At 64.5% G+C, this 112,950-nt stretch carries 110 protein-coding genes, 1 tRNA gene and 1 pseudogene; 63 read left to right on the plus strand and 49 right to left on the minus strand.

All coding sequences use genetic code 11. From position 1 onward, the window contains the following. The first annotated feature begins 149 nt into the window (after positions 1–149). The 16 genes from QQM37_RS00005 to QQM37_RS00080 all read left to right on the plus strand — a co-directional run bounded on the left by QQM37_RS00005 (position 150) and on the right by QQM37_RS00080 (position 14,624). Positions 150–692: an SRPBCC family protein gene (locus tag QQM37_RS00005; RefSeq protein WP_285723774.1), complete on the plus strand. Its 543-nt coding sequence runs from the start codon at positions 150–152 to the stop codon at positions 690–692. 157 nt (positions 693–849) lie between these two features. Further along, the gene (locus QQM37_RS00010) at positions 850–1,455 is read left to right on the plus strand and encodes a hypothetical protein (RefSeq protein ID WP_285723776.1); all 606 of its coding nucleotides are present in this window, start codon (positions 850–852) and stop codon (positions 1,453–1,455) included. Then, complete coding sequence (locus QQM37_RS00015; RefSeq protein WP_285723778.1) at positions 1,452–2,111, plus strand: tetratricopeptide repeat protein; 660 nt, start codon at positions 1,452–1,454, stop codon at positions 2,109–2,111. Before QQM37_RS00010 ends, QQM37_RS00015 begins: the two co-directional genes overlap by 4 nt. Further along, the gene (locus tag QQM37_RS00020; RefSeq protein ID WP_285723781.1) at positions 2,108–3,121 is read left to right on the plus strand and encodes an HAD-IIA family hydrolase; all 1,014 of its coding nucleotides are present in this window, start codon (positions 2,108–2,110) and stop codon (positions 3,119–3,121) included. Before QQM37_RS00015 ends, QQM37_RS00020 begins: the two co-directional genes overlap by 4 nt. Positions 3,122–3,153: 32 nt before the next feature. Continuing rightward, positions 3,154–3,420, plus strand: coding sequence for a hypothetical protein (locus tag QQM37_RS00025; RefSeq protein ID WP_285723783.1), 267 nt, complete (start codon positions 3,154–3,156; stop codon positions 3,418–3,420). After that, entirely contained in the window at positions 3,417–4,241 is an 825-nt protein-coding gene (locus QQM37_RS00030) for a TlyA family RNA methyltransferase (RefSeq protein ID WP_285723785.1), read from the plus strand. Before QQM37_RS00025 ends, QQM37_RS00030 begins: the two co-directional genes overlap by 4 nt. Continuing rightward, positions 4,238–5,287, plus strand: a complete 1,050-nt coding sequence (locus QQM37_RS00035) for an NAD kinase (RefSeq protein ID WP_285723787.1) — start codon at positions 4,238–4,240, stop codon at positions 5,285–5,287. The genes QQM37_RS00030 and QQM37_RS00035 overlap by 4 nt, the downstream gene beginning before the upstream one ends. Beyond that, entirely contained in the window at positions 5,284–7,005 is a 1,722-nt protein-coding gene (recN, locus tag QQM37_RS00040) for a DNA repair protein RecN (protein WP_285723789.1), read from the plus strand. Before QQM37_RS00035 ends, recN begins: the two co-directional genes overlap by 4 nt. A gap of 18 nt (positions 7,006–7,023) precedes the next feature. Next, positions 7,024–8,745, plus strand: a complete 1,722-nt coding sequence (locus QQM37_RS00045; RefSeq protein WP_285723791.1) for a CTP synthase — start codon at positions 7,024–7,026, stop codon at positions 8,743–8,745. Next, the gene (locus tag QQM37_RS00050; protein WP_285723793.1) at positions 8,745–9,404 is read left to right on the plus strand and encodes an NUDIX domain-containing protein; all 660 of its coding nucleotides are present in this window, start codon (positions 8,745–8,747) and stop codon (positions 9,402–9,404) included. The genes QQM37_RS00045 and QQM37_RS00050 overlap by 1 nt, the downstream gene beginning before the upstream one ends. Positions 9,405–9,414: 10 nt before the next feature. Continuing rightward, on the plus strand, positions 9,415–10,410 hold the full coding sequence (gene xerD / locus QQM37_RS00055) for a site-specific tyrosine recombinase XerD (protein ID WP_285723795.1): 996 nt from the start codon (positions 9,415–9,417) through the stop codon (positions 10,408–10,410). A 91-nt stretch (positions 10,411–10,501) separates the two neighbouring features. Beyond that, positions 10,502–11,062 (plus strand): RNA polymerase sigma factor, encoded by a 561-nt coding sequence (locus tag QQM37_RS00060; protein WP_285724007.1) that lies wholly within the window; start codon positions 10,502–10,504, stop codon positions 11,060–11,062. 109 nt (positions 11,063–11,171) lie between these two features. Beyond that, positions 11,172–11,903, plus strand: a complete 732-nt coding sequence (locus tag QQM37_RS00065; RefSeq protein ID WP_285723797.1) for a hypothetical protein — start codon at positions 11,172–11,174, stop codon at positions 11,901–11,903. Positions 11,904–11,928: 25 nt separating this feature from the next. Then, positions 11,929–12,453: an 8-oxo-dGTP diphosphatase gene (locus tag QQM37_RS00070; protein WP_285723799.1), complete on the plus strand. Its 525-nt coding sequence runs from the start codon at positions 11,929–11,931 to the stop codon at positions 12,451–12,453. Positions 12,454–13,183: 730 nt separating this feature from the next. After that, a complete protein-coding gene (locus QQM37_RS00075; protein WP_285723801.1) occupies positions 13,184–13,408 on the plus strand; it encodes a hypothetical protein in 225 nt (74 codons plus the stop codon). A gap of 640 nt (positions 13,409–14,048) precedes the next feature. Further along, positions 14,049–14,624, plus strand: coding sequence for a hypothetical protein (locus tag QQM37_RS00080; RefSeq protein ID WP_285723802.1), 576 nt, complete (start codon positions 14,049–14,051; stop codon positions 14,622–14,624). A gap of 17 nt (positions 14,625–14,641) precedes the next feature. Here QQM37_RS00080 and QQM37_RS00085 read toward each other — a convergent pair whose 3' ends face one another. From QQM37_RS00085 to QQM37_RS00105, 5 genes are all read right to left on the minus strand, one after another. Then, complete coding sequence (locus QQM37_RS00085) at positions 14,642–15,754, minus strand: bifunctional 2-methylcitrate synthase/citrate synthase (protein ID WP_285723805.1); 1,113 nt, start codon at positions 15,752–15,754, stop codon at positions 14,642–14,644. 1 nt (position 15,755) lies between these two features. Continuing rightward, positions 15,756–16,700 carry a methylisocitrate lyase gene (gene prpB / locus QQM37_RS00090; RefSeq protein ID WP_285723807.1) on the minus strand — a complete coding sequence of 315 codons (945 nt, stop codon included), beginning with the start codon at positions 16,698–16,700 and terminating at the stop codon, positions 15,756–15,758. Beyond that, positions 16,700–18,229 carry an MmgE/PrpD family protein gene (locus QQM37_RS00095; protein ID WP_285723809.1) on the minus strand — a complete coding sequence of 510 codons (1,530 nt, stop codon included), beginning with the start codon at positions 18,227–18,229 and terminating at the stop codon, positions 16,700–16,702. Before QQM37_RS00095 ends, prpB begins: the two co-directional genes overlap by 1 nt. After that, positions 18,226–18,915: a GntR family transcriptional regulator gene (locus QQM37_RS00100; RefSeq protein ID WP_285723811.1), complete on the minus strand. Its 690-nt coding sequence runs from the start codon at positions 18,913–18,915 to the stop codon at positions 18,226–18,228. Before QQM37_RS00100 ends, QQM37_RS00095 begins: the two co-directional genes overlap by 4 nt. Before the next feature lie 129 nt (positions 18,916–19,044). Next, positions 19,045–20,040 (minus strand): LacI family DNA-binding transcriptional regulator, encoded by a 996-nt coding sequence (locus QQM37_RS00105; RefSeq protein WP_285723814.1) that lies wholly within the window; start codon positions 20,038–20,040, stop codon positions 19,045–19,047. 111 nt (positions 20,041–20,151) lie between these two features. On the opposite strand from QQM37_RS00105, the gene QQM37_RS00110 reads away from it, so the two are divergent. Genes QQM37_RS00110 through QQM37_RS00135 form a run of 6 tightly spaced genes read left to right on the plus strand, consistent with a single transcriptional unit; the run spans position 20,152 to position 26,033 of the window. After that, positions 20,152–20,973: an ABC transporter permease gene (locus QQM37_RS00110; RefSeq protein ID WP_285723816.1), complete on the plus strand. Its 822-nt coding sequence runs from the start codon at positions 20,152–20,154 to the stop codon at positions 20,971–20,973. Continuing rightward, complete coding sequence (locus QQM37_RS00115; protein ID WP_285723818.1) at positions 20,970–21,794, plus strand: ABC transporter permease; 825 nt, start codon at positions 20,970–20,972, stop codon at positions 21,792–21,794. Before QQM37_RS00110 ends, QQM37_RS00115 begins: the two co-directional genes overlap by 4 nt. Next, positions 21,791–22,807, plus strand: a complete 1,017-nt coding sequence (locus tag QQM37_RS00120; protein ID WP_285723820.1) for an ABC transporter ATP-binding protein — start codon at positions 21,791–21,793, stop codon at positions 22,805–22,807. The genes QQM37_RS00115 and QQM37_RS00120 overlap by 4 nt, the downstream gene beginning before the upstream one ends. Before the next feature lie 39 nt (positions 22,808–22,846). Then, complete coding sequence (locus QQM37_RS00125) at positions 22,847–23,923, plus strand: extracellular solute-binding protein (RefSeq protein ID WP_285723822.1); 1,077 nt, start codon at positions 22,847–22,849, stop codon at positions 23,921–23,923. Further along, entirely contained in the window at positions 23,920–24,894 is a 975-nt protein-coding gene (locus QQM37_RS00130) for a nucleoside hydrolase (protein ID WP_285723824.1), read from the plus strand. The genes QQM37_RS00125 and QQM37_RS00130 overlap by 4 nt, the downstream gene beginning before the upstream one ends. A gap of 47 nt (positions 24,895–24,941) precedes the next feature. Further along, positions 24,942–26,033, plus strand: a complete 1,092-nt coding sequence (locus tag QQM37_RS00135) for an adenosine deaminase family protein (protein ID WP_285723826.1) — start codon at positions 24,942–24,944, stop codon at positions 26,031–26,033. Here the strand turns inward: QQM37_RS00135 and QQM37_RS00140 are convergent. The 3 genes from QQM37_RS00140 to QQM37_RS00150 are packed head-to-tail and all read right to left on the minus strand — an operon-like array spanning position 26,030 to position 28,250. Next, a complete protein-coding gene (locus QQM37_RS00140) occupies positions 26,030–26,458 on the minus strand; it encodes a RidA family protein (protein WP_285723828.1) in 429 nt (142 codons plus the stop codon). The two genes, QQM37_RS00135 and QQM37_RS00140, sit on opposite strands and share 4 nt — an antisense overlap. Further along, the gene (locus QQM37_RS00145) at positions 26,455–27,216 is read right to left on the minus strand and encodes an IclR family transcriptional regulator (RefSeq protein WP_285723830.1); all 762 of its coding nucleotides are present in this window, start codon (positions 27,214–27,216) and stop codon (positions 26,455–26,457) included. The genes QQM37_RS00140 and QQM37_RS00145 overlap by 4 nt, the downstream gene beginning before the upstream one ends. Further along, positions 27,213–28,250 (minus strand): sugar kinase, encoded by a 1,038-nt coding sequence (locus QQM37_RS00150; protein ID WP_285723832.1) that lies wholly within the window; start codon positions 28,248–28,250, stop codon positions 27,213–27,215. The genes QQM37_RS00145 and QQM37_RS00150 overlap by 4 nt, the downstream gene beginning before the upstream one ends. A gap of 169 nt (positions 28,251–28,419) precedes the next feature. Between QQM37_RS00150 and QQM37_RS00155 the strand changes: the two genes are divergently transcribed. The 3 genes from QQM37_RS00155 to QQM37_RS00165 all read left to right on the plus strand — a co-directional run bounded on the left by QQM37_RS00155 (position 28,420) and on the right by QQM37_RS00165 (position 32,172). After that, entirely contained in the window at positions 28,420–29,757 is a 1,338-nt protein-coding gene (locus tag QQM37_RS00155) for an alanine racemase (RefSeq protein WP_285723834.1), read from the plus strand. A gap of 34 nt (positions 29,758–29,791) precedes the next feature. Next, positions 29,792–31,441 carry an N-acyl-D-amino-acid deacylase family protein gene (locus QQM37_RS00160; RefSeq protein ID WP_285723836.1) on the plus strand — a complete coding sequence of 550 codons (1,650 nt, stop codon included), beginning with the start codon at positions 29,792–29,794 and terminating at the stop codon, positions 31,439–31,441. An 86-nt stretch (positions 31,442–31,527) separates the two neighbouring features. Further along, positions 31,528–32,172, plus strand: coding sequence for a bifunctional 4-hydroxy-2-oxoglutarate aldolase/2-dehydro-3-deoxy-phosphogluconate aldolase (locus QQM37_RS00165; protein ID WP_285723839.1), 645 nt, complete (start codon positions 31,528–31,530; stop codon positions 32,170–32,172). Positions 32,173–32,206: 34 nt separating this feature from the next. Here QQM37_RS00165 and QQM37_RS00170 read toward each other — a convergent pair whose 3' ends face one another. Next, positions 32,207–32,905: a response regulator gene (locus QQM37_RS00170; protein WP_285723841.1), complete on the minus strand. Its 699-nt coding sequence runs from the start codon at positions 32,903–32,905 to the stop codon at positions 32,207–32,209. Continuing rightward, the gene (locus tag QQM37_RS00175; protein ID WP_285723843.1) at positions 32,902–34,515 is read right to left on the minus strand and encodes a sensor histidine kinase; all 1,614 of its coding nucleotides are present in this window, start codon (positions 34,513–34,515) and stop codon (positions 32,902–32,904) included. Before QQM37_RS00175 ends, QQM37_RS00170 begins: the two co-directional genes overlap by 4 nt. A 172-nt stretch (positions 34,516–34,687) precedes the next feature. Here QQM37_RS00175 and QQM37_RS00180 point away from each other — a divergent pair, with 172 nt between their 5' ends. Further along, positions 34,688–36,064 carry a cation:dicarboxylate symporter family transporter gene (locus QQM37_RS00180; protein ID WP_285723845.1) on the plus strand — a complete coding sequence of 459 codons (1,377 nt, stop codon included), beginning with the start codon at positions 34,688–34,690 and terminating at the stop codon, positions 36,062–36,064. A gap of 22 nt (positions 36,065–36,086) precedes the next feature. On the opposite strand, the gene QQM37_RS00185 is transcribed toward QQM37_RS00180, so the two are convergent. Genes QQM37_RS00185 through QQM37_RS00195 form a run of 3 tightly spaced genes read right to left on the minus strand, consistent with a single transcriptional unit; the run spans position 36,087 to position 37,230 of the window. Continuing rightward, positions 36,087–36,209, minus strand: coding sequence for a hypothetical protein (locus QQM37_RS00185; RefSeq protein ID WP_285723847.1), 123 nt, complete (start codon positions 36,207–36,209; stop codon positions 36,087–36,089). 59 nt (positions 36,210–36,268) lie between these two features. After that, positions 36,269–36,820, minus strand: coding sequence for a hypothetical protein (locus tag QQM37_RS00190; protein ID WP_285723849.1), 552 nt, complete (start codon positions 36,818–36,820; stop codon positions 36,269–36,271). Next, positions 36,796–37,230, minus strand: a complete 435-nt coding sequence (locus QQM37_RS00195; RefSeq protein WP_285723851.1) for an ABC transporter ATP-binding protein — start codon at positions 37,228–37,230, stop codon at positions 36,796–36,798. The genes QQM37_RS00190 and QQM37_RS00195 overlap by 25 nt, the downstream gene beginning before the upstream one ends. Before the next feature lie 196 nt (positions 37,231–37,426). Here QQM37_RS00195 and QQM37_RS00200 point away from each other — a divergent pair, with 196 nt between their 5' ends. The 8 genes from QQM37_RS00200 to der all read left to right on the plus strand — a co-directional run bounded on the left by QQM37_RS00200 (position 37,427) and on the right by der (position 45,250). Continuing rightward, entirely contained in the window at positions 37,427–38,305 is an 879-nt protein-coding gene (locus tag QQM37_RS00200; protein WP_285723853.1) for a ParA family protein, read from the plus strand. A gap of 7 nt (positions 38,306–38,312) precedes the next feature. Beyond that, positions 38,313–39,209, plus strand: coding sequence for a segregation and condensation protein A (locus tag QQM37_RS00205; RefSeq protein WP_285723854.1), 897 nt, complete (start codon positions 38,313–38,315; stop codon positions 39,207–39,209). After that, positions 39,193–39,966: an SMC-Scp complex subunit ScpB gene (gene scpB, locus QQM37_RS00210; protein WP_420030094.1), complete on the plus strand. Its 774-nt coding sequence runs from the start codon at positions 39,193–39,195 to the stop codon at positions 39,964–39,966. The genes QQM37_RS00205 and scpB overlap by 17 nt, the downstream gene beginning before the upstream one ends. 102 nt (positions 39,967–40,068) lie before the next feature. Further along, positions 40,069–41,112: a pseudouridine synthase gene (locus QQM37_RS00215; RefSeq protein WP_285723857.1), complete on the plus strand. Its 1,044-nt coding sequence runs from the start codon at positions 40,069–40,071 to the stop codon at positions 41,110–41,112. Then, positions 41,109–42,236 (plus strand): prephenate dehydrogenase, encoded by a 1,128-nt coding sequence (locus tag QQM37_RS00220; protein WP_285723859.1) that lies wholly within the window; start codon positions 41,109–41,111, stop codon positions 42,234–42,236. Before QQM37_RS00215 ends, QQM37_RS00220 begins: the two co-directional genes overlap by 4 nt. After that, positions 42,233–42,994, plus strand: coding sequence for a (d)CMP kinase (cmk, locus tag QQM37_RS00225; protein WP_285723861.1), 762 nt, complete (start codon positions 42,233–42,235; stop codon positions 42,992–42,994). Before QQM37_RS00220 ends, cmk begins: the two co-directional genes overlap by 4 nt. 103 nt (positions 42,995–43,097) lie before the next feature. Next, on the plus strand, positions 43,098–43,739 hold the full coding sequence (locus tag QQM37_RS00230; protein ID WP_285724011.1) for a lysophospholipid acyltransferase family protein: 642 nt from the start codon (positions 43,098–43,100) through the stop codon (positions 43,737–43,739). Continuing rightward, on the plus strand, positions 43,736–45,250 hold the full coding sequence (der, locus tag QQM37_RS00235) for a ribosome biogenesis GTPase Der (protein WP_285723863.1): 1,515 nt from the start codon (positions 43,736–43,738) through the stop codon (positions 45,248–45,250). Before QQM37_RS00230 ends, der begins: the two co-directional genes overlap by 4 nt. A gap of 117 nt (positions 45,251–45,367) precedes the next feature. On the opposite strand, the gene QQM37_RS00240 is transcribed toward der, so the two are convergent. Continuing rightward, a complete protein-coding gene (locus QQM37_RS00240) occupies positions 45,368–46,156 on the minus strand; it encodes an SDR family NAD(P)-dependent oxidoreductase (protein ID WP_285723865.1) in 789 nt (262 codons plus the stop codon). A gap of 75 nt (positions 46,157–46,231) precedes the next feature. On the opposite strand from QQM37_RS00240, the gene QQM37_RS00245 reads away from it, so the two are divergent. Continuing rightward, a complete protein-coding gene (locus tag QQM37_RS00245) occupies positions 46,232–46,909 on the plus strand; it encodes a TetR/AcrR family transcriptional regulator (protein WP_285723867.1) in 678 nt (225 codons plus the stop codon). Between the two features lie 19 nt (positions 46,910–46,928). Here QQM37_RS00245 and QQM37_RS00250 read toward each other — a convergent pair whose 3' ends face one another. Both QQM37_RS00250 and QQM37_RS00255 read right to left on the minus strand, forming a co-directional pair. Beyond that, positions 46,929–47,138, minus strand: a complete 210-nt coding sequence (locus tag QQM37_RS00250) for a hypothetical protein (RefSeq protein WP_285723869.1) — start codon at positions 47,136–47,138, stop codon at positions 46,929–46,931. Between the two features lie 215 nt (positions 47,139–47,353). After that, positions 47,354–48,136 (minus strand): hypothetical protein, encoded by a 783-nt coding sequence (locus QQM37_RS00255; RefSeq protein ID WP_285723871.1) that lies wholly within the window; start codon positions 48,134–48,136, stop codon positions 47,354–47,356. Between the two features lie 232 nt (positions 48,137–48,368). Here QQM37_RS00255 and QQM37_RS00260 point away from each other — a divergent pair. Beyond that, positions 48,369–48,442: transfer RNA gene (locus QQM37_RS00260), tRNA-Pro, on the plus strand. 56 nt (positions 48,443–48,498) lie between these two features. Here the strand turns inward: QQM37_RS00260 and QQM37_RS14450 are convergent. Further along, a pseudogene (locus tag QQM37_RS14450) lies at positions 48,499–49,681 on the minus strand (integrase core domain-containing protein). A 245-nt stretch (positions 49,682–49,926) separates the two neighbouring features. Between QQM37_RS14450 and QQM37_RS00280 the strand changes: the two are divergent. Together QQM37_RS00280 and QQM37_RS00285 are read left to right on the plus strand one after the other, a co-directional pair. Beyond that, entirely contained in the window at positions 49,927–50,280 is a 354-nt protein-coding gene (locus QQM37_RS00280; RefSeq protein ID WP_285723876.1) for a helix-turn-helix domain-containing protein, read from the plus strand. Beyond that, a complete protein-coding gene (locus tag QQM37_RS00285) occupies positions 50,277–51,107 on the plus strand; it encodes an ImmA/IrrE family metallo-endopeptidase (RefSeq protein WP_285723878.1) in 831 nt (276 codons plus the stop codon). The genes QQM37_RS00280 and QQM37_RS00285 overlap by 4 nt, the downstream gene beginning before the upstream one ends. 77 nt (positions 51,108–51,184) lie before the next feature. Here QQM37_RS00285 and QQM37_RS00290 read toward each other — a convergent pair whose 3' ends face one another. Then, positions 51,185–51,607, minus strand: coding sequence for a hypothetical protein (locus QQM37_RS00290; RefSeq protein ID WP_285723880.1), 423 nt, complete (start codon positions 51,605–51,607; stop codon positions 51,185–51,187). A gap of 455 nt (positions 51,608–52,062) precedes the next feature. On the opposite strand from QQM37_RS00290, the gene QQM37_RS00295 reads away from it, so the two are divergent. The 7 genes from QQM37_RS00295 to QQM37_RS00325 are packed head-to-tail and all read left to right on the plus strand — an operon-like array spanning position 52,063 to position 63,321. Next, positions 52,063–53,631, plus strand: coding sequence for a type I restriction-modification system subunit M (locus QQM37_RS00295; RefSeq protein WP_285723882.1), 1,569 nt, complete (start codon positions 52,063–52,065; stop codon positions 53,629–53,631). Then, positions 53,628–54,149, plus strand: a complete 522-nt coding sequence (locus QQM37_RS00300; protein WP_285723884.1) for a hypothetical protein — start codon at positions 53,628–53,630, stop codon at positions 54,147–54,149. The genes QQM37_RS00295 and QQM37_RS00300 overlap by 4 nt, the downstream gene beginning before the upstream one ends. Further along, positions 54,146–55,381: a restriction endonuclease subunit S gene (locus QQM37_RS00305; protein WP_285723886.1), complete on the plus strand. Its 1,236-nt coding sequence runs from the start codon at positions 54,146–54,148 to the stop codon at positions 55,379–55,381. Before QQM37_RS00300 ends, QQM37_RS00305 begins: the two co-directional genes overlap by 4 nt. Beyond that, positions 55,378–58,485: a type I restriction endonuclease subunit R gene (locus QQM37_RS00310; RefSeq protein WP_285723888.1), complete on the plus strand. Its 3,108-nt coding sequence runs from the start codon at positions 55,378–55,380 to the stop codon at positions 58,483–58,485. The genes QQM37_RS00305 and QQM37_RS00310 overlap by 4 nt, the downstream gene beginning before the upstream one ends. Position 58,486: 1 nt before the next feature. Beyond that, positions 58,487–59,692, plus strand: coding sequence for a Shedu anti-phage system protein SduA domain-containing protein (locus tag QQM37_RS00315; RefSeq protein ID WP_285723890.1), 1,206 nt, complete (start codon positions 58,487–58,489; stop codon positions 59,690–59,692). Between the two features lie 37 nt (positions 59,693–59,729). Continuing rightward, positions 59,730–60,449, plus strand: coding sequence for a hypothetical protein (locus QQM37_RS00320; protein WP_285723892.1), 720 nt, complete (start codon positions 59,730–59,732; stop codon positions 60,447–60,449). Then, the gene (locus QQM37_RS00325; protein ID WP_285723895.1) at positions 60,397–63,321 is read left to right on the plus strand and encodes a hypothetical protein; all 2,925 of its coding nucleotides are present in this window, start codon (positions 60,397–60,399) and stop codon (positions 63,319–63,321) included. Before QQM37_RS00320 ends, QQM37_RS00325 begins: the two co-directional genes overlap by 53 nt. Positions 63,322–63,376: 55 nt before the next feature. On the opposite strand, the gene QQM37_RS14455 is transcribed toward QQM37_RS00325, so the two are convergent. After that, entirely contained in the window at positions 63,377–63,739 is a 363-nt protein-coding gene (locus QQM37_RS14455) for a helix-turn-helix domain-containing protein (protein WP_420030095.1), read from the minus strand. A 273-nt stretch (positions 63,740–64,012) separates the two neighbouring features. Between QQM37_RS14455 and QQM37_RS00330 the strand changes: the two genes are divergently transcribed. Both QQM37_RS00330 and QQM37_RS00335 read left to right on the plus strand, forming a co-directional pair. After that, complete coding sequence (locus tag QQM37_RS00330) at positions 64,013–64,831, plus strand: helix-turn-helix domain-containing protein (RefSeq protein WP_285723897.1); 819 nt, start codon at positions 64,013–64,015, stop codon at positions 64,829–64,831. Next, positions 64,828–65,724 carry a hypothetical protein gene (locus QQM37_RS00335; protein WP_285723898.1) on the plus strand — a complete coding sequence of 299 codons (897 nt, stop codon included), beginning with the start codon at positions 64,828–64,830 and terminating at the stop codon, positions 65,722–65,724. The genes QQM37_RS00330 and QQM37_RS00335 overlap by 4 nt, the downstream gene beginning before the upstream one ends. A gap of 78 nt (positions 65,725–65,802) precedes the next feature. On the opposite strand, the gene QQM37_RS00340 is transcribed toward QQM37_RS00335, so the two are convergent. After that, complete coding sequence (locus tag QQM37_RS00340) at positions 65,803–66,426, minus strand: nucleotidyltransferase family protein (protein ID WP_285723900.1); 624 nt, start codon at positions 66,424–66,426, stop codon at positions 65,803–65,805. A 60-nt stretch (positions 66,427–66,486) separates the two neighbouring features. Between QQM37_RS00340 and uraD the strand changes: the two genes are divergently transcribed. Next, on the plus strand, positions 66,487–67,356 hold the full coding sequence (gene uraD / locus QQM37_RS14400; protein WP_337250220.1) for a 2-oxo-4-hydroxy-4-carboxy-5-ureidoimidazoline decarboxylase: 870 nt from the start codon (positions 66,487–66,489) through the stop codon (positions 67,354–67,356). On the opposite strand, the gene QQM37_RS00355 is transcribed toward uraD, so the two are convergent. From QQM37_RS00355 to QQM37_RS00400, 10 genes are read right to left on the minus strand one after another with little or no spacing between them, the layout of a single operon-like run. Continuing rightward, positions 67,353–67,829 (minus strand): nucleoside deaminase, encoded by a 477-nt coding sequence (locus QQM37_RS00355; RefSeq protein ID WP_285723902.1) that lies wholly within the window; start codon positions 67,827–67,829, stop codon positions 67,353–67,355. The two genes, uraD and QQM37_RS00355, sit on opposite strands and share 4 nt — an antisense overlap. After that, on the minus strand, positions 67,826–68,731 hold the full coding sequence (pucL, locus tag QQM37_RS00360) for a factor-independent urate hydroxylase (protein WP_285723904.1): 906 nt from the start codon (positions 68,729–68,731) through the stop codon (positions 67,826–67,828). The genes QQM37_RS00355 and pucL overlap by 4 nt, the downstream gene beginning before the upstream one ends. Positions 68,732–68,772: 41 nt before the next feature. Next, complete coding sequence (locus QQM37_RS00365) at positions 68,773–69,393, minus strand: pyridoxine/pyridoxamine 5'-phosphate oxidase (RefSeq protein ID WP_285723906.1); 621 nt, start codon at positions 69,391–69,393, stop codon at positions 68,773–68,775. Next, on the minus strand, positions 69,390–70,196 hold the full coding sequence (locus QQM37_RS00370) for a creatininase family protein (RefSeq protein WP_285723908.1): 807 nt from the start codon (positions 70,194–70,196) through the stop codon (positions 69,390–69,392). Before QQM37_RS00370 ends, QQM37_RS00365 begins: the two co-directional genes overlap by 4 nt. Further along, complete coding sequence (locus QQM37_RS00375) at positions 70,193–71,563, minus strand: FAD-binding oxidoreductase (protein WP_285723910.1); 1,371 nt, start codon at positions 71,561–71,563, stop codon at positions 70,193–70,195. The genes QQM37_RS00370 and QQM37_RS00375 overlap by 4 nt, the downstream gene beginning before the upstream one ends. Positions 71,564–71,620: 57 nt before the next feature. Next, positions 71,621–72,382 (minus strand): SDR family NAD(P)-dependent oxidoreductase, encoded by a 762-nt coding sequence (locus QQM37_RS00380; RefSeq protein WP_285723912.1) that lies wholly within the window; start codon positions 72,380–72,382, stop codon positions 71,621–71,623. Between the two features lie 20 nt (positions 72,383–72,402). Next, positions 72,403–73,578, minus strand: a complete 1,176-nt coding sequence (locus QQM37_RS00385; RefSeq protein WP_285723914.1) for an ABC transporter substrate-binding protein — start codon at positions 73,576–73,578, stop codon at positions 72,403–72,405. A gap of 57 nt (positions 73,579–73,635) precedes the next feature. Then, positions 73,636–74,523: an ABC transporter permease gene (locus tag QQM37_RS00390; protein WP_285723916.1), complete on the minus strand. Its 888-nt coding sequence runs from the start codon at positions 74,521–74,523 to the stop codon at positions 73,636–73,638. Continuing rightward, positions 74,523–75,296: an ABC transporter ATP-binding protein gene (locus QQM37_RS00395; protein WP_285723918.1), complete on the minus strand. Its 774-nt coding sequence runs from the start codon at positions 75,294–75,296 to the stop codon at positions 74,523–74,525. The genes QQM37_RS00390 and QQM37_RS00395 overlap by 1 nt, the downstream gene beginning before the upstream one ends. A 7-nt stretch (positions 75,297–75,303) precedes the next feature. Further along, complete coding sequence (locus QQM37_RS00400) at positions 75,304–76,635, minus strand: amidohydrolase family protein (protein WP_285723920.1); 1,332 nt, start codon at positions 76,633–76,635, stop codon at positions 75,304–75,306. A 220-nt stretch (positions 76,636–76,855) separates the two neighbouring features. Here QQM37_RS00400 and QQM37_RS00405 point away from each other — a divergent pair, with 220 nt between their 5' ends. After that, positions 76,856–77,659 carry a helix-turn-helix domain-containing protein gene (locus tag QQM37_RS00405; protein WP_285723922.1) on the plus strand — a complete coding sequence of 268 codons (804 nt, stop codon included), beginning with the start codon at positions 76,856–76,858 and terminating at the stop codon, positions 77,657–77,659. Beyond that, positions 77,656–78,624, plus strand: a complete 969-nt coding sequence (locus QQM37_RS00410) for a PDR/VanB family oxidoreductase (RefSeq protein ID WP_285723924.1) — start codon at positions 77,656–77,658, stop codon at positions 78,622–78,624. The genes QQM37_RS00405 and QQM37_RS00410 overlap by 4 nt, the downstream gene beginning before the upstream one ends. A gap of 17 nt (positions 78,625–78,641) precedes the next feature. Here the strand turns inward: QQM37_RS00410 and QQM37_RS00415 are convergent, their stop codons facing one another. Next, a complete protein-coding gene (locus QQM37_RS00415; protein ID WP_285723926.1) occupies positions 78,642–79,985 on the minus strand; it encodes an amidohydrolase family protein in 1,344 nt (447 codons plus the stop codon). A 134-nt stretch (positions 79,986–80,119) separates the two neighbouring features. On the opposite strand from QQM37_RS00415, the gene QQM37_RS00420 reads away from it, so the two are divergent. Continuing rightward, a complete protein-coding gene (locus QQM37_RS00420; protein WP_285723929.1) occupies positions 80,120–81,250 on the plus strand; it encodes an XdhC family protein in 1,131 nt (376 codons plus the stop codon). On the opposite strand, the gene QQM37_RS00425 is transcribed toward QQM37_RS00420, so the two are convergent. Continuing rightward, on the minus strand, positions 81,244–84,003 hold the full coding sequence (locus QQM37_RS00425) for a molybdopterin-dependent oxidoreductase (protein WP_285723931.1): 2,760 nt from the start codon (positions 84,001–84,003) through the stop codon (positions 81,244–81,246). The two genes, QQM37_RS00420 and QQM37_RS00425, sit on opposite strands and share 7 nt — an antisense overlap. After that, positions 84,000–84,836 (minus strand): FAD binding domain-containing protein, encoded by an 837-nt coding sequence (locus tag QQM37_RS00430; protein WP_285723933.1) that lies wholly within the window; start codon positions 84,834–84,836, stop codon positions 84,000–84,002. The genes QQM37_RS00425 and QQM37_RS00430 overlap by 4 nt, the downstream gene beginning before the upstream one ends. A gap of 160 nt (positions 84,837–84,996) precedes the next feature. Here QQM37_RS00430 and QQM37_RS00435 point away from each other — a divergent pair, with 160 nt between their 5' ends. Together QQM37_RS00435 and QQM37_RS00440 are read left to right on the plus strand one after the other, a co-directional pair. Next, positions 84,997–85,428 carry a DUF1801 domain-containing protein gene (locus QQM37_RS00435; RefSeq protein ID WP_285723935.1) on the plus strand — a complete coding sequence of 144 codons (432 nt, stop codon included), beginning with the start codon at positions 84,997–84,999 and terminating at the stop codon, positions 85,426–85,428. A 178-nt stretch (positions 85,429–85,606) separates the two neighbouring features. Continuing rightward, complete coding sequence (locus tag QQM37_RS00440; RefSeq protein WP_285723936.1) at positions 85,607–86,026, plus strand: hypothetical protein; 420 nt, start codon at positions 85,607–85,609, stop codon at positions 86,024–86,026. Positions 86,027–86,067: 41 nt separating this feature from the next. Here QQM37_RS00440 and QQM37_RS00445 read toward each other — a convergent pair whose 3' ends face one another. Beyond that, entirely contained in the window at positions 86,068–86,961 is an 894-nt protein-coding gene (locus tag QQM37_RS00445; protein ID WP_285723937.1) for a methyltransferase family protein, read from the minus strand. 156 nt (positions 86,962–87,117) lie between these two features. On the opposite strand from QQM37_RS00445, the gene QQM37_RS00450 reads away from it, so the two are divergent. Both QQM37_RS00450 and QQM37_RS00455 read left to right on the plus strand, forming a co-directional pair. After that, a complete protein-coding gene (locus QQM37_RS00450; protein WP_285724017.1) occupies positions 87,118–88,125 on the plus strand; it encodes a YeiH family protein in 1,008 nt (335 codons plus the stop codon). Between the two features lie 90 nt (positions 88,126–88,215). After that, complete coding sequence (locus tag QQM37_RS00455) at positions 88,216–88,668, plus strand: hypothetical protein (RefSeq protein WP_285723938.1); 453 nt, start codon at positions 88,216–88,218, stop codon at positions 88,666–88,668. On the opposite strand, the gene QQM37_RS00460 is transcribed toward QQM37_RS00455, so the two are convergent. Together QQM37_RS00460 and QQM37_RS00465 are read right to left on the minus strand one after the other, a co-directional pair. Then, positions 88,665–90,374: an ABC-ATPase domain-containing protein gene (locus tag QQM37_RS00460; RefSeq protein WP_285723939.1), complete on the minus strand. Its 1,710-nt coding sequence runs from the start codon at positions 90,372–90,374 to the stop codon at positions 88,665–88,667. The genes QQM37_RS00455 and QQM37_RS00460 overlap by 4 nt on opposite strands. 57 nt (positions 90,375–90,431) lie before the next feature. Then, a complete protein-coding gene (locus QQM37_RS00465; protein ID WP_285723940.1) occupies positions 90,432–90,992 on the minus strand; it encodes an MFS transporter in 561 nt (186 codons plus the stop codon). A gap of 152 nt (positions 90,993–91,144) precedes the next feature. Here QQM37_RS00465 and QQM37_RS00470 point away from each other — a divergent pair, with 152 nt between their 5' ends. Next, on the plus strand, positions 91,145–91,588 hold the full coding sequence (locus QQM37_RS00470) for a VOC family protein (protein ID WP_285723941.1): 444 nt from the start codon (positions 91,145–91,147) through the stop codon (positions 91,586–91,588). Between the two features lie 15 nt (positions 91,589–91,603). Next, a complete protein-coding gene (locus tag QQM37_RS00475; RefSeq protein WP_285723942.1) occupies positions 91,604–93,115 on the plus strand; it encodes an FAD-dependent monooxygenase in 1,512 nt (503 codons plus the stop codon). Between the two features lie 90 nt (positions 93,116–93,205). On the opposite strand, the gene QQM37_RS00480 is transcribed toward QQM37_RS00475, so the two are convergent. Both QQM37_RS00480 and QQM37_RS00485 read right to left on the minus strand, forming a co-directional pair. Continuing rightward, on the minus strand, positions 93,206–94,237 hold the full coding sequence (locus QQM37_RS00480; protein WP_285723943.1) for an aldo/keto reductase: 1,032 nt from the start codon (positions 94,235–94,237) through the stop codon (positions 93,206–93,208). Beyond that, positions 94,237–95,094 (minus strand): NAD-dependent epimerase/dehydratase family protein, encoded by an 858-nt coding sequence (locus QQM37_RS00485; protein WP_285723944.1) that lies wholly within the window; start codon positions 95,092–95,094, stop codon positions 94,237–94,239. The genes QQM37_RS00480 and QQM37_RS00485 overlap by 1 nt, the downstream gene beginning before the upstream one ends. A 251-nt stretch (positions 95,095–95,345) precedes the next feature. On the opposite strand from QQM37_RS00485, the gene QQM37_RS00490 reads away from it, so the two are divergent. After that, positions 95,346–96,260: a helix-turn-helix transcriptional regulator gene (locus QQM37_RS00490; protein ID WP_285723945.1), complete on the plus strand. Its 915-nt coding sequence runs from the start codon at positions 95,346–95,348 to the stop codon at positions 96,258–96,260. Between the two features lie 27 nt (positions 96,261–96,287). Here QQM37_RS00490 and QQM37_RS00495 read toward each other — a convergent pair whose 3' ends face one another. Then, entirely contained in the window at positions 96,288–96,842 is a 555-nt protein-coding gene (locus QQM37_RS00495; protein WP_285723946.1) for a cysteine hydrolase family protein, read from the minus strand. Positions 96,843–96,958: 116 nt separating this feature from the next. Further along, positions 96,959–98,215: a four-carbon acid sugar kinase family protein gene (locus QQM37_RS00500; protein WP_285723947.1), complete on the minus strand. Its 1,257-nt coding sequence runs from the start codon at positions 98,213–98,215 to the stop codon at positions 96,959–96,961. Between the two features lie 152 nt (positions 98,216–98,367). Between QQM37_RS00500 and QQM37_RS00505 the strand changes: the two genes are divergently transcribed. From QQM37_RS00505 to QQM37_RS00520, 4 genes are all read left to right on the plus strand, one after another. After that, positions 98,368–99,336, plus strand: coding sequence for a sugar phosphate isomerase/epimerase family protein (locus tag QQM37_RS00505; protein ID WP_285723948.1), 969 nt, complete (start codon positions 98,368–98,370; stop codon positions 99,334–99,336). Then, the gene (locus QQM37_RS00510; RefSeq protein ID WP_285723949.1) at positions 99,333–100,295 is read left to right on the plus strand and encodes a 3-hydroxyacyl-CoA dehydrogenase family protein; all 963 of its coding nucleotides are present in this window, start codon (positions 99,333–99,335) and stop codon (positions 100,293–100,295) included. Before QQM37_RS00505 ends, QQM37_RS00510 begins: the two co-directional genes overlap by 4 nt. Positions 100,296–100,337: 42 nt before the next feature. Further along, positions 100,338–101,105, plus strand: a complete 768-nt coding sequence (locus QQM37_RS00515) for an SDR family NAD(P)-dependent oxidoreductase (RefSeq protein ID WP_285723950.1) — start codon at positions 100,338–100,340, stop codon at positions 101,103–101,105. 183 nt (positions 101,106–101,288) lie between these two features. Then, the gene (locus QQM37_RS00520; RefSeq protein ID WP_285723951.1) at positions 101,289–102,656 is read left to right on the plus strand and encodes an MFS transporter; all 1,368 of its coding nucleotides are present in this window, start codon (positions 101,289–101,291) and stop codon (positions 102,654–102,656) included. An 82-nt stretch (positions 102,657–102,738) separates the two neighbouring features. Here QQM37_RS00520 and QQM37_RS00525 read toward each other — a convergent pair whose 3' ends face one another. Genes QQM37_RS00525 through QQM37_RS00540 form a run of 4 tightly spaced genes read right to left on the minus strand, consistent with a single transcriptional unit; the run spans position 102,739 to position 106,533 of the window. Continuing rightward, on the minus strand, positions 102,739–103,467 hold the full coding sequence (locus QQM37_RS00525; protein WP_285723952.1) for a GntR family transcriptional regulator: 729 nt from the start codon (positions 103,465–103,467) through the stop codon (positions 102,739–102,741). Between the two features lie 16 nt (positions 103,468–103,483). After that, positions 103,484–104,293: a triose-phosphate isomerase family protein gene (locus QQM37_RS00530; protein ID WP_285723954.1), complete on the minus strand. Its 810-nt coding sequence runs from the start codon at positions 104,291–104,293 to the stop codon at positions 103,484–103,486. A gap of 2 nt (positions 104,294–104,295) precedes the next feature. Then, entirely contained in the window at positions 104,296–104,754 is a 459-nt protein-coding gene (locus tag QQM37_RS00535; RefSeq protein WP_285723956.1) for a ribose-5-phosphate isomerase, read from the minus strand. 39 nt (positions 104,755–104,793) lie between these two features. After that, entirely contained in the window at positions 104,794–106,533 is a 1,740-nt protein-coding gene (locus QQM37_RS00540) for a dihydroxyacetone kinase family protein (RefSeq protein WP_285723958.1), read from the minus strand. Positions 106,534–106,670: 137 nt separating this feature from the next. Between QQM37_RS00540 and QQM37_RS00545 the strand changes: the two genes are divergently transcribed. After that, positions 106,671–107,312: a TMEM175 family protein gene (locus tag QQM37_RS00545; protein ID WP_285723959.1), complete on the plus strand. Its 642-nt coding sequence runs from the start codon at positions 106,671–106,673 to the stop codon at positions 107,310–107,312. A gap of 2 nt (positions 107,313–107,314) precedes the next feature. Here QQM37_RS00545 and QQM37_RS00550 read toward each other — a convergent pair whose 3' ends face one another. From QQM37_RS00550 to QQM37_RS00570, 5 genes are all read right to left on the minus strand, one after another. After that, a complete protein-coding gene (locus QQM37_RS00550; protein WP_285723961.1) occupies positions 107,315–108,124 on the minus strand; it encodes a pyrimidine reductase family protein in 810 nt (269 codons plus the stop codon). After that, entirely contained in the window at positions 108,121–109,092 is a 972-nt protein-coding gene (folP, locus tag QQM37_RS00555; protein ID WP_285723963.1) for a dihydropteroate synthase, read from the minus strand. Before folP ends, QQM37_RS00550 begins: the two co-directional genes overlap by 4 nt. Beyond that, a complete protein-coding gene (locus tag QQM37_RS00560) occupies positions 109,093–110,373 on the minus strand; it encodes an NAD(P)/FAD-dependent oxidoreductase (protein ID WP_285723964.1) in 1,281 nt (426 codons plus the stop codon). It lies immediately after the preceding gene. Between the two features lie 109 nt (positions 110,374–110,482). Further along, a complete protein-coding gene (locus QQM37_RS00565; protein ID WP_285723966.1) occupies positions 110,483–111,838 on the minus strand; it encodes an alpha/beta fold hydrolase in 1,356 nt (451 codons plus the stop codon). A gap of 55 nt (positions 111,839–111,893) precedes the next feature. After that, the gene (locus QQM37_RS00570) at positions 111,894–112,937 is read right to left on the minus strand and encodes an NAD(P)-dependent alcohol dehydrogenase (RefSeq protein WP_285723968.1); all 1,044 of its coding nucleotides are present in this window, start codon (positions 112,935–112,937) and stop codon (positions 111,894–111,896) included. Positions 112,938–112,950 lie beyond the last annotated feature (13 nt).

Genomic DNA, 112,950 nt, shown 5'->3' on the forward strand with positions numbered 1-112,950 from the left:
GGCCACACCCCTTTAACACCCCACCCACCCACCAATGAACACCAGCCAAGCACCCCCAAACAGGTACAGGCAACTGCACAAAAGCTTGCGAATTTTGTGCAACAACTCCCACTCAAACAGGAGAGTGCTGGGACGCGGTACCGTGAAGTATGGACTCACTCTTTTCCCATGCGGCCGTTCCTCCGGAGTCGATACACCGTGAAGCAGACGCCCTGAAGGCCGAGGTAGTAGTCCCGGTTCGGCCCTCTGTTGCCTTCGAGGCGCTGACCGATCTGATTCACCTCTGGTGGCCATTGGCCCTTTACAGTGCCTGGGGCCCCGGGAGTGGTGCAGATCACCAACTGGACTTCGAGGGCGATTACCTCGTGGAGGAATCACCCGACGGCGAGCGGAAGGTGTGGGGAGCCGTACGTCGGTGGAATCCGCCATCGACCGTGGTGTTGAACTTCTTTCTGGACAGCGGCCCGGTCGCTCCGAGCAGGCTTCAGCTCAGCTGTCAGTCTCAGCCAGCCACCGATTCCGACCATCCCGAGGGGACTCTGGTCACTGTCAGCCAGGACGAACGGTCCGCGGGTGAGCCGGAGCAGCCGACTCTGGACTGGGGTGTCATCCTGGGCCGCTTTGCCCGCTTCATGGGCGTAGCTGAGGTGCCCGTGCGCATCGACCGGAGTGGTTCGACTAGACTGGAGTAAATCACCATATTTTCAACCACATTTTTTCAATAGGGGAGATTCCGCCGTCTGGCAGGAATCGCGCGACGAGGAGTATCGATGACTGAGCATGACGGCAACGACCGCGGGAATGATCCCCGGCGGGAGATTCGCAGGCCGGAACGCTCATCGTTCGAAGGTGCCCGTCGCGATCGTCCCAACCAGGAGCGAACTGGCCGAGGATTCGGCCGCGCTTCTGATGATCGCCCCAGGTTCGGTCAGTCACACTCCGCTGATCGCGGGGGTTCCAGCCGGGAGAACCCCCGGAATGAGCGCCCAGGGTTCCGGGGCGAGAGTCCCGAGCGTCGATTCTCTGACCGGCCCGCACCCCGCGGCGGTGACCGTGACGCCAATGGCTACCGACGCTTCTCTTCCGACGCACCCCGCAGCGGGGACGATCGGCGCAATGACGAACGTCGTGGTGATGATCGCCGAGGTTCCTCGAGGCTCAGCGGACCGGACGCACGCGGTCCTCGCCGAAATTCCGACGGTCGGCCTGAAGACCGTCGATCCGACGACCGTCGGTTGGGTGCACCCCGCGCCGACCGTTCCAGCTATGACCGGGACCGATCAGGTGACCGCGGGCGTCCGGCCTACGGCCGCTCCAACGACCGCGACCGCTCCAGTTTCGTCCGCCCCGAGCGGCGTGAGGAACCAGCCGGCGTGCAAGAGCACAACGCGCGTGACCTGCGTCGTTCAAACCGCCCGGACCGTGAACGCTCACCCGAAATCGATGAGGGAGTGACCGGCACCGAACTGGACCGCGTTACTCGCGCTCAGCTGCGCACTCTTGAATCACGCAGCGGCGAATGGGTGGCGAAGCATCTGGTGATGGCGGGACGCCTGATCGACGACGAACCGGAGCTGGCCTTCCAGCACGCGCTGGCCGCGAGTCGTCGCGGCGGGCGACTGGCAGCAGTCCGGGAAGCTGTGGGGCTGACCGCCTACGCGGCTGGTAAGTATGACGAAGCACTGCGGGAATTCCGGACCTACCGTCGGATTTCCGGCTCCAATGTGCACCTGCCGCTGATGGCTGATTGCGAACGGGGCCTGGGCCGACCGGAAAAGGCTATTGACATCGGATCCAGCGACGAGGCCAAGGAACTGGACGCTGCCGGAACCGTTGAACTGGCCATGGTGGTGGCCGGGGCGCATCTCGACCAGGGGGATCCGAAAGCCGCCCTGGCTGCTCTGCAGGTGCGTGGACTGGACAAAAACAGGGCCTTCTCCTTCTCTCCACGGCTCTTCGATGTGTACGCCGATGCGCTGGACGCCGATGGTCAGACTGCCGAGGCCGCCTCGTGGCGCGCGCAGGCACTCGTGGCCGAGCGTGCGCTACGCGGCGACGAAGAGGATGAAGAACCCGAGATCCTGGATCTTGCTCCCGAGGACGAGGAGTGAGCGGGGCATTGCTGGACGGACATGACGCGCTCCTGAGTGACCTCGATGGCGTGATCTATGCCGGTCCTCACGCCATCCCCGGCGCGGTGGAAGCCCTTCAGCGGGCCGATCGAGAGGGCCTGAGCCTGGGGTATGTGACCAACAACGCCTCCCGCAGCCCGGAAGCCGTCGCTGCACATCTGCGCGAGCTCGGTGCGCCGGCCACCGCAGAGACCGTCTTTGGCTCCAGCCGGGTTGGTGCACAGCTGCTGGCCGAACACACCCCGCCCGGCTCCAGGGTCCTGGTGATTGGCAGCGAGGCTCTCCGCTCGGAAGTCACCGCCCTGGGATTCACGCTAGTAAGCAGCGCCGATGACGCCCCGGATGCGGTCATCCAAGGCTTCGATCCCTCGCTCGGCTGGTCCGATCTGGCGGAAGCCTCCTTTGCCGTGACGACTGGCGCGCTCTGGGTGGCCACGAACACCGATCGCACCATTCCGGTGGCACGGGGTGTGGCCCCCGGAAACGGCTCGCTGGTGGCTGCAGTGGCGGCTGCCACGGGCCAGCAGCCCCTCGTCGCCGGCAAGCCGGAGCCCACGCTGTTCCGGGCAGCCGCGCAGGCGCTACACTCGGTCAAACCGCTCGTGGTGGGCGATCGGCTGGATACGGACATTCTGGGCGGCAACCGCGCGGGATACGCCACTGCACTCGTGCTCACCGGCGTCGATACCGCTCTGAGCGCACTTCAGGCCGTGACTGCTGAGCGCCCGCGCTACCTGCTGGCCGGGCTGGACGAACTTCACGCCCCGGCCGCCATCGTGCGGGAAGAGGATAACGGGTGGCGTTGCGGCGATGCCTGGGCGACGGTCCATGAAGCCACCGACGATGCCGCCGCGACGGTTGAGATCTTCGGCCCCGCCGAGTCGCTGGATGGCTGGCGGGCGGCCTGCGCCGCCTGGTGGCAGGCCGTTCCCCAGCCAGAGACTGTGACCGACCCCGTGCTGATGTGGCGGGGAACGCCGCGTTCCTGAAAGCGGCGAGGGGCAAACAGTACACTGGCATCATGGCCGAGAACCCCACAGATCCCACGATTCAGAGGCCACTGCCCGCACCCGATGCACAGGCCTGGCCGGATGCTGCCGCCTGGCCGGAGGGCCTCGTGACCACCGGCGATGCGGCAGTCAACAGGACGCTGGCGGTTCTTGCTGAGCTGCCTGAGCGCCCACTGAGTGAGCACCCGGCGCTGTATGAGGAACTCCGGAATGAGCTGGCCGAGGCATTGGACGCCTCGCCGGCTTCGCAGGCCGGGATGATTGCCGGAGCGCCGTGAATCGACGTCTGGACCAGGAACTCGTGGGGCGCGGACTGGCCCGCTCCCGGACGCAGGCTGGCAAACTGATTGGTGAAGGTGCGGTCAGCATCAACGGCGTGGTGGCGACCAAAGCTTCCCACCCAGTGGCTCCGGAGGCCGGTCTGACGGTGGCCGGCACACCGACCAGTCACTACGTCTCGCGGGCCGCCCTGAAACTGATCAGTGCGCTCGAGGCTTTTCCGCTGGTCGATCCGAGCGGTGCACGCTGTCTCGACGCGGGAGCGTCCACGGGCGGTTTCACTCAGGTGCTGCTCGAGGCCGGGGCGCGGGAAGTGCTGGCCGTCGACGTCGGCCATGGTCAGCTGGTGGACCAACTCAGACGGGACCCCCGGGTACAGGTCCACGAGGGCTACAATGTCCGCGAGCTGAGCGTGGATAGTCTAGGCGGGGCCGTGGATCTGGTGGTCGCGGATCTGTCCTTTATCTCACTGACTCTGGTGCTCCGGCCCTTCGCCGCGGTCTGTGTGCCGGGCGCGCAGCTACTGCTGATGGTCAAGCCTCAGTTTGAGGTGGGTCGGGAATCGCTGGCGCACACCGGCGTCGTGAGCTCTGAGGTGATGCGGCGCAAGGCTGTCACCTCGGTGGCGGTGGCTGCCGTGGAGGCGGCGCTGTCGCTGCGGGGTCTGGCGGCCAGTGCCCTTCCGGGCCAGGACGGAAATCTGGAATACTTCCTGTGGCTGGGTGCCGCCGGCGAGGACAGCCCGGATCCAGACCAAACAGGGCAACAATCTGCGGAAGAGTTCGTGGACCGGTACTGGCCTCGGAGGAGCGAAGGATGAGCGAGATGCGGAACATTCTGATCCTGGCGCACACAGGTCGGGAAGAAGCCCTGACCGCGGCACTCCGCGTCTGCGGTCAGCTCCAGGAGGCGGGTCTGCGCCCGGCGATGACGGAGGAGGACTTCGCGGATCTGGCAGCGCACTTCGGCCCGGTACTGCCTGAGGTAGCACAGTTGGGGCGCGATCTGGAACTGGCGGAGCTTGAGCTCGTCATGGTGCTGGGCGGCGACGGGACGATTCTGCGGGCAGCCGAGCTGGTCCGCGGCACCGAGGTTCCGGTGCTGGGCGTCAATCTGGGGCATGTGGGCTTCTTGGCGGAAAGCGAACGGGCCGATCTCAAGGACACCGTGCACCGGGTGGTGGCCCGCGACTATACGGTCGAGGAGCGGATGACGATCGATGTCACGCTGTTCTCCGCAGGAGTGAAAGTGGCTCACACCTGGGCGCTGAACGAGGTGTCGGTCGAGAAGAGCGACCGGGCACGCATGCTGGAGATGGTGATTGAGGTCGACGGTCGCCCCCTGAGCTCCTTCGGCTGCGACGGGGTGGTCATGTCCACCCCTACGGGATCGACGGCCTATGCCTTCTCCGCCGGTGGACCCGTCGTCTGGCCTGAAGTGGAGGCGATGCTGATGGTGCCGTTGAGTGCGCACGCCCTCTTTGCCCGGCCCCTGGTGGTTTCTCCGCAGTCCATGCTGGCCGTCGAGGTGGTGGAGCGAACCCAGGAGCACGGCATCATGTGGTGTGATGGACGCCGGTCCTGGCCGGTGCTGCCGGGATCCCGGATCGAGGTGACCCGCTCCGCGACGCCGGTGCGCCTGGCCCGCACGCGTCTGGTGCCGTTCTCCGAACGACTGGTGCGCAAATTCGAACTCCCGGTCCAGGGCTGGCGTGGGCCTCGCGCTGCCGCACAGCAGGCAGGTACCGAGCCGATCCCGCTGGTTCATACGAAGCCGCGGATCACGCCCGATGCCGTTGCCTCAGAGTCGGCTCTGAGGGTGGAACAGGCCCTTCAGGACAGCAGCACAGAGAGCACCACGGAATGATCGAAGAACTCCGCATTCGTGATCTCGGGGTCATCACTGAGGCTACGGTCCCTCTGGGCCCGGGGCTGACCGTGGTCACCGGTGAGACCGGTGCCGGCAAGACCATGGTGGTGACGGCCGTCGGGCTGCTGCTCGGTGGGCGCTCCGACTCCGGAGCGGTGCGTCTGGGGGCAGCGACGGCATCGGCCGAGGCCACGGTACTGCTGTCCCGGGGACACCGCGCCCTGGACCGGGCAGAGGAAGCCGGCGCTGTGGTGGAGGACGCAGGTCAGGTCGGTGAACTTCTGCTGGCGCGCAGCATTTCGGCGGAGGGGCGTAGCCGCGCCTACCTGGGCGGACGCACCGTACCGGTCGCCACGCTGGCTGCGGTCGGCGAGGAGCTGGTGGTGGTCCATGGGCAGTCGGACCAGATCAGGTTGCGTGGTGCCGCCGCTCAACGACAGGCGCTGGACGCCTTTGGCGGCGAAGCGCTCACCAGTCTGCGCCAGGCCTATCGGCAGGCTTATGAACGATGGCGGACGGCCGAGGATCGGCTGGCCAGCACCAGGAATGCCGGTGAGGCGCAGGCTCAGGAACTGGAACGCCTGACCGTGGCTCTGGCCGAGATCGATGCCGTGGATCCGCAACCGGGGGAGGACCGGGCGCTCAAAGCAGAATCCCTGCGGCTGGCGAATCTGGAATCCCTGCGCCTGGCAGCAGGGTCTGCTCATGAAGCGCTCAGCGCAGAGGAATTCGGCGAGGCCAGTGATGCCACGAGTCTGGTCGATGCCGCCCGACGGGCCGTGGAGGGTGTGGCCGATCACGATCCGGCCCTGTCCGCAGCTGCAGGACGGCTTCAGGAGGTCGGCTATCTGCTGGCGGATATCGCCGCCGAACTGGCCAGCTACCTGGCTGGCCTCGATGCCGAGGCACTCAGCGGCCTGGGCACCATCGAAGATCGTCGCGGAGAGCTGGCCGTGCTGGTCCGCAAATACGGAGCGTTGGAAGGCGCCGAGCCCTCCGGCATCGACGAGGTGATTGCCTGGGCACAGACGGCCCGGGCCCGGCTGGACGAGCTGGACGGCGGGGCCGCCTCGTTGGAGCAGCGTGAGGCCGAGGCGCAGGTAGCGGATGCGGCTTGTGCCGAACTGGCGGCCCGGCTCAGCGAGGCCCGTCAGATCGCTGCAGCCCGGCTGTCCGAAGGGGTGACCGAGGAGCTGCGCGCCCTGGCCATGCCACAGGCCCGGCTGCTGGTGGAACTGCGCCCGGCCGAGCGGGCGGCGCACGGGGCGGACGATATTTCCTTTGAACTGCAGCCGCACCCCGGCGCTGCGCCGCGCCCACTGGGCAAGGGTGCCTCCGGTGGTGAGTTGTCCCGCGTCATGCTGGCCGTGGAGGTGGTCCTGGCGGCAGTGGATCCGGTTCCGACCTTCGTTTTTGATGAAGTGGATGCCGGGGTGGGCGGAAAAGCGGCGGTGGAGATCGGCCGGCGGCTCGCCCGGCTGGCCCGGACCGTGCAGGTGCTCGTGGTGACCCATCTGCCGCAGGTCGCCAGTTTTGCGGATCAGCATCTGCGGGTGCTCAAAACATCGGAGGGCGCGCTGACCTCCTCCGATGTCGCGGTGCTGGAAGGGGAGGACCGAGTGCGGGAACTGGCGCGAATGCTGGCTGGCCAAGAGGATTCCGAGAGCGCGCAGGCGCACGCCCGCGAATTGCTGGAGCACTCCGCGGTGGAGTGACGCTGGAGAGCGCCGCACATGGTAGCCTTGAATTCCGTGGTGCAGCGATCAAATTCCCGGTTCTCAGGTCCCTCCAACGGCTCTTCGGCGGCTTCTACCCGCCATATTTTTGTCACAGGTGGTGTGGCTTCCTCCCTGGGCAAAGGCCTGACCGCCTCCAGTCTGGGCCACCTCCTGCGGGCCCGCGGGCTCTCCGTCACGATGCAGAAGCTCGACCCGTATCTCAATGTGGATCCGGGCACGATGAACCCGTTCCAGCACGGCGAAGTATTCGTCACGGAAGACGGCGCCGAAACCGATCTGGACATCGGCCACTACGAACGCTTCCTCGACGAAAGCCTCGAGGGATCCGCCAACGTCACCACCGGCCAGATCTATTCGACCGTCATTGCCAAGGAGCGTCGCGGTGAATACCTCGGCGACACCGTGCAGGTCATCCCGCACATCACCGATGAGATCAAGCGCCGGATGCGCCTTCCTGCCGAAGGTAAGAACGCCCCCGATGTGATCATCACCGAAATTGGTGGCACGGTAGGCGACATCGAATCCCAGCCCTTCCTGGAAGCCGCCCGCCAGGTGCGCCAGGATGTGGGCCGCAACAACGTCTTCTTCCTGCACGTCTCCCTGGTGCCGTACATCGGCCCCTCCCAGGAGCTGAAGACCAAACCCACCCAGCACTCCGTGGCAGCGTTGCGTTCGCTCGGCATCGCGCCCGATGCGCTGATCCTCCGTTCCGATCGGGAGCTGCCCGACTCCATGCGGGAAAAGATCGGCCGCGCCTGTGATGTGGACGTCGACGCCGTGATCGGCTGCCCCGATGCTCCCAGCATCTACGACATCCCCAAGACACTGCACAGCCAGGGCCTGGACGCCTACATTGTGCGTGCGCTGGATCTGCGTTTCACCGATGTCGACTGGACCACCTGGGACACGCTGCTCACCGCCGTCCACCACCCGGCTCATGATGTTGAGGTCGCCCTGGTCGGCAAGTACATCGATCTGCCGGACGCGTACCTTTCGGTCACCGAGGCCCTGCGCGCCGGCGGCTTCGCGAATAACGCCCGCGTGAAGATCCGATGGGTCCCCTCCGACGACTGCGCCACACCGGAAGGTGCCGCCCGCGCATTGGAGGGTGTGGACGCCATCGTGGTCCCGGGAGGCTTTGGCATTCGCGGCCTCGAGGGCAAACTCGGTGCCCTGCGCCTGGCGCGCGAAAACAAGCTTCCCGCCCTGGGCCTCTGCCTGGGTCTGCAGTGCATGGTGATCGAGTACTCGCGCAATGTGCTGGGGCTTGAGGGGGCATCCTCCTCCGAATTTGAGCCGAACGCGCCGCACCACGTGATCGCGACGATGGAAGAGCAATTGGACATCGTGGACGGCAAGGGCGATCTGGGTGGCACGATGCGTCTGGGCCTCTATGAAGCGAAGCTGCTCGAGGATTCCATCGTGGCTGAGGTGTACGGCTCCACCACCGCTAGCGAGCGGCACCGTCACCGTTACGAGGTCAACAACAAGTACCGTCCTCAGCTCAGCGAGGCGGGACTGGTCTTCTCCGGGACGTCGCCGGACGGCAAGTTGGTCGAGTATGTGGAGCTGCCGCGGGAAGTTCACCCGTACTACGTTTCAACCCAGGCCCACCCCGAGCTCTCATCCCGGCCGACCCGGGCCAATCCGCTCTTTGCCGGACTGATCCGCGCCGCGCTGGCCCGGCAGGCCGAGACCCGGCTGCTTGAGCTCTGATGAGTCTTCACGATGGGCATGACGCCCGGCTGGTTCTGGAACGCGAAACGGTGTTCCACGGCAAGATCTGGGACGTGGTCAGCGAAACCTTCGAGCTGAGTGCCGGTGGCGACCGGATCACCCGGCAGTTCATCGACCACCCGGGGGCGGTGGCCATTCTGCCGCGTGACGACGCCGGGCGGGTGCTCATGCTCCGCCAGTACCGCCACCCCGTGCGGGCTTCTTTGTGGGAGATTCCGGCCGGGCTGCTGGACGTTGCCGGAGAGGATCCCTTGCTCGCTGCGGCCCGGGAACTGCTGGAGGAGGCCGACCTTCGGGCCGAGCGCTGGCAGGTGCTGGTAGATAACTTCAACTCGGCAGGCTCCTCCTCGGAATCGGTACGGATCTACCTGGCCGAGGGCCTGAGCGAGGTTTCCGAAGCGGAACGCCATGTGCGCACCGAGGAGGAAGCGGAGATTCAGCTGCTCTGGGTGCCGTTGGAAGAAGCGGTGACCGCGGTGCTGGCCGGCGAGGTGCACAGTTTTAGCGCTATCGCGGGGATTCTGGCGCTGTCCGTGGCGGACGCGCGCGCTGCCTCCGGCCAGACGGTTCTTCGCCCTGGCGATGCTCCCTGGCCGATGCAACCTGAACATTTGCGCACGGTCAACGACGTTTCCTGACTGACCGGCCATGCCCACCCCTGCCCCCGCACTCAACGATGCCGTTGAGGACTATGTGAACCACCTCGCCATCGAGCGCGGACTGGCCAGGAACACCCTGGCCGCTTATCGCAGGGATGTGGGACGCTACCTGAGCTTTCTGGCGGGTCAGGGAGTGAGTGAGCCGGGTGAGGTGACGCGTGGCATCGTCAGTGCCTTTGCCCAGGCGCTGCCCTCCGGGGCGGATGGCAGGGCGCCACTGAGTGTGCGCTCGGCGGCGCGGACCATTGTGGCGGTACGCGGCCTGCACAAATACTGGGCGCTGGAGGGAGTGACCGCAGCGGACCCGGCAGCCGATGTGCACCCTCCGTTGCCGGGACGGCGGCTGCCCAAGGCGATCAGCGTCGACGAGGTGACGCGGATTCTCGAAGCGGCCAACCAGGATACGGCCACCGGCCTGAGGGACCGGGCGCTACTGGAATTTCTGTATTCGACCGGGGCGCGAATCTCTGAAGCAGTGGGGCTGGACGTCGATGACGTGGTGGTGCCATTGCATAGCGCCGAGTCCGATGCCGCTGCCGGTGGCGCTTCCGGGTCCGGCCCGGCCGTGGTGCGGTTGTTCGGCAAGGGATCCAAGGAACGCGTGGTGCCTTTGGGGTCTTATGGGGCGCGGGCGGTAGAGGCCTATCTGGTCCGTGGGCGCCCACTGCTGGCCGTGCAGGGCAAGACCGGGACACCGGCGCTGTTCCTGAATGCGCGGGGTGGGCGGCTGAGTCGACAGAGCGCCTGGACGATTCTCAAGGCTGCCGCCGAACGGGCGCAGATCACCAAAGAGGTCTCCCCACACACATTGCGGCATTCCTTTGCCACGCACCTGCTGGAAGGCGGGGCGGATGTGCGCGTGGTTCAGGAGCTGCTGGGGCACGCCTCAGTCACCACGACGCAGGTGTACACCCTGGTTACCGCGGACACCTTGCGGGAGATCTACGCCTCCGCGCACCCGAGGGCTCAGTTCCCCTCGCGCTGAGCGGCGCCTTCTCGACACTCGATGCGAGGTATCTGGTGCAAACTTTGGAGATCAGCGTAAAGATTCATGCCGTGACGGAAACTTGAAGGATGTGAAGGTCCTTAATCAAGTGAACGGGGTGACTGTGCGCCAGGCGACTATTCAGGAACATGAGTTCGCGGCACTCCACCGGGAATTCCAGTCGCGCGTCCTGAACTACGTTCGTCGCCGGGTGGCCTCGGAGGAAGCCGCCGAAGAAATTGCGGCCGATGTGTTCCGGGTCGCGTGGCAAAAGGTCCGGGCCGACCCGGATGCCTTATCAGACATAGGTATCGGCTGGTTCCTCCGCATCGCGCATCACCTGGTGGGCAATGAATATCGGGGGCGGAAGCGGGCAGAAGAGCTCCGGCTCCGCCTGGAGCAGGCACACCGGGGTCGGCAGGAGAGCGCTGGGGGTGATGCCGATCACGAGCGGGTGAGTGAAACTCTCCAGCGACTTCGGGACAAGGATCGAGAAATCCTGATTCTTGCCTATTGGGATGATCTCCGCCTCGCCGAGATTGCCTCCATTCTCCACTGCTCTGAATCCGCCGCTGGTGTCAGACTGTTCCGCGCTCGCAAGGCATTCGCGCGGAACCTGCCATCGCAGATGAACCTTGAAGGGGAGGGCTAAAATGCCTGACAACGATTCGATAGAGCGCCTCATCCGCCGCGCGAACCCGGTGTCGGATGGTCATGAGGTGCCCAGGCCAGCCATGAGCGCCGCGATTGACCGAGGCTCGGTGGAGCTCGCGGAGCCTGATGCAGAAATTCTGGAGCTGAACCGTCACGAAGCACGGTCTCGCTTCTCTGCGGCCAATCTGCTGAGAGCGGGAGTTGCCGCTGCAGCTGTGGTGGCGGTGGGTGCGATCTGGGGAGGTTTTGCGCTGAGTCCGGGCACTGTGAATGCGGGGTCACCAGTGCCGGCCAACGTGTCCGGCTCACCGATGCTCGCCACTCCAACTGCTGCCGGATTCGCACCGGATGCGACATGCGCTGCACAGACCATGAGCGCCGATCCCTCGTCGTCAGATGTGGCGCGAAGTGTCGCGGAGCATCCGGAGTACTTCATGCCTGTCGCGTGCGAAGGGGACTGGGCGATGTTCGTCCGAAGCCGGTCGGGTCAGATCAACCTCCCTCCCGTTGTCGCTGTGCAGACCCTGCCGCCCACACCCCCCGGAGGGCAGCCATTTACCGTCACCATGATGTCGGATCAGGGGCCGTACTATTTTGCTCACCGAGAGCAAGGCAGTATGCGGTTCCAGCTCTTTTTCAGCGCTTTGCCTACCAAAATGGTTTTCTCCGCTGATTCACCCACCGAGGCGCAGGTCCAAGGAAAAGTGTTGCAGGACCAACTTCGGTCATCATGGCTCCAGCAACTACGGGGCGCCGGAATTCCGGATTCACTGATCTATCAGGTGCCCGAGTTGAAGGCAGAACCAGGGAGTACCACCAATTCACGGGCGGTGCCTTAGCCAGGCACCACCCTAGACTGTGACCATGCCTGCTGCTCCGGTCGTCCTGCTTTTCCTGCTGCGCAGCGGACTCCAGGGAACGGAAGTCCTGCTCGGTCTGAAGAAGACGGGCTTCGGCACCGGGAAGATCGTCGGCATCGGCGGTCATGTCGAATCGGGGGAGAGCGCAGTCGAGGCCGCCGTCCGCGAGATGGCGGAGGAAACCTCGGTGACCGTGCGTCCGTCCGATTGCGAGTTCCGCGGAACAGTCAACTTCCGCTTTCCTGCCCAACCGGACTGGGATATGGATACCGCCGTCTTTGTCAGCAAGGCTTGGACCAGTCAGCCGGTTGAGACGGAGGAAATCGCGCCGGCCTGGTACCCACTGACCGCGCTTCCGCTCGGAAAGATGTGGCAGGACGCAGCCCACTGGCTACCGGCCCTGATCGGCCACGACACAGCAGCGGACACTGAGTCGGACACGCAAGCGGACGATGGCGCAGCTCAGCACTTCACGATTGTCATGGCAGCGGACAACGAAGGGGTGGACCGGGTCGAGTCCCGCAGCTGAATGCGACTGACCTGATCGCTGGGGAGGATCGCACCAGCAGCGACAATGCGGGGGAATCAGCAAGGGATTAGTCTGCTTGGGCAGCTAGAAGGCCTCCATGATCTCCGCTAGAAGGCGGGTGCCAAGGGTGCTAGCCGTTGCCCGGCCCGAGACGACAGGTTCTACTATTCGTGCTGAGAACTAGCCAGATGGTGAGCACACTACGGCAATACGAGAAGAGCCTTGTCGGTTGCCTGGACATCGGGGCGGGTCACCGGTTGCGCGGTAGCGATAAGCTTCGCACGATACTGACCGGATTGCGGATGCTCGTTCCGGTTGGGGCACGTCTGGCCCCGGCTGGTGATCCCCGCATGTAGGTGTTTCCTGGGATACAAGAACCGAGCAAGACCGGCTCAGGACAGCAGTTCAGGATCTATACGAAGTGCTGATGGCAATGGGCAAGCTGACAGAAATCTGACAATATACACACTATGTGCTGTGAATTTTCACAATAACCTTGAATAACAATTGACTACATAGTAGTTTCAAATCAAGCCTGAAAGAGTCAGGATTGAGAGCGATCGACTGTTGTTCTCGAGTTTTAGGGAGTTTTGATGTGAGAGTATTTAGGAGAATTTCATTCGTCCTTGCTGTGATGTTATTTCTAGGGTTCGCGGGATCTGCCACAGCTTCTGCTTCACAGGTTCCGGGCGCTGGGGAGTTGGAGTTTTCGAGTGTTCCAGCTCCTTCGATGTCTATCCAGGCTCCCGCCGTCGCACTAGTTTGGTGGCTTAAATCGGACAACTACTTCAATAATCTGGATTGCAGGACCGCGGCGTTTGAGTGGATGAACTTTCATAACGGAAGCGGCGCGATTCGTGACTACGAGTGCATTCAAAATCAATATGGGCAGAATAATCCGGGTCAATGGTCGCTGTGGTTCCTGGCGCCGGACAGCGCATATCCGCCGTTCTGACACCATTCCGGAGTCTCTCGTGTCAGAATCGGGGTGCAATGCTTTGATCGACAGCGTTTTGTGGTCATTGTATAGCAGGAGCCTTTTTGTGGCGCATGTAGCGCAAGTGTCTTACGGGTTCGGCTACCTCGGGCTCAATCTTGCGGGATTCGGTTGACCAGTTCCAACATCCATGACTTTATCTCGGGCACGAGAAGTTTATTCTTCTCCAGGGGGTCAGAATTCTTGAAGGAGAGAAGGATTCGTGAAAAAAATAATAAGACTGTTTACCTGCATTGCTGCAAGCATCTCATTGGCGCTCCTAGGTGGTGGGGGTGCTTCGGCGGCGACGCCTGTTCATTCAACGCAGATTGCTGGAGTGGTGCCTTCGTCGCTGACGTCCAGCACAATCGTCTCGCCACAGGTCGCATATATTTGGTGGATCTGGGAAGACTACTATTACACTGAAGCTACCTGTGAGGCGGCGGCATTCTATGTGGTATCAACACACGCCTATATTCATGACTATAAGTGCTATCAGAACGACCTAAACAGTGCGATTAATCCTGGGCGATGGTCGTTGTGGGTGTGGGCGCCAGATGGCACTTACCCACTGCACTGATTTTTCCAGGAGAGCGAACCCATGAGGAGGGCTGGAGTTATGAGGCTGACTGCCGTCCATAATGGTGATGCTGTCCTGACTATCGGCCGGTTGTTCGTCAATGACGAAGGCGAGTACTTCATTCGCCCTCGTCGAACCCCTTACGATGAGACCCTCTCTGAAGAACAGCAGCGAGACCATGACAGCACCAGCTCGAAGGTGAGAGTGTTCAGTGCCGATTTGTTGCCGGACCGGTCTAGCCGCATTGGTCAGTGGGTGAAGCTGGTTTCCACCTTCCATGACGGGTCCCTGGATGCGCTGTCAGCCACCCCCGTGACCGGACCGTTTGTCGACTCCTGGTCGGTTCACCCCTCGATGCGGCGGAGTGACGTGGACCCATTGAGTGTGGGCTGGTATCTCACGAAAGAGCGAAAGAGTCACCTTCAATCCCTAACAACGGTGGTTTTGGCGCACTCCAAGGAATGGACGATGGTTTCTTTCGGACTCAGCGGAACCAGTGCAGGAGGCCTGACTGTGAGTCTTAGTGTGCAGTGGGTGACGGACGGCCTCGCTGCCTGGGCTGCTGACGTCAGCGAGGATGACCTATCGGTCCACTCCTTCATCAACCCGGTCTGATGCCAGAGATGCCGCTCTCAGAGATGCCGCTCCGCTACGCCGTTGTAGGCGCTCAATGGCCGGATCAGGGAGTTTGACGCCGCCTGCTCCATCACATGTGCACTCCAGCCGGTGATCCTGGCGGCCACAAACAGGGGGGTGAAGGTCGGGGTGGCGAAGCCCATCAGATGGTACGTCGGCCCGGCAGGGTAATCCAGATTCGGCTTGATGTTCTTCGCCGTACCCATCGCCTCCTCCAAGCCGGTGTACAGCTCCAGCAGATCAGGGCGCTGGTAGTGCTCCACCATCTTCTCCAGCGCGCCGCGCATGGTGGGTACCCGGGAGTCACCGTTCTTGTACACCCGGTGACCGAAGCCCATGATCTTCTTTTTCTGCGCCAGCGCATCCTGCAGCCAGGCGGCAGGATCGACTCCGGTGCTCTGGATCTCTTCGAAGGTATGCATCACGGCCTCGTTGGCACCGCCATGCAGCGGGCCCTTGAGCGCGCCGATGGCGGCCGTCACGGCCGAATGCAAATCCGAGAGAGTGGAGGTCACCACGCGCGCCGTGAAGGTCGACGCGTTGAACGAGTGCTCGGCGTACAGAATCATCGACACGTTGAAGGCCTCCACCACCTCCGGCGCAGCCTCCTCACCGAACGTCATCCAGAGGAAGTTGGCCGAGTAGCCCAGATCCTCCCGCGGCGGCACCGCGGGCAGCCCAGTCCGGCGTCGTTGGTCATAGGCCACCACGGCGGGCATCGCAGCGAACAATTCCTGGGCCTTGCGCAGGTTCGCCTCCGGGGAGGAATCCTCTGCCAACGGATGGTTGGCGCCGATCACGGACGTGGCGGTCCGGCAGACATCCATCGGGTGGCAGGTCAGCGGCAGCAGGTCGATGGCGGCCTTCACCCGGCTGTCCGGAGCGCGATTGGCTCGCTCCGTCGCTTCGAACTCGGTCAGCTCCGCCTCGGAAGGCAACTCGCCCTTCCAGAGCAGCAGCGCCACCTCTTCAAAACTCTTCTGTGCGGCCAGCTCCTGCACCGGGTAGCCGCGGTACAGCAAGGAATTGCTCTCCGGATTGACCTTGGAAATCGCGGTGTAGTCGACGACGACGCCGGCCAGGCCCTTTCGAATCTCCTGCTCGCTCATATCAGTCATTCTCCTTCGACGTCGACGCCACTCCCTGCTGACTGTACTGCGCGGGCACGGCAAAATTGAAGACTGCAGAGTCGAAATGGTTGTAGCCCTGGTAATCCACCAGCTCGTAGAGCCGGGCCCTGGTCTGCATCTGATCGACCACCGGCTGTTGGGTACCGTACGCCGCAATGGCCTCCAGCGTCCGCTCGGCCGCCCCCATGGCGCTGCGCAGAAGTGTCACCGGGTAGATGACCATATTGATGCCCACGCCGGAGAGCTGCTCCGCCGTGAAGAGCTCGCTCTTGCCGAACTCGGTCATATTCGCCAGGATCGGCACATCCACGGCTGCCCGGATCGCTGCGAAATCCTCGAGCGTGTGCATGGCTTCGGGGAAGATGGCGTCCGCACCGGCATCGACCAGGGCTTTGGCCCGGTACACGGCCGCAGCGGTACCCTCCATCGCAGCCACATCGGTCCGTGCCATGATCAGGAAGTTCTCATCCCGTCGCGCGTCGGCTGCGGCCCGGATGCGCTTGAGCGCGGTGTCCAGATCCACCACGGCCTTCCCATCGAGGTGGCCGCAGCGCTTGGGGTTGATCTGGTCTTCAATATGCAGCCCGGCCAGCCCTGCGTCCTCGAATTCCTGGACGCTGCGGGCCACGTTCATCGGCTCGCCAAAACCCGTGTCCGCATCCACGATCGCGGGAAGGTCAGTCATCCTGGCGATCTGTTGTGCCCGCCCGGCCACCTCGGTCAGCGTGGTCAGGCCGATATCCGGTAGGCCCAGATCTGCCGAAAGGACCGCTCCGGAGATGTACACGCCGTCGAAGCCCTTGTCCTGAATGAGCCGGGCGGAGAGCGGGTTGAAGGCTCCGGGGAACTGCTGGAGCTTTCCGGAAGCCAGCAGGGCGCGCAGTGTGATCCGCTTCTGTGCCGCAGTGGTTTTGGCGTACAGCATCAGAACAGCCCCTGGGTGGCGCCGGTGATGACGAAGCCGTCTTTGGCCCGGATGTTCAGCTGGTCCAGCTCACCGGCCTGGAGCTCGGGCAGGCGCTCGACGGCGGCCAGGAACCGATCCAGCTCGGCCTCTTCCACGGCGCCGTCGTTCCCGGACCTCAGGGCCAGCGCACGCAGCTTGGCGATGTAGTTTGCCCGGGCGAAGGGCCGTGCGCCGAGCGGATGGGCGTCGGCTACCGCGATCTCATCGACAATCCTGCGGCCGTCGGTCAGTTCGATCTCGACCCGGCCGCCAAAGGCCTTTTCTGTCGGGTCCAGCGAGTGGTAGCGACGCGTCCACTCGGCGTCCTCCGCGGTGGTGATTGTGTTCCACAAGGCCACCGTGTCCGGGCGCTGAGCGCGCTCCGGCGTGTAGGAATCCACGTGATGCCAGCTGCCGTCCTGCAGCGCCACCGCGAAGATGTAGGGGATCGAGTGGTCCAGAGTTTCCCGGGAGGCCGTGGGGTCATACTTCTGCGGGTCATTGGCCCCGGAGCCGATCACATAGTGCGTGTGGTGGCTGGTGTGGAGCACGATGCCGGCCACCTGCCTGGGGTCCGCCAGTTCCGGATGTTCGCCGTGGAGTTTGCGCGCCAGGTCGATCCAGGCCTGCGCCTGATACTCGGCGGAATGCTCCTTGGTGTAGGAATCCAGAATGGCGCGCTTGGCCTCACCGGGTTCGGGAAGTGGCACCTCGTAGGAGGCATCCGGGCCGTCCAGCAGCCAGGCGATGACGCCGTCCTCGCCTTCGTAGATCGGCTCGGGGGAGGTCTGACCGCGCATCGCCCGGTCCACGGCCTCAATGGCCATCTTTCCGGCAAAGGCAGGAGCGTAGGCCTTCCAGGTGGAGATCTGCCCCTTCCGGGATTGCCGGGTGGCGGTGGTGGTGTGCAGGGCCTGGCCCACCGCCTGGAAAATGGTCTCCGCATCCAGCCCGAGCAGGGTTCCGATGCCGGCCGCAGCAGAGGGGCCGAGGTGCGCCACATGGTCGATCTTGTGCCGGTGCAGGCTGATCGCCTTGACCAGGTCGATCTGGATCTCGTAGCCGGTCGCCAGACCGCGGATCAGGTCTTTTCCGCTGCGGCCCGTGTGCTGGGCGACGGCCAGAATCGGCGGGATGTTGTCACCCGGGTGCGAGTATTCGGCGGCGAGGAAAGTGTCATGGTAGTCCAGTTCCCGGACCGCGACGCCGTTGGCGAAGGCGGCCCATTCCGGGCTGGAGACTTCGGTGATACCGAAGATCCCCGATCCTCTGCCGTGAGCGGATACCGGATGCGCCAGCGCCTGATCCCGAGCGGCCACAATGGGAGCGCGGTTCAGCGAGGCGATGGCCACCGAGGCGTTGTCGATGATCCGGTTGATGATCATCTCGGTGACCTGGTCCTCCACAGCAACCGGGTCCACGGCGACCTGGGCGATCTTGAAGGCGAGCTGCTCTGCACGGGGAAGATTTTCCTCGCTGGTGTAGACCCGGACGTGCTGGTTTTTCATGGTGTGGATCCTTGTCTGTCGGTGGACGGCAGCCCCTGGAGGATGTGCTGCAGGGAATTGTTCAGATGGACTACGGTGCTGGCAGCGGCCAGCCGGGGGTTTCCTGCCGCGATGGCCCTGGCGATGGCGGCATGCTCAGCGGCGGTCTCGGCCAGCCGGTCCGGGTGCTCCTGTGCCATCCTGCGGGCTCGGGCCAGCAGTGGCCGCAGCGTGTTCAGGGTCGCCGCCAGCCGGGCGTTCCCGCAGTGCTGGTTGAGGGCGGCATCGAGCTCTGCGGAGAGTTGGTAGTAGGCCTCGGTGGAGGCATGCGTGGAGCTGGTCTGCTGGGCCAGATTCTGCTGGGCCAGATTCTTTTGGGCCAGGCGGAATCGCTGCGCCAGGCCCTCGAAAACGGTGGGATCGCCGCGTTGGGCTGCCAATTCGGCGGCCTTGACTTCCAGCGTCTCCCGGAGTTCGTAGAGTTCGCGGACCGCGTCGAGAGAGACCTCGGTGACAACGACGCCGCGGCCGCCTTTCGCCGTCGTGAGTCCTTCTGCACTGAGCCGGGCCAGGGCTTCACGGATGGGAGTGCGGCTCACTCCGAGACGTTCGGAGAGCTCCACCTCGGCGAGCAGGGTGCCGGGAGCGATCCGCCAGGCCACGATGTCCTGGTGGAGCGACTGGTAAGCCTTCTCGCTCGCTCGCATGAATCGATTGTATACATAAAGGGTATCTATGGCGATGAAGTGTGAAAATGGTTTAGCTGTGTATACGTGGGGCGATCCTGCGAGCAGGCTGGCCGGTGACGCGCGGCATCATGTACCCCGTCGATCAGGCTACTCGCTGGCCTGGTTGACTCGATTGGCTGAGCCCGCGGCGGCCCACTGCAGTGGCACGGCCACCCGTTGATGCAGAGGAGCCGATTCGGCCTGGCCGGTCAGTCTGCCCAGCAGTGCCTGCATGGCCGTCTCGCCGACCCGGTCGGCATCGACCTTGAGCGCGGTGATATCCAGTCCGGCCAGGGTGTCTATGGCAAGGTCGTCCGCGCTGGCCACCAGGAGGCCTTCCGGGATAGAGCCTCCCTGACGTTGGAGTTCAAAGAGCAAGCCCAGGGAGATGGCGCTGGCGTAGACCACCACCGCGGTGGCTCCGGTTCCCGTCAGCTGGCGGGCCACCTCGGCACCGGCGGAGAAGACCGGCGGCAGGGGGCCGATGACGTCGATGGCGCAATTCGCTCCGGCGGCCTCTCTGACCGCAGCGAGGCGCCGCTGGTCCATCCAGGAGCCCGCCGGCCCGCTGACATAAGCGATTCGCCGATGCCCGGCTGTCACCAGCCCCGCGACCAGCTCCCGCAGAGCGGTAGGGGTATCCGCGATGACCGAGGGGATACCCTCCACCACGCGGTCCACGGTCACGAGCGGTTTCAACTGGGCCAGGGTCTTCAGGAAGGCCTCCGAGGCGCGCGGCGAGGCGAGGACAAAGCCATCGACTTGCTCGGCCAGACGCAACAGGCGCTGCTGTTCGATCTCGGTACCGGCCTCCAGTACATTGACCGTGGCATGTAGGTCACCCAGCTCCGCAGCGCGCTGGGCTCCCTGAATGATGGGGGTGAAGAAGCTGTTCTCCAGAGTGGGGACCACCACGGCCACCAGGCCTGTTGCACCCTTGGCCAGGGCCCGGGCGGCACGATTGGCGGTGAAGCCCAGTGCCGCAGCGGCATCGACGACGCGATCGCGCGTTGAGGGGGCAAGCAGTTGAGGCTGATTGAGCGCCCGCGAGGCGGTCGCCTTGGATACACCAGCCCGCCGGGCGACATCGGCCAAAGTCACCATTGCGTCACACCCTTCCCTGACGGCGTCGTCATTGTGTACTCTGTCATGAAACCGGTTGTACAACCGGTTTCATTCGTCAGGAAATCGTACCTCGAAACGGAGTGCCGTCGGGTGCTGTCAAAGAAATCTTCGCTCCTGCTGCTGGGGCCGGGACTGATCTTCATTCTGGTGGGCTTCTGCCTGCCTGCGATGATGCTCCTCCTTGCGCCGCCCGGGATCTCCACCGCTCAGGTTTTTGCACGGCTGCTGCGCATGCTCCAGGATCCCTATGATCTGACCATTATCGGCAGAACCATGGGACTGGGGCTCCTCGTGACGGCGTTCTGCCTGGCGCTCGGTTTTCCCATTGCGCTCCTGCTGGCCCGGTCCACCTCACGGTGGTCCGGTGTGCTGCTGGCGCTGGCGATCTTCCCGCTGCTGCTGAGCAATGTGGTGCGCACCTACGGCTGGCTGGTCCTGCTCGGCAAGAACGGCGTCATCGGTCAGCTGATCTCCGCGGTGGGACTGCCCGCACCGCAGTTGCTGTACACCGAATCGGCCATTGTGCTGGGCCTGGTGCAGCTGTTTCTGCCGTTGGCCATCATCTCCTGCTACTCGGCCGTCGCCCAGGTCGATGCCGGACTGGACGATGCCGCCCGCGGCCTCGGCGCCTCCCGCAGCCGGGTCCTCTGGACCGTGACCCTTCCGCTGTCCATCCCGGGCGTCATCGTCGCCGCGACCCTGGTCTTTGCCGGCGCCACGACGGCCTACACCACGCCCTACCTGTTGGGCGGCAGTAACCAGAAGATGTTGGCCACTCAATTGTTCAACTACTCCTCGGTGAGTATCGACTGGGCCGCTGCCTCTGCGGTCGCGATCCTGATGACCGTGCTGGTCTTCGGCATTTCGGCGATCTCGGCGGCGCTCGGGGCACGGAAAGGCAAGCTCACATGAGCCCGCGCACCGCTGCTCCTGTTCGCACGGATCGTCACCCCGTGCTCGGCGGCCTCGCTGTGCTGGGCTACATCGTGATGCTTGTGCCGATCCTCTTCGTGGTGGCCGCAGCCTTCTCCGGGGGAGACAATCTGCGTTTTCCGCCGGACAGCCTCTCGCTGAAATGGTTTGGTGCCGCCGTGGCCTACAAGCCGTTCATGACCTCCCTGGTTTCCAGCGCGGAACTGGCGATCGTCTCCACACTGCTCGCCCTGCTGATCGGGGTGCCCGCAGCGCTGGCGCTGCAACGAAGCACCCTCGGCGGGAAGGGCTTCATCCAGGGCCTGTTCCTGAGCCCACTGATCGTGCCCGAGCTCGTGGTGGGCCTGGCCCTGTACCAGCAGCTCATCGCCGGACTGGGAACCTCCACATTCGTGGCCCTGCTGGTTGGTCATACGGCACTGCTGATCCCGTACGCGGTGCGGGTCACCGGGGCATCGTTGGCCCTGGCGGATCCGCTGGTTGAAGAGGCTGCGCGTGGACTGGGCGCAGGCCCTTTCACCACCTTCCGCACCGTCACGCTGCCGCTGTTGCGGCCGGGTCTGGTCTCGGCAGCACTGCTGAGTTTTGTGACCTCCTTCAACAATGTGCCGCTCTCCCTGCTCCTGCAGGGACGCACCTTCAGCACCCTGCCGGTCTCGATGCTCGACTACGTCCAGAAATCCTATGACCCGATGATTGCGGCCATGTCCACCCTGATCCTGGTGGCCACCATCCTTTTCGCCTTTATCGCAGAGCGCACCGTCGGCTTCGCCACTATCTTCGGAGGCATCAACAAATGACCATTGCGGCGCAACTGCGCGACGTCAGCCAGAGATTCGGTGACTTCACCGCAGTCGATCAGCTGGACCTGGACGTCGCAGCACAGAAGTTGACCACCCTGCTCGGCCCCAGCGGCTGCGGTAAGACCACGACGCTGCGGATGATTGCCGGGTACAGCCAGCCCACCTCCGGCACGATCCTGATCAACGGCAAGGACGCGACGCGCCTGGCGCCGGAGAAGCGCAACCTCGGCATGGTCTTCCAGAGCTACGCGCTGTTCCCGCATATGAGCGTGGGCGACAACGTGGGTTATGGGCTGAAACTGCGCAAAGTCGGCGTCGCTGAGCGGCGTCAGCGGGTGGCCGAGGCACTGGAGATGGTAGGGCTCGGGCACCTGAGCGACCGCAAGCCGAAAGCGCTCTCCGGCGGGCAGCAGCAACGCGTCGCCCTGGCCCGGGCCATCGCGATCCGCCCCGACATCCTGCTGCTCGACGAGCCGCTGTCCAATCTCGATGCCCGGCTCCGCCTGCAGATGCGCGCGGAGATCCGCCGCATCCAGCAGGAGACCGGGCTAACGGTGATCCTGGTGACCCATGACCAGGAGGAGGCGCTCGAGATGAGCGACGAAATGGTGCTGATGCGCGGCGGCAAGATCATGCAGCAGGGTTCCCCGCAGGATGTGTTCGAGCGCCCGGCCAACCGCTTCGTGGCGGAATTCATGGGCTACGAGAACTTCTTCGCCACCGCTGACCACCCGCAGGCCACCGTCCGCCCGGAGAACCTGCGGCTGCTGAGCCGGGATGACGCCGTCGGCACGGGAGGCCACCGGCTGCCCGCCGTCATCACCCAGATCGCCTACCGGGGCGTGGACCTCATGGTCCGCTCCACCGCCACCGACGCTTCCGGTAGCACCGTTGACCTTCTGGCTACGGTACGCGCCGACTCCGCAGCCACCTCCAGCACCCCGCTGGAACCCGGCTCCGAGGTCATCGCCGCCATCCGGCCCAGCGATCTCATCCACCTGGCCGACTAGATTCCGGCCGACCAGATTCCCAACCCGAAAGCGAACGTCATGAACCTCAACCAGCGATCCGCCCGATGGGCCGTGGGCGCAGCCATCCTGCTCACCTCCAGCTTTGCCCTGACCGCCTGCGGTGGCGGAGACACCCAGGCCGGCGGCGACGACAAGACCCTGGTGCTGAGCACCTTCTCCTTCGGCGTCGATGACTACAAAAAGGCCATCCTTGACCCGTTCACGGCGGCCACCGGCATCAAGGTGGAGGTGGAAACCGGCGCCAATGCGGACCGGCTGTCCAAACTGGAGATGAACAAGAACTCCGGTGTGGACGTCATGCTGATCTCCGACTACTACGCGGCAGCCGGGCAGGCCAAGGATCTGTTCGCCAAGGTTGACCCGGCCAAGGTGCCGAACATGGCCAAAGTCGCGCCGTTCGCCGTCGACACCAAACTCAACGGACCGGCCTACACCTTCCAGCTCAACGGCATGATGTACCGGACCGATGTCATGGACGCCGCCAAGGCCGCGCAGTGGGACACCCTCTCCGACCCGGCCAATGCCAAGAAGATTGCGCTGCCCGATATCGCCGCGACGTCGGGGCAGCTGACCCTCTCCGGCTTTTCCACAGCCTACGGTTCCGGCCCCTTCGACGTCGACAAGGGACTGGCGAAGATGGGTGCCCTGGCGCCATCGACCCTGAAGTTCTACACCGCCTCGACCGAGGTGACCAGCCTGCTCCAGCAGAAGGAGATCGTCGCGGCGCCCGCGCTGGACGGCTTTGCGGTCAACCTGGTCAAGTCCGGTGCCCCCGTGGCCTGGACGCCTACGGCGACCGGTAAGTACATGTCCACCAACCGGGCGATGATCGTCAAGGGCACCGCCCACCAGAGCGCGGCGGAGAAGTTCATCGACTACATTCTCTCCGCCCAGGCCCAGACGGCCTCCGCCGCCACCCTCGGTGACAAGCCGGTGAACCCGGAGGCCACCCTTCCGGACAGCCTGCTGAAGGTCTCCGGAGCGGCAGCCAAGGATCCGATTGCGGCAGGCTTCAAGACCCTCGACATGGATCCCATTGTGCAGAACCGCTCCGCCTGGGTGGAGCGCTATGCCCGGGAAGTCACCGCGAAGTGACTCTGCCCGTCATCATCAGCACCGACCCCGGGATTGACGATGCCGTGGCCCTGGCCCTGGCGTTCAGCTCCCCGGAGCTGGAGGTGCTGGCTGTTGCGGCCACGGCGGGCAACGTCTCGCTGGAACAGGCCACCGTGAACACGGCGGCGCTGCTGGATCTGCTGGGAGTGGCAGCGGACTTTCCGGTGCACACCGGTGCCGCATCCCCGTTGACTGGCGGGGAACGGATCGCGGATGAGCCAGTTCACGGGGCGGGCGGTCTGGGCGGGGTCTCTCTGCCCGCCTCGGACCGGCCCATCCTGCCGGATGCCGTGGCTCAGATGGCCCGGCTCATTCTCGACCGCCCGGGGGAGGTCGTTCTCCTCGCGATCGGCCCGCTGACCGACGTGGCACTGCTCTTTGAGCGCTTCCCGGAGACCATTCAGGCGCTGGGCAGCCTGGTGATCATGGGCGGCGCGGTCTTCAGTCAGGGCAATGTGACGTTGAGCGCTGAGTTCAACTTCTTCGCCGATCCCGAGGCCGCGGCCCTGGTGCTGGAGCGTGGCCAGCGGATCGCGCTGGTCCCGCTGGACGTGACGCGCCAGGCGCTGGTGACCCGGGCGATGGCGGTGGAACTGGCTACGCTTCCGTCTCCCGCAGGGGAGATCGGCACCATGCTGCTGGACATGTGCAACACCATGGTGGCCCGCGGACGGCCGGATGTCGCGGTGATGCATGACGCGCTCGCCGTTGCCGCTGTGCTCGAAGACTCTCTGATCACCTGGCAGGAGGCCTCCGCCACGGTGGAGCTGAACGGAACGCTGACCCGTGGGGCCGTGGTGGCGGATATTCGTGGCGTCTCCGGACGCATGCCCAACATCCGCTATGGTCGCGCCGTCGAGGTGGCCGCTTTCCTGGACCTGCTCACCACCCACCTCACCACTCTGGGCTTTCCTGCCGGAGGAACAACCGAAAGGGAATCATCACGATGACGGACTCTGTTTCTGAGAGAGCGTCCTACGAAGCCTTTCTGGATCGCATGCCCAAGACTGATCTGCATGTCCACCTGACGGGCACCGTCCGGGCAGAGACCTTTGCCGAACTGGTGGCGCGGGAGGGCCTGGAGCTGCCCGCCGAACCGCGGGAGATTTTCGCCAATATCAACTCGCGCCCCCCGGACCCAGCGCTGTACCTCAACACCCGGATTCCGGTTCCGCAGGGGCCCGGCGTGGATGAGCCAGCGGTGTCCTACTCGCTGTTCCAGGCCTCCGAATGGGTGCTCGAGTGCCTGCGCTCCGCGGAGGACGTCACCCGGATCACCTATGAGGCCTTCGAAGATGCCCATGCCAGCGCCACCCGCCATCTGGAGCTGTTCTTTGATGAACTGCCGCCCAGCCTGACTGCGCTGGGCTACAACGGCTATGTGGAGGCCATGGCCGAGGGCATCCGCCGGGCCGAGCGGGACTTCGGCATGACCGGTCTGCTCATTGCCGGCATCGACCGGAGCAATTCCGGCGAACATGCCACCACCCTGGTGCAGAACCTGATCGACAACCCGCACCCGGACGTCGTCGGGATCGGTCTGGACAATCTGGAGACCTCCGGCCCGCCGGAGCGCTTTGCGGCCGCCTACCAGCTGGCCGGGCGTCACGGGCTCCGGCGGACGGCACACTCCTCGGAGCACGCACCGCTGGCGACGAACACCATCACCTGCCTGGACGTTCTGGGCTGCGACCGGATCGATCACGGGTATTTTGTGCTGGAGGATGATGCCGTGGTGGCCCGACTGCGCGAGCAGCAGGTCACCTTCACCGGGATCTTCACGACCTCGCGGCGCTCCTGGCGGCCGTGGCGGCGTGCCTCGATCAGGGCCATGATCGAGGCCGGGCTGAAGGTGGTCCTCGCCTCTGACGATCCCGGAATGTTCCCGACCACACTGGCCACCGAATACCGGATTGCCGCCTTCGACCTCGGCCTGCCGCGGGAGACCATGCGGCAGATCGCGCTCAACGGCGTGGACGCCTGCTGGTTGCCGGAGGAAGGCAAAGAGAGCCTGCGCCGTCGCTTCCTGGCCGAGCTGGAGGCCCTGGAATCGGATCTGTTCGATGCCAGGGCCGAGGTGGCGTCCTAAGCCGTAACAGCCAGCGCGTCGATTTCCACCAGCATGACCTCGTGCGGAAGATCCACGAAGACGGTGGTGCGGCTGGGCAGCGCACCGGAAGGAACATTCTCCGTGATGAACTCTCCATACACCTCGTTCATCGCAGCGAAGTCATCCCGGGTGGTCAGGTAGACCCGGAACATGATCACGTCCTCCACCGAGGAGGCGCCTGCCTCGAGGATCGCTTTGACGTTCTCCAGGGTGCGGCGGGTCTGTTCGCGGACATCGCCCGCGCCGATGTACTGGTTGGTGCTCGGGTCCATCGGCCCCTGGCCTGAGACCTGGAACAAGCCGCCCTTCTGGATGCCCTGGGAAAAGACATGGGCCGGTGCGGGGGCGTTCTCGGTCAGGACGACGGTCTTCTGTGTGGTGCCTTCTGCCTTCTGAGAGCTCATGGGTGGGAACCTTTCTGTGGTTGGTATCCAAGGTCGAAGGAAATCGCCTCGGTGGTGGACTGGAGCTCCGGCACAAGTGCCAGAAGCCCCGGAGTATCAAGAAGCATGGTCGGGACCGAAATGGATGCTGCGGCGACCACCGATCCAGTGGCCCCGCGGATCGGGGCTGCGATGCAATGCACCAGGGGCTCATGTTCGCTGTCATCGTGGGCCCAGCCCTGGCGGGCCACCACTTCGAGCTCGGCCAGCAGGGCAGCGGGGGAGTCCAGGGTGTTCTCCGTCGCCCTGACGTAGTCCAGGCCCTCGGCGATGGCGGCGCGCCGGGCCTGCGGCAGATCGGCCAGGATCACCTTGGCCACCGCGGCGGAATGCTGCGAAGCGGTCAGCCCGATCCGCGAGTACATCCGCACCGGGTGGTGGGATTCGAATTTGTCGATGTACACCACCTCAGAGCCCTCCCGGGCAGCCAGATGGATGGTGTGCCCGGTCGACTCGTTGAGCGCAGCGAGGTGCGGCCTGGCCACAGCCCGAAGGTCACGTTGTTCCAGAGCCTGACCGGACAGCCTGAAGAACGCCGAACCGAGCTGGTAGCGCTGATGAGCATCCCGGACCACGAACCGTCGGTCCTCCAAATCGTGCAGCAGCCGCATCACCGTCGTCTTATGGACCTCCACCTGGGAGGCCAGCTCATCGAGCGTGGCGGGGCGCTCGGCCAGCTGGGCCAGGAGGTCCAGCGCTCGCAGCAGGCTCTGGCTCACCGGAGATAGCCGCCGTCGAGCACGGGGGAGTCGATTCGCTCCTCGGTGACCGTCGTCGCGTTCCACTCCTCCTCGGTACAACCGAGCAGCACGGCCAGCGCGCTCTCCTCGGGAAGCTGGCCTCGGTCGGCATGAACCGTGAGAGTGCAGGCCGCCGCCAGATGCCCTCGTCGCAGGCAGGAGCGTTCGTCCAGACCCAACAACACACCACTGAGATAACCGGCCGCGAAGGAATCACCGGCTCCGATGGGCTCAGCGATCTCCACGGTCAGTGCCGCCACCTCTTCGCGGGGTGCCGTATCTTCGGGCTGGGTCTTGTCCGCTCGGCGCAGCGAGATGGCGGTGTGGGCGTCGTTCTTGATCACCAGGGTGCCCGGGGTGGGGAGCAGCGCGCGGAGTTCGGCTTCGTCGCGGGTGCCGAAGGCAAGCAACGCTTCATCGGCGCCCAAAAGGACGATATCGGCGAGATTGGCCAGCGTGCGCAGCACTGTGGGATCGCCATCGCGCCACAGGGCCGGGCGCCAGTTGAGATCGAAGCTGATCAGCTGGTCCCGGCGCGGTCTGGCCAGTAGTCGGTGGCACAGCTCCAGGCAGCTGGGCGAGAGCGCCGCCGTGATACCGCTGAAATGAATCAGTCCCGCCTCGTCCAGACGCTGTGCCACTGCGCGGTCCTCCAGGAACTCCCCGCTCATGGCCGAGGCGGCCGAGCCTGCCCGGTAATACAGCAGCTCACTGTCGCCAGGATTCTTCGAGGAGGCCTTCACGTACACCCCGGTCTGGCGTTCTGGATCGAGCTGTACCGCGGCCACCTCCACACCCTGGCTGCCCAGCGAATCGAGGATGCGTCGGCCAAAACTGTCATTGCCCACGCGGCTGATCCAGCTGCTCGGGATGCCCAGCGCAGCCAGGCCGAGTGCCACATTGGATTCAGCGCCGCCGATGCCGTAGCGCAGTTCATGGGTGTATCGCAGGGACTCGCCGGGTGGGGGACTCAGGACGGCCATGGTCTCACCCAGGCAGACGGCCTTCTGCATACTGGCTCCTTTGGCGTTGCGCCCCGAGGTGATCCGGGCGCTGCAGTGGTGGGAGGCGCCTTGACGCCGATTTCTCGCTCATGTTAGACATAAGTCACACAATTCTGCAATCTGCATTGCGTATTATGCAACGCAACGATCTGCAGCGGAGATTCCAAGGAGTGCACGGATGGGCCAGGCCATCGATCTGAAGGCGGTGCGCGGAATCGCCGACTCGACAGTGGGCAGTTCTTCCGTGCCCGGGGCGATTCTCGACTGGCGGCTGAAATCGTTGCCTCCCGCGGCCGAGGGCCTCAGTATTGCTGAGTTTCTGGCCACCGGCCCCCGGCTGGCCGATCTGCAGACTCCTCTGCTGACGCTGGACGAGAGTGCACTCAGCGCCAATATTGAACACTTCGCCGCCTGGTGCGAGCGTCACGCTGTGAAGCTGGCCCCGCACGGAAAAACCACGATGGCACCCCAGCTCTGGGCGAGGCAACTGGACCGGGGCGCCTGGGGTGTGACGGTGGCGAATCTCGCCCAGCTGCGGGTGGCTGTGCACTTTGGCGTCGGCACCGTGATGGTGGCCAACTCGCTGACCGATCCGATCGCCATCCGCTGGGCTGCGGAACAGGCCGCTGCCGGAACCCGCATCGTGTCCTGGGTGGACAATATCCAGACGGTCCAGCGCATCGACGCCGTGCTGGCCGGAACCGGGCTGAGCCTTGACGTCCTCGTGGAACTGGGCGCGCCCGGCGGACGTACCGGGGCGCGCACCCCGGAGGCGGCGCGAGAGGTCGCGGACGCCGTCGTTCATTCCGAGCACCTGTCCCTGCGGGGCGTGAGCGGCTACGAAGGCTCACTGGCCCATACTGCCGAGGCTTCAGCCCTGGCCGCGGTGCGCAGCTATCTGATCAGCCTTCGTGCCCTGCACACCGAACTGACCCAGGCAGGGGCGTACGCGCCCGGGGAGGTGATCGTCACCGCAGGTGGCAGCGCTTACTTCGATCTCGTCGTGGAGGAACTGGCCGATCTGGCTGGTGAGGATTCGGCAGGTGACCAGACTTCAGTGGTGCTGCGCAGCGGCGCCTATCTGGTGCACGACAACGGCTTCTACGAGCAGATTTCCCCGTTTTCCCGGACGCCGGGGGAGCAGCCACTCGTCGCGGGGATGCACGGTTGGGCCCGGGTAGTGTCCCTGCCGGAGCCAGGGCTGGCGATTCTTGATGCCGGCAAGCGGGACCTGCCCTTCGATGAAGGACTGCCGGTGCCACAGGGAGTGGCCGCCGAACTGGGGGCGCCGCTGCGCCCGCTCGGCGGTGCGGGCCAGGCGGCGAGCATCGTCGCGATCAATGACCAGCACTGCTACCTGCGGTTCGATGCCGGGACCGATGACCTGCGCATCGGCGAGGTGGTCCGGCTGGGCCTCTCGCACCCCTGCACGGCGTTCGATAAATGGCAGCTGATCCCGGTGCTGGACCAGGTGGATTCCGGGCAGGTCGTTGACCTGATCCGCACTTTCTTCTGAACCGGTGGTTGCGAAGAAGCATATGCAGAAACCCATGACCACCCTCTTGAGCAGCGACACCCTGCTGAGCAATGCGACCGTGATCGATGGTAGCGGCGCCCCGGGGTACCAGGCGGACGTTCTGCTGAGGGGCGAGCGCATTCAGCGCATTGCACCCCCGGGCTCGCTGCTCGCCGCGGTCTCAGCAGAATCGGGCCACCACCACATCGACGCCTCGGGTCTGGTGCTCTCCCCGGGGTTCATTGATATGCATGCCCACTCCGACCTGAGCCTGCTGCTCAATCCTGACCATGAGGCCAAGCTCAGCCAGGGAGTCACCACGGAGCTCCTGGGCCAGGACGGGCTCTCCTATGCGCCGGTGGACGAGCCGACTCTGGCAGCAATCCGTCAGAAGATCGCGGGCTGGAACACCAACCCGGTGGACGCTGATTTCACGTTCGACTGGCGCAGCGTGGGTGAGTACCTGGACCGACTGGACCGCTCAGCCATCGCCACGAATGCCGCCTATCTGGTGCCTCAGGGGACGGTCCGCGCCCTGGTCGTGGGTTTCGATGACAGTGCCGCCTCCCCGGAGCAGTTGTGCCGGATGCGGGAGGTCGTGCGGGAGTCGATGGAGCAGGGCGCGGTGGGTCTGTCCTCCGGCCTGACCTACACGCCCGGCATGTATGCCGACGATGCCGAGTTGGCCGCCCTGTGCAGCGTGGTCGCCGAGCTGGGCGGCTTCTACGCTCCGCATCACCGCTCCTACGGTAAGGGTGCGCTTGCGGCCTATGCGGAGATGATCGCGCTCGCTCAGCAGACCGGCTGCCCTCTGCACCTCACCCACGCCACGATGAATTTTGCGGAGAACAAGGGGCGCGCGGCCGAGCTTCTGGCCCTGATCGACCAGGCGCTCGGTGCCGGCCTGGACGTGAGCCTGGACAGCTACCCCTACCTGCCCGGTGCGACGACGCTTTCCGCCCTGCTACCCAGTTGGGCCACTGCAGGAAGCCCGGAGGACACGCTGGCCCGCCTCACCGATCCGCCCACCCGGGCGGCCATTCGCGAGGCCGTGGAGATCTACGGCTCGGACGGCTGCCACGGGGTCGTGGCCGAATGGCAGACCGTGGAGATCAGCGGCGTCCAGAGGCCGGAGCTGGCCGGATACGTGGGCCAGACCGTGGAGCAGATCGCACAGCAGGAGGAGCGCGAAGCCTTTGAGGTCTTTGTCGATCTGTTGATCCGGGACGGCCTGGCCACCGGCATTCTGCAGCATGTGGGCCATGAGGAGAACGTCCGCCAGATCATAAAGCACCGCACGCATACCGGGGGCAGCGATGGCATTCTGGTGGGCAGCAAGCCCCACCCCCGCGCCTGGGGGACCTTCCCGAGATTTCTGGGCCACTACAGCCGCGAGTTGGGGTTGCTGAGCCTGGAGGAGATGGTGCACCACCTGACCGGTCGACCGGCCGCGCGGCTCCGGCTGGCCGGGCGCGGGTTGGTCCGGGAGGGGTATGCGGCAGACCTGGTGCTCTTCGACCCGGAGCAGATCGCCGATCGTGCGACCTTCGATCAACCGTGCCAACCCTCCGTCGGAATCCAGGCCGTCTTCGTCAACGGAGAGCTGGCTGTCGATGCCGGTCGGCTCACCGGCGTGCGAGCCGGCCGGACGCTGCGCCGCCACAGTGACGGGTCAACCCAGTGACGGGTCAGTACAGTGACCGGGCAACCCGATGATCGACGCGCTGTTTCCACGAATTCCCACAACCACCAGCCAGCTCAGGAGATCTGATGAGTTCTGATTCCACCGACCGTTTTCTCGCCCAGCTCGCCAGCGATCGCACCCTCGCCGTGGTGCGTGCCGAGGCGATCCCGGATGTTGCCGCACTCTGCCGGGCACTCGTGGCCGGTGGTATTCACTGCGTGGAATTCACCTTCACCACTCCGGGGGTGCTGGAGTTGATTCGGACGGCGGCGGAGAACGTTGCCAGCCACGGCGCCATCGTGGGCGTGGGCACGGTGATGACCGCCACGCAGGCCAAAGCCGCCATTGACGCCGGAGCCCAGTTTCTGGTCACTCCCGGGTTACGCCCAGCCGTGGCGCAGGAGGCAGTGGCGGCGGGGGTGCCGATCACGCTCGGTGCGATGACGCCCAGCGAAGTGGCTGTGGCGATGGATCTCGGTTCCAGTGCGGTCAAGATCTTCCCGGCCCGGAACCTGGGCCCGGCCTACCTCAGGGACCTGCACGGCCCGTACCCGGAGGTGCAACTGCTGCCCTCCGGCGGCATCGACGCCTCCAATGCGGCCAGCTATCTGCAGGCCGGTGCGCTCGCCGTCGCCTGCGGAACGTCGGTGGTCTCACCGGCCACGGTGGCGGCGGGGGACTGGGGTACCATCACCGCCCGGGCCACGGAGTTCACGTCCAGTCTGAGCTGAATCAGTTTGGGCTGATCGTCAGATCCAGCCCGGCTCAGATCCAGCGATATTCGTTTTCCGGCCGCCCAGGTGTGCCATAGCGCGGCATCCGACGCACCGAGCCCCGATCACTTAGATACTCCAGGTACCGCCGGGCAGTCACCCGGGACACTCCCAGGGCGTCGGTGACCTGCTGGGCGGACACCGGAGCGTCCTGCTGCTGGAGGAAACGTTCGATGCCGTCCAGCGTCTGGGCGGAGAGGCCCTTGGGAAGCTGGGCGGCTACGGGCGTACGGAGGCTGGCAAAGGCCCGGTCCAGCTCGGCCTGGCCAAGGGCGGTTCCTCTGCTTCCCGAGGCGGCGGAGGGCTCCCCGAGTTGCCGACGGAAATCTCGGTAGTTCTGCAGCTTTTCGGCGAAGGTGGCATAGCTGAAGGGCTTGATCAGATACTGCACCATGCCGGAGGAGATGGCACCACGCACCACGGCGAGCTCGCGCACCGCCGTCACCGCGATCAGGTCCACGGAACTTCCCGCGCTACGCAGCCGTTTGGCCACATCCAGACCATGCAGGTCCGGCAGATTCATATCCAGCAGCACCACATCGACCGCCTCCGGGTGTTCGCGGAGAAAACGCAGCGCAGATTGCCCATCTGAGACCGACCCAGCCAGTTCAAAGCCGTCCAGCCTCTGAACGTACAGGGCATGAGCTTCCGCCATGATCGGCTCATCTTCCACGACCAGGACCCGGATCATGAGGCGCCTTCCTGCGGCAGGGTGACGGTGAATTCAGCGTTCTCGGAGACCTCCAGTGTTCCACCCAGACGTTGGACTGCCTGCTGCACCAGGGCCAGTCCGATCCCGCGGCCCGTTGCATCGGTGGCTTTGGTGCTGAAACCGCGGCGCAGGATCTCCGCCGGGTCAATGCCGCCGAGTCCCGGCCCGCTGTCCGCGACCTGGAGCCGGACGGTGTGCTGTGCCGGATCGCGGATCAGGCTCAGCGAGACCCAGCGCGATGCCGCCTCTCTGGTCGCGGTTTGCGCAGCGGCATCGAGCGCATTATCGAGCAGATTGCCCACGATCGTCATCGCCGCATGAGCTCCGAGCCCTTCCAGGGAGGCCCCAGCGTCCCAGCTGACGCGCAGCTCGATGCCACGCTCTGCGGCCTGCGCCATTTTGCCCATCACCAGTGCGGAGAGAATCGGCTCCCGATCGGCATCGATCACCTCATCCACCAACTGCTGGCTGAGCGCCAGGCCTTCGGTGGCAAAAGCGAGGGCCTGATCCGCCCGGCCCAGTTCCAGCAGCGAGGCCATGGTGTGCATCTGATTGGCGTGCTCGTGAGTCTGCGCGCGCAAGGCGTCGGTGAGAGTCCGGGTGGAGCGGAGTTCGTCGCCCAGCCGTTCCAGCTCAGTGTGGTCCTGAAGGGTGGTCACGGTGCCCCGACCGGACACCTTGCCAGGGGCTGCTCCGGGCAGGGTGGCCTGCTCCTGGGTCACGACCAACAGCCGGCCCTCGTTGAGGTGAATCTCATCCCGGGCCACCCGACCGCTGCGCAACAGGTCCTTCAGCCCTGGGGAGACATCCAGAGTGTCCAGGGCCGGTGGGCGGAGCCCTTCCTGAGGCCGCGGGATGCCCAGAAGATCAGCGGCCTGATCGTTGTACATGACCAGTTGCCCGTGTTGATCCATCAGCACCAGCCCATCGCGCACCGAGTGCAGTACCGACTCGTAATAGCTGAACAGCTGGCCCAGACGTTCAGGTCCCCAGCCCAGAGTGACCCGACGCAGATAACGGCCCAGCAGCAGAGCGGTCAGCGTGCCCAGGAGCAGCAGGCCCAGACCTACGCCCACGATCAGCGGGATCCGGCCGTTGAGTGCGATCTCCACGGTGCTGACCGTCATTCCCACCGCAACCATGCCCCGGACGGTGCCGGAGGCATCCAGAATCGGGACGATGCTGCGCACCGAGGGACCCAGGGTTCCCACTGTGACCTCGGTGAACGGCTTCCCGGCGAGCGCCTGGTCCACCGAACCGATATAGGGCTTACCGACTTCGGCCGGATTGGGATGAGTCCACCGGGTGCGGTCCGGGGCCATGATCGTGACGAAGTCGACCCTCGTCCCACGGTTGACGACGGCGGCATACGGCTGCAGCAGCGCGCTCGGCTGCGGGCTGGACGTAGCGGCGAGCACCGATGGGGAGGCGGCAATGGTCGTGGCGATGGCCATGGTCTGTTCGGCGGCCTGAGCATAGGCGCGGTCCCGGGAGTCGACGAAGGCGGCAGCGACCACCACGGTGGTGATCAGCACGATGAACAGTAGCTGGCCCACCAGCAGCCGCCCCGCAATGCTCCAGCGACGCATCCGCTCCTCCCTTCACGTTCTGTTGTGGTTTCCCGTTCTGCCCGTGGTTCCGGTACATCACCCATGACCAATATGACCGCAAACGTGACCTGCGTCACGGCCTTTGGCACAGTGTCTCGAGGAATCAGAGCGGGCGTCCCCTGAAGAACGCCCCCACACTACCGGAGGACCCATGAACTCTCGACGAGGAGAGGCACCCGCTGGCGGAACGCCGTCCAGCGTCCAGGCCGCCCGCCCACCCCGTAAGGGCCTGGACAAGACCCACTGGCTCTATCTGGCCGTCATCGTGGCCGTGCTGCTGGGCGTCGCACTCGGTCTGATCGCCCAGAGCACCGCAGCGCCGGGTCAGACGACCAAGAACTTCGCCACGGACCTCAAGCCGCTGGGCGACATTTTCGTGAACCTGATCAAGATGCTGATCGCGCCGGTGATCTTCTGCACCATCGTGACCGGTATCGGGTCCATCACCAAGGCCGCCACCATCGGCAAAGTCGGTGGGCTGGCGCTGGTCTACTTCCTGGTCATGTCGACGTTTGCGCTGGCTATCGGTCTGGTGGTCGGCAACATCGTGCACCCCGGGGCCGGGTTGAAACTCCAGGCGTACAAGCCCTCTGCCAGCGGCGGAACCGGCAATGCCCTCTATGACTTCATTCTGGACATCATCCCGCCCGGCATTCCGGTGCTGCCCACGCTTTTCGTGGCGCTGCTGATAGGTTTTGCCGTGCAGCGAATGGGCAAGGCTGGGGAGCCGATTCTCCGGGCCGTGAAAATCGCGCAGGCGCTGGTCTTCCGGATCCTGATGATGATCATGTGGTTGGCCCCGATCGGTGCCTTCGGCGCCATCGCGGCGGTCGTGGGGGCCACCGGCTTTGAAGCCGTGAAGTCCATGGTGGTGCTGATGCTCGGCTTCTATGCCACCTGCATCCTGTTCATCGTGCTGGTGCTGGGCACCGTGCTGTATCTCGTCTCACGGGTGAACATCTTCGCCCTCATGAAGTATCTGGCCCGCGAGTACCTGCTGATCTTCTCCACCTCCTCCTCGGAGGCCGCCCTGCCCCGGTTGATCGCCAAAATGGAGCACCTGGGCGTGTCACGTCCGGTGGTGGGCATCACGGTTCCCACGGGCTATTCCTTCAACCTGGACGGCACCGCGATCTACCTCACCATGGCCTCCCTGTTTGTGGCCAACGCGATGGGTATCGAGATGAACTTCGGCGAGCAGATCTCGCTGCTGGTGTTCATGATCATCGCTTCCAAGGGTGCAGCCGGTGTCTCCGGAGCTGGCCTGGCCACCCTGGCCGCCGGTCTGCAGGCACACCGGCCGGAACTGCTCAACGGCGTCGGGGTGATTGTCGGCATCGACCGTTTCATGTCAGAAGCCCGTGCGCTGACCAACTTCACCGGCAATGCTGTGGCCACGGTGCTGATTGGGACCTGGGTGCGGGAAATTGATCGTGCCCAGGTGGATCGGGTGCTCTCCGGTGCGGAGCCTTTCGATGAGGCAACCATGCAGGCTGACGGGCATGAACTGGTTGCTGCGGCTGCTTAGCTGAGCTGGTTGCTCGCGCTGGTCACCTGGTTGCGGTGGTCCGACGCCGCAGCCGGGTGCCCCACCAGAAGGCCAGCAGGCTGAGCAGCATCTGCGCAGGATAGGCCACGGGCGGCACTCCGCCGGAGACCAGACAGATCAGCACCGGCAGCAGTGTGATCAGTGTCAGGGGCGCAGCCAGCCACCGCTGCCGGTGATCTGTGCTCAGGCGGCCAGCGAATGCACCAATGCCGCCAGTGCGGCGGCACACAGTGCGGCCAGCCCCGGCGGGCCCGGACTCGTGGTCCCTTCCAGTCCCAGAGCCAGGACAAGTGCGATGGCGGCACCGGCCAGCGCAGGCCACAGTAGCGAGCGGACAAAACCGGGCTGGATGAAGCCGCGACGGTGGACCGGAAGAGGAAGCCACCAGGAGGTCTGTGGCACCGTCATGGCGATCGGTCCCAAGGAGAGCTCCACCGCCAGCAGGGCTCCGGCCAAGGTCAACAGTAGCGTTGCGGCTGCCTGTTCGGGTGCAAGGTGCTGAAAGCCGGCAGTCACGGCCGATGCCGACCAGCCCGGCTCCGCTGCCAGGCCCAGAGACTCGCGCAACTGGACTACCAGCGCGCCGGACATGACGACCAGGACGAGCGTGCCCAGAACATCGGTGTAGCCCTCGGAGACCAACTTCATCAGGCCATCCTCGCTGCGGACCAGTCCTGCGCGGAAGGTGTAGGTGCGGATTTCCCGAGCGCTCAGGCCGCTAGTGGTTTCTGACATCGCTGCCACTGGTGCCCCTTAGTCCGCTGCGGGTTTTCGGCGGAGATTGCCACAGCAGCGGCCTCCGGTGTCATGACGCGGACAGCGTCCGCGATGAACATCGCCCCGGTGGCCACCGTTCGGACGAAGGCGGGATCGTGCGAGACCACCAGCAGCGCCAGCCCCCGGTTCACTTCGGCCCGCAATCGCTCCGCCAGTCGAGTGCGCATGGCCGTATCCAGGCGTTGCCCGGGCTCGTCCAACACCAGCAGGGAGCGGGACCGGACGAAGGCTGCTGCCAGCAGCATGCGTCGGCGTTGCCCGGAGGAGAGCCGATGGGGCAGCGAGGACTGCTCGCCAGCGAGGCCGAAGAACTCCAGCTCGGCGTCGATCAACTCCTTGACATTGGTAGCACCATGCCCGGCCGCCACGATCGCCACCTAACCCGGCGTGGCTTCAGGTTCTACCTGAAGCTTGAGGCTCGCGGGCGTTCCGGGGCAGGGTCCACGCACCCCGGTGACCGTTCGGTAACGTAGAGGTCAAACAGCAGGTGAACATCGCAGGATCCGGCGCCATGCCGAGTGCAGATGATGGACCGAGAAATTGCCGAACAGGAAGCGTGGACAGGTGAGCAGCGAGACCGCAGAAGGAATCGACCTGGAGGCCATTCTGGGGCCCACAGGGCGTCCGGTCACCGAGTTTCCCGAACCACCCGTCTTGATCTCCCACGGCCCGGCGCGGGTGATCGCGATGGTGAACCAGAAGGGTGGTGTGGGGAAAACCACCTCCACCATCAATCTGGGGGCAGCCCTGGCTGAGCTGGGTCGTCGCGTGCTTCTGGTGGATTTTGACCCCCAAGGGGCGCTTTCCGCAGGCCTCGGTACCAGCCCGCACGAGCTTGATCTCACCGTGTACAACGTCCTCATGGACCGCAAAATCGATGTCCATGACGCCATCCAGCGCACCGCCGTACCGGATCTGGACCTGTTGCCTGCCAATATCGATCTCTCCGCTGCGGAAGTTCAGCTGGTCAATGAGGTCGCACGTGAGCAGGTCCTGGACCGGGTGCTGCGCAAGGTGGAAGACGAATACGACGTCGTCCTGATCGACTGCCAGCCCTCCCTGGGCCTGCTGACGGTCAATGCGCTCACCGCCGCGCATGGCGTGGTGATTCCGCTGATCTGCGAATTCTTCGCTCTGCGTGCAGTGGCGCTATTGGTGGAGACGATCGAAAAGGTGCAGGACCGGATCAATCCCCGGCTGCAGATTGACGGCGTGCTGGCTACCATGTACGACTCGCGGACCCTGCACAGCCGCGAAGTGATTTCCCGCCTGGTGGAAGCCTTCGGCGACAAGGTCTTCGAGACGGTGATCAAGCGCACCATCAAATTTGCCGATGCGACGGTGGCCGCCGAGCCGATCACGTCTTTCGCCTCCTCGCATGCCGGTGCCGATGCCTACCGGCGACTGGCCAAAGAGCTGATTGCCCGTGGTGGAGCGCCCTGACTCTGAGGTGAGCTCAGAGGGCCCGAGCACGGAACCTGCGGGCCATCCGCAGGTTTTCGAGGTCCGCCTGGAGAACTTCAATGGTCCTTTTGATCTGCTGCTGAGCCTGATTGGCAAGCATGAACTGGATATCACGGAGGTGGCGCTGGCCACCGTGACGGATGAGTTCATTGGCTATATCCGCAGGCTTCAACAGGCGACTGCGGGGCCAGATGGGATAGGGTCTGGTGGCTCCCTTGCCGGGACGGCCCTGGATCAGGCCAGCGAATTTCTGGTCGTCGCGGCCACTCTGCTGGATCTCAAGGCCGCCCGCCTGCTTCCTCGAGGCGAGGTGGAAGACGATGACGACCTGGCCACCCTGGAGGCGCGGGACCTGCTCTTCGCCCGGCTACTGCAATACCGGGCCTTCAAGGATGCGGCCAAAGCCCTGGGCAGCCGGCTCGAGGAGGAAGGGCAGCGGTACCCGCGGCTGGTCAGCCTGGAACCTCAGTTCGCCGCACTGTTGCCTGAACTGGTCTGGCGGCTGAGCCCGGAGGACTTTGCGGCCCTGGCCGCCACCGCCCTGCAGCCACGGGAAGCCCCCGCCACTGAAGTGGGTCTGGCGCATCTGCACGCCCCGCCGGTGAGTGTCCGGGAACAGGCAGAGATCCTGGGCGTTCGGCTCCGTCACGGCGTGCCACTGTCTTTCCGCGCGCTGACCGGTGATGCGGAGAGCACGTTGATCGTCGTCGCGCGTTTCCTGGCCCTGCTGGAAATGTTCCGCGACGCCGTGATCAGCTTTGAGCAGGCGAGCCCGTTGGGGGAGCTGACCGTGCGCTGGACCGGCGCGCAGCAGGAATGGAAGGCAGAGAATCTGAGCGAGGAGTACGAGACCGTGGAGGCCAGCCATGAACCGCTTTCCTGAGCCGGAATCCACGCCGGAAACCGCTGAACCTGACGCCTCGATGCCGGAGCGGGAAGTTCTGGACCAGATCCCCGGTGGACTGGCTGCTGCACTGGAGGCCGTCCTGATGGTGGTTGATGAACCTGTGACGGCGGCCGAACTCGCTGCCGTCTATGAACGACCTGAATCCGAGGTGCTGGCCGCGCTGGAGGCACTGCAGCGCGACTATGACGGCGTGGGTTTTGCGGCAGCCCGCTATACTGGGAGCGGTCTATCGACTGACACCACGACTTTCCGGCCAGGTTCTCAAACCACGCCGGAGGAGACCGTCACTGATGCGGCGGTGGCTCCTGAGCTGATGCTTCCCGGGGCAGAGTCCCGGCCACGGGGCTTCGAGTTGAGGCGGGTAGGCGAGGGATGGCGGTTCTACTCGCGGAGTGCGTTTGCACCCTGGGTGGGGCGGTTCGTCCTGGATGGACAGACGGCCCGGTTAACCCAGGCCGCGCTGGAAACCCTCGCCGTCATCGCCTATCGCCAACCCGTGTCCCGTGCCAGGATTTCCGGGATTCGCGGTGTCAATGTTGATTCCGTGGTGCGTACCCTCAACCAGAGGGGCCTCATCACGGAGCTGGGAACCGATCCGGAAAGTGGCGCCATTTTGTATGGGACGACGCCGTATTTCCTGGAACGCCTCGGACTGACCAGTGTGGAAGAACTTCCCAAGATCGCCCCGCTGTTACCTGGTGTGGAGGATCTGGACCAGTTTGACCAGGCCTGAGCCGGCACCGTCGGCGCAGGCCACAGCGGAGAACCGCAGCAGTTGTAGTTACCTGATTTTTATCCCGCCCAGCTGAGAAGCTGCACGACGCAAGGACATGCCATGAGCCCACGTTCCGGATCCGAAGGCCATCAGGGCCGTTCCCATTCCAACCGATCCTCCGGCCGCCCCGGCCAATCCAGGGCGGGCCAGCCCAAGGCGGGTGCAGGTAAGTCAGGCTTTGGAAAAGCCGGCTCAGGCCGTCCCGGCGCTGCTAAGCGCGATACCGCCCGGAAGCCCCGCCCGCAGGGCAAGCAGCAGAGTCAGTCGCAGCCCTTTGGCCGTGAGCGCTTTGGTGCCAATCTGGGCCCGGTGAGCCGTCGCGATGACGCATCCAAGGTGCAGACTCAGGCCCAGATGAACGATATGCATGACCCCGAAGGCGTGCGACTGCAGAAGCTGCTGGCAGCTGCAGGAGTCGCCTCCCGCCGCGTCTGCGAGGAGATGATCGCCGAGGGCCGTGTTGAGGTCGATGGTCAGATCGTCACCGAGCTGGGCCTGCGGGTGGACCCGAAAACCGTCACGGTCTCCGTGGACGGCATCCGGGTGCAGCTCAAGGACAACATGATCTACCTGGCCTTCAACAAGCCGCGTGGCGTGGTCTCCACTATGTCTGATCCCGAGGGCCGCAAGAACATCAGCGACTTCCTCAAGAACAAGTACGCCCATGAGCGGCTCTTCCACGTGGGGCGTCTGGACGCCAATACTGAAGGCCTGCTGCTGCTGACCAACGATGGCGAACTGGCCAACCGGCTGACCCACCCGCGGTATGCGGTGCCCAAGACGTACCTGGTGCAGACCCGTGGGCCCATGGAGCCGGGCATCGGCAAGGCCATGCGGGCCGGCATCGAACTCGAAGACGGGGTGACGAGCGTGGATTCCTTCCGCCTGGTCGATTCCACGCCCGGCCATGTCCTGGTGGAAGTCGTCCTGCATTCAGGGAAGAATCGCATTGTGCGCCGCCTCTTTGATGCCGTGGGCTACCCCGTGGAGCGACTCGTCCGTCTGCAGATGGGTCCCATTCGCCTGGGCGATATCAAACAGGGTGCCATCCGCCCGCTGAGCAACCATGAAGTGGGGCATCTGCTCGCCGAGGTCGGCCTGTGACCGAAACTCTCGAGCCCACGCGCCTCAAGGGGCCTGTGGTCATCTTCGGTGCCGGTCTGCTGGGCACCAGCATCGGCCTGGGGTTGAGTCAGCGGGGTATTCCGGTGCTGATGTCTGACCCTTCGCCGTCCGCGCTGGGCGTTGCCATCGATATCGGCGCGGGCAGGCCGCTCGCCGAGCAGCCGGATGTCTGGCCGGAGCTGGTCGTAGTCGCTGCCCCGCCGGATGTCTGCTCCCAAGTGGTGGCTGATGCCCTGCTACGATTCCCCGCTGCCGTGGTCACCGATGTGGCCAGTGTCAAGGGAGCGATTCTGCGCGAGCTGGAGGCCCAGCAGTCGGATACGGCCCTGGATCTGAGCCGCTATGTCGGCTCGCACCCGATGGCCGGTGGTGCGAAAGCCGGTGCCGTCGGTGCTCGCGGCGAGTTGTTTCAGGCGATGCCCTGGGTGGTCTGCCCGCATGAATCCGCTGCCGGGGCGAGCACCCAGCAGGCGGTCCAGACGGTGCAGAACCTGGCGCTGGATCTGGGCTCGGTGCTGAGCACCTTCGGCCCCGGGGAGCACGATGCCGCCGTGGCATTGGTGTCCCATGTGCCGCAGATGGTTTCCTCGCTGATGGCGGCCCGATTGCAGGATGCTGCCCCGCATGCGTTGTCCCTGGCGGGGAACGGGCTGCGGGACGTGACCCGGATTGCCGCGAGCGATGCCGGCATGTGGGTGCCCATCATGGGTGCCAATGCGGAGGCGATGGTGGCGGTCCTGGACCGCCTGCACGAGGACCTGACCCGGCTGATCGGCGTGCTCGATGCGCCCGTCGCGCCCGGTGCACGGTTGGAGATGGCGAAGGTGATCAGCGCAGGCAACGCTGGGCAGGCCCGGATTCCGGGCAAGCACGGTGGCCCTGCGCGCCACTATGCGTGGATGACGGTACTGGTCGATGACGCACCGGGCCAGATCGCTCAGCTGCTCACCGAAATCGGGCAGATCGGCGTGAACGTGGAAGATCTGCGGCTGGATCACTCGGCAGGCCGTAACGTCGGCATGGTGGAGCTGTCCGTGCTGCCCGCCGCGAAGGAGCCTCTGATCGAGGAGCTGTCCGCGCGTGGCTGGAAGGTGCTGCAATGAGCCAGTCTTCTGTGACGGGCCTGCGCCAGGGGCACTCGCTGGTGGTCGCCATCGACGGTCCTTCCGGCTCCGGCAAGTCTTCGGTGGCGCGGGAGGTCGCTCGTCGGCTGGGCCTGGCCTACCAGGACACTGGCGCCATGTACCGGGCATTGACCTGGTTCTGCGTTGCCGCGGGGATCACGCTGGACGATGCCGGTGCGGTGGAATCGGCGGCCGAGGACTTCGAGTTCAGTCAGTCGACCTCGCCGGATGAATCCTGGGTCCGGGTGGGGCCCGGTGCACGTCTGGGCTCCGCCGAAGCCTCGGTGGAGGTCACGGCGCAGATCCGGGATCCTCAGATCTCCGAATCGGTCTCCGCAGTGGCCACCAATCTGGGTGCCCGGACCGAGTTGGTGCGCCGCCAACGCGCGGCCGTGGAGGCCGTGCGCGGGCGGATGGTCGTCGAGGGGCGGGACATCACCACGGTGGTGGCACCTCGTGCGGAGGTCCGCCTGCTGCTGACCGCCTCCGAGGAGGCCCGGTTGGCCAGACGGGGTGCTCAATTGACCTCTGCGGGGGAGTCGCAGAGCAGCGAGCGGCTGGCCCAGCAGGTCCTGGCGCGGGATGCGAGGGATGCGACGGTGGCACAGTTCCTCCGGGCTGCCGATGGCGTGGTGACCATTGATTCCTCCGATCTGGATTTCGAACAAACAGTGGCGGCCGTGATACGGCTCGTCGTGACCACCGTGGAAGGCGGGTCGCGTGGCCAGCAAGAGTAATACCAGTCAGAAGAACTCTCCCCGGGAGCCCAGGCTCAGTCTGGACGAGCGCCTGCAGGAACGTCGCGTCCCGGAACGCTGGCGCACCTGGTGGTCCCGTCCGGTGGGCCGGATTCTGGATCATGTCACCTACCGGACCACGGTGTACGGGCTGAACAAGGTACCGCGCACCGGGCCGGTGATCTTCGCTGCGAACCATCTGAGCTACCTGGACGGGCCGGTGATGGTCGGTGCCAGTAACCGGTACATGCACGTGCTGGTGCGCGATTCCATGTTCAAGGGCTTCCTGGGCCGGGTGCTACGCGCCTCCGGACAGATCCCGATTGACCGTTCCGGCGACCGGGCTGCTCTGCAGGCAGCCAAGGCCGTGTTGGAGCGCGGTGACTGCGTAGGCATTTTGCCCGAGGGCACCCGCGGCAGCGGCGACGCCTCCAGTGTGAACAGCGGGGTGGCCTGGCTGGCACTGAACTCGGGGGCCGTCGTCGTGCCCGTGGCTGTGCTCGGCACCCGCGTCTCCGGTGAACACCGGGATGTCATCCCGAAGCTGCGGCGGCACTTCCACGTCGCCTTCGGCGATCCGCTGACCCTGGAGAAGACACCGGGGCTCAGCGGCCGGGCGGCGATGGACGCCGCTGCGGAGCGGATTCAGCTGGCGCTGGCCGATCACATCCGCGAATCTGTGAAATTTTCCGGCCAGGAGCTCCCGGCCGACAGCTCGACCGAAGAGAACGAGAGCGAATCATGACCGAACGAGATTTTGAACCCAGCGGCCCGGATCAGGTAGCGGAGAAGCTCGCCACCCTGGATGAGGTGGAGGCCGAGCGTCGCGCCGAGTCACTGCGCGCCGGTCTCTCCGACTATGAGCTGGATGAGGACGATGCCGCTCTGCTGGCCGGTCTGGACGGTGACCTTGACCTTGAGGAGGATGGCGGGCTGGACCCGGTCCTCGCCATCGTGGGTCGACCCAATGTGGGTAAGTCCACGCTGGTGAACCGTATTCTGGGTCGCCGCGAAGCTGTGGTGGAGGACACCCCCGGGGTGACCCGGGACCGCGTCATGTACCCGGCGGAGTGGAACGGCCGCGACTTCACCCTGGTGGACACCGGCGGCTGGGAGTTTGATGCCAAGGGCATCCATCAGCGGGTGGCGGAGCAGGCGGAACTGGCCGTGGAGCTTGCCGATGCCGTGCTCTTTGTGGTTGATGCCACGGTCGGTCCCACAGCCATGGATGAAGCGATGATGAAGATGCTGCGCCGGACCAAAAAGCCGGTGATCCTGGTGGGTAACAAGGCCGATGACCAGCGCACCGATTCCGATGTGGCCTCCTTGTGGAGCCTGGGTCTGGGCGAGCCGTGGCCGGTCTCTGCTGCGCACGGGCGCGGCGTCGCGGATCTGCTGGATCGCGTGATGGAAGTGCTGCCGGAGTTCTCCGGGGTGGAGACCGTTGACCGCTCCGGTGGGCCGCGTCGCGTGGCGCTGATCGGCCGGCCGAACGTGGGGAAGTCCTCGCTGCTGAACAAGCTGGCAGGCACCGACCGAGTGGTCGTGGACCCCCTGGCGGGCACCACCCGCGATCCGGTGGATGAGTTCATTGAACTCGGCGGCCGGACCTGGCGCTTTGTCGACACCGCCGGCATCCGGCGTCGTCAGCATATGGCGCAGGGCGCGGATTTCTACGCCTCGCTGCGCACCCAGTCTGCTCTGGACCGGGCCGAGGTGGCCGTGGTGCTGCTGGCCGTGGATGAGGTGCTCAGCGAGCAGGATGTGCGTGTTCTGCAGCTGGCCGTTGAATCCGGCCGTGCGCTGGTGCTGGCGTTCAATAAGTGGGATCTGCTCGACGATGAGCGTCGCCGCTACCTGGAGCGGGAGATTGAACAGGATCTGGCGCACCTGGACTGGGCGCCACGGGTGAACATTTCCGCGAAGACCGGCTGGCACAAGGACAAGTTGCTCCCGGCGCTGGATACCGCGCTGGAATCCTGGGACAAGCGCATCCCCACGGGCCGGCTCAACGCCTTCCTGGGCGAGCTGGTGGCGGCACATCCGCACCCTGTGCGCGGTGGCAAGCAGCCGAGGATTCTCTTCGGGACCCAGGCGTCCGCCCGGCCGCCCAAGTTCGTGCTGTTCACTACGGGCTTCCTGGACCCGGGGTACCGCCGCTTCATCACGCGCCGACTGCGCGAGACCTTCGGCTTCGAGGGCACGCCCATCGAGGTCTCGATGCGGGTCCGGGAGAAGCGCAAGCGCACCCGGTAGCCGCACTCTGACGGATTCTGTCGGTTTCGCGAACGTTAACGGAAAAAGCACCCGCAATCGCGGGTGCTTTTTCCGTTAACGTTCGCGTTTTTGCCGGGCCTGCTTTTGCGATGGTGTTCAGCCGCGCATCATGCGCTGGACCACCGGGATGACGAGGTTCCGGGGTGCCAGTCGGGCGAACTGCGCCAGGATCCGGTTGGCGAGTCCGTCCACGGTGCTGTGCTGGTTGCGCTCCAGGCCGCGGAAGGTCGTGGCGACCACCTGGTCCACGCTGCGCATCCGGCCGACGGCGGCGTTGGCACCGGCGGTGTCGAAGAACTCGGTGCTGGTGGCGCCGGGGCAGATGGCCAGCACGCGAATATTGTTTTCTTGGTTGCCCGGGTTTCTCTGGACCTCGCCCCAGAGTGCCTGGGTGAAGGAGAGCACGAACGCCTTGGTGGCGCCGTAGACGGCCATGCCGGGGATGGGCTGGAAGGCCGCGGTGGAGGCGACGTTGATGATCGTGCCGCGTTGGCGTTCCAGCATGCCTGGCAGGTAGGCGCGGGTCAGGTCCACCAGAACGCCGCAGTTGAGCTGGATCTCCTGGTGGATCCGAGCGGCATCCTGCTCCTGAAGTACGCCGGAGGTGCCGAAGCCGGCATTGTTCACCAGCCCGTCGATCTGAGGATGTAGGCCGATAAGCGTCTCCGTGGCACCGGGAGAGGTGAGATCCAGCTCGACGACCTCGGCCTTCACGCCGTACTGCGTGGTCAGCTCGGCGGCCAGCGTGCGCAGCGCCTCGCCGCGCCGGGCGACGAGCACCAGATTGGCCTCGCGTTGGGCGAAGGCCCGGGCGTAGCCGGTGCCGATGCCCGAGGATGCGCCGGTGATGAGGATGGTCTGTCCGGCGATGTCGAGGGTGCTCATGGGAACTCTTTTCTGAAGGCGTCCTGCTGTCGATATACAACGTATAGCAATTCCTATACATGGTAAAGTGCGGGCATGGAAAAGGTCCGGCTGAGCCCCGATGCAGTGGTGAGTGCGGCTCTGGATATTGCGGATGCCGAGGGGCTTTCAGCCGTGACGATTCGCCGGATTGCCGGGGAATTCGGGGTCACGCCGATGGCCATGTACTGGCACTTTGAGAATAAGAATGCCCTGCTGGACGCTATGGGGCGCGCCGTGGTGGAGTCCATCGACCTGCCTGACGGTGAGCTCGGCGAGATCGGGGCGGGGCTGACGGAGATTCTGGCCGCCATCGTGCGCGCTTTGCGAGCACATCCGGAATCGACGCCGCTGGTGCCCGCGCAGATGCTGGCCGTCGTGCGGGGGCAGGAACTGACCGAGCGCAGCCTGGAGCTGCTGGCGCGGGCGGGGTGCTCGGTGGCGGAGGCCGCCAATATTGTGCGGACCGGGATGGATCTGTGCGTGACGATGGTGACAGGCGAGTCGCGGTTCGGAGTGCTCGGTCACGGTGCCTCCGGCGCAGCCGATGCCTGGCAGTGCCATCTGGCGGAGAAAAAGCAGGCGATCCGGGAGCTTCCGGAGGGGCGGTACCCGCGGATCGTTGCCGCCGCCGGGCCACTGACTGCGCTGGAGGACGCTGACGAGTTCTATGCCAGCTCGATCGATCTGTTTGTTGCCGGTGTGGTGGCCCGGTCGAGGGGTACCCTGCGCTAGAGTGCCCCTCGAACCAAGGTCACATCTGAGCTGAAGAGCACTCCTGGCGGGTGGCAGGGCGGGGTTCAATGGCCCAGGCGAGCCGATGGAGCAGGCTGGCCAGTCCCGCCTGCAGGCGGAGTGTTCGTCCCCGCGCGTGTCGAGCGGGGGCCGGGGCGATGACGGGGGCATTCGGCAGTGCGCTGAGCGCCTCGGGGTTGACGGATTTGATGACTACACAAGCCATCATGCTTAAGGTATCCACAGTTCTCTTCTGTCGTTGGTGCACGCCCGTGAATGCCCCTGGATGTGGGCATCTGTGGCGTGCGGATGGTGGAGTGTCTCGACCGGAAATCTGCCTGATCGAGCCTCTGCCTACAACGTTAGGTGGCTGCGGGAGGCGTGTCAGTAGCTGTGCCATGCCACGGTTTTCCTAGGACTGGGCAACCTACCCAGGGCCGCGGATCAGCCGTTCGGGTAGGCTGCGGCGATCGCCTTGGCGCGCAGGACGGCCATCTGAGCGTACATGTCGTGCAGCAGGTAGAGGTCGCGGCGCCGGGTCCAGGGCTGGCCGGACTGGGCATCATAGGTGCCAGGCATCTCGAAGCCCTGGGGTGCGAAGGCCGTCATCCCACGGTCGTGGGTGGTCTGGACGCAGCGCTTGACGTGATCGCGGAAGCCGACGACGCCCGCGGTGCCGGAGGTGCCGCGGAGGGCGACCATCTGGGCGGCAACGCCATCTGTGCTGAGGTACGTAATGGTGCCGTCCTTGGCGATAACCGGGTCGATAGACGTGACCTGGGTCATGGAGTACTTAGAGGTCAGGAAGCGGGCGATCTCCCACTGCGCGAACACCGGAACGGTCTTCTGCTTCCGGATGGCGGCGATGGTGTCTGCCAGGGCTTCGTTGACGGGGCCGGGCTCGTAGAGGACCTTGGCCGGGTCGCCACCGCCAGCGGGCGCGCGGTTGCCGAAGGAGTAGGCGACGATGTAGTCGATGTTCGCCACCGGAGTGACGGGCGGGTGCCAGGTGAAGCCGACGTCCTGAAGATGAGGCTCGATGACGGCAGCCGTGGCCGGGTCGTTCAGCTCGCGGCTGAGGGCGTCCAGCTTCAGGCGATCAAGCTTCTTGCCCTGTGCGTCGGCGGAGCCTGCGGAGTCCGCGAAAGCGGGTTGAGCGGCGAGCAGAGGCAGCGATGCGGCTGCCGTACTGACGGCGGCGGTAGAGAGAAAGCGACGGCGATCCATGAGGTTCCTTCAGTGATTCATTCATTGGTACGTGGGGGCGAGGGAACCGTAGCGTGGGGGACTGAACGCGGAGTGAACGGCAGGTTGCCTCAGGTGTGCGTGCTGCGGCGGATGCGGGGGTTCCTGCAGCCGGGTCATGCGGGGAGCGGTGCGTCGCGTTCGGGGCGGTGCGCTCCATACGGTATGATTTTCAGGTTGGCTTCGCCGGGGTGACTCGGGTGAAGTTGATGTTCGGGCTGTAGCGCAGCTTGGTAGCGCACCTGACTGGGGGTCAGGGGGTCGCAGGTTCAAATCCTGTCAGCCCGACCGTGTGATGTCTCGGGACATTGGAATAGCTTGAACCCACGTTGTGTGGGTTCAAGCTATTTTTTTGTTTGCCGGGGTTGGTAGTCGCGTTTGGTCGATCGTGAGCTCGGTCAGGAGTTCGCCTGTGGCGGCGTTGATGACCGTGACGTCCAGATCGTGGATGAGAAGTTTGACGTGGGTTCCGGCGTGGGTTCTGCCGATACCGATGTGGCGCAGGCGCCCGGCGACCCGTAGCGTGACGGTCCCGGTCGTGCCGACACGGTCGACCCTGACCCGGTCATGGGAGTCCACAGCCCGGTTTCCTCCCGGGGCGGCCTTGGGGCCGGCCGTGTAGACCGCGGCCGGGGTGGCCCGGTGTGGCAGGGCCCGGTGCGGGGCGGGTGTTGTATTCGACCCTGAACGCATCCAGCAGGGACTGCAGCACCGCCAGCGCTGCTGGCTGCGCGGGCTGGGCCGTGAGCCATTTCTTGAGGGTCTGCCAGAACCGTTCGATCTTGCCCTGCGTCGTGGGATGGCTGGGCCGGCCGTTCTTCTGGATGATGTTCAGTCGGCGGAGGTCGTGTTCGAGGATGGTCCGTCCACCCTTGTTCTTCCCCCCCCGGCCAGGCGGACGGTGTAGACCATGCCGTTATCGGTCAGCGTTTCGGCCGGGTAACCATGCCGGGCCGCCGTGGCGTGGAAGGTCTCGGCGACGATGCGGGCCGTGATCCGGGCGTGAACACTGAGGTGGAGCAGGTAGCGGGAATGATCATCGAGCCAGGCAATGACCTCCACCTCCGGACCCGGCCCGGTACCGGTGAGCCGGTAGTGGGTGAAGTCGGACTGCCAGCACTCGTTGGGCCGGGATGCCTGGAAGCGGGTGTAGGAAGATTTGGGCCGCTTACCCGGATCAAGAACGACCAGGCCGGCCCGGGCCAGGATCCGGTGGATCGTGGCCCGGGACACGATGGTCTTGTGCGTGTGCTGCAGGTGCCAGGAAATGGTGTCCGCCCCGGCGTCCAGGCCGGCCCGGGCCAGCCGGCGCCGGATCTGAACGACCAGGTCCACTACCTCCGGCGCCCTTGCATTCGGGGATGTCCCCGGGCGCCGGGACTTCGGGCTGAACACGCCCTCGCCCTCGACCCGGTATCGGGCCATCAACTTCGACACCCAGCCCTGGGACACGCCGTACCGGCGGGCCGTGGCGGACTGAGACTGGCCGGCCAGCACAGCCGTGATCACGAGACGCTGCTTGTTCATGCTCCAGCATGGCTACCAGTCATTCCAATGACCCGAGACACCCCATTCCCATGTCCCGGACCAGGACACTGTCAGCCCGACCATGTGAAGTCCCGGGACATCGTTCACTCGATGTCCCGGGACTTTTTGTTTCCCGGGGTTGGTAGTCCCGCGTGATCGTTCCATGGGGTGTCCCGGGACAGCCCCGCACAGCGCGGACTGGATCTCTGTGCTGCCGCGAGCTAAACTGAATCATCATTGAAAAAGTGATTCAGGAGGTGACTGTGATGACATCAAACATGAGCGCGGCGATCGAGAGTGCGCGCAAGGCCGCTGGTTTGTCCCAGCGTGCCCTTGAAGACCGCACCGGCATCTCGCAAGCTACGCTGAGCCGCATCCTCTCGGGCAGCAGGCCTGCAAAGATGACCGAAATCATCTTGATCGCAGATGCGACTGGCTGCACTGTCGCCCAGTTGGCCGGTAGTGCCATGGCTGACCGGGTGCGGTGCGCGGCCCGCGCTACCAACGGTTCAAGCATGGACGTCATGCGCCAGCGGCTGCTGCACTTCATCGAACTTGACGCCTATCTCCACGATCAGGCTATTCCCGGCGTGCGATGACCTCGACCCCGAACGCGGAACAGCAAGCCAGGGGCGCGGCGGAGGATTTTCGCCGGGTCCATCGGCTCGGGGTTCAGCCCCTGGGCGATCTCGTTGCGTTGATCGAGCAGACCACCGGCTATGATGTCGCGATCCTTGATGCTGCGGCAGATGAGCACGGGCTGACGATGTGTGACCCTGCCCGCGGCGTCGTCTTCGTAGGTGTTGCGCGCAGTCGTAATCCGATGCGGCAGCGCAGCACACTCGCGCATGAACTCGGGCACCTTGTTTTCGAGGACTGGGGTGAGACTGTTGAGTTCAGTGCACGGTCGCCTGAAGAGATCCGGGCGGACGCGTTCGCGCGACACCTATTGGCGCCCATCGAAGGCGTCAAGGAGCTTCTTGGAGATCGAGTCGCGGTGTCCGAGGCTGATCTCTCTGCAGTGGTGCAACGCTTCCTCGTCTCTCCGGCGATCGCCGGAATTGTGCTGCGGGACAGCGGATATGTAAGCTCCGCGACTGCGAAAGAGTGGATAAAGCTCAGCACACCCCACCTTGCGACGCGCTACGGATGGACAGATCAATATTCGGCCCTCCAAGACGATGCTTACCGCTTACGGCCACCGCAGTTGCTGCTAACGCGTGCCATAGCAGGTTATGCCGAAGGCGTCGTCAGTGCTCAAACCATCGCTACGCTCCGCGGTGTCAGCCTTGAGGGCATCATCTCCGAACTCGAGGAAGCCGGGATTGTCCCCATCCTGCGCGACGTGCCCGACATTGACGTCGAGGATCTGCCTGCCGTAGAGATCGACCTCAGCGATTTGGAGGACGAGGACCCATCCTCATGAGTCAGCGTCCCATCATGGATGCTGGACCAGGCATCAACTTCTTCTCTCTCAACAAGGAGCGCCTGCTGTTCAGTGTTCTAGGCCCGCTCAGCGTTCCCGAGGTCGTCGAGCATGAGATCCTGAACAAAGCACGCCAGGACAAGCGGTTCGCGGCGGCAGAACGGGTGTGGAACAAACTTCCTTCCCAGTTCATTGAGGTACTCTCCGATGATGTCACGGACGAACTGGCTGCCGCGGTGCACCGAATCGCTGAGATGCCGATCGAACGGCGTATGCGATCTGGAAAAGATCTTGGCGAGACGATGGTGATCGCGCATGCCGTCGTCGCTGCCGAACGAGGCGATAGCGTTCTTGTTCTTATCGACGACGGAGACGGAAGAAGGGCGGCTGGCCGAGAAGCACAGCGACTTCAACGCCGCCACGCAGCCGGACATCCGGTCGGCAGTATCGGGCTGATCAGCACGCTCACCGTGCTTAAGAGGGCCGCGGGTGGCGAACACGTGCCTGATAGGAAAGCGATGCGTGGCCTCTATGAACGACTCCGAGGGCTCGATGACGGTCTAGCCCCACTTGACACCACCGGTCTGATGGACCTGCCCTGCTGGTTGTAGGCCTCCGGACCAAACAGGGACCATAATCAGGCAAACCACGCATCTCATGATGGGTGTTGCATGATCTGGCCCGCGGAGAGGCGCGGAAACCAGGCGTGATCAGGGATTTTGGTCACCGGGGTCAGGGGTGGCGCAAATTCAAATCCTGTCAGCCCGACCGATGAAAATCCGCTCTGACACTGGGAATAGTCCGGTGGCAGGGCGGATTTTTGTTGCTTCAAGACCGTCAACTGAGATGTGCTTGTGCCTGTCATGGTCTCAGCGTCGGGGCTCGCTGGTAGGTTGGGAGCACTTGCCCTGAGGGGAAGTATGTAACGCCTCTGCGCAAGGAGAACAGGACAGCGATGCCACCCGTGACCAAGGAAGCTCAGCGTGCCGAGCTACACAAGACGATCTGGCGGATTGCGAATGACCTTCGTGGTTCGGTGGATGGCTGGGACTTCAAGTCTTATGTTCTGGGGATGCTCTTTTACCGGTTCATCTCCGAGAATCTCGCTGCTTATCTCAGTGACCTTGAACACCAGGCCGGGGTCGTGGACTTCGACTACACCCTGCTCTCCGATGGCGATGCGGAGTTCGGTCGCATGGACACAGTGGAGGAGAAGGGCTTCTTCATCCTTCCCTCTGAGCTGTTTGTCAATGTCCGCGCGCGTGCTGCCACCGATGAGAACCTGAATGAGACTCTCGACCGGGTCTTCCGGAACATCGAGGGCTCAGCTATTGGTGCCGATAGTGAAGATGACATTAAGGGTCTTTTCGACGACATCGACATTAACTCCAATAAACTCGGCTCCACAGTTGCGCAGCGTAACCAGCGGCTCCGGAAGCTGTTTGACGCGATTGGTGATCTCGACCTCGGCGACTTCGCGAATCATGAGATCGACGCGTTCGGGGACGCTTACGAATACCTGATGCAGATGTACGCGGCAGCCGCGGGCAAATCCGGTGGCGAGTACTACACTCCGCAAGAAGTCTCTGAGCTGCTGGCCCGAATCACCGTGGTAGGCAAGACCGAGGTGAACAAGGTTTATGACCCGGCTTGTGGTTCGGGATCGTTGCTGCTGAAGTTCGCCAAGGTCCTCGGCAAGGACGGCGTCCGGCGCGGGTACTACGGCCAGGAGATCAACCTGACCACGTACAACCTCGCCAGAATCAACATGTTTCTGCACGACGTCCCCTATGAGCTCTTCGATATAGCCCACGGTGACACGCTGCTGAACCCGGCGCACTGGGACGACGAGCCGTTCGACGCGATCGTGTCCAATCCGCCCTACTCAATCAAGTGGGACGGCGACGCTAACCCGCTGCTGATCAATGACCCGCGGTTTGCGCCGGCCGGCGTTCTCGCGCCAAAGTCGAAGGCCGACCTGGCATTCACGATGCACATTTTGTCCTGGCTCGCCGTGAACGGCACAGCCGCGATCGTTGAGTTCCCTGGCATCCTCTACAGGGGTGGGGCAGAGGCGAAGATTCGCAAGTACCTGATCGACAACAACTACGTCGACGCGGTCATCCAGCTCCCGCCGGACCTGTTCTTCGGCACCACCATTGCAACCTGCATCCTCGTGCTCAAGAAGTCCAAGAAGAGCAACGATGTCCTGTTCATCGATGCTTCAGCGGAGTTCACCCGAGTCGGTAACAAGAACAAGCTCACCGGACCTCACCGCCAGAAGATTCTCGACGCTTTTATCAAGCGTGAGGACATCGATCACTTCGCCAAGGTCGTGGCGAACACGGAGATCGCCGAGCGTGACTACTTGATCTCTGTTTCCTCCTACGTCGACGGCGAAGACACCCGTGAAGCCGTTGACATCACTACCCTGAACGCAGAGATCGCCCGGATCGTTGCCCGCCAGGCCGAGCTTCGCATAGCCATTGACGTCATTGTGGCCGATCTGGAGGGTGTTTCGTGAGTATCGATCGATTCGGAGTCCCTGACAGCGTTTTCGGGACACACGACGAAGACTTTTACAGTGCGATCGGTCGAATCGCGGGCCTCTCCGCCCTGATTGAGCATCAGACCTTTATGATCTACCAGACGATGATGAACCTGCCGCAGAACGCGGATACTCAGCTCGGCGCGGGCCAACTCATTGAGAAGGCCTGCAAAGCGCTGGCCCCGGTCGGCGAGGACGAAAACAAGAAGATCCTGTTCCAATACTTCACGGACGTTGAGACCGCCCTGCGCAAGCGCAATGATTACATTCACAACCTCTGGCCTGCGCAGCCGGGGGACCAGTTCTTTGGATGGCGGCCGAACCGTGACAAGGAAACTCGTGTGGATCAGCCGTATCTCGCCACGCAGACGAACATGGACGAGTTCAAAGCCTCTATCTTGACACTTGTTGAGCTCGTCCAGCGACGGGACAGGGCCTACGTTTCAGCTTGCGCTCTGCAGGAGCTCAAGCTGCGCGTAGGGGCGATGTTATGAGCCACGTTGACGATCTGATCAAGGAACTGGCGCCGAACGGGGTCCAGTTCAAGCTACTCGGTGACATCGCCAAGCTTGTCCGTGGCAACGGCATGCCGAAGTCCGACCTCACAGACGAAGGAGTCGGCGCGATTCACTACGGCCAGATCTACACCCGCTACGGAACGTGGGCGACCAGCACTTTCTCCTACGTTGCTCCAGATACCGCGGTGAAGCTAGCTAAAGCGGACCCGGGCGACATCATCATCACCAACACCAGTGAGAACCTCGAAGATGTCGGCAAAGCCGTCGCCTGGCTTGGTATCGAAGAGATTGTCACTGGCGGGCACGCCACCGTGATCAGACATGACCAGGACCCGAAGTTCCTCTCGTACTGGTTTCAGTCCGAGTCGTTTTTCAGTCAGAAGAGGGCACTCGCGACCGGTACCAAGGTCATCGATGTCTCGGCGAAGCAGCTCGCAAAAGTTCGAGTTCCGGTGCCGCCTCTCGAGGTGCAGCGGGAGATCGTGAGAATCTTGGATCACTTTACTGAGCTGGAGGCTGAGCTGGAGGCTGAGCTGGAGGCTGAGCTGGAGGCTCGGCGAGTTCAGCATGCCTTCTACTGGGCGTCGGTGCTTGCATCAACACAGGAGTGGGTACGTACTGAACTTGGTGAAATCGCAGAGATCTTCGATGGTCCACATGCAACGCCGAAGAAGACCGCCACTGGGCCATGGTATTTGAGTATTTCTTCGTTGAAGAATGGTCGATTTGATCTCAGCGAGTCTGCACACCTCGGTGTCGACGAATATCCGAAGTGGACGCGCCGGGTTACTCCCGAGGTCGGCGACACGATGTTCTCATACGAAACTCGTTTGGGCCAGGCGGCCTATTGGGACAGAGACGAGCCTGCTGCTCTCGGGCGTCGAATGGGATTGCTTCGACCTCGAAGGGACAAAGTTGACCCGCGCTTCCTGACCCTCTTGTACTTGGGACCAGAGTTCCAGCAGACGGTCAAAATGATGACTGTTCAGGGTTCGACCGTAGACCGGATCCCTATCGCGGGAATGGCGTCATGGAAAGTAGCGATTCCTTCGCTCTCTGAGCAGAAGCGAATTGTGGGAATCCTTGATGGCTTCGATGCGTTGGTGAACGACCTCAGCACTGGTCTCCCAGCCGAGTTGAACGCACGTCGTCAGCAGTATGCGTATTACCGTGACAAGCTCCTGACGTTCCAGGAGGCCACGGCATGAGTGACATCGCCGTGCGCCGTTACGAGCCGATCGCAGTCTCCTCTGAGTCGACTGTCGTTGCTGAGTTCATTCCTGACAGCACGGGTGCTGCTGCGTATCAGTCGGAGGCGGATCTTGAGCGGGAGTTTATCCGGCTGCTGCAGGGGCAGGCCTATGAATACCTGACGATTCATTCCGAGGCGGACCTGCTGGCGAACCTCCGGACTCAGCTCGAGGCGTTGAACGGCCTGTCGTTCTCGGATGCTGAGTGGGATCGATTGTTGGCGGAGTACATCGCCGGGGCCAACGACGGTCCAGTGGAGAAGACTGTCCGTATTCAGGAGAACCACATCCACGCGTTCAAGCGGGACGACGGGTCGACGAAGAACATTGCGCTGCTGGATAAGAAGAACATCCACAACAACCGGCTGCAGGTAATCAACCAGTACGAGATCGCCAAGGGGGAGGGCGGTGCGGCCCGCTCCAACCGGTACGACGTCACCGTGCTGGTGAACGGTCTGCCGCTGGTGCATATCGAGCTGAAACGCCGCGGGGTGGATATCCGTGAGGCCTTCAACCAGATCGACCGCTACCAGCGGGACAGTTTCTGGGCTGGTAGCGGCCTGTTCGATTACGTTCAGCTCTTCGTGATCAGCAACGGCACACTGACGAAGTACTACAGCAACACCACCCGTCGTCAGCACATCGATGACGACACCGGGCGTAAGCGGGTGAAGAAGACGAGCAACTCGTTCGAGTTCACCTCATGGTGGGCCGACGCCGCGAACACCCCGATCACGGATCTCGCCGGGTTCACGAAGACATTTTTCGCCAAGCACGCGCTGCTGGCCATCCTGACCCGCTACTGCGTGCTGACCGCCGATCGGATGCTCATGGTGATGCGCCCGTACCAGATCGTGGCGACCGAGCGGATCCTGCAGAAGATCGAGATCTCCACCAACTACAAGCGGCTCGGCACGATCGCCGCGGGCGGGTATGTGTGGCACACCACTGGGTCTGGGAAGACCCTGACCTCCTTCAAGACCGCTCAGCTGACGTCGCGGCTGCCGAGCGTGGACAAGGTGCTGTTCGTCGTCGACCGCAAGGACCTTGACTATCAGACCATGCGTGAGTACGACAAGTTCGAGAAGGGCGCCGCCAACTCGAACACCTCCACAGCTGTTTTGAAGCGTCAGCTGGAGGATCCTGGGTCCAACATCATCATCACGACGATCCAGAAGCTCTCCACGTTCATCAACGCGAACAAGGGTCATTCGATCTACGACGGCCACGTGGTGCTGATCTTCGATGAGTGTCACCGTTCCCAGTTCGGTGACATGCATACTGCCATCACGAAGGCGTTCAAGCGGTACAACCTCTTCGGCTTTACCGGGACCCCGATCTTCGCCGAGAACGCGGGGTCCGGTGGGAACCCGCAGTTGAAGACCACGGAGCAGGCGTTCGGCGAGAAACTGCACACCTACACCATCGTGGATGCGATCAACGACAAGAACGTACTGCCGTTCCGCATCGACTACGTCAACACCGTCAAACTGCCTGAGGGCATCACGGACAAACAGGTCAGCGGCATCGATGCCGAGACAGCGTTGCTCGACAAGGAACGGATCCGCCAGGTCACGGCCTACATCCTTGAGCACTTCGAGCAGAAGACCCGCCGGTCCAACCACTACGCGCATACACGGGTATCCAACGTCGCGGCGGTCGCCGCTGGTCGGAACCGGGTCAGCGAAGTCAAAGCAAGCACCCGGGTCAGCGGCTTCAATGCGTTGTTTGCGACGGCGTCGATCGACGCCGCGAAGCGTTACTACAACGCCTTCGCTATTGCGCAGCAGGATCTGCCCGAATCCGCGCGGCTAAAGGTCGGCCTGATCTACTCCTTCGCCGCAAACGAGGCGGAGGGCGATGACTACCTCGACGAGGAGGGTTTCGATACCGACGCGCTCGATACCTCGTCGCGGGGTTTCCTGGAGGATGCGATCCAGGACTACAACGACCTCTTCGGTACCAGCTACGACACCTCGGCAGACAAGTTCCAGAACTACTACAAGGACCTCTCGCTCCGGTTGAAGAATCGCGAGATCGATCTCGTCATAGTGGTGAACATGTTCCTCACTGGGTTCGATGCGACCACGATGAACACGCTCTGGGTGGACAAGAATCTGCGCTCCCACGGCTTGATCCAGGCGTACTCGCGCACGAACCGGATCCTGAACTCGGTCAAGACCTATGGCAACATCGTCAGCTTCCGTGACCTGGAGCAGCAGACCAACGATGCCATCGCCCTGTTCGGCAACAAGAACGCCCAAGGCGTGGTGCTGTTGAAGCCCTACCGGGAGTACTACGCGGACTATGCCGAGAAGATCACCGAGCTGCTTGACCGGTTCCCGCTCGGCCGACCGATTATCGGGGAACAGGCGCAGAAGGACTTCATCGCCCTCTTCGGTGCGATCCTGCGGCTGCAGAACATCCTGACCTCGTTCGACGACTTCGAGGGCAACGAGATTCTCACTGAACGGCAGATGCAGGACTACCGCAGCATTTACCTCGACCTCTACGCTGAGTTCCGCAAGGACAAGGCTGCGGACAAAGAACGGATCAACGACGACGTCGTGTTCGAGATCGAGCTGATCAAGCAGGTTGAGATCAACGTTGACTACATTCTCTTGCTGGTCCAGAAATATCGCGACGAACGCGGCGACGGACGAGATAAGGAAATCCGCGCTGAAATCGCTCGGGCAGTCGATTCCAGCCCGAGCCTGCGGAACAAGAAGGACCTCATCGAGGCCTTCGTCGACAAGGTCTCCGCGACCGGCGCCGTCGACGAAGAATGGAACGCCTTCGTCGCCACCCAGCGCACCGCCGAGATTGACCGCATCATCGATGAGGAGAACCTCCGGCCCGACGAGACTCGCGAGTTCGTTGACCGGGCCTTCCGCGATGGCAGCATCCAGACCACCGGCACCGCGATCACCAAGGTACTCCCGCCCGCATCCCGCTTCGCTGGCGGTGGAGGTCACAGTGAGAAGAAGCAGCGTGTTCTCGCCAAGCTCGGCGAGTACTTCGAGCGATTCTTTGGGCTGGCTGCCGAAAGGGGCGAAAAATAGGATGACCCGCCCTTGGGAGGATATCGCCGCTTCACTCGAGTCATTACTCACTGGGCCAACATCAGAACAGCGTTTCTTGGCTTCTGCGCTCAAGATCAAGCTTGCCGAAGACGTTCCGGCCTTTGTAGCGGCTGCGATTCTCGGTGACAGCGTAGCGCCCGCAATCATGCGCCCGCGGTCTCGCCGCGAGCCGAATGTTGACGATCTTGAACGGATCGAAGCCGAACTCGACATCGACCCCGCACCTGTTACAGGAGAAACTTCGGCCGAAGTGGTCTCGGCGTGGATCGGGGCACGGTACATCGAGAAACGGTTGCGCGGCCTTCGTGTACTCCAGCCGGAGGAGGGCGACATTGTGAGAACGCTCGGATCGAAATCGGACCTCATGCTGATCTCCAGCGTAGACGGACGCGGCAGGGTTCACATGAAAGGTGGACGCGGACTGAGCGCATGGCCGGACAACCTGCAATTTGTGGCTCGTCGCGGACTCTCTGACGATTACGACGCTCTGGCTGCTGAGGTAGCCAACCGATTAAAGAACGAAAAGTCCGACTACGGGCCAAATTCGCTGCTCCTCGATAAGATCAAGCGATATCGGCTCGACACCATCCGTCCCCGCGCGGCGGCTTTGCACGAGCTCGAAGATCTCCTCGATGCTGGCGACGGCAGCGAAGGTCCGTTACAGAAACTCATCGAGCGCCATCCGCAGCTCCTCGCGGGGCTCGTGCTCGGTAACAACGGAACGTACGTGATCCCCCAGCAAGCACTAGGGGCTGAGTTTCGTGCCGACTTCCTGGTGCTTGGGATCAACAGCATCGGGCCGCAATGGGTGTTGGTCGAACTTGAGGCGTCGAAGCACCGCTTGCACAACAAGGACGAGTCCTTGACGAGCGCGGTCCGGCACGCGGTCGGTCAGATTCAGGAGTGGCGCGAGTGGCTAACGAGCAACGTCGTGTATGCACAGCAGGAGCTCGGGCTGCATGGTTTGACCAACAAAGCTCATGGACTCGTGGTCATCGGCCGCGCGGGTCCGACAGTGCTCCGAGACCCAGTGCGTAGCCAAGTACGGGAGCAGCAGGACATTCAGATTCATAGTTGGGATTGGATCCTGCGTCAGGCCCGGCAGCTAGCCGATGGCGCGTTCCCAGCCGCTGTCTACGCGGAGGGTATTGCGAGTGCCGAAACGGCGGAGGAACTGATCGGATGAGTGCTCTTTTTGAGGTTCGAAATGGGTCAACCGATCGGTGGATGCAAGCTGGATTCGACGCGCTCTTCAGGGTGCGTGCTGGAGGCTTTGTGTGATGTCAGCTATTTTCGACGAGCGCCAGCGACGGATCGCGGATTGGCTGACCGAGAAGACCCCGGATCTTGCGGGGATGTACCAAGTGGCGGTCCGGCAGCTGAACGAACAGCCTGCTGCTGGTCAGGAGCGAACGCGAGTTTCTTACATCTGCCATTCCATGCGGGAAGTGATGAACCGCGTGCCGGATGTTGCCGGATCGAGTGCGATTCCCCGGATGAAGCCGCCAACAGGCGGCCAGGTCCAGAGGCTCCCAGATCTCCTCACTCGGCACCCTGATCTTTCGCTCGAGAGCCAGTCCGACTCCGTTATTATTCCGCGCGAGGTTGCAGCGGTGTTTGACAAGCTGATCAAGACCGCTGTCCACGAGAAGCGGCGCAGCCGGGATGTGGTTGCATCGGTGCTCACCGACGACGGCAATGCCCAGGCACATGCAGTCGAGCGTTGGATCGATTCCAGAGGCTTCTTTGTACGATGGACCCATCTTTCTGATCAAGCGGATGCTCCAGCCGAACTCCCCGACGACGATGAGATCCGTCGCCATGTGGCCGTCTTCGATGAGCTGTTCGATGGGGTGATCACGGCATTCTTCACCCTCCGCCGTCAAGTCGATGACCTCCTGGCTGAGTTCAACGCCGAAGTCGAGGAGGACGCTGGTGCCTAGGTTTAAGGAGCCCACCGGGGAAGTCGTCCGCGACCTCCTGGTCAAAATCCCGACGCTCCAGCTCAGGCGAGTCTTTTACGAGGGACTGAAGAATCCTCTCTGGGTCAAGCCGCTGGCAGCAGCAGGGGCGTTTGTTGCGCCGCCAGATCCTGTAACATCCGATGACGGTTACTTCCGGGACGTCTATTGGCCGGAGATCGAATACCTCACCCGAGTTGCTCCAGCGGTGCCAGCAGACGTCGTTGACATTCTGCTAACTCTCGCAACCAGCAGGAACGCATGGGTCAGACGCGCAGTCTTCGAGATAGGTGCAAAGATACCTGCGTCTCAGGGAACCAGACTCAAGCCCCTCCTTGAGTCTTGGAAAACGACCGGGTTCGGCTGGCGGACCGATCCTCGAGACCTCGTTTCCTTCGCGGTGACGCTACTCGAGGGAGGCGAGACCAAGACCGGCAGGTGGCTCGCTAACGAACTCTTCGCACCTCGGCCCCCCGAGGGTGCAGATGCACTCCTGAAGACGCCGACGGTCGAACTCGAAGAGTACTGGTACGTTCTCGAACTCCCGCGCGTTGTCGACGCGCTTGGCGATGACGCGCTCAGCGCTACAGCCGGTTGGCTCGTGGCATATGCGAAGAGCTTGGGCCTGGTCAGCGACGATCATGACGCAAGCGGAATGATTCGACCAATGATCAGCGAACGCGACCTGTCTCATCGCGGAGTAGCTGACGCCCTCGTCGAGGCAGTACGTGACCTCGCCATCGCTGGTCTGCGTGAGGATCCTGATGGGGCGGCTAAGGCACTCCTGTGGTCAGGTGTAAATCTTCTGCGCAAGCTGGCCATCTACGCGGTTGCCGTCGCTATCGATCGTGAGAGTTCGACTGGCGATGTTGTTCCGGCTTTGATCGAGCTATCCAAGCGTCTCCTGAGCGATGAGACGCCCGATGATGACCACCTGCGCCCCGAATATGCCCAACTCGCACAAACTTTGGCACGGATCAGCCCTGACGATCTTGAAGTGATCAGATCCTTCATCGACAAGGTCTATGCCGGTGACCTGGCTTGGATGCGTGAGCATTCAGCCAACTCGGGTGACGACGAACCGACGCCCGAAGACGAGATCAGAGCACGCGCAGAACGATACAGGCATCAATGGTTGGCAGCGATTGGTGCTGACGCCCTGCCTGTCGCTCTTCGTGAAGAACTCGCCGAGCTTGACGCTCGGCTGGGAAGCATTGAGTCGCCGAACGAGCCCATCGGACGAGTCACGAGCTGGAGCGGACCAAACGCGTTCAGCAGCCAAGACGAGATGGCATCAATGAGCCCGGTTGAGCTGGTCGCGCATCTTGCCAGTTGGCACGATACCGGTGACGGATGGGGCCCCGGACCCTCGCACGAGGGTCAGGGACGTGAACTTTCCGCGCTACTCACAACGCAGCCGGGCGCAATATCTGGCGTTCCGGATCTTGTCCGAGTTCTGAGACCAACCTATTTACGCGCGGTCCTTCAGGGGTGGAGCGCTGCATTGCGGGCTGATCAGGCACTGGAATGGGAAGCGGCTGCAGAACTTGTTCATGACGTGTTGGCTCATTCCTACGAATCAGACTTTCCGGTAGAGGGGCGAGACCTCGACGATGACAAAGACTTCCGCTGGTCGAAACGGGCAGCGATCGATCTACTAGAGGAACTCCTCAAGAGGCGAGAGAACATCGTTATTCCACAGGAGTTTTTTGGGCGCTTCGCCGATCTACTCCTAGATGACGTCGCGGACGAAGTGCCGTGGATGGATTATGAAGCCGCGGAACGCGGAAGTGAGGTTTGGGGTGCGCTCACGATGTCGCTCAACTGGACATGGCCTCGTCGGCTCGGCGGGCTCGTTCTCATAGCCACGAACGATCAGGATGCGCCAAGAGCGACCAAGGCGTTAGCAGCCTTGGAGAAGGAGCTCGCGAGGAACGACCCACACGGGGCCAGCCGGGCAGTGTTAGGGGGGAACCTCGGACGCCTGTTTGCGAGACAGCCGGAGTGGCTCAAGGCACACCTCGACGAATACTTTGGAACGACTGATTCGGTGTCACGCGAGCAGCAGCTTGCCTTGACAACCGCGCTTGCAGTTCATTACTGCCATCGTGATCTCTATGAGTTGCTGACTGGCTCGATGACTGGCGCAATTACCGTCGGCGATGAGTTGGTCAGCGGATTGCGACTTGACGGTAAACCGCTGCAGAAAATCGGTGAGTGGATCATCAATGCACTGATCTTCGGGTACTCGTTGTTGACCGATTCGCTGCCACAGGCCTTTTTCACCCAGGTTGACGCGGAGGTTCGTGGCGAGGCTTTGGGGGCGATTGCCTGGGGCTTTTCCCGGTCAGATCGCGTGGATGAGGGCATACGGGATCGCTTTGCGATGCTCTGGGACGAGCGAATCCGTCACGTCCGCGAGAACTCTGCTGATCGAGCAGAGCTAAACGGCATCTCCTGGTGTGCGAAGGGGAGTCAGTTTGCCCGCGAGTGGTGGCTCCCCCGTCTTCGGGAATCGCTCGAGCTGGATCCTGCTGTCGCCAGTGCACGATACATAATCGGTACGGAACTTGCCCGGGCTTCTTCCGCTGATGCCTTGGGTTCGCTTGCAGTCCTCAAATTGCTGGTCGCAGCAGGCGAGGACAAAGACACTGGCGTTCTGACATTCGATCTTGGCCCTCATGTGCTGCCTATCGTAATCGCCAACGCGATCTCTTCCGGTGACGCAGCGACGAAGCACGAGGGGGAGACTCTCATGAATGAGCTTGGAGCCAGAGGCAACCTCACCCTGGAGTCGGAGGTTCAGTCGGTGATCGACGGATCGATCACACCGAGCGATATTCCAGATGACTAGCCTCGCGCTCTTCCATGAGTGTCTCTCGTGCGGACTCCGCGCTCCCGCAGGTAAGTCAGCACCGTGTGTGCCGTGAATCCGACTCGCTTGCCGATCCGCTCCAGCGACAGCCCTGACTCGTACAGCCGGACCATCTCATCGATCTGTGCCTCGGTTGGGGGGGAGTACGCCGGAGTAAGACCTCGGCGTCCTTGAGCTTCCTTCTGACCGTGGTGCGGTTGCACTTGAACTCCTCAGCGAGCTCACAGACTGTGGCGCCAGCCTGGTACCGCGCGATGAGTTGCTCAGCCTCTCGTGAGGTGAGCCGTTTTTGCACTTGACGAGACACGGGCTCCGGCTCATAGTAACTGGCGGTACCGGGGCCATCAGACCTCTGGTCATCGCCGCTACCCAGGGTATGCACGTAGGCGCGAACCATCCGACCTCTGTTAGGAATTTTTTACATCAGGGTCGGTCAGGCCAACCTAGATCCGATATGCGAACACCTCGGGCACGGTTCATGCAGTCAGAGTCGCAGTGGACTCATCTCGCAATTTGCGACGCCCAGATACTCATCGCCCGGACCGATGAGGGTTCGGCTGAGCAAAGAGTTGTTCATCTGCTTCCGCGCATATGACGCCGCGCGGGGGTCCGACCCAGCCCGGCGCATCCTGATATGATTGCGTATACGCAAATAGTGAAAGGTGAAGCTATGGAAGCGGCAACGATCGTCAAGCGCGTACGCGCGCTCAGCGGTATCACCCGCAAGGAGCTCGCCGAACTCGCTGGCCTCTCACCCTCGACGATCGGGCGGATCGAGCAGGGCGCACTGGACCCAACGTGGGGGACGCTTTCGCGTGTCTTGGAGGCGACCGGCTACCGAATCAACGGGGACACCGTCGTCTCCGCGGGTGACCAGACGGCGATTATCGCCGCCCGCCCGGTGCTGGAATCGCTGCTTGCGCCTGCGGCGGCTATGGTGGATGCGTTCGTGCCCACGACGGAGGCGCTCCAGCAGGCTGCCGGTTCTGTCGTCGACCAGTGGCTGAGCCGGTGGGCTCGCGCGGGCTGGCTGTCCGATCGAGCGGATGCCGACGATGCGGTGAGCGTCGCGGTCGCTGCAGGCAACGCCGGCAAGATCGCCCGTCGCAACGTCGTTCGCCGCAACGTCGCCGCTCCCGACGGCTGGCGTGATCTTGCGCGAAGGCTGGAGGACGAGGGTATCGACTATGCCGTATCCGGGCTTGTTGCCGCCCGCCGCGATCGAGCCACCGCTACAGCGATGACCCCAGTGATTTACGTTGACGACCCGGCTCTGGCGGTGACCAGGCTCGGTCTGGAGGAAGCCGCGCCGGGCCGTGGTGTGTTGCTGCTCGCTCCCGGGGGTGACGAGATCACGCGCGTTGAGGTCGATGGCGGCATCCGGTTCGTCTCCCGTGTACAGGGAGTGCTCGACGCCTTTGCGGGTTCCGGGCGTGAACCTGACAAGGCAGAGGACACGCTCCGCTCCCTGCTGGCCGTGCCCGCATGATCCCTGACTTCGGCAACCTCGAGATTGAGATCATCACCTCGCGTCGCGCGCTCATCGACGTCATCAGTGGCCTTGCCGACCAGCGTGAGGCACTCACCGTGCTCGGTGGCCATGCGGTCATCGAAGTCACTCAGGGCGTCCCTGAGCTCCCGCCGGACGACACCACGCGCGACGGTGACCTCGGCGTCACCCCGCAGCTGCTCAGCGACACCCCGAACCTCAGCGCCCGCATGACCGAGCTCGGCTACGAAGCCGCACGCTCTGAGCGCCCCGGAGTATGGTCCCCGGTGTCGCAGCGCGACCGCAGCATCCACGACCGTGACAGCGTCGATCTCATCGCTCCGATGTCGCTTGCCCGGGCCGACCTCACTACTAGCCGAAGCATCCGCGCCGCCCGCGTCGGCGCCCGCGTCGGCGCCCACGGCAAACGCGCCGTCTCCGCGACCCGCGGCACTGAGCTCAGCGTCATCGATCGCCAATGGCGCACGCTCCGCTCCTTCGATGGCGGACCGACCGTCGATGCCTACGTTGCTGGTCCGTCGGCGCTGCTCTGCGCGAAAGCGTACAAGCTCCACGACCGGCTCGACCCGACCGAACTGCGCCGCAACGCGGACCGGCTGCGCCCGAAAGACTTTGCCGACCTGTATCGGCTTCTCCTGGTTGTCACACCTGAGGAAACGGCAGCCGTCTTCACCCTGGGGATCGCCGACCTGAAGATTGGCGAGGCCGTTGCGCTCGGCCGCGACTATCTCATTGAGATTCTCGTCGACGCTTCGACCGTCGCCAGCATGGTTGCCGATGCTTGGGGTGACACCTCACGCGAGGCTGAGTTCCACGCACATGTCGACAGCTGGCGCCGCAGGTTTGTCGTCCAGCCGTCGCCGACGAGCTGACCGACCATGGCGGGGCGGGTGTCTGCCTGAAGTGCTCATCAGGCTCGCGACCTCCCCGGTCTGGGAAGCAGCACATGGTCAGCCCAGCAACTCTGCGGCCGTATCAACATCCCGCCCGTCGGCCAGATCTCCGCACTCCACCAGCTCAACCCCATGACTGCGCAGGTAGGCCTTTCCGCCCTCGTCTCCGGCCAGCGAGGCCGCGAAATCGGCCCAGTGCTCGCGCCCGATGACGACCGGATGCCCCGGGACGCCGTCGTACGCGGCCCGGCGGATGGTCATCGGCGTGGCCCAGGCGGCCACCCGGGACACCACCTCGGCGCGCAACCCGGGCAGGTCCACCAGAGTGATCACCACGGCATCGCACACGTGGGGGGACACCGCGGCAAGCTCCGCCATCCCGGCCCGTAGCGAGGCACCCATACCCTCGGCCCAGTCCGGGGCAATGACGTGGCGGACCCGTGGATCAGACGGCAACAGCTCGATGGCGGCCGCAGCCTCAGCCCCCAGAACGGCGATGACCGGCTCACAGCCGGCAGCCAGGAGCAACCCCACGGCACCGGCGAGCCACGGTAGGCCGTCGGCGCCACGCACCAACGCCTTCGGTCGCCCCATCCGGCGACCGGCACCCGCGGCCAGCACCAGGCCAGCTGCGCGCGTCGAAGCGACTGACCCCGGAGCCGCCCAACTGTCCATCGTCATCCCTATAGTTAACTGCACAGGTAGTTGTCTTCATAGGCACGAACCCCCGGAGGAGCACGGATGTCTGAGCCATTGATCGATGCCGAGCGGTTGCGCGAGCATCTGCCTACCGCTCTGGCCGTTCCGCGGTGGGTCGATGATGTGGTGGCCGGTGCCCCGTACCGCTCGCTGGCAGATCTCGTCTCGACGGCAACCCTTCTGGCGACGCCGCTCACTCGGCGGGAGATCGACCAGGCCCTGGCGCACCACCCGAGGATCGGCGAGCGTCCGGTCGGCGAAGGTGCTGCGCAGGCGTTCTCCCGACGCGAACAGGCCTCCGAAGACGCAGAAGACCCGGTGGTCGCAGCCGCCATTGCGGAGGGAAACCGGGCCTACGAGCAGCGCTTCGACCGGGTGTTCCTGATCCGCGCAGCGGGGCGGAGCCGGGCGGAGATCCTCGCCGAGCTGAACCGTCGGCTCCAACTGAGCGATGAAGAAGACCTGGCCGTGGTCGCTGAACAACTGCGGCAGATCGCCATCCTCCGGATCCGCTCGATGTTCGGCACAGAAACATCAGGCACCCAAGCAGATGCTCAGTCTCCGGTCACAGCGGCCACGAGCGTCGTGACCACCCACGTCCTTGACGCGGCACTCGGCCAACCCGCGCGTGGTGTTCCGGTGCAGCTGCAGCGCCGGTTCGGCACCGAGTGGGTCACCCTCGCGTCATCGGTGACCAACGATGACGGCCGGGTCGCGCCCTTCGGCCCGGCAAGCCTTGAATCGGGCCGTTACCGGGTGGTCTTCGATACCGCCGCCTACTTCGCCACGCAGGGCCAGAACGCGTTCTACCCCGAAGTCACTGTGGTGTTCGAGCTGGCCGAGCCGGAGGGCCACTATCACGTGCCGCTACTGCTGAGCCCTTTCGCCTACTCCACCTACCGGGGCAGTTAGTAGTCCGTACGCGCGGAGTTCGCGAGCCAGGCGTCGAACGGCTCGGCCGCATTCTCCGGGCGGGCGGACTCGACCAGCGTCGGCCAGGTGCTTCGATCCCGGGTAAACAGCTCGTAGAACTCGAGGTCGTCGAATCCGCCACGGGCGGCATCGTGCCGATCAGCTGCGAAGACCACCCGGTCGAGGCGTGCCCAGAGCGACGCTGAGACGCACAGCGGGCACGGCTCGCAGGAGGTGTACAGCGTGGCCCCGGCCAGGGAAAAAGTGCCGAGCGAGGCGCAGGCGGCCCGGATCGCCTGAACCTCGGCATGGGCCGTCGGATCGTTGTCCCGGGTGACCCGGTTCTGCCCGAGCGCCAGCAACTCGTCTCCTCGGGTGATCAGCGCGCCGAACGGTCCGCCACCCTCGGCCACATTGGCGACGGCGAGTTCCACTGTGCGAGCCAGCCAGCGCTCGTCGGATGAGGTGCTCATGCCAGGCCTGCCGATGCGTGCCAGGCCTCGCCGGCGTCGGGCGCATCCTCACGCAGGATCGTCGCCTCGATCAGGCCGTAGGGGCGATCCGCCGCAAAGAACACCTCCCCGGGATTCTCCAGCCCGAAGGGGCTGAAATCGATCAGGAAGTGATGCTTATTCGGTGCCACCAGACGAATCTCCGCAACCTCGGGATGCGCATCGAGCACCGCCGTTCCCATATGCCACAAGGTCTGCTGCAGGGCCAGCGACTGCAGCGTGGCGAACTCCTTCACCATCACGGCCCTGATGCTGGTGTACGCCGCCTCCCAGTCGACGTCGACCGAGCTGAAGCGCCACTTCGCGACGATCGACGTCGCCATCACCCGGTCGTGGGTTTCCGGTAACGTCGTGTACTCGTCCTTGAGGAATCCGGCGAACTCCGAGCCGGTCGACTTGAGGATGACCAGATCCTTCACTCCACCGATCACCTGGGCGCGCTGATCGACGCCCTTTCCTTCGATCGTGATGGCGGCGGTGCGCACCTCGGGTCCGGTGCGCAGCCAGGTGTGGTCATGCTCGACGCCGTCCACCGTGGCCCGCTGCCAGCTGTACTCCTCGATCTCAATCCGGGCGCCCGTCACCGGCGCCACATCGTCGACGAAGTGCCGGGCCAGCGTGAGCCCGAAGTCCTCAATCGAGCCGAGGCCATGCTCCTTGGCGAAGGCATAGGCGGTGTTCTTCTGAGTGTCGGTCGGCAGCACCGCGGACTGATCGCCCGTCAGATACGCCTCGTCAAAGGCTCCGCGCAGGGCGGTGGTGACATTGACATCCCTGATCTCGTGCCGCGGGGCGTCGCGGTAAATCCGCACCAGACGTGTCTCCGCCTTGCCGTACTGGTGGTCTCCGAGGAGGTATCCCATGGTGTTCCTTTCAGTGGAGCTGTCGGTCGTCAGTGTCGATCTCAGCCCGGGAGCTTCGCAGAGGTCCAGGCGGCCCCATCCCGGCGGTACTCAATGCGGTTGCTCGGGCCCTCCGGATCGCCGCGCCAGAAGGTCACACGCCGTGGTACCACACGGTAGCCGACCCAGGTGGGCGGTGCTTCAAGGGTCTCTACGGGATGGGTGTCGCCGAAGGCGGCCCAGCGGTTGCGGCGTTCCTCATGGCTCAGCTGGGCGATGGTCACATCGTTCGCCCAGGCGAGCAGCTGCAGATACCGGGACCTGGCGGTGAACACGGCGGCTGCCTCTGCCGAGGAAGTCTGCTCCACGGTGCCCTGCACACTGATTTGGCGGCCGACCTCTGGCCAGACCAGCACCAGCGAAACCCGCGGGTTCAGCTCCAGATCGGCAGCTTTCCGGGAGCGGGCATCGGTATGGAAGTACAGCCCGGAGCCGTCGAAGGCGCTCAGCAGCACATTGCGGGAGTTGGGGTAGCCCTCGGGGTCGATCGTGCTCAGCGTCATCAGCGGGCGCAGCTCGCTGTCCGGATGCGGCAGCCACAGGCCGAGTAGTTCCATCGGGTCCGCCAGGACCTGGTCGATGTCCTCCAGATCCCGGCCGAAGGTGGCGGTCGAGGTGATCATGCGGAAACCACCGGTGCGGACGGCTGGAAGGCTGGTTGAAAGGCAGAGATTTCCTTCAGCGACGCCACCGCCTGTGCAACCGAGGACTCGAAGAGGAGCGCGCCGAACTCGGCGTTCGCCTGGGTGGCATCACCGACTACGCCTGCCGGTCCAAAATCGTTGCTCAGCCAGCCGAAGCTCACGGGCTTGCCGTTGAAACCGATGTACTCGAAGTCGGCCAGATGCTCGGGAACCCACCGATCTGCCAGATCGAGATCCACCAGATCCGGGCGCAGGTACATGATGATGGAGGTCTCGCTGGTGCCGCCGTGGATGCCAAGTCCCCGCTCATCCTCACCCTCGCCGTTCGGCGACTTCGTCATGACCAGCGAGGGCATCAGGAAGGTCTGCAGGCCGAACTGCCGGCGGATTTCCCGCAGCGCCACCTGCAGAAGGGCCACATTCCCGCCGTGACCGTTGAGGAAAACCAGCTTGGTGGCTCCGGTCGCTGCGACGGAGCGGCCGATGTCTACGACGGTCGCCATCATGGTCTCCCAACGAAGCCACATGGTGCCGGGCGCCCAACTGTGCTCATCGGACTTGGTGTAGCCCACGGTCGGCAGAATCCAGACGTCCAGGCCTTCCTCGGCCGCTCGGTCCACCGCGGCATTGCCGATGACATCCGCGAGCAGGTAGTCGGTGATCAGTGGAAGGTGCGGGCCGTGATGTTCGATGGCACCGGTCGGCACGACGACGATCGAGTCCGGCCCCATGGCAGCACCGGCGGCCGGACCGGAGAGCTCGGCGAGCTTGCGGCCGCTCACAGCTGGCTCCCGGTGAGGTCGACGCCGGCCCGCTTCAGTTTGCCAGGGTTGAGCAGGCCCTGCGGATCGGTCGTCTCGGCCAGCGCCGCCGTACGCTCAGGCTGGTAGTCCACGAACCACTGGTGGGGATTGTGATAGCCGACGCCCAGGGCGGCGAGTTTTTCGAAGCCCGCATACACCTCCTCCGGGCTCTCATAAACGCCAGCGATCATGCCGATCGGGCGATCACGCTGAGCCTCGATATGCAGCATTCCGCCCGGATACACGGCGTGAACCTCATCGATCCGGTCGACCAGCGCATCACCGGACACCTCGACGTGGAAGTAGGTGTTCGGATACGACTTCTGCAACCATTCGATGGGGTGGTTGTAGGACATCATAGAGATCTTCATCGAGGTCTGAGGGCCTTCACGTACATCGTCCACCCGGCCACCTGCAGCCTCCACGAGCGCCGTCGCCTCGGCCACCGTGGCCGCATCGAGGATCGCCCGCAGGCTGGCGCGGTCCGCCGGGATGCCCGGATCGTCCGGCAGCGCGTTGGCCAGGGTCGGCAGGTCCGCTGAGACCAGGCGCGGCGTCGGTTCCAGCTTCGCGAACTCACGGATCACCGACAGCGCCCCACCGAAATCGTCGAAGCTGGCAAAGAAGCCGCGCCAGTCCTGCAGCGGCTCCAGGGCGACCGTGGCCCGGGCGATGATGCCCGCCGTACCGTAGTTGTGGATATAGGGCTCGGCTGCCTCGCCTTCGACGTGCACCAGCGTGGCATCCGGAAGGGCATGGACCACGTCCAGGGCCAGGGCGAAGCCGGTGTGCAGCATGCCGTGCTTGATCGAGCCGGTGCCGCCGGAGCCGCCGGAAAGGAAGCCGCCGATCGAGGACTGTGCCGTCGAGGGGTACATCAGAATCTGCTGGCCAGCCTTGTTCGCGGCCTGTTCGAGCGCCACCATGGTGGCGCCGGCATCGGCCGTGATGAAGCCGTCACCGACCTCGACGATGGTGCGCGCCTTCGACATATCGAGGACCAGTCCGCCGCTCATAGGGATCGCCTGGCCGTAGTTTCCGGTGCCTTTGCCGCGCGGGGTGATCGGAACACCGTGCCGGACGGCGGCCGCAACCGTCTGTGCGATCTGCTCGGCCGTGGTGGGGTAGGCCACCAGATCGGCCAGGCCCAGCGGCAGCTGCTCACTGATCACCGGCGAAAGGTGCGATCCGTCGACCGAGGCCTTCTCACGGGCGGCGAGTTCGGTGCTGACCCCCCGATCACCGAGGAGGTCGCGGAGTTCAGCCTCCAGCGCTGCCACAGCAGAAGATGTCACAGCAGATGCCGATGTGGGGGAGCCGGCCAGGGCCGTGGTGGTGTCATTCATGAGAGTTCCTGTCGTTCCATAGCGCAGTGTTGTTCAGGGCGGTGCTGTCCGGCGCGGTCAGTGCATGACCATGCCGCCGGTGACGTTGACGGCCTGCCCGGTGAGGTACGCGGCATCGGGGGAGGCGAGGAAGGCGACCACGGAGGAGACGTCCTCCGGTTCCGCCAGCCGGCCCAGCGGCGAGTAGCTGGACCAGAGGGCTACATCCTCCGGGGTGCGGGTGTCCGCGCCCATCTCGGTGAGCACATAACCGGGGCAGAGGCAGTTGGCGGTGATACCGTGTGCGCCCAGTTCGAGCGCGGTGACGCGGGTCAGGGCGATCACCGCGGCCTTCGATGCCGCATAGTGGGCCTGGCCGGCACCGCCGGTCTTGCCTGCCATGCTGGCCAGGTTGATGATGGTGCCCCGGGTGCCGGACTCGATCATGGCCCTCGCGGCCACCTGGGTGGTCAGCAGCATCGGCCGGGTGTTGATCATGAACATGAGGTCCCAGTCCTCCGCAGAGATCTCCAGCAGCGGGGCGAAGCGCAGGATTCCCGCGTTGTTCACCAGGACGTCGATCCCACCGAGGGCGTCGATGGCGCCCGCCACGGCGCCCCGGGTCTGCTCCACATCGCTGAGATCCGCCCGGTGAAAGGTGCCACCGATCTCGGCGGCGAGTACGCCGCCGAGATCGGTCAGCCGGTCGATGACAGCGACCTGGGCGCCCTCGTGGCTGAGCCGGCGGCAGATGGCTGCGCCGATCCCGCGCGCCCCGCCGGTGACGACGACCCGCTTGCCCGTGAGCCGCTGATCTGTGAGCCGCGCAGCCGCCGTCATCGGTGAGTGATCCATCGTCTCTAGAAGCCGATCGTCTTGTCGATGAAATCGTTGGTGAAGATGTCCGCTGGCTTCAGGCCTGGCTTGGGAGCCGAGCCGGTCTTGGTGAAGAGCGGGGTGTCGATGTCGATGATCTTCTGAATGCGGGCCGCATCCATGGCTCCCATGTAGCTGTTGCCGCCGTTGGAGGCGATCTTGAGCTTCTTCATCTGCTCCACCGCGAACTCTGCGACCTTGTCGTCGTACACCCAGCCATTGTTGTAGGCGGTGACCAGCTGGGTGATCAGCGCGTTCGTGGCCGCAGGATTCTTGATGAAGTCGACGTCGGCCTGCTGCAGCACCGGCACCAGCTTCTTCAGGCACGGGGTCAGTTTCTGCAGATCCCCGGTGCGCACGGACATGGCTTCGGGGTAGATCGGGTAACCCGTGTCATTGATCAGCTGGAAAGCCACCGGCTTGCCCCAGGCCGGGACCTCATTCTGGTAGATGAACGGCTCGGCGGTGGCAAAGCCCTGCTGGCCGTCAGCGCCCTTGGCCGTCACGAATTTCGCCGGAGTGCCGTCGTAGCTGCCGTCGGTCTGTGCAGCCGGCAGGATGCCGGATCCCTGAAGGTAGCCCATGTACGCTGCGCCGTTGAAGTAGCGCACCACGCCGCCGTTGCCCTTGAGCTCCTTGGCCAGATCGGCGATCGTCTTGACGTTCGGGTACTTCGCCGGATCCCACATGATCATCTGCGGGGAGATGTCATTTTCGGCGAAAACTGCCGTGGTGGGCAGCGTGTTGGAGAGCTGGACGGCCTCATCGGTCGAGACATACGCCAGGGTGATCGACGTGTCCTTGTACAGTTCCGAGCTGACCGTCTGGTAGCCGATCGCCGGACCGCCGGACCGGATCTGAACCTTGACGCCGGTCGGCTTGCCCCCGGCGTAGAGATCACCGGTCACGGATTTCTGGTTGGCATCGATGGCGGGGTGCGGCCCCAGGAGCTGGTAGAGGTGGCCGTGATCGGCCTCAGGGTTCCAGTCGGTCTGAATGGTGACCGTCGCGGGGCAGACGCCGGAGAGGTCGACGCTGGCGCCGGTCGCGGCGGCGGCCGTGGGAGCAGCTGATCCGCCGGCAGAACAGGCGCTGAGGGCGAGGGCTGCAACGACGAGAAGACTGCCAATGGCAGTGGAACGTGCGGTGGTTCTGTGCATCGGTACTCCGTTTCGGGTGGGGGTGATGTGCGGGGGGACTGTGGGGGTGGCGCCGGATCAGCCGAAGTCGTACCACTTGCCGACGGCGAGTTTGCCGAGCAATCCGAAGAGGATGAACACGGCAACGCCGAGCAGGGAAGCCGTGATGATGGCGGCGAAGGTGCCCGGGCCGTTGAGGCGTGAGGTCGAGACCTGGATGAGCACGCCGAGGCCCGGTGTGCCACGCTGGAAGAACTGATCACCGACGATGGCGCCGATCACCGACAGGCCCGCGGCCGTGCGCAGGCCGACGAAGATCGAGGGCAGCGCGGCCGGGAACTGCAGCTTGCTCAGGGTGGTCCAGCGGCTGGCACCTTGGAGGATGAAGAGTTCCCGTTGCGAGCGGTCCACCGACTGCAGGCCGAACAGGGTGTTTGAGACCATCGGGAAGATCGCGATCATCACTGTCACGATCACACGGGAGAGGAATTCGTAGCCGAAGAGCGCACCGATCAGGGGTACGAGCGCCAGGATCGGGATGCACTGCAGGATGACGGCGTAGGGGTACAGCGAGCGTTCCGCCCATTTGGCTTGCGACATGACGATGGCCCAGAGGACGCCGATGATGATCGCCACCACGAGGCCGGTCAGCGCCACCATGGTGGAGTTCCCCAGATCCGCGACCAGCAGTGGGGTGAACAGCGGATCGGCGAACATCGCCTTCAGCACGAGGTGCGGATAGGGGACGAGGAAGGCCAGCTGTTGCGAGTCGTAGTAAGAGGCAACCCAGTACCACAGCGCCACGAGGACGGCGAAGACCGCGATCGGCTGCCACCAGCCGGCCTTGCGGAGGGCTCGTCCCAGGCCGGATCCCTTCAGCGGACGGGCAGCCGCTGCGGTCACAGCACTGACTGTTGCTGCGTCATCGGGCGCGGAGACTCTGCGGGGAGTCGCGATATCGGCCATCAGTGGTGCCCTTCTCTCAGTGCATGCGAGACCTGGCCCACCAGATCGCCGAACTCGGGGGTGAAACGGATATCCGGGTCCCGCGGCATGGGGAACGGAACGTCGAAGGTCGCGACGATCTCGCCGGGACGGCCCGACATGACGACCACTTTGGTGGAGAGATAGACCGCTTCGGAGACCGAATGGGTGATGAACAGCCCGGCGAACTGCCGCTCGACAAACAGCCGGAGCAGCTCATCGTTCAGCCGTTCCCGGGTGATCTCATCCAGCGCCCCGAACGGTTCATCGAAAAGGAACAGCTCCGGCCCCAGGGTCAGCGAGCGTGCCAGGGAGGCGCGCATCCGCATGCCACCGGAGAGTTGCTTGGGCAGATGCTTCTCGAAGCCATTCAGGCCCACCAGCTCGATGGCGTCCTTCGCGGCCGCGGCTCGCTCCTTCCGCGGGATGCCGTGGAGCTCGGCGAGCAACTGGACGTTGTCGGTGACCGAGCGCCAGGGCAACAACGTCGCATCCTGGAAGACGTAGCCGATCTTGTCCGTGCCCAGCGTCGCGGTTCCCTCCGAGGCGCTTTCCAGCCCCGAAGCGATGCGCAGCAGCGTGCTTTTGCCGCAACCGGAGGGGCCGACCACGGTGACGAACTCACCTCGGTTCACCGTGAGGTCGATGCCGTGCAGGGCGACGGTCCCGTTGGGGAAGGTCATGGCGACATGATGGAAGTCGAGCAGCGTCGAGGTCGTGGGGCTGGCGGCTGGGCGGGCATCTGTGACGGTCATGGACGGGTCACCTCGTTTCGAGTGCGGTGTCGAGTGGGGCGGTGCTGGAAAGGGCTCCGATGTTCGTCAGGGTGGCTGAGGCGACGCTCTGCCGCAGCTCGCTGCGGGCGACGAGCCGCCCGGCGTGGATCACATAGCGGTCGGGGGAGGCCGTCGCGATGACCTCGCCCAGCGTCGCGCCGCGGACCGCCAGAAAATCCGCCTGGGCTCCAGGAATTGCACCAGCCACAGGAAGGTGCATCACCGAGCGAGCGCCGGAGCTGACGGCATCGTAGGCCTCGTGGAGGGTGAGGTGACCGGCGGTCACCAGCAGGGAGGCGGTCTCCAGTGCATCGCTGCGACCCACCGGGTTGAAGGGATCGCGCACATTGTCCGCCCCGGCACCGAGGCGCACTCCGGCATCGAGCAGCGCTCGCAGTGCGGTCAGCCCGCGCGGGGTCGAGACCGGGTGCTCCCAGCCCTGCAGATAGAGGTTGGTGATCGGCAGGCTGATGATGCCGATATCGCTGGCCAGCACCTCCTCGATCACCTCGGCCAGATCGGCGGCCTCGAGGGTGCCGAGTCGGACGCAATGACCGGCGGAGAGCGAGGTTCCCTCCGGCCAGTCCCGGACGGTCCGGGCATAGTCGGCCAGTGTCAGGGCGCCCCCGAGCCCTTCATCGGTATGCAGATCCACGCCGATGCCGCGGCGCCGGGCGATGGCGAGCAGCCGGGTGAGATCGGCGGCAGGGTCCGGGGCCAGATGGGGTGCGCCGCCGAGGAGGTCGATGCCGAGATCCAGGACCGCCTCCACCGATTCGTTGGGCGTGTACGGCCCGGCGAGCGCGACGAGTTCCAGATCGATGAGCCCGGCCAGTTCCTCGCGGACCTGCACGAGGGCCTGCGCCCCGCGGAGCGGTTCCGGCCCGAGCAGTACGTCGATGTGGGAGCGAATGGCGGTGGTGCCGTTGGCCAGCATCGCCAGGGCCTGGCTGCGGGCCCGGTCCGCGATGGACTCCACGGTCATGGTGGCCGCGTAGAGCTGCCAGGCGTCGATGGCGGAGCGCAGATCGCCCATCGGTGGGTTGATCAGATCCCAGGAGAGCGCCTTGTCCAGATGCGCGTGCGGCTCGGCGGGCGCGATGAGCAGTACGAAGCCGTTGAGGTCCAGGGTGTCCTGGGCGTTCTCATCCGCCGTGGCAGCAGCCAAGGCGGAACCAGCGCTGGCAGAACCGGTGCTGGCAGTACCGGCGGGCTGGACGGTGACGACCCGATGCCCATCGATGCGCACATCACATACCCGTCCATCCGGAAGGGTTGCGTTCCGGAGCAGCCTGAGCTGTCGGGGGAGCAGATCCACCGATGCACCTCCTTCGCGTCGTGGGGTCAACGGAACCCGAAGAGTTCCGTGGCATCCGATCGTCGCGACGGCGAAACGATCATGGCAGAATGTTGATGCTCTCAACATTCTTGAATCTACGCAGGCCGCGTTTCCCGCAGGTAACACGACCATTACTGATTGTTAATTGCTCGTCTCGACGCTGGTCGCGGGCGGCATCCGAAGGGAAGAATCACATGTCATGCCGAGTCAGACAGTGACATCACAGCGAGCCCAGCCGCGGCATCAGGCGTCACCGTCCTCGGACCAGGAGGCTCCAGAACAGGAGGCTCCAGAGCATGGACGCGTTCTGGACGCCCAGCTTGAGCGCGTCGGCGCGCGGATCCGGGCACTCCGGCATCGGCTGGATATGACGCTGGTCCAGCTGGCCGCGCTGACCGGGCTGTCACATTCCTTCCTCAGTCAGCTCGAACGCGGGCACGCCCGGCCGAGCATGATCTCGCTGGAACGCATCGCCAAGGCGCTGGGCAGCAGCCAGGTGGAACTGCTCGCCGCAGGGGATAGTGGCAGCCGGGAGCCCGGACATACCGGGCCCGGCCTGCTGCGCGCCACCGAGGGTCTGCGCGGCTCCTTCGGGGACGGTCAGGCCCGGCTCCTCGCCCCGCACAGCCGGGCCTTCGAGCCGATGGAGTACACCGGCCGCAACACCGATCCCGGTGACTACTACCAGCACGAGGAGGACGAGTTCATCTACGTGATGTCCGGCAGCGTGCTGGCTGACTTTGGCGAGAAGGGCCGCTTTGTGCTCGACGCCGGGGACTCGGTGTACTACTACGGTGGCACGCCGCACCGCTGGAGCACGCTCACTCCGGAGGGCTATCACCTGTTCCTGGTCAAGCAGAAGTTCACCCCCGAGGAGGTTCCGCCGCGCGCTGAGCCGCTGAGGGCACGGCGCGCCAACCAGCCCCGCACCGACGGCACCGCCCCTCTCCCTCTCACCTCGGGGATTTCCGGGGCAGCCGACCTGAACGGAGCAGCCGAATGAGCGCTGACCTGGAGTTCGACCTGATCGTTACTGCCAAGTCCCTGGCCGCGGACGGCATCGTGCTACTGCGCCTGGAGCCTGCGGAGGGTGAGCCTCTGCCGGCCTGGCGGCCCGGCGCACACATCGATCTGATCCTGCAGCCGGAGAAGGATGGCCACCTCGAGCGGCAGTACTCGCTCTGTGGCGACCCCGACGACGCCGCCTGGCAGATCGGGGTGCTCCGGGAACCGGAGGGCCGCGGCGGTTCGCTCCTCGTGCACGATGAGCTGGCCGTAGGCACCCGGCTGCGGGCCCGCGGTCCTCGCAACCACTTTGCCTTCGACCCGGAGGCATCCGAGCGCTCGGTCTTCATTGCCGGCGGCATCGGCATCACTCCCATCCTGTCGATGATCTCGGAGGCGGAGCGCGTCGGCCATGACTGGCAGTTGATCTACGCCGGCCGGTCGCGGCGCACCATGGCGTTCGTGGACCAACTGGTGGAGACCCACCCCGAACGGGTGAGGGTCTTTGCTGCAGACGAGGGCAATCGGCTCGATCTGACAGCGACTCTGGCTGAACCAGCCCCGGGCACGGCGGTCTACTGCTGCGGCCCGGCACGGCTCATGGAGGCGGTGGAGGAGCTCAGCCGCCATTGGCCGCACGGCACGCTCCATCTGGAACGATTTGTGCCCAGGCACTTTGACGAACCTGCCGTCCAGGAGTCCTTTGAGGTGGAGCTTGAGCTCTCCGGGATGACGCTCACCGTTCCACCCGATCGGTCCATTCTCGACGTGGTCGACGAGGCTGGCGTTCTGGTGCTCTCCTCCTGCCGGGAGGGAACCTGCGGGACGTGCGAAACCCCAGTGATCTCCGGCGCGGTCGACCACCGGGACTCGGTGCTCACCCCCGATGAGCAGGCCGACAACTCCGTGATGATGATCTGCGTCTCCCGGGCGGCGTGCCCGCGACTGGTCCTGGAGCTCTGAAGCTCAGGCGCGGGGCATCAGGTGCTGCCCATCCGGGCGTGCAGAGCGCCCACGAGCTCACGTTCCCCGGCGGCCACCAGTCGGTAATCCCGGACGACGACGCGGCCCGCGACGACCACGTGCCGCGGGCGTCGGCCGGGGGAGGCCCACAGGAGGCCGGCGACGGCATCGTCCACCCCGGCGTCCGCCACTCCGGAGACGTCCCAGAGGCACAGATCGGCAGCGGCACCAGGCCGCAGATGGCCGAGCTCCGGCCGTCCGAGGCCCCTGGCAGACCCTTCGGTCGCCATGCCGAGCACCTCGAGAGCCGCCAGCGGCGGGCCCACGAGCGGGGCGACCTGCAGGGCCAGCCGTGCATCGGCCAGGAGGTGGCCGGCATCGTTGCTTCCGCCGCCGCTGGTGCCCAGACCCACCGGGATACCGGCCGCACGGAGGGCAGCCACCGGGGCGATGCCCCAGCCCATCGGCAGATCGCACCCCGGGGCGTGCGTGGCGGTGATCCCCGCTGCTGCGAGCCGCTGGATCTCCTCCTCCGTGACATCGCAGAGGTGGGCAAGAGTCACCTCCGGGGCAAGCCATCCCCATTCCTCCAGCAGATCGATCGGGCGGCGGCCGTACCGTTCCAGGGCAATCGCCACATCGACCTGTTCATTGGCCTGCGTGCGGCGTCGGAGCCCGTACCGTGCGGCAACCTGGCCCAACAACTCGAAGGTCTCGCGGCTGTCGCTGTGCACGCCGGCCGGTCCCACCGCGACCTGAAGCATGCCATCGATGCTGATGCCGCCCGCCGCGACGCCGCCTGATCCATCTGGAACCAATGCGAGTGCGATCGCCTCTGCGGAGGCGGCAGCCTCCTGCGGATCGTCGCGGGCCGAACCCCGGACGAAGGCCAGCCGGGCACCGAGCCGCTGCGCTGCCGAGGCGGTGGCCTGCGCCATCGCGACGGTGAAGTCGATGCCAGCTCCTGCCGGCCAGGTCAGGTGGTGATCGGCAATCGTCGTCACCCCGCTGAGCAGGCCTTCCGCCACGCCGATCCCTGCCGCCACCGAGCACAATTCGGGGTCTACGCCCGCGCGGGCGTAGGCGGCCGCCATCGTCGGCAGCCAGTCGGCCATCGGGACGCCGCGGGTGCCGGGCAGGGTGCGGAAGGCGCTCTGCAGAAGGTGATGGTGGGCGTTCACCAGCCCCGGTGTGACGACGCATCCGGTGGCATCGAGCACTTCTTCGGCGGCTGGGACTTCTTCGGGGCTGTTGCCGGGCGCCGGCGCACCGGCGACCCTCCCGTCGACCACGTGGAGGTCCCCGGTCGTCACGGTGCAGTCGTCGATCAAGAGGCGTTCGGCATTGCGTACGGTCAGCATGCTGTCTGTCTATCACTCGTTTGTAACAGGAGCATGTCCGCAGGTGCATTCGGCGGAAACATGCCGATGACATTGCGCGGATAGCCTTGCCACAGGCACGTACCGTATGCAGTGAAGGAGCCGGGAGGTGGACTGTGCTTGAAGTGGCCGCTGACATCGCAGATGCCGCCAGGGCAGGGCGCGCTGTGGCCGTCGCCACCGTGATCGGCATCGAGGGAAGTGCGCCGCGGGCTGTCGGGGCGTCGATGATGGTCGATGAGTCGGGTGCCGTGATCGGCAGCGTCTCCGGCGGCTGCGTGGAAGGTGCCGTCGTCGAAGTGTGCAGAGCGGTCCTGGACGGTGCGCACCCGACCGTGGTGCGGTTCGGCATCAGTGACGAGTCGGCCATGCAGATCGGGCTCACCTGCGGCGGTGATCTGGACGTCTTTGTGCAGCGCCTCGATCCTGGCGCAGCCGGAGCCCCTCAGGAACAGGCGTCCTCCGCGCGGGCCGGTCGGACGGCCGGTCTTGCCACCATCGTCTCCGGGCCTGCGGACCTCCTCGGTTCCAGTATTGGTCTGGTGTCGACTCGAGAGGATCTCACCGATTCCCGGCTGCTGGCAGCCGGCCTGGAGGAGCTCACGGTGGCACGACTTCGAGCTGAGCTCGACGCCTGGGTACGTGCGGGTCGCTCCGGGGTGTGGATCGTGGACTGCGGCAGCACGCAGCTCGGCATCTTCTTCGAGGTATCGCTCCCTCCGGCACGGCTCCTGATCTTCGGTGCCGTGGACTTCTCCGCAGCGCTCGCCGATGCCGCCAAACTCCTCGGATACCGGGTGACCGTCTGCGATGCCCGCGCGCTTTTCACGACCCCGGAACGCTTCCCGAGCGCGGATGAGGTGGTGGTGAAGTGGCCGCACCGGTATCTTGCCGCCACCGAGGTCGATGAGCGGACCGTGGTGTGTGTGCTCACCCACGATGAGAAGTTCGATATTCCGCTGCTTCAGCTCGCGCTCTCGCTGCCGGTCGCCTATGTGGGTGCAATGGGATCGCGTCGCACCCACGAGCGAAGGATGCGGCTGCTGGTGGAAGCCGGAGTTCCGGCGGAACACCTCACAGCGCTTCATTCGCCGATTGGCCTGGACCTGGGGGCCAGCAGTCCTGCGGAGACGGCGATCTCGATCCTGGCCGAAGTGATCGCGGCACGAACCCAGGCGAGCGGTTCCCCGCTCACGGTCACGAGCGGGCCGATTCACCGTGCCGGTCACCTCTCGCGGAATTACTGAGGGTCGCGCGCCAGCCGCCATACCCGTTCGCGACTCATCGGCAGCTCGTGCGGTCGCACTCCGATCGCATCCCGGATCGCGTTCGCCAGGGCCGGAGCCACCGGGTTGTACGGCGCTTCACTCATCGACTTGGCTCCCATCGGGCCGATGCCATCGACCGTGTCCGCGAACAGCACCTCGGTCCGTGGCACGTCGGCAAACTGGGGGATGTGATAGTTCCGGAAGGTCCGGGTGACTACCGTCCCGGCGCCATCGAGCCTCAACTCCTCATACAGCGCCGTGCCGATCGCCTGCGCCGTTCCACCCTCGATCTGGCCGCGCAGCTGTTCGGGGTTGATCACCGTCCCGGCATCGGCGGCCTGGACCGAGCGCAGAATCCGCACTTCGCCGGTGCTGGTGTTCACCGCCACGCGGAAGCCATGGACATTGAAAGCCACCGAACGCGGCGTGCCGTCATGGGAGCCGTTGACCGTGAGCGATCCGGCTCCCGGGGCGGCGTGCTCGACGATCTGGCTGAAGGTGACCACGCCGTGCGGGCCGGGTGAGACCCGTACGCCCGCCGGATCAAGCACGCACTGTTCCAGATGCACCCCGGAGATGACGGCTGCGGCCCCCAGCATCCGGGCGCGCAGTTTCTCCGCGGCGAAAACCACGGCCTTGCCCGCGACGACGGTGCCGGCCGAGCCGAAGGCACCCGTGTCGTACCGGACGATATCGGTGTCAGATTGCTCGATGACGATCCGGGAGACGGTCGTGCCAAGAGTGGACGCCGCAAACTGGGCATGCGCGGTGGTGGTTCCGTTACCGAACTCGGCGGTGCCGACGCGCACCAGGAAGGTTCCGTCGGGGCGCAGGCTGACCGTGACATCGGCAAAGTGTCCGCGCGGCGGCATGGTCGCGATCATGGCGAGCGCCATTCCCTCGCCTTCGCGCCACTGTTCCCCGGTGGGCGCGGGCTGCGGGCGCACACCGGGCAGGACGGCACCGGGGAACTCCGGATCGTGCAGAGCAGACTCGACCAGGTCCAGGCACTGGTCCAGGCCGTAGCTGCCGTAGAGAAGATCAGATTCTTCCTCTGCGTCGGTGACCGTCAGCGGATCACCGGGGCGAACCACATTGCGGCGCCGCATCTCGAACGGGTCGATCCCGAGCTTGCGGGCCAGCTCATCCAGGGCGGACTCGATGGCGAACACCACCTGGCCCAGGCCGTATCCCCGGAAAGCGCCGGAGGGTGGGTTGTTCGTGTACACCACCTCAGCATCCACCCGCTTATTGGGGCACCGGTACACCGCGAGCGACTCACCCACGCTGTGGAACATGACTCCACGGGAGTGATTGCCATAGGCGCCGGTATCGGAGAGCAGATCGACGGCGAGGGCGGTGAGACGCCCTGTGGCATCGGCGCCCAGCTGCACCGATACGCGCATCGGATGGCGGCCGGGAGCGATGGTGAACTCGTCTTCACGGGTGAATTCATACTGCACTGGTTGGCCGGTACGCATCACCGCGAGGAGCACCAGATCTTCGGTGAGCAGCTCCTGCTTGCCGCCGAACCCGCCACCGACCCGGGCGGTGAACACCCGGAGGGCTTCGCGGTCGATGCCGAAGATGTGGCACAGTTCGTCGCGCACCAGATAGGGGACCTGGGAGCTGGTGCGCAGTACAAAGCGGCCGTCGTCATCGACCCAGCCGCGGGTGGCATGGGTTTCGAGGGCGGCGTGCGTGATCCGCTGGGTGTGCCAGGTGCCGGATACGGTGGCCGCAGCCCGGGCCAGCCCCTCCTGGATGCTCCCAGCCTGGTCATGGAGGGAAGCGATCACATTGCGCCCGGCCTCATCCACCCGATCGGCGGGCGTCCGGTCTTCGTGGAGCAGCGGCGCTCCCGGCAGGCGGGCCTCCTCGGGGTCGAACACTGCGGGCAGCATCGCGTACTCGACCCGGATGCGAGAGCAGGCTTCTTCGGCGATGGCTCGGCTCTCCGCCACTACCGCGGCGACCCGCTGGCCACGGAACCGCATTACGGTGTCGATGAGCCGGGTATCGTCCGGGTCATCGTTGCGGCTCTGGTGGCGGCCGGTCGAGTAGCGGACGTCGGGAGCGTCCTCCGCCGTGAGCACGAGCCTCACACCGGGGAACTGCTCAGCCTCTGCGATGTCAATCGAGATCACCCGGGCATGAGCATGCGGGCTTCCCAGCACCGCCAGGTGGAGGAGTCCTTCGGTCTCGAGATCGAGGGTGTAAGGCTCGCGACCGGTGACCACCCGGCAACCAGCTGGCGCTCCGACCGATGAGCCATAAGGTTTCGGGGTGTCGGTTGCATCCAGGTTGGACGCCCCACAGAGGGCGTCCCCGATCGCCCGGTAGCCGGTGCACCGGCACAGATTGCCTTTCAGGCTGGTGGGCAGATCATCGCGCTGTTCTGCTGTGAGGGCGCTCGCGGTGACGATCATGCCGGCCGTGCAGAAGCCGCATTGGAAGCCGGCAGCCTTCACAAAGTCCGCCTGGACCGGATGCAGGTCCTCGGGAGTGCCCAGCCCGGCGACGGTGGTCACCTCCCGCCCCTCGACCCGATAGGCGGGGTAGATGCAGGAGTGGACCGGGGCGCCATCGACGATCACCGAGCAGGCACCGCAGTCCCCGGCATCGCATCCCTTTTTGACCTCGAAATGCGCGCTGTCGCGCAGCAGCGTGCGGAGGCACTGGCCGGGCGCAGGCTCTGAATCGAAAGGCTCGCCGTTGACGCTGAATTTCATGCCTGAGCCCTCTCGGTGGGGTAGGTGGCGTCCGGGGCCAGCTCATTCCGGACCTCGGCACTCAACTGGAGGGTCATAGCCCGCCGCCAGTCCGGTGCTCCATGAGGGTCGTCGTACCAGTCGTCGATGCCATCCACGGCATCGAGCACTGCGCTCTCGCCGGGCAGGCCGTCAAAGGTGAAGTGGTGCGGGCGTCGGGTGGCCGCCGTGACCGTCAGGGTGAAACTGTTGTCCTCGCCTAGACGCCCGATGACGAGTGCAGCGGATCGGCCGACCGGACGGAGCGAGATCTTGCGGTAGGCGGTCCTCGATCGCAGGGCGTGAACCGGGATGTCGATGGCCCGCAGCACCTCGCCCGGAGCGAGTGCGGTGCGCCCGACTCCGGTCACCAGCTCGGCGGCGGGAAGCTCGCGCTCGCCGCCGTCGGGGGTCCAGATGACGGCCGTGGCATCGAGGGCGCTGACCAGAGCTGCCATCGGGCCGGCAGGCAGCGCCAGACAGAGATTGCCGCCCATGGTAGCGACATTCCAGACCTTGAATGAGCCGAGCAGCGCGGAGCAGCACTGCTTAAAGAGAGGGTGGGCCTTCCAATCGATGGCAGCGGGCAGGGCAGCCAGTTCTGCGAGGGTGCAGGTCGCTGCGAGCCGCAACCCCTCATCGAGAGGCTCTACCGGTGGCCAGCCCAGCGCCAGCAGATCGACCAGGCCCGTGACCTTCGGCTGAGGTTCGGAGAAGAGCCAGGATCCACCGGCCAGCAAGGCCTCGCCTTCGGAGAGCGTGAGTTCGCTCCGCGAGCGGGGCTGGCGGAGCGTCGTGACCCGGTTGAGGTCCATTCCGTCCCCTTTCATGAATGTTGACCCATTCAACATGAGGTTTATGACGGGCTTGTAACGTCATCGTTGCCAAAGTGATGGCGGGGGAGCGGGTAGCGCAGAGTGGGTGGTGCAGAGCGAGCGCTAGTCCGCGGGAGCGCGTCTCAGGCAGAATGGGGCCATGGTGGAGATCAAGACCAAACCCACAGTTGCTGATGTGCAGGCATTCCTGGAAGCAGCGACACCTGCCCGACGGCGCGAGGACGGTCTTCGGCTCGCCGAGATTTTTCAGCGCGTCACTGGCGCGGAACCCGTGCTGTGGGGGCCGACCATGGTGGGCTATGGCAGCTACAGGTATATTTCCCGGGCCAATCCGCGCACCCGCGGCGACTGGCCGAAAACCGGCTTCTCCCCGCGCAAAGCAAGCCTTTCGCTGTACGGGCTCAAGGACATGCCGGAGAGTGCGGAGTTGTTGCCGCGGCTGGGCAGCTACACCGAGGGCATGGGCTGCCTTTATGTGAAGAAGCTCGATGACGTCGATCAGGAGATCCTGGAGCAACTCATCGCGATCGCCTGGTCACGTGGCGACGACCCGGAGCCGGTTAAGGGTTGAGCGGTGACAGCCGATGCAATCAGTTGTACTCTCGGCAAGAGTTGTCGGCGGCAGGAGAGGGCTTGGTGTAGTGGACACTATCGAGAACAGCATCACCTTGGAGCCAAGGGACAAGGCGGCTGTTCGCGGTGCGCTGGCCAGCTCGTTGGTCTCGCGTCCAACCCGAATCCTCGCGGCGTTGGTGCTGATTCTGCTGCCCATCTCGGTGCCTCTGATGATCCTTCGTGAGACCACGGGAGAAAGTGCGGGCAATCCATTCAGTTTCTTCTCGTATGGATTTCTTACGGCGCTGATCATTGGCATGGTTGCGGCGTTGCTTCAGGTCTACCTCACCGCGGCAAAATTCGCTGATATGGCAGTCCGCCCCGGTTCAGAATCCCGGATTCGCATTGACACTGAGGGAATCTGTCTCGACGGGATACGCGGCACCTCCCGCATTCCCTGGAGCACCATTTCCTCCGTAGATCGGGTCAGAAGTGGCGTGGTCATCCGGAATGAGGCGGGAAAGCCAGCGTTTGTCGTCGTTGGCCGGATGATTGACGACCGCGCCATGGCGCTCATCGCTGACTATTGCGGGGCGAAAACCCCCTCAGCCTGAAGTGCACGCGAGCATCCTCCAAGGTGCGTGAATCCAGGAACTCACCGCAGCTTCGGCACCCAGCAGGACACCCTCTGACGGTATTCGATGAACGCAGCACCAAAACGCTGCTCCAGGTCAACCTCCTCGGCCGGGCGGACGAGTGTGTTCCAGATCAGCGACCCGGCGAGGGCGTAGGCCACCACCAGCCAGGAGTCGATCATCAGGCCGATGGAAGCTCCCTGGGCGATGCCGGCCGCCGCCATCGGATTCCGCACATATCGGTAGGGGCCAGCGATCACCAGTTCGCGCGGCATCGCCGAGGGCAGTGGGGTTCCCTGGCCCAGCGTGGACATGGTCAGCGCGGACCAGAGACCCAGCGCGCTGGCAGCTGCAAAGATCACCGCTCCCGCGATCCGCACGGGTGGTGGTGCCTCAAGGTGCAGATCCCAACGGTGCTCCAGAACGGTGATCAGCCAAGGGATCACCGCAAGGAAGAGTCCCCAGAAAACCAGCAGTTGCAGGCCAGTATGCGTGGCGTGGCCTCGTGCGCTGCCTGCCCGCGCGGTACGAAAGGCGAAGGGCCCGCGCAACAGATATTCCGAGGGGAATCTGCCCAGCAGTATGAGCGAACTTGAGGCCAGGCTCAGGACAGTGGAGCCGATCATCAGCAGAGCACCCCAGCCGGCCAGCCCGGTGACGGTTGCGTAGAGAATCATCCCCAGGGTGACCAGGGCGGTCCACGGCGCCACAATCCAGGCCGACCACCGCACGCCGAGCGCGGTCAGTGCGGACATGATGACGAATAGCGGGATGTCGAAAGCGGCGGTGAGGACGGGATCCAGGTCTCCCAGGGTGGCCTGGCGAATCGTGGGGGAAAGAAAAACACCCAGCCACCAGGCGACACCCGCGAGTGTCTGCGCCGCAAAATACCAGCGGCCAGGGTTTCCGGACATCTGACCATCCTAAGCCGCTGGGAACCGGCGATCCGGTCGTGGATACAATGGCTCCTTGTACCCTGACAAGCTGTGTCCCCCCACCGAATGCGGGCCGGAGCGGGCATATTAAGAAGTGTGAAGTTGGCAGAAATCCGGTCCCCGCATCCCGAATCGATGAGCGTGGGAGGGCGCGCGATTCCACGATGGATCCCCGGGGTGCTCGCCGCCGCACTCGCCGCTCTGCTGGCCTGGGGCATTCACACGGTGATTCCCGCGATTCCGCTGCTGACCGCATCGGTGGCGCTCGGCATCGTGCTCGCTCAGTTGCCCTTTGCACATCAGGCCGTGACCGGCGTGCTCGCTCCAGGGCTCGGCCTGGCCGCAAAGAAATTCATGCGCCTCGGCATCGTGCTGCTGGGGCTCAAGCTGAGTCTCATCGACATTGCGCATCTGGGCTGGACGTCCATTGTCACCGTGGTCGGCGTCCTCGTGATCACCTTTGGAGTGACGCTCTGGCTGGGCAAACTGTTCCGGCTCCCGGGCCATGAACCGCTGCTGATCGCCACCGGCTTCTCGATCTGCGGGGCCTCCGCCATTGGCGCCATGAGTCACGTCGTCAGGTCCAAGGACGAGGAGACCGCAACGCCGGTCGCGTTGGTCACCCTCTGCGGCACCTTGGCGATTGCGATTCTGCCGCTGTTCTGGCATCCACTGGGCTTCACGGCCCTGCAATTCGGACACTGGGTCGGTGCCAGTGTGCACGATGTCGGCCAGGTCGTCGCCACCGCCCAGCTCGCTGGCACTGCCGCGCTGGGGGTCGCCATCGTGGTCAAACTCACCCGTGTGCTGATGCTTGCACCCATGGTGGCTATCACGTCCCTGCTGATGCGCCGGAAAGCCAGCGCTCCGGCAGCGGGGCAGAAGCACCCGCCGATCGTTCCGCTCTTCGTCGCCGGCTTCCTTGCGGCGGTGCTGCTGCGCACCGGGGTGCCGATTCCGTCGGGGCTGCTTGACGCGGCAGACACCGTACAGACCGCTTTGCTGGCCATGGCGCTCTTCGGCCTGGGGACCGCGGTGCAGCTGAGTCGAATCCTGTTCACCGGATGGCGTTCCTTGGTGGTGGCACTGTTGTCCTGGACGCTGATTGCCGGGCTCTCCTGGGGTGCTGTGGAGTTAGGCTGATCGCCTCGACGTTGTGTGGCAAAGTTGTCTTGTAGGACAATTCACCCGGCAGAGCCCGGCAGAACAATGAATACCAAGGGAGTCATCACCATGGACAACACGGCAAAGCAGCAGGTCAAAGACGCTCTGAAGGCTCAGGCGGAACGTGACCTGGCCTCGCTCGGGGTGGAGGTTTCCCGGGAACATTCGGCTGCTGAGCTGGATCAGACCGACTCCTTCTCGGTGGATGACCTCTCCCAGTCGGATGACGCGGGTGACTTCGTGGGCATCTACGAGGGCATCGAGGACCGGCAGAAGGCTGTGATCGCCACCATCGATGCGCTGGATGTCAGCCTGACGGACACCGTCCGCCCGGGCGCCATCGTCGCTTTCGACGGCAGCCGGTACGTGGTGGGCGTCGTGGCGGAATCCTTCGACTGCGAGGGGGAGAGCTATGAAGGCATTGCCGTGGATTCCCCGGTGTTCGCCGTGATCAACGGACTGCATGCCGGAGACAGCTTCACGGTCAACGGCACTGAACATCGGCTGGACCTGGTCGTCTAGCGCTTCACCAGCTCCAGCCGGCGGTACCGGTTCAGGGCCGCGGCGATCTCCTGGGGGCGTGGCCGGGTCATGAAGCCCGGGTGTCCGCCATGGGTGGACAGCGCGTCCAGGCCGTCGCGATCGATGCGCTCCGTGATCTGGCCGACCAGCTCGGAGACGCTCCGCTGGTTATCGCAGAGTTCGGCCAGACGATCCAGGGCGCGCGCAATCGCGGTGGTCTGTGCGGAGTCAACCAGCTGAGGCAGCGCCTCGAGGCTGATGTCCTCCCGACCGTACTGTACAACCTTCGCGCTGCGCGCTTTAGCCGGTTTGGTTTTCTGCGCCGGGTGCAGCGATTGCCGGGCGGGAACCCGGGGTGTTGGTGTGTTGAAAACGTGCGCGGTGGCGGCGTCAGCAGCATCGGGGCCGGTTTCGCCTGCCGCGATGCTGCGCGCCTGCTCCGTGACATCGCGGGGCACATAGGAATCCATCGCAATGACGTGATCGGCGACGTCGAAGAACGCTCCGGAGCCACCGGCCACCAATACGGTGGAGACGCCCTTTTCGGTCAGCAGGGGGCGAACGCGATCCACAAAGGGCGTGATGGGTTCGCGGTCTGCCGGAATGAGCTCCCGCATCCGGTGATCGCGAATCATGAAGTTGGTCGCAGAGGTGTCCTCATCGATGAGCAGCGCGGAGGTCCCGGCTTCCAGCGCCTCGGAGAGGTTGGAGGCCTGCGAGGTGGAACCGCTCGCATTGGTGGTGGAGAACGCCCGCGTGTCAGAGCCGGAGGGCAGATTGTTGATAAAGGGCGCAATGTCCACCCCGGTCACCGAGCGGCCATCCTCCGCACGGATGGTGACGGCGTCCGGCCTGGTGATCACCCATTCGCGGCCATCCGAGCCGAGGTGGGGGTAGACGCCGCGTTCAATGGCCCGCAGGAGGGTCGATTTGCCGTGGTAGCCGCCGCCCACGATCACGGTGATCCCCTCCGGGATGCCCATCCCGGTGACCTGGCGTCCGCTGGGAACCTCAAAACTGACCTTCAGCGATTCCGGGCTCTGAAACGGCACCGCACCCTCCTCCAGCGGCCGGTCCGAATCGCCCGAACGGCGCGGCAGGATGGCGCCATCGCCCACAAAGGAGACCAATCCGGCGCCTTTCAACTGCCCGCGCAACGACTCCTGATCCACCAGCAGATCCACCTGTTCACGCAGAGCGGCGCGATCCAGGCTGGTGTACAGCAGGGACTGGCTGGCGATCCGGGGAAGCACCTCGGTGAGCAGCCGCGCAGCCTCGCGTCCTCGGATTCGACGGCCACTGGCCGGAAGGCTGACGGCGATTCGCGCCTCTACCCGCTCCGTGGACACCAGCACGTTCGTCCGCTCCAGAACCTGCTGCCCGGTGTGACCGATGCTGATGGGGTGGTGACCCGATGCCGCAGGCATCACCTGATGAATTGCCTGGGCAAAGCGGCGGGTCAGAAAATCGCTGACCGCAATGCGCTGAACGCGGGTCTCCAGCAAATCCGCAGGGAAGCCAGCGGTCTCTGCGTTGACGATGATGCGCATCAGCGACGGTGGTGCGTACGGGTCAACCTGAACGCGGTCGATGGCCAGTTCGATGCCGGGCGCCAGGTTGTAGCGACCCAGAAGTTGCTTATAGGAGGAGTAGCCTCGCCCATCGATGGCGTTCAGAGTCTGGTCGAGAGTTGAAAAATCACGCATGTGTCCAACAATTGCACATCCACCGGGGCAATGTGTCATCGGTGGCGCACCGGAGTGTCAGGACGCTCTGCGACCTGATGCCCGACGCGCCAGTTCAATGGTGAGCAGTGCCAGGACAGCGAGCCCCGCACAACAGAAGGGGAAAATGCCCTGATAGCCCGCGGCCGATGCCGATCCCAGGCCGATCACCGGCCCCGAAATGATCGCACCGAGGCGCCGGGTGTTCGTGAACAGGCCGGAGGCCAGACCCGGGCGCGGGATGATCTGCTGGAACAGCGTCGGTCCCATCCCGGCGACCACACCGAAAAACCATGCGTTGAGTACCTGCAGGGCGATGAACCCGGTAACGACGAGAGCCACCGCGCTCTTCGGTACCGGTGTGTGATCGTCCTCAGCGCTGCCCTTTTTCGCCGCAGTCTGGGGTGCAGACCGCCGTTGAGCCATCATCGCCAGGCTCGTGAGCACATTGAAGACCGCCACCAGGGCGACCACCACCAGGGCAACCACCGCCAGCGGCAGTACCGTGGCGACCATCAGCAGGAGGGCGAGCACCGGGTTCAGAAAGGTGAACTGAAGACCCCAGAACAGCGCGGAGGAGGGGACCAGAAGCCGCTTCACCGGTTCACCTTTCTCAGCCCTGCTGCGCGGGATTTCTTCCCTGACCGGGAGCAGGGCGCACAAAAATCGCAACTATTCGACAACTACTGCTGTGAGGATTGTGCTGGCTGGTCCGGGACCCCTCGTGACCTGAGTTTGATAGCATCCGGGGCATGGGCATCAGACTGGAAAACGTCGGTATTGCCGTTCGTGATATCGAGGCCGCGATCGCGTTTTTCACCGACCTCGGCCTGACGGTCCTCGGCCGCGATACGGTGAGCGGCGAATGGGCGGATACTGCTGTTGGACTCGATGGCAATCATGCCAGGATCGCGGTGCTTCAGACGCCGGATGGACAGGGGCGCCTTGAGTTCTTCGAATACCTCCACCCCGAGGCGATTGAGACCAATCCCACGCTTCCCCATGAGATCGGCATGCACCGCGTGGCCTTCGCCGTCGACGACATCGACGAATCCCTGGCGATTGCTGCACGGCACGGTTGTTACCCACTTCGCGGCGTGGCGAACTACGAGGGCGTATACAAACTCACCTACCTGCGCGGGCCGAGCGGCATCCTGGTGATGTTTGCCCAGGACTTGAGAGAGACCACCACCTGAGGGAGGCGATACCTGATGCCGCAGCATTCCACCAGCATCGTCATCGTGGGTGCCGGACCTACCGGGCTGATGCTGGCCAACTGCCTGCAGAGGCTGGGCGTAGCCTTTGTTCTCTTCGACTCAAAATCTGGCCCCACCCGCGAATCCAGGGCACTCGTTCTGCAGGCACGCAGCCTGGAAATCTATGCCCAGCTGGGACTGGCCTCCACCGTGCTGCAGCAGGTCATCCCGGCCCCGGCCATCGTTCCGGGATTCGGCGCCAGGACCTTCAGGGCACTGAAATTTCAGCCGCTCAGCTCCGGGCTGAGCCCCTACCCAGGTCTTCACATCTTGGAACAGAGCAAAAACGAGCAGATTCTCAAAGAGTCATTGGACGCTGCCGGTGCAGACGTTCGCTGGAACACCCGGCTGGCCTCGATCGAATTGCTGGGCCGCGATGGAGTGCGGGTGAGCGTTCTGGCGGCCGATGGCGGCGAGCAACTCATCGAGGCCCGGTACCTCGTCGGGGCGGATGGTGGCTCGTCCGCTGTGCGGGAGTTATGCGGAATTCCCTTTGACGGGGTGACCAACAGGAGCACTTTTTATGTGGCGGATGCTCGGGGCGTCCACGGGCTGGTGGAGCAGGCGGTCAATCTGCGGTTCAGTGAGACCGACTTTCTGCTCAGCTTCCCGCTCGGCAGCGCTGGGCGGCATCGGGTGATCGGTGTGGTTCATACCGGGGGAGCGGAGCCGGAGTCGGTGTCTGAGCCGGAGGCTCAGCAGACCCTGCACCGGGAATTCGGGGTCGGATACCGGGAGTCCTCCTGGTTTTCCACCTATCGGGTTCATCATCGCGTGGCCCGACATTTCCGCGCCGGTGCGGTTTTTCTAGCCGGCGATGCAGCCCATGTGCACTCGCCGGTGGGTGCGCAGGGGATGAACACCGGCCTTCAGGACGCGCACAATCTGGCCTGCAAGCTGGCCGACGTCCTGGTCGGGAACGCACCGGAGATCAGCCTGGACCGCTACGATGCCGAACGGCGTCCGGTGGCGTTGCGCCTGGTCGCCTCGACCGATCGGCTGTTCAGCACCGTGACCTCCGGCTCCTGGCTGGCCCGACTGCTGCGCGGAAGGGTCCTGCCCCACGTGCTGCCACTGGCGGCGGCGGTGGCAGCACGGATCGCGCGGGCCGCACGCATCGTTGAGTATCTCTCGCAGACGCGCATCCACTACTGGATGAGCGATGAGGAGCGCCGCGCCGCGCATGGCCGACGTGACCAGGTGGTCGGGCGACGACTGCCCTGGAACGGTGACAACTATGACGTTCTGTCGGCCCTGAGCTGGCAGATCCATCTGTACGGCCCCTGTCCGCCGGACCTTTCACCGAGGCTGGCTCGCGAATCCGGGCTGGAGGTGCAGTGTTTTCCCACGATCCGCAACCCTCGTTTGCAGGCCGGCAAGGCCTATCTGATCCGTCGTGATGGCTTCGTCGCCGCCCGCCAGCCCGTGCAGGATTCCACCGCCGAGTGGTCCCGCTGGGCCACTTGAGGGACGGTGCCGGCTGCCTCCGGATGCGCAGGGGACCGCCAGCTGACGGTCCCCTGCGCATCCTCGTTCTGGGCATCCGGTCAGGCTGGCTTAGCGGCCACCCTCCATCTTGCGGCTGCGCTGCTCCTGAGCCCGGGGTCCATAGGGGTAGATGCCGAGCCGGGGCTGGCTCGCCTGGGTCAACTGCTCGGTTTCCTCAGGAGAGAGGACGAGCTCTGCGGCAGCCAGGTTGTCGTTCAGCTGCTCCACGGTGCGCGCACCCAGAATGACTGAGGTGACGGCTGGGCGATCCACCAGCCAGGCCAATGCCACCTGAGAAGGACTCACCTCGTGGCGTCCTGCGATGGCCTCCACCGTGTCGATGACCTCCCAGGTCTGCGGGTTGTCGTTACGGGCCTGCCAGGCCTCCATACCGCGGGTCGGGTTCTCGCCCAGTCTGGTGGCGCCTACGGGCGCCTGATCGCGCTTGTATTTACCGGAAAGCCAGCCACCGCCCAGGGGGGACCAGGGCAGAAGTCCGATGCCGGCATCGAGCGCTGCGGGAACGATCTCTGACTCGATCTCCCGGACCAGCAGGCTGTACTGCGGCTGCAGGGTCACCGGTGGGTGCCAGCCGTGAGCTTTCGCGACGTGGACAGCCTTGGTGAGTTGCCAGCCCAGGAAGTTGGAGAAACCGTAGTAATTGATTTTGCCGCGGACGACGGCGTCCTCCAGGAAGTGGAGAGTTTCCTCCAGCGGGGTGATCGGGTCCCAGGCATGCATCTGATACAGATCGATCTGCTCCACGCCCAGTCGGCGGAGCGAATCGTCCAGAGCGCGGGTCAGATGCCGACGTGAGGTGCCGAGGTCATTAGGGGCCGTTCCCATCGGGAAACGGCCCTTGGTGGCGATCACCACGGTGTCCCGGGCTTCGGGTCGCTGACTTAACCAGCGGCCGATGATCTCCTCCGAGACCCCGGCGCTGTAGACATCGGCGGTATCGATGAAATTGCCGCCTGCGGCAACATAACGATCCAGGATGGCGTGTGAGGCTTCCTCCGAGGCCTCTGCCCCGAAGGTCATGGTTCCCAGTGCATAGTCGGATACCACGGTGCCGCTGTGTCCCAGTGTGCGGTAGTGCATCATGCTCCTTGAGTGGTTTCGGTACGCCAGCTGAATTCGGGTTCAAAACCCAGAAGACGTCTGGCTTTGTCGATGGAAAGCAGCGTTTCGTGCTCTCCGAGTTCTTTGGCGATGGGAACTTCGGGGAAGATCTCTGCCGCGAGGCTGGCGCTGGAGCGGCTCATCACGGTGTCAGCGTTCGCGATGATGAAGGCTTCGAAGCCGGGAGTGCCGTTCTCCAGCGCGCGGGCCACTGCCTGCGCTCCGTCGCGACCGTCGATGTAGCCCCAGAGGTTCCATTTGCGCAGGGTCGCATCCGCATCGAAAGCGGGGAACCGCGCATAGTCGGCAGGATCCATGACGTTGGAGAATCGCAGGCCCACGATGCTCAGCTCCGGGTCCCAGCGGGTCAGTTCCTTCGCCATCTGCTCCTCCAGGTGTTTCACCAGGGAGTAGGTGCTTTCCGGCCGGGCCGGGTACTCCTCATCCACCGGAATATAGGGCGGCGGCACATCGAAGGGCAGTCCCAGCACCGTCTCGGAGGAGGCATAGACGATCTTCGTGATGCCCGCCCGCCGTGCCGCCTGAAAGACGTTGTAGGTGGAGAGCATGTTGTTCTCAAAGGTCGCGGCATCGGGGGCGATGCCGGGTGCCGGAATGGCTGCGAGGTGCACCACCGCATCAAAGCCGGTGTGCCGTTCTTCCAGCCCCAGAAACAGATCCAGCACCTGGCCGTAGTTTTGCAGGTCGATGGCGACGAAGCCCGGCCCGCGCTCACCGGTGCGGTCCAGTGTGAGCACCTGGTGCCCGTCTTCGGTCAACCGGCGGACCACATGTCTACCCAGTTTTCCGTTGCCGCCGGTCACTGCAATTCTCATTTTTACTCCTTCGTGAGGTAGAGGTGGTCAGGCCCGCGGTACCGTCATTTTCCGGCGAATCCGGAGCCGAGTGCTCTGGGAACCGCGATAACTCCACCCTAGATCTCGCAATGGCGACGGCGCGTGGCCCTGCGAATCCTAGGAAGGCCTGGCCACCGAGCCGTTCGGTCAATAGTCCTAGGATTCGCAGACCCCCTTTCGAGAGTCCAGTGCTATGGAGGGGAGAGGTCTGCGGTGCCAGAATGGAAGGCATGGGTCAGAGCGCTGAATTTGGACGGTTCCTGAGAGCTATGCGATCCCGGTTGGCACCGGAGGATGCAGGGCTGGCTGCGGCGCCTACCGCCAGGCGGGTCCCAGGGCTCCGGCGTGAGGAGGTGGCGCGGCTGGCGGATGTCAGCACGGACTACTACACGCGGCTGGAGCAGGGGCGCAATATTCACCCCTCCAGATCGGTACTGGCTTCGGTGGCTCGTGCCCTGCGACTGGATTCCAGCGAGCAGGCTCATATGAATGATCTGCTGGAGAATTGTGCGAAGTCCCCGGATGCCGCCCCACTGCAGACCGTCCGTCCTGCTCTGCGTCAGCTTCTTGCGGCGTTGGGAGAGGCTCCTGCGCTCATCCTGGGTCGTCGTACGGATGTTCTGGCCGGTAACAGCCTGGCCTTCCTCTTGTTGGCAGATTTCGCGGCGATGCCCGCAGCGGAACGCAATCTCACCCGATGGGTGGTTCTGGACCCCGCAGCCCGGATGCTTTTTCGTGATTGGGAAAGCGTCGCCGCAGATACCGTCGGGGCGCTTCGGACCGATATCGGTCGGCACCCCAGCGATTCACAGGCCAATCAGCTGGTGGGTGAGCTTGCCGTGGACAGCGAGCAGTTCCGTCAGTGGTGGGCGGGACACCACGTGGCCGCACGCGCCTCGGGGTTGATTCACTTTCATCATCCGATCGTGGGCGATCTGGATCTGAACTTTGAGGATCTCACCTCACCCGATGACCCGGATCAGGTGCTCCGCATTTATTCGGCCAAGCCGGGCTCCCCGTCAGCGGATTGCCTGAGCCTGCTGGGCAGCTATGGTGCCGCCCCTGCGAGTGCTCCGGCCGGTGCAGCCGGGGATATCGTCCCGACGAGCACGCCGCAGACACCCACGGGAAAAACCTCCGCTTAACAACTTCTTGGAAGATTCCGCCAGCTCTCAGTCGGAGAACCTGACGTCCTTCGTTTCGAGCACCCGGGCGGTGCGTCCGGGTGCGGACTGAAACTGCCAGTACAGATTCGTGTGGGCAATGACGTCCGGTACCGGAGGTGCACCCCAGTCCGATTTGTCCCCGGCGGTATGCGCGTCGCCGACCAGCGTGACATCGTAGCCTCGGGCGAACGCACCATGGATCGTGGAGCGGATGCAGGCATCGGTCTCGGCGCCCGCTACGACCACATGGCCGACGCCTGCCTCGGCCAGCACTTCTTCCAAGGAGGTAGCTTCAAAGGAATCGCCGAAATTCTTGGCCACCAGCGGCTCGGTGCTCAGACGAAGGAGCTCGGGGACGTACTCCCAGTCCGGACTTCCGGGGGCAAGCTGTTCATCCGAGTGCTGGACCCAGATGACCGGGACGTCCTCTGCCCGCGCCTTCTCCACCAGAGTGCTGATATGTGAAACCACCTCCTCACGCCGATAGGCCCCATCCACGACGCCGTTCTGAACGTCAATGACGAGAAGTGCGGAATTCGGACGATGCTGCAGAGTGGTCATCAGTGGTCTCCCGGAGCGTGAGGTGGAAGGTGAACGGCCCAATCGGTGATGCTTTTCAAGCCTAGATCTGACCTCCGACAGAATCACCCCAGGCCCTGTCGACGAGCGGTGAGAAACTACCTTGGCAGCGAGTCGAGTACCCGGGCGATCGTCTCTGGGCTGCCCACATTGCCAGGAACGACCACCTGTACGGTGGCTGCGCCGGGCGCACTGGCCAGATCCCAGACAGAGACTCCGTCCAGCACCTGGCCCCGCACCACGGCGGAACTGGCGCCCAGAGCGGTACAGGCAACCTCGGCTGAGGTGATGCCGCCCTTGGAAATCACCACGGATGCGGAGCGGGCCAGAACGGCCGTTGCCGCCATCAGCGCTTCCATGACCAGTTCACCGTGGCGCAGGGTGTTGTCCTCAGCCCGGCGTTCGCGTTGTGAGCAGATCGCCACGATGCCCTCTGATTCAAGGGCGGCCGTTGCCTCACTCACCAGGTCGGCAGCGGAGGCCTGCGGGTCCGCGAACGCTGCCTGGGTGGACAGAGTGACGATGCGGATCCCGCGAGCCTCGAGCGCAGCCAGCTGTGCGGTGGCTCCGCCGGTATGTGAACCGCAGACAATGAGGGTCCGGCCGGCGGGCGTGGTCAGCGGCAGGGTGAGCAGCCCGGCGCTGTAACTGTCCGCACACATGGCGGCCAGGGGAGCAGCACAGCGAACCACAACGCGGCGTTGCTGAAGAGCGTCCATGAGCCCCCGGTGGATCAGTTCCACATCGTCATCGGTCTCGACATCCGGCACCACGCACTCACCCACGCCTGCCCGGAGCAAGGCCTCGGTGACGGCGGAGCCACCGCTGGTGCGCAGCTCGGCCAGAGACACCGGGATGGCTGAACGATCACCCTTTTCCCGGACGTAGTCCACCAGATGTGAACTCCGGAAACCGAAGACCGGATCCTGAGCGTATTCGGTCTGGCCGACAGGCGTGGGTACGCCATCGATCGCCAGGCGGTGGACGGAATCCAGGGTGGTGCGGCCACCGTGAGGGAAGGCCGGGACGAACAGGATGGGCGCCGCTCCCTGGGCAAAGACGTCACTCTCGGCAAAAACGTGTCCCCGCAAGGTGGAATCTCCGCGAAGCACCACCAGGATCTCCTCGCCCAGGAGGGCGCCGACTTCGGCGAGCTCACTTTTGATCCGGGTGCACAGCGCTATGGCCTCGGCCTCGCTGATGGCCCGCGAGTTGGTCTGAAGGTAGACCGAAGGATGCGTTTGCAGTGTCTCGAGAAGTGACGGGACATCCCAGCTCAGCAGCACGATGGCGCCGGTGGCGGACTGAGTGCCGGTCGGGTCGTCATCCAGAATGACGGTTTTCGGGGATTTCACGAGGGAGCCTCCTTGATCGCAACGTGGACGCTGTCACCTTCCCGGGCATTCCGGGGGAGGAAGGCAGCGCTTTACAGTTTTAATATTTCCTATAGGATCTATTGTAGGTGTCCAGGCGCACCACGTCGAACCTCACACTGCAATGGAGCATTATGCCGATCGAAAACCCCCCCTACACGGCTGAAACCTGGCCGATTGCCGCCTGCCTTCACGGTATCCCCGCGGTCGACCGCCACGGAGTCGCTCTGCACGATGCCGCTCCGGAAGTCTGGGATGACGTCTTCGCCCAGGTCGAAGATCTGGATTTCAACCTTGTCGAGCTGGCGGACAGCCATGTGCGCCCCGCTGATCTGGAGCCGAGCCGCCGCGATGAATTCCTGGCGATCGCAGCCGCGCACGGAATCCGCATTCCCTCCGTGCACCTGCAGCGCCAGAGCGTCATCATGCCCGGTCATGAGGCAAAGAACCTCGCTTATGCGCACCGCACCATCGATGCGGCCGCGGAGTGGGGGATGGAGGTTTTCTCCACCGGTCTGCACCAGCCCTTCAGCGAGGCACAGCGCAAAGCACTCTGGTTCTGGACCGCTGAGGGCCCCAAGGATCCGGATGACCCGGAGCGCTGGAATCTCGCCGTGCGCAGCATCCGGGAACTCGGTGAACATGCCGCCTCCGTCGGGCTACCGGTCTCGCTGGAGATGTATGAGGACACCTACCTGGGTACCGCGGACAGCGCTGTGCGGTTTGTCGAAGAGGTGGGGCTGGACAACGTGGGTCTCAACCCGGACATCGCCAATCTGATCCGCCTGCACCGGCCCATTGAGGACTGGCGTGAGATGTTCGCCAAAACCCTGCCGTACGCCAACTACTGGCATGTGAAGAACTACACCCGTGACGAAGCAGCAGACGGCAGCTGGGCCACCTCCGTGCCCTCCACTATGGAAGCTGGCCTGATCAACTACCGGCAGGTCTTCCGCGACGCCATCTCGCTGGGATACCAGGGCATCATCATGACCGAGCACTACGGGGGAGACAGCCTCGGCATGTGCGCCACCAATCAGAAGTACATCCGCACCTTGCTCCCAAAGACGGGCAACTCAGCGAAGAAAGAAGGACAGCTGTGAAAGATCTCACTATCGCCGTCGTCGGCTCGGGCTACATGGGAGGAGGCATCGCTCAGGTGCTCGCCCTCGCCGGCGCCACCGTCCGGATTGCCGATATCTCCGCAGAGATCGCGCAGAGCAACTACGAGCGACTGGTCACCGAGGCCCGGCAGTTCGTGGCGGACGGGCTGTTCCCCGCCGATGCCGTGGAGCGGATCGAAGCCAATCTTTCGCCAGCCGCGTCCATTGAGGCCGCGGTGGAAGGCGCCGACTTCATCGAGGAAGCCGTTCCGGAGAAGTTGGAGATCAAACACGCCACCCTGGCGCGGATCAGTGCAGCAGCCCGGCCCGATGCGATTATCGGATCGAACACGTCCACCATCCTGATCGGCTCCATGGCCGGGGCGGTGACGAACCCGGAACGCTTCCTGGGCGTCCATTTCTCCAATCCGGCACCGTTCATTCCCGGCGTGGAGATCATCCCTCATGAGGGCACGAATTCAGAGATCCTGCCTTTCGTCGAGGAGATCGTCGCGGCCACCGGCAAGGAAACGGCCCGGGTCAAGGACTCCACCGGCTTCGTGCTCAACCGCCTGCAGTATGCGCTCTTCCACGAGGCAGCCCAGATTGTCGAGGAAGGCATCGTCACCGCGGAGGGTCTGGACACCATTGTGCGGACTACGTTCGGGTTCCGCCTGCCCTTCTTCGGCCCCTTCGCCATCGGCGATATGGCGGGACTGGACGTCTACGCCTTCTGCTACGAATCCCTGCAGACTCGCTGGCCGGAGCGGTTCTCCACCCCGGCCTCATTGCAGAAGCTGGTCGATGAAGGCAAGTTCGGCACCAAATCCGGTGCCGGGTATCTCGATGTTCCGGCAGATCGCACTCCGGAACTGGTCGCGTACCGCAATAAGGCCTATGTGGCGATGAAGAAGCTCGTTGACGAGCTGGGTCCCGCGCCCATCCACCCCGCGAACTGAACCACAGAACTACTCAACGAGAACTGATCAAGGAGGATCACCATGACTGAATTCCCCGCTTCCCGCACCGTCATCCTGACGGGCGCCGCCTCCCCGCGCGGCATCGGACGCGCTTCCGCCCACTATCTGGCCGAGCACGGCTGGAACATCGGCATCATCGACCTCGATGGCGCCGCTGCCCAGGCCGTGGCTGCCGAAATCGCCGCTGAACACGGTGTTCAGGCGGCCGGTGCCGGCGCCAACGTCGCCAATGAGGCTCAGGTCCGGGACGCCTTCGACGAGTTGGAGGCTCAGCTTCCCCAGTTGGTCGCCGTCGTCAACCTTGCCGGCGTCTCTTCGCCGGTGCCCTACCTCGAGGTGACGGCGGAGGAGTGGGATCGTGTCATGAACATCAACATGAACGGCGTCCACTACGCCACCCGACGTGCCGTCGAGTCCATGGTCAAAAACGGCGTGGGTCGTGTGGTCAGCCTGTCCTCGGTGTCCGCTCAGCGCGGTGGCGGCACGTTCAGCAAAACCGTCTACTCCGCTGCGAAGGCAGGCGTCATCGGCTTCACCCGCAGCGTGGCCCGCGAGCTCGGCCCGCTGGGCGTGACGGTCAACGCCATCTCTCCCGGTCCGATCGATACCGACATCATGGGCGGAACGCTGACCGAGGAGCGCAAGGAAAAGATGGCAGCCGATGGCGTTCTGCCGCGGATCGGCACCCCGCGTGACATTGCGGCGGCCATCGCCTACCTGATCAGTGAGGACGCCGGATTCGTGACGGGGCAGACCCTGAACGTTGACGGTGGCCTCTACATGCACTAGGCCGTGGCCATGTCTGGCACCTGGTCGAAGAGCCGTCTGCTGTTCCTGGCCGTGGGCATCGCTCTCGTCGGAATCGGCGTCTGGATGATCCTCCCGCGGCTGCTCGGCTGAGCCCTCGATCTGCCCACCCCGCGAATCACCACCCCCACCCGCAAAGAACCGCCACTCAACGAGGAGTGAAATTTGTCCAGCCCATCCAGCTCTGCAACCACCGCTGATAACGTGCAGAGCCCCGCACTGAAATCAGCTATTTCCAAGGCGGCCCGCCACCTGATGCCCATGTTGGTCATCCTGTACTTTGTGGCCTTCCTTGACCGGACGAACGTCGGCTTCGCCGAAGCCGGCCTGCACGTGGACGCCGGTGTCTCCAACGGGGCTTTCGCCCTGGGAGCCGGCATCTTCTTCATCGGATATGCCCTGTTCGAAATCCCCAGCAACCTGTTGCTCAAAAAGTTCGGCGCGCGTTTCTGGCTGGCCCGGATCGCCGTCACCTGGGGCATCGTCGCCGCGGCTTTCGCCTTCACCTCGAACGAGACGATGTTCATCATCCTCCGGTTCCTTCTGGGTGTGACCGAAGCTGGTCTGTTCCCGGGGGTGATCATGTTCCTGGCAGCCTGGTTCCCGAACAAGGTCCGGGTACAGATGTTTGCGATCTTCTACCTCGCGCAGCCCTTTTCCCAGATGCTGGGTGCCCCGCTCAGCGGTGGCCTGGTCAGCTTCGGTGAATCGATCACGCCGTGGCACGGCTGGCAGGTGATGTTCTTCGTCGAAGGCGTCTTCGCGATCCTGGCCGGTATCGCCTCGCTCGTCTGGCTCACCAACAGCCCGCAGCAGGCAAAATTCCTCGACGATGACGAGAAGGCCGCCCTGCTGGACGTCATGGAGCGCGAGGATGTGGTGCGGACCCAGGACGGGCCTAACGGCATCGGCCGCGCCATGCTCAGCTGGAAGGTGTGGTACTTCACCGTCATCTACTTCTGCCTCCAGATCGCCGTATACGGGACCACCTTCTACCTCCCTCAGCAGGTCTCCTCGCTGGTCGGGATGAAGGTGGGCTGGCAGGTGGGTCTGCTGGCAGCCATTCCGTGGTTTGTCGGGCTTTTTGCCTGCTACCTCATCGGCAAATATGCCGTCACCCTGAAGCGTCGCCGCAACTGGGGCACCTGGTGCTACCTGTTGACCGGCGGTGGCATCCTCGCCTCTGCCTGGGCCGGTTCGGCTGGCCTGCCCTTCCTGGGCATCGTCTTCATCACGGTGGCCGTCTCCGCCTTCCTCAGCGTCGGACCGATCACCTGGTCCTTCCCCACGGCGTTCCTCACTGGCACGGCCGCTGCGGCAGGCATCGGCCTGATCAACTCCCTCGGTAACCTGGGCGGATTCGTGGCGCCACTGATGCGTACCGCCATCAATGACTCCATCCCGACGTCCACTGGAGTCTGGGGTGTGGTCTCGCTGGGTGTGTTTGCCTTCCTGGCGGCGGTCATGGTGGCCTTCACCAAGCGGTTCCAGTCCAAGGCCGACGCCCTGCTGGAGACAACGCCGCTGCACTGAGGCCTGGCCTCGATTCCGCGAACGAAAACGGGAAGAGCACCTGCAATTGCAGGTGCTCTTCCCGTTTTCGTTCGCTAAGTCCTCAGGTTGTCACCGGGGGAGCGGCATCCGCACGGGAACGCTGCCGCACTTTCTCGATGTGCTCACGCATGGCGGCAGCAGCCAGGGCGCCATCGCCGGTGCGGAAGGCCTCCAGAATCTTGCTGTGCTCGTCCATCGCATCATCAGTATCGTTGATACCGCGCTCCACGCTCTGCCTCATCCGGTGCACGCGGCTGGAAATGGCCTCGGACATGTCTAGCAGAAAGGGATTCCCGGTGCCCTCAAAAATAACATGGTGGAAGTTCCAGTCCGTCGCGTAGTAGTCGCGCAGAAGGCTGACCGAAAGCTGCCCCTGAGCCCTGGCCTGGTCGATGGCCTGAGCAGCTTTGCGCTGAGCTTCCAGCGCGCGTTCCAATACGGGCACCAGGGCGGCGCTGTCCTTGGCCGCAAGTTCCGCGGCACCGCCTTCGAGCACCAGGCGGGTGTCATAGAGGGCTTCCAGCTGTCCATCCATGATCGGCGGCGCGACGCGATAGCCCTTGAGCGGCTCGCGGATCACCAGGCCGGTGCGCTCCAGCTGGACCAGCGCCTCCCGGACCGGGGTGGGGGAGACATCAAGATCGCGGGCGATGGCGTCAATCGGCAGCCGGGCACCGGCCTCGACTTTGGAGCTCATCAGCATGTCCAGGACCAGGTCGTAGACCCGATCCCGCAGGCCTCTCCGCTCCACTGCACCGGATCCACTCAAAGGAGACACGGGTTCAGACATTCCTACCTCCCACCACTCAGAACGCAGCACGGGGACTTCCTGCTGCAGGAAGCGCCAATGCTTCATCGAGCACCGAACGCACCGCGCTGGCGTCATGAGCAAATCGACCGAGGAAGACTCCGTCAACGCTGTCGCCAATGCTGGTCAGCAGTCCCGGCCCCGCGCTGCCTCCGTAGATGATGGCGGCTTGGGAGAGATCGGAAGATGCGTCCAGATGCGCTCGAATCAGCATACACACCCGCCGGATGTGTTCATCGGAGGCGGGAATCGCGGCGCCGATCGCCCAGTGCGGCTCGTAGGCCACAATGATCTGACCGCCGATGCCGGATTCCCGAGCCAGCGAGAGCGCCGAGTCGATCTGCCGGATGCACTCGGCAGCAGCAGCCTCCGGATCGGCGACGTCCGCCTCGCCAATGCACAGCACCGGGGCCAGCCGGTTGCGCAACGCGGCGAGGGTCTTGGCTGCCACGACGTCCTCGGTCTCCCCGAAGAGGCGGCGCCGTTCGGCATGACCGACCTCCACAACACGGCAGCCCAGCTCGGCCAGTTCGGCGCCACTCACCTCTCCGGTATAGGCGCCGACGTCCTCGGTGGCCAGATCCTGGCCACCGACCAGCACGGCATCACCCGCCACAGCCAGGGCGGCGGGGATGGAGGGGAAGCTGGGAATGACGAAAAGTTTCACCGGAGCATCCGGGCCGGCCGTTGCCGGGTGGGTCCGGGCGATCTCCGCTATCTGTGCACACCAGGACGCAGCGCGGGCGTGGCTGAAGTACATCTTCAGACTCACGCCCACCCACAGTGTCCGTTCAGGAACGGTACCCACGTTCAGTCGCCTTCGTACCCGCAGATCTCCTGCACCTTGTCTGCAGAAGCGCTGGAGGGATCGAAGGTGTAGGTCAGCCATTCGGCCACCAGCCGGCGGCCCAGCTCGATGCCGATCACGCGCTGGCCCAGGCAGAGCACCTGAGCATTATTGGAGAGGATGGAGCGCTCCACCGAAAAGCTGTCATGGGCGGTCACTGCGCGGATGCCTTTGACCTTATTGGCGGCAATGGCCACACCCAGGCCGGTGCCGCAGACCAGGACGGCGCGGTCCGCCTCGCCGCGCGCCACCATCTCGGCAGCCGCTACGGCGATCGTGGGGTAGTTCGCGCCGCCATCGGCGTTCACGCCGACGTCGGTCACCGAAGCGACCAACGCATTGGCTTCAAGATCAGCCTTGAAACGTTCCTTATAGTCAAAACCTGCGTCATCCGATCCGACGACAAGGCGTAATCCGCTCATGGTGTGCTCCTTCTGTGCTGGGTAACTGTGATGAAAAAACTACGGCTGCTCTGTGGTGAGGGCGGTATGGACGGCACGGGCAATCAGCGCCAGTGACACGGCGCCCGGGTCCGCGACGCCGAGAGCCTTCTCGCCGTGCGAGCGCGCCCGGCCCATGCCCGGCATCATGGCCGCAGTGGCCTCGGCCGCCTGCTGTGCTGCTGTGGCGGCAGCATCCCAGGCGACCCAGAGGACCGCTGACGAATCGTTGGTCTGCACCCGGCTGGCGAGCGTTTCGGTGAACGGGACCAGGGCGTCGACCAGGGTCTTGTCCCCGGGCCGGGCCTTGCCGAAGGACATCACAGCCTCCGTGGCCTGGCTCAGCCCACGGGAGATCTGCGTGACATCCACCACTGCGGTATCACCGACAGTGGAGCCCAGTGTGCGCAGGATCAGCCCCCAGATGGCGCCGGAAGTTCCACCGGCCCGGTCCGACCATGCGTTGCCCGCCCGGTCCAGCACGCTGCCCGAACCAGCACCCGCCAGCAGGGCGTCCTGGGCCGCCCGTGCTGCTGCACGGGAGCCGCGCTGCATGCCGATGCCGTGGTCGCCATCGCCGGCAATGGAGTCGATGCGACCCAGCTCTTCAGCGTGATCATCGATGACGATCTGGATGGCCTCGAGCGCCGCGGTGATCCGGGCGGCAGCGCGCCGCGATTCCTCGCTGGATTCCGGGAAGGTTTCGGCAGCCGCGGCCTGCTGGGTGTCCTCAACGACCAGCAGGGCTGAGGTGTCCACGGAACCGGTGCGGAAGCCGGGTGTGTCGGCAGGGGCGGACCAGAGTCGTTCCAACTCCTCGTCCAGCCAGAACAAGGTCAGGGAGGCACCCGCCATGTCGAAGCTGGTGCAGAATTCGCCGACCTGAGGATCGACCAGCGTCAGGCCTGCCTCGGTGAGCAGTCCATCCACTCGCTGGTAGACGACGTAGAGCTCTTCGTTCTTGACCGAACCGAGGCCGTTGAGGATAGGAACCACCCGTGCACCCTCCGTGCTGACCCCGGTGGGCAGTTCGGCGAGCAGGCGCTCCACGAACAGTTCGGCCAGTCCGGCGGCGCTGGGGATATCGACCTCGCCGATTCCGGGCTCGCCATGAATGCCCAGACCGATCGCCATCCGGCCTTCGGGGACCTCGAAGAGTGGCGCTTCCGCGCCGGGCAAAGTGCAGCCGGAGAAGGCTACGCCCATGGTCCGCGTCCGGTCGTTGGCCAGACGGGCCACCCGCTCGACGCCATCAAGGTCATAACCGGCCGCGCAGGCCGCACCTGCGACCTTGAAGACCGTGAGATCCCCGGCGATGCCACGCCGCTTGTGTGACTCGCTGGCCGGGGCGCTGAAAATGTCGTCGGTGACGGTCACCGTGCGGCAGTCGATGCCGTCCGCGCGCAGCTTGTTCTGCGCTTCGGTGAAGTGCAGAACGTCGCCAGCGTAGTTGCCGTAGCTGAGCAGGACGCCGCGACCTTGCTCCGTGGCCCGGGCGACCGACTCCACCTGGTTGGCGGAGGGCGAGGCGAAGAGGTTGCCCATCACCGCTCCGTGCGCGAGGCCTGGGCCGACCAGGCCACCGAAAGCGGGGTAGTGACCCGAGCCACCGCCGATCACGAGGCCCACTTCGGCCTGGGGAGAGCGGGTGGAGCGGGCGACGCCGCCGGGGACGGGGTGCACCCAGCGGGCATTGGCTCGGACAAAACCGTCGATCATATCGTCGGCGAATTCGGATGGGTCGTTCCACAGTCGGGTCATGGTGATGCTCCTCGTCGTTGAGTCATGCGTTGCTCTCAGTAGATCCTATAGGATATTTGAGAGCGCTGGAAGTGGATGCTTCAACATTCCGGGACTACTGAGGGCCAAACCCCGGGTGGATCGAGCACAATATCCCTATGACCGTGATGAAAACGGGGCGTGGCCTCGACCGTCTGGTGAACTTCTCCGATGCGACGGTGGCCATCGCGATCACCTTGCTGATTCTGCCGCTGGCTGATGCGGCCGGTGACATCAGGAATCATTCTCTGGCCGAGCTGCTGACCGAGCACTTCGCCACCCTGCTGGGATTTCTGATCTCCTTTGTGGTGATCGCCCGCTTCTGGCTGGGCCACCATCAGGTCTTTGAAGGGGTGGAGGGTTACACCACCGGCATCCTCTGGGCGAACTTTCTCTGGCTGGCCGGAGTGATCTTCATGCCCTTTGCGACGAACGTGATCACCATCGCCTACGGTCATTCTGCGGAGGTGATGGGCCTGTATGTGGGAACGATGATCCTGATCACGGTGGCGATGACGCTGATACAAATCCAGCTGATCAGGCGGCCCGGGCTGCTGCGTCCCGAGGCGCGGGGGAACATTGATGTGCTCAACCCGCTGTCCATCCTGATTCTGCTGGTCATCGTTCTGGTGGTGTCCATGCTCTGGCCGGAGATCGGCGTCTGGTGGCTCATGCTCCTGGTGTTGGTCCGGCCGGTGCACCTGTTGCTGAGCCGGATGGCGGCTCCGAGGAAAGTCCCGGAGGGCCCTCACGGTGAATAGTGTCAGGCCTCGGCCCGAAGATAGCGCAGAAGCAGCAGATCCTCGCCCCGGAGCACCTGGGCCAGCGTCATCGGGACCGGCGCCATCGGGGTGAGCGCTTCGGCGCCCGACTCCGCAATGATCCGGCCGGACGCCCCGCCCGCCAGCACTGCGGAGAGGGAGAGGCAGAGCTCGTCGACGTGCCCGGACCGGCGGAAGGTCCCGAAGAGGTGCGGACCGCCTTCGCAGTGAATGCGGTGGAGGCCCTGACTGGCGAGCCAGCTGATCAGCGCCTTCACCTCCAGCGCATCCGTGCCGACCGTGACGACATTGGCGATGGGAGCCAGTGCCGCCCGGCGTTCGGCTGGGGCGGTGCCGAGCGTGAAAATCACCGGCCGTACCGGAGCCTCGGTGAAGAAGGGACTCTCCGGACCCAGGTCCAGCGAGCCGGAGACCATCGCCAGGGCCGGGTGGGCGGGAAAGCCGTGATCCAGCCGCCATTGCTGGCCTTCGGCATCCAGGAGTTCGCCCGCGTAGCCCTCGCTGCGAATCGTCTGCGCGCCGACCAGAATGACGTCAGCCAGACGGCGCAGCAGGGCAAAGACCCGGTGGTCCGCCGACGTTCCCAGACCACCGGAGCGCCCGTCAACCGTGGCGGCACCATCCAGACTGGAGACGAAGTTGAACGTCACCCAGGGCTGATCCGGTCCAACCGGGGCCGCGACGTCCGGGCCATACCATTGCAGCAGTTGCTCATCGCTGGCGTCCGCTACAGAGGACGGAAAGAGCCGGTCGATGCGCGGATCACCCTCAGGCGCGGAGCGAGCGTTCACGCCTGCCCCGGCTCGTTGAAGGCACCCATGTTGTGCTTCAGAAAGGCTGGCTCCCGCCACCCCAGGGTGGCCTCCGTGAAGCGGATGGCGGAATGGGCGGCGGCCACATTGTGCATCCGGACGATCCGCGCCCCGCCCAGAACGCAGATCACTGCCGCGGCCAGCGAACCTGCCACCCGTTGCTCCTTGGTCTGGTCGAGGGTCTCGCCGATGAAATCCTTATTGGAGACGGCAGCCAGCGCCGGGTAGCCCAGGGATGCGATCTCCTGAAATCGCCGGGTGATCTGCAGAGAATGCAGGGTGTTCTTGTTGAGGTCATGCCCCGGATCGAGGATGATTTTCTCCGCATCAATGCCCAACTTCAGAGCGACTGCCACCTTGGCCCGCAGGAAATCGGCCACCTCGGTGACGACATCGGCGTAGTGCGGATGAGGATAGACGGTACGCGGTGCCGCGAGAGAGTGCGTGATCACGAGATGGGCTCCGTGGCGGGCGACGACGTCAGCCAGTTCCAGGTTCTGCAGGCCAGTGGTGTCGTTGATGACATGCGCCCCGGCCTGCAGGCTCAGCTCTGCCACCTCCGGCAGGAAGGTGTCTACCGAGATGATGACGTCGCTGGCCGCAGCGAGGGCCTCCACGACCGGTACCACCCGCTCCGCTTCCTCGCGGGCACTCAACGCGGGACCGGGCGCAAACGGCACCCCACCGATGTCCACCCAGTCTGCGCCGTCGTCCACGGCCCGCAGCGCGGCCGTGACGGCGGCATCGCGAGCAAAGGTGCGCCCGCCATCGTAGAAGGAGTCCGGGGTCCGGTTGATGATCGCCATCAAGGCGACCTGGTGCCGGAAGTCCAGGCTGCGGTTGCCGAAGGTGTGCACCGGATGCAGCAGCTCCGGGCTGAAGAAAGGTGCGGCGGCAGAGGTACCTGAAGTATCCAGGCCGCCGTCGAGAACAGGGATCGCGTCCATTCAGGCCTCACCCAGGGGTATCTGCGGGTCCGCCAGCCGCGCGGCCTCCACCACTCGTTTGCTGAGGATGAGGTCTTTGATCTCCTCCTGGACGTCCCAGATGTTCACGTTCATCCCGGCCACCACCCGGCCCTCCCGCAGCCAGAAGGCCAGGAATTCCCGGAGCTCCAGACTGCCCCGGATCACCGGGGTGAGCCCCTCAGTCAGCGTGCCGAAGCCCGAATACTCCATGCCGAGATCGAACTGATCGGTGTAGAAGTAGGGGATGTCGTTCAGGACGGCGACCCGGCCCAGCATGGAGCGAGCCGCCACAGCACCACTGGCCAGGGCATTCGCCCAGTGTTCACTGCGCAGGTGTGCGCCCACCATCGGGTGGAGGGCATTCGCCACATCGCCCGCAGCGAAGACATCCGGCGTACTGGTGCGCAACCTGGCATCGACCAGAATCCCGTGGTCCGTCTCCAGCCCGGCGGCCTGGGCGAGTTCGGTATTCGGCAGCACCCCGACGGCGATCACCACCAGATCAGCAGGCAGCGACTCACCGGTGGTGGTGTGGACGCTCAGCTGCGAGCCGGCATCGTCCGTGATGCTCGCGATGCCGGAGGGCATGAGGAACTGCACCCCGGCCTCCCTCTGCCGATCGGTGAAAAAGGCGCCAAGTTCCGGGCCGATGGCGGCACTGAGCGGGACCTCGGAGTGACTGATCACGGTGACCTGATGGCCCAGCTCAGTGGCCGTGGCTGCGATTTCCATGCCGATCCAGCCAGAGCCAAGGATTACCAGTCGGCGCTCACCGCTGGCCAGCTCCCCGCGCAGCCGCTGGCTGTCATCCTTGGTCCGGAAGGTGTGTACCCCGGGAAGATCCGAGCCCGGGAACCGGAGCCGTCGTGGCCTGGCGCCCGTAGCCAGAAGAAGCCGGTGATAGTGCAGGGTGCGACCGCTGCGCAGGCTAACGGTGTGGGCCACGGGGTTGAAGACGGTGGCGTCGTCGTCGGTGACCACTTCCACCTGGTTCTGCTCATACCATGCTGGAAGGTAAGGCCACAGGGATTCCTCGCTGTCCTTGCCCGCCAGATAACCCTTCGACAGCGGTGGTCGCAGATACGGAATCTGGGCTTCCGCACCGACCAGGATGACAGCACCCGTATAGCCCTCCTCGCGCAAGGTGGCTGCGGCGGTCGCACCGGCGAGCCCTGCGCCCAGGATGACCATGGCACGCTCATGCTCCGTCGTGACCTCGGGGGTCGCGGAGGTCTGCCCGGGAAGGGTTTCTTTGCTCATCGTCTGCTCTTTTCGCCTGAATCGTGCCCTGCCGATGGTGCCTGAATCAGTCTGCCAGTTGTCGGAGCAACGCTCCAGACCCGGTCGACTCGGACGCTGTGGGCCGCGCTCAGCAGCGAACGGCCGCCAGCAGTTGCTCCAACAATCCGGCACCGTCCTGGCGGATGCCGTCATGCTGATACTGGTCGGATTCGATCACTCGGAGATTACCCACTCCCGTCGCCGTCTGACGGGAGCCCTCGGCGGGAACGAACATGTCCTGCGTATAGACGATGGCAGCCGCAGGAACCGTATTCGCCGCCAGCTTCGCGGTGTCATAGAGCGGGGGCCAGTCCGTACGACGGGCCAGATGCTCTGCCACCTCGCGCAGACTCGTGAGCGCTGGGTCCTGCTCAAACTGCCAGGGGAAGATCATTTCCCCGGTGAACAGAACGTCATCGCCGTCATCCCCCGTGGAATCGGTGGAATCGGAGTAGGTCGCCTCGGCGAACTCCGGCAATTCCTCACGCACGGACTGCGCGGCCCATCCCGTCGGAGCATGGTCTGCGTAGATCGCCTCATGCAGCACCGCGTACAGCGGGTTCTTCGCGAAGGAGAGGACCGCCCCGGCATCGACCAGGAAGCTCTCGCTCAGCGTCGGCGGGAGGCCAGCGCCCACACCTGCCCGGGCATTCTCCGGGAGCCACGCATTCTCCAGAAGGTAGTGCAGCTGGTCGAAGCCGTTCTTGGTGCCCAGCAGAATCCCCAGACTCAGGAACCGCTCCGGACTCAGCCGTTCTCCCGTGGGGAGCCGCTCATCGCTGAGCCGCAGGTGAGCCACCAGTTCGCGAACCCGCTGCCGGTCCTCGGGATAGGTGGCGAAGAACTCCCGGTTGCGCACCGCGGTCTGCATGAAGGTCGCACGGTAGATGTGCCGCGCATCGTGGTGCAGATCCGGGATGCCTCCGGTGATCATCACGGCATCCAGCCCGGAGGGCGCCAGCGAGAGATAGCTCAGTGCACAGAAGCCGCCAAAGCTCTGCCCCAGCACGGACCACCTGCGCTCACCGATCAGCATGGAGCGCAGACATTCGGCGTCACGCACAATCGAATCAGCTCTGAAGAGCGTGAGGTAGTCGGATTGTTCCTGGATGCTCCCATGCGGGAGTGTCCGGTGGTTGACTGCACTGGAACGCCCCGTGCCGCGCTGGTCCAGGAGGATCACCCGATACTCCTCCAGAGCCCGGCCCAGCCAGCCGCTGGGGATGCCGGGACGCTCCGAGGCATGGCCAGGACCGCCGTTGAACCAGAGCAATGTGGGGCGATCTTCATGCTCGGCCCCCGCCACCACGATCTCGCGGGCGAAGATTTCGATATGTGCCGGGTCACGTTCCGCTGAATGGTGGTCCAGCGGAACGCTGATCCGGTGCTCCAGAAAGATGAAACCGTCCCGGCTGATCCGGGTGGTGTTGATCAGCGTGGCCACGTGGCGGGAGTACCTTCCGGTTCAGGAAACGGATTCAGTGGTGCGATTCAGTAGATCAGGGCACGATGACGGCGCGGCCGCGAATGGTTCCTTCGTGCAGTCGGTGATACGCCTCTGGCCCCTGGTCCAGACTGAACTGCTCAACCTCTACCGATACCTGCCCGGCACGGGCGAGGTCAAGAATCTCGGCCAGCTCGGAGCGGCTGCCCCAGTAAGGGATGCGCACCGCTACGTCATAGGCCTGAGCGCCCCAGCCCAGGGTGGCCTGTCCGCCGCCGATGCCGACGATGGTGACATCACCCTCGGCCGCCGCGCTCTGCACTGCCAGCGACATGGTCGGATTCACGCCCACAAAGTCGAATACGGCATTCGCGCCAAGGCCGCCGGTGAGTTCCCGGATGGTTGCCGCCGCAGTCGCATCACTGAGCACTGTGTGGTGCGCACCGACTTCGCGGGCCAGGGCAAGCTTCTCCTCGGTGACATCGAGCGCGATGACGGTGGCTCCGGAGAGGGCGCGGAGAATCTGGATCGCTACGTGGCCCAGGCCGCCAGTGCCGATGACGACAGCGAACGTTCCGGCGCCCAGCTTGGGAAGGGAGCCTTTAATCGCATGGTAGGGGGTGAGCCCGGCATCAGTCAGGGAAACGTTCTGTACCGGGTCAAGGTCACCCAGCGGGACCAGATGGCGGGCGTCGTCGATCAGAATGTATTCGGCCATGGTGCCATCGCGTCCCAGTCCGGGCGCACGGATGCCTTCTGCGGCCGCGTTCTGGCAGTAGTTTTCCTTGCCCTGTGCGCACATATGGCAGCGTCCGCATCCCCAGGGGCCATAAATGGCCACCGCGTCGCCCACGGCCAGGTGCGTCACGCCATCACCGAGCTCGGCCACGGTGCCGACGCCCTCGTGGCCCAGCGTCATCGGCAGTTTCATGCCTGCGGCCAGATACTCCGCCTCGGGCAGGCTCATCACAAACTGGTCGGAATGACAGACGCCGGCAGCCGTGATTTTGACCAGGATCTGGCCGGGACCGGGTTGCGGAGTTTCCACCTCGCGGATTTCGGGAGCGGTGCCGATGGCGGTGTACTGGAGTGCTTTCATAACAGGGAGACCC

The sequence above is a fragment of the Psychromicrobium xiongbiense genome, assembly GCF_030271165.1.
Classification (GTDB): Bacteria; Actinomycetota; Actinomycetes; order Actinomycetales; family Micrococcaceae; genus Renibacterium; species Renibacterium xiongbiense.

Bases quoted from the DNA above. Each gene is read 5' to 3' on its own strand.
- QQM37_RS00005 (WP_285723774.1), top strand. From the start codon at position 150: ATGGACTCACTCTTTTCCCATGCGGCCGTTCCTCCGGAGTCGATACAC.
- QQM37_RS00025 (WP_285723783.1), top strand. From the start codon at position 3,154: ATGGCCGAGAACCCCACAGATCCCACGATTCAGAGGCCACTGCCCGCA.
- QQM37_RS00035 (WP_285723787.1), top strand. From the start codon at position 4,238: ATGAGCGAGATGCGGAACATTCTGATCCTGGCGCACACAGGTCGGGAA.
- recN (WP_285723789.1), top strand. From the start codon at position 5,284: ATGATCGAAGAACTCCGCATTCGTGATCTCGGGGTCATCACTGAGGCT.
- QQM37_RS00045 (WP_285723791.1), top strand. From the start codon at position 7,024: ATGGTAGCCTTGAATTCCGTGGTGCAGCGATCAAATTCCCGGTTCTCA.
- QQM37_RS00050 (WP_285723793.1), top strand. From the start codon at position 8,745: ATGAGTCTTCACGATGGGCATGACGCCCGGCTGGTTCTGGAACGCGAA.
- xerD (WP_285723795.1), top strand. From the start codon at position 9,415: ATGCCCACCCCTGCCCCCGCACTCAACGATGCCGTTGAGGACTATGTG.
- QQM37_RS00070 (WP_285723799.1), top strand. From the start codon at position 11,929: ATGCCTGCTGCTCCGGTCGTCCTGCTTTTCCTGCTGCGCAGCGGACTC.
- QQM37_RS00075 (WP_285723801.1), top strand. From the start codon at position 13,184: ATGTCTATCCAGGCTCCCGCCGTCGCACTAGTTTGGTGGCTTAAATCG.
- QQM37_RS00080 (WP_285723802.1), top strand. From the start codon at position 14,049: ATGAGGCTGACTGCCGTCCATAATGGTGATGCTGTCCTGACTATCGGC.
- QQM37_RS00085 (WP_285723805.1), bottom strand. From the start codon at position 15,754: ATGAGCGAGCAGGAGATTCGAAAGGGCCTGGCCGGCGTCGTCGTCGAC.
- prpB (WP_285723807.1), bottom strand. From the start codon at position 16,700: ATGCTGTACGCCAAAACCACTGCGGCACAGAAGCGGATCACACTGCGC.
- QQM37_RS00095 (WP_285723809.1), bottom strand. From the start codon at position 18,229: ATGAAAAACCAGCACGTCCGGGTCTACACCAGCGAGGAAAATCTTCCC.
- QQM37_RS00100 (WP_285723811.1), bottom strand. From the start codon at position 18,915: ATGCGAGCGAGCGAGAAGGCTTACCAGTCGCTCCACCAGGACATCGTG.
- QQM37_RS00105 (WP_285723814.1), bottom strand. From the start codon at position 20,040: ATGGTGACTTTGGCCGATGTCGCCCGGCGGGCTGGTGTATCCAAGGCG.
- QQM37_RS00115 (WP_285723818.1), top strand. From the start codon at position 20,970: ATGAGCCCGCGCACCGCTGCTCCTGTTCGCACGGATCGTCACCCCGTG.
- QQM37_RS00120 (WP_285723820.1), top strand. From the start codon at position 21,791: ATGACCATTGCGGCGCAACTGCGCGACGTCAGCCAGAGATTCGGTGAC.
- QQM37_RS00125 (WP_285723822.1), top strand. From the start codon at position 22,847: ATGAACCTCAACCAGCGATCCGCCCGATGGGCCGTGGGCGCAGCCATC.
- QQM37_RS00135 (WP_285723826.1), top strand. From the start codon at position 24,942: ATGCCCAAGACTGATCTGCATGTCCACCTGACGGGCACCGTCCGGGCA.
- QQM37_RS00140 (WP_285723828.1), bottom strand. From the start codon at position 26,458: ATGAGCTCTCAGAAGGCAGAAGGCACCACACAGAAGACCGTCGTCCTG.
- QQM37_RS00150 (WP_285723832.1), bottom strand. From the start codon at position 28,250: ATGCAGAAGGCCGTCTGCCTGGGTGAGACCATGGCCGTCCTGAGTCCC.
- QQM37_RS00155 (WP_285723834.1), top strand. From the start codon at position 28,420: ATGGGCCAGGCCATCGATCTGAAGGCGGTGCGCGGAATCGCCGACTCG.
- QQM37_RS00160 (WP_285723836.1), top strand. From the start codon at position 29,792: ATGACCACCCTCTTGAGCAGCGACACCCTGCTGAGCAATGCGACCGTG.
- QQM37_RS00165 (WP_285723839.1), top strand. From the start codon at position 31,528: ATGAGTTCTGATTCCACCGACCGTTTTCTCGCCCAGCTCGCCAGCGAT.
- QQM37_RS00170 (WP_285723841.1), bottom strand. From the start codon at position 32,905: ATGATCCGGGTCCTGGTCGTGGAAGATGAGCCGATCATGGCGGAAGCT.
- QQM37_RS00175 (WP_285723843.1), bottom strand. From the start codon at position 34,515: ATGCGTCGCTGGAGCATTGCGGGGCGGCTGCTGGTGGGCCAGCTACTG.
- QQM37_RS00180 (WP_285723845.1), top strand. From the start codon at position 34,688: ATGAACTCTCGACGAGGAGAGGCACCCGCTGGCGGAACGCCGTCCAGC.
- QQM37_RS00190 (WP_285723849.1), bottom strand. From the start codon at position 36,820: ATGTCAGAAACCACTAGCGGCCTGAGCGCTCGGGAAATCCGCACCTAC.
- scpB (WP_420030094.1), top strand. From the start codon at position 39,193: ATGAACCGCTTTCCTGAGCCGGAATCCACGCCGGAAACCGCTGAACCT.
- QQM37_RS00215 (WP_285723857.1), top strand. From the start codon at position 40,069: ATGAGCCCACGTTCCGGATCCGAAGGCCATCAGGGCCGTTCCCATTCC.
- cmk (WP_285723861.1), top strand. From the start codon at position 42,233: ATGAGCCAGTCTTCTGTGACGGGCCTGCGCCAGGGGCACTCGCTGGTG.
- der (WP_285723863.1), top strand. From the start codon at position 43,736: ATGACCGAACGAGATTTTGAACCCAGCGGCCCGGATCAGGTAGCGGAG.
- QQM37_RS00240 (WP_285723865.1), bottom strand. From the start codon at position 46,156: ATGAGCACCCTCGACATCGCCGGACAGACCATCCTCATCACCGGCGCA.
- QQM37_RS00245 (WP_285723867.1), top strand. From the start codon at position 46,232: ATGGAAAAGGTCCGGCTGAGCCCCGATGCAGTGGTGAGTGCGGCTCTG.
- QQM37_RS00250 (WP_285723869.1), bottom strand. From the start codon at position 47,138: ATGATGGCTTGTGTAGTCATCAAATCCGTCAACCCCGAGGCGCTCAGC.
- QQM37_RS00255 (WP_285723871.1), bottom strand. From the start codon at position 48,136: ATGGATCGCCGTCGCTTTCTCTCTACCGCCGCCGTCAGTACGGCAGCC.
- QQM37_RS00285 (WP_285723878.1), top strand. From the start codon at position 50,277: ATGACCTCGACCCCGAACGCGGAACAGCAAGCCAGGGGCGCGGCGGAG.
- QQM37_RS00295 (WP_285723882.1), top strand. From the start codon at position 52,063: ATGCCACCCGTGACCAAGGAAGCTCAGCGTGCCGAGCTACACAAGACG.
- QQM37_RS00305 (WP_285723886.1), top strand. From the start codon at position 54,146: ATGAGCCACGTTGACGATCTGATCAAGGAACTGGCGCCGAACGGGGTC.
- QQM37_RS00310 (WP_285723888.1), top strand. From the start codon at position 55,378: ATGAGTGACATCGCCGTGCGCCGTTACGAGCCGATCGCAGTCTCCTCT.
- QQM37_RS00315 (WP_285723890.1), top strand. From the start codon at position 58,487: ATGACCCGCCCTTGGGAGGATATCGCCGCTTCACTCGAGTCATTACTC.
- QQM37_RS00325 (WP_285723895.1), top strand. From the start codon at position 60,397: ATGACCTCCTGGCTGAGTTCAACGCCGAAGTCGAGGAGGACGCTGGTG.
- QQM37_RS14455 (WP_420030095.1), bottom strand. From the start codon at position 63,739: ATGGTTCGCGCCTACGTGCATACCCTGGGTAGCGGCGATGACCAGAGG.
- QQM37_RS00330 (WP_285723897.1), top strand. From the start codon at position 64,013: ATGGAAGCGGCAACGATCGTCAAGCGCGTACGCGCGCTCAGCGGTATC.
- QQM37_RS00335 (WP_285723898.1), top strand. From the start codon at position 64,828: ATGATCCCTGACTTCGGCAACCTCGAGATTGAGATCATCACCTCGCGT.
- QQM37_RS00340 (WP_285723900.1), bottom strand. From the start codon at position 66,426: ATGACGATGGACAGTTGGGCGGCTCCGGGGTCAGTCGCTTCGACGCGC.
- uraD (WP_337250220.1), top strand. From the start codon at position 66,487: ATGTCTGAGCCATTGATCGATGCCGAGCGGTTGCGCGAGCATCTGCCT.
- QQM37_RS00355 (WP_285723902.1), bottom strand. From the start codon at position 67,829: ATGAGCACCTCATCCGACGAGCGCTGGCTGGCTCGCACAGTGGAACTC.
- pucL (WP_285723904.1), bottom strand. From the start codon at position 68,731: ATGGGATACCTCCTCGGAGACCACCAGTACGGCAAGGCGGAGACACGT.
- QQM37_RS00365 (WP_285723906.1), bottom strand. From the start codon at position 69,393: ATGATCACCTCGACCGCCACCTTCGGCCGGGATCTGGAGGACATCGAC.
- QQM37_RS00375 (WP_285723910.1), bottom strand. From the start codon at position 71,563: ATGAATGACACCACCACGGCCCTGGCCGGCTCCCCCACATCGGCATCT.
- QQM37_RS00380 (WP_285723912.1), bottom strand. From the start codon at position 72,382: ATGACGGCGGCTGCGCGGCTCACAGATCAGCGGCTCACGGGCAAGCGG.
- QQM37_RS00385 (WP_285723914.1), bottom strand. From the start codon at position 73,578: ATGCACAGAACCACCGCACGTTCCACTGCCATTGGCAGTCTTCTCGTC.
- QQM37_RS00390 (WP_285723916.1), bottom strand. From the start codon at position 74,523: ATGGCCGATATCGCGACTCCCCGCAGAGTCTCCGCGCCCGATGACGCA.
- QQM37_RS00395 (WP_285723918.1), bottom strand. From the start codon at position 75,296: ATGACCGTCACAGATGCCCGCCCAGCCGCCAGCCCCACGACCTCGACG.
- QQM37_RS00405 (WP_285723922.1), top strand. From the start codon at position 76,856: ATGCCGAGTCAGACAGTGACATCACAGCGAGCCCAGCCGCGGCATCAG.
- QQM37_RS00410 (WP_285723924.1), top strand. From the start codon at position 77,656: ATGAGCGCTGACCTGGAGTTCGACCTGATCGTTACTGCCAAGTCCCTG.
- QQM37_RS00415 (WP_285723926.1), bottom strand. From the start codon at position 79,985: ATGCTGACCGTACGCAATGCCGAACGCCTCTTGATCGACGACTGCACC.
- QQM37_RS00425 (WP_285723931.1), bottom strand. From the start codon at position 84,003: ATGAAATTCAGCGTCAACGGCGAGCCTTTCGATTCAGAGCCTGCGCCC.
- QQM37_RS00430 (WP_285723933.1), bottom strand. From the start codon at position 84,836: ATGGACCTCAACCGGGTCACGACGCTCCGCCAGCCCCGCTCGCGGAGC.
- QQM37_RS00435 (WP_285723935.1), top strand. From the start codon at position 84,997: ATGGTGGAGATCAAGACCAAACCCACAGTTGCTGATGTGCAGGCATTC.
- QQM37_RS00445 (WP_285723937.1), bottom strand. From the start codon at position 86,961: ATGTCCGGAAACCCTGGCCGCTGGTATTTTGCGGCGCAGACACTCGCG.
- QQM37_RS00450 (WP_285724017.1), top strand. From the start codon at position 87,118: ATGAGCGTGGGAGGGCGCGCGATTCCACGATGGATCCCCGGGGTGCTC.
- QQM37_RS00455 (WP_285723938.1), top strand. From the start codon at position 88,216: ATGGACAACACGGCAAAGCAGCAGGTCAAAGACGCTCTGAAGGCTCAG.
- QQM37_RS00460 (WP_285723939.1), bottom strand. From the start codon at position 90,374: ATGCGTGATTTTTCAACTCTCGACCAGACTCTGAACGCCATCGATGGG.
- QQM37_RS00470 (WP_285723941.1), top strand. From the start codon at position 91,145: ATGGGCATCAGACTGGAAAACGTCGGTATTGCCGTTCGTGATATCGAG.
- QQM37_RS00475 (WP_285723942.1), top strand. From the start codon at position 91,604: ATGCCGCAGCATTCCACCAGCATCGTCATCGTGGGTGCCGGACCTACC.
- QQM37_RS00480 (WP_285723943.1), bottom strand. From the start codon at position 94,237: ATGCACTACCGCACACTGGGACACAGCGGCACCGTGGTATCCGACTAT.
- QQM37_RS00485 (WP_285723944.1), bottom strand. From the start codon at position 95,094: ATGAGAATTGCAGTGACCGGCGGCAACGGAAAACTGGGTAGACATGTG.
- QQM37_RS00490 (WP_285723945.1), top strand. From the start codon at position 95,346: ATGGGTCAGAGCGCTGAATTTGGACGGTTCCTGAGAGCTATGCGATCC.
- QQM37_RS00495 (WP_285723946.1), bottom strand. From the start codon at position 96,842: ATGACCACTCTGCAGCATCGTCCGAATTCCGCACTTCTCGTCATTGAC.
- QQM37_RS00505 (WP_285723948.1), top strand. From the start codon at position 98,368: ATGCCGATCGAAAACCCCCCCTACACGGCTGAAACCTGGCCGATTGCC.
- QQM37_RS00515 (WP_285723950.1), top strand. From the start codon at position 100,338: ATGACTGAATTCCCCGCTTCCCGCACCGTCATCCTGACGGGCGCCGCC.
- QQM37_RS00525 (WP_285723952.1), bottom strand. From the start codon at position 103,467: ATGTCTGAACCCGTGTCTCCTTTGAGTGGATCCGGTGCAGTGGAGCGG.
- QQM37_RS00535 (WP_285723956.1), bottom strand. From the start codon at position 104,754: ATGAGCGGATTACGCCTTGTCGTCGGATCGGATGACGCAGGTTTTGAC.
- QQM37_RS00540 (WP_285723958.1), bottom strand. From the start codon at position 106,533: ATGACCCGACTGTGGAACGACCCATCCGAATTCGCCGACGATATGATC.
- QQM37_RS00545 (WP_285723959.1), top strand. From the start codon at position 106,671: ATGACCGTGATGAAAACGGGGCGTGGCCTCGACCGTCTGGTGAACTTC.
- folP (WP_285723963.1), bottom strand. From the start codon at position 109,092: ATGGACGCGATCCCTGTTCTCGACGGCGGCCTGGATACTTCAGGTACC.
- QQM37_RS00560 (WP_285723964.1), bottom strand. From the start codon at position 110,373: ATGAGCAAAGAAACCCTTCCCGGGCAGACCTCCGCGACCCCCGAGGTC.
- QQM37_RS00570 (WP_285723968.1), bottom strand. From the start codon at position 112,937: ATGAAAGCACTCCAGTACACCGCCATCGGCACCGCTCCCGAAATCCGC.